This window comes from Novosphingobium rhizovicinum, from assembly GCF_040813635.1.
GTDB classification, from domain to species: Bacteria; Pseudomonadota; Alphaproteobacteria; order Sphingomonadales; family Sphingomonadaceae; genus Novosphingobium; species Novosphingobium rhizovicinum.
Window position 1 is genome coordinate 1 of the sequence record NZ_JBFNXR010000050.1, and the last position, 109,484, is coordinate 109,484.

The 109,484-nt window shown below is 62.0% G+C and carries 113 protein-coding genes and 3 pseudogenes (1 of these 116 running past the window's edge); 50 read left to right on the top strand and 66 right to left on the bottom strand.

What is annotated here, in order from left to right:
- From ABUH87_RS12585 to ABUH87_RS12595, 3 genes are all read left to right on the top strand, one after another.
- The coding region (locus ABUH87_RS12585) for an SRPBCC family protein (RefSeq protein ID WP_367774209.1) at nt 1–687 on the top strand (687 nt) is incomplete at its 5' end.
- Nucleotides 688–699: 12 nt separating this feature from the next.
- Nucleotides 700–1,170: a hypothetical protein gene (locus ABUH87_RS12590; RefSeq protein WP_367774210.1), complete on the top strand. Its 471-nt coding sequence runs from the start codon at nt 700–702 to the stop codon at nt 1,168–1,170.
- A 33-nt stretch (nt 1,171–1,203) separates the two neighbouring features.
- Nucleotides 1,204–1,905, top strand: coding sequence for a TetR/AcrR family transcriptional regulator (locus tag ABUH87_RS12595; protein ID WP_367774211.1), 702 nt, complete (start codon nt 1,204–1,206; stop codon nt 1,903–1,905).
- Nucleotides 1,906–2,403: 498 nt separating this feature from the next.
- Here ABUH87_RS12595 and ABUH87_RS12600 read toward each other — a convergent pair whose 3' ends face one another.
- From ABUH87_RS12600 to ABUH87_RS12615, 4 genes and pseudogenes are all read right to left on the bottom strand, one after another.
- Nucleotides 2,404–2,883 carry a VOC family protein gene (locus ABUH87_RS12600; protein WP_367774212.1) on the bottom strand — a complete coding sequence of 160 codons (480 nt, stop codon included), beginning with the start codon at nt 2,881–2,883 and terminating at the stop codon, nt 2,404–2,406.
- 162 nt (nt 2,884–3,045) lie between these two features.
- Nucleotides 3,046–3,828 carry a VOC family protein gene (locus ABUH87_RS12605; protein WP_367774213.1) on the bottom strand — a complete coding sequence of 261 codons (783 nt, stop codon included), beginning with the start codon at nt 3,826–3,828 and terminating at the stop codon, nt 3,046–3,048.
- Between the two features lie 11 nt (nt 3,829–3,839).
- On the bottom strand, nt 3,840–4,208 hold the full coding sequence (locus ABUH87_RS12610) for a DUF1428 domain-containing protein (RefSeq protein WP_367774511.1): 369 nt from the start codon (nt 4,206–4,208) through the stop codon (nt 3,840–3,842).
- Nucleotides 4,197–4,556 (bottom strand): annotated as a pseudogene (locus tag ABUH87_RS12615) (DUF1428 domain-containing protein); the annotation flags it as partial. The pseudogene ABUH87_RS12615 and the gene ABUH87_RS12610, both read right to left, overlap by 12 nt.
- 349 nt (nt 4,557–4,905) lie before the next feature.
- Here ABUH87_RS12615 and ABUH87_RS12620 point away from each other — a divergent pair.
- Nucleotides 4,906–5,460: a winged helix-turn-helix transcriptional regulator gene (locus ABUH87_RS12620; protein WP_367774214.1), complete on the top strand. Its 555-nt coding sequence runs from the start codon at nt 4,906–4,908 to the stop codon at nt 5,458–5,460.
- Between the two features lie 458 nt (nt 5,461–5,918).
- Here the strand turns inward: ABUH87_RS12620 and ABUH87_RS12625 are convergent, their stop codons facing one another.
- The gene (locus ABUH87_RS12625; RefSeq protein WP_367774215.1) at nt 5,919–6,614 is read right to left on the bottom strand and encodes an anti-sigma factor family protein; all 696 of its coding nucleotides are present in this window, start codon (nt 6,612–6,614) and stop codon (nt 5,919–5,921) included.
- Between the two features lie 14 nt (nt 6,615–6,628).
- Complete coding sequence (locus ABUH87_RS12630; protein WP_419956704.1) at nt 6,629–7,072, bottom strand: RNA polymerase sigma factor; 444 nt, start codon at nt 7,070–7,072, stop codon at nt 6,629–6,631.
- A gap of 134 nt (nt 7,073–7,206) precedes the next feature.
- Here ABUH87_RS12630 and ABUH87_RS12635 point away from each other — a divergent pair, with 134 nt between their 5' ends.
- The 3 genes from ABUH87_RS12635 (at nt 7,207) to ABUH87_RS12645 (ending at nt 9,955) form a co-directional block, all read left to right on the top strand.
- Nucleotides 7,207–8,433: a S8 family serine peptidase gene (locus ABUH87_RS12635; RefSeq protein ID WP_367774217.1), complete on the top strand. Its 1,227-nt coding sequence runs from the start codon at nt 7,207–7,209 to the stop codon at nt 8,431–8,433.
- 84 nt (nt 8,434–8,517) lie between these two features.
- Nucleotides 8,518–9,393, top strand: coding sequence for a hypothetical protein (locus ABUH87_RS12640; RefSeq protein WP_367774218.1), 876 nt, complete (start codon nt 8,518–8,520; stop codon nt 9,391–9,393).
- A gap of 223 nt (nt 9,394–9,616) precedes the next feature.
- Nucleotides 9,617–9,955, top strand: a complete 339-nt coding sequence (locus tag ABUH87_RS12645) for a hypothetical protein (RefSeq protein WP_367774219.1) — start codon at nt 9,617–9,619, stop codon at nt 9,953–9,955.
- A gap of 197 nt (nt 9,956–10,152) precedes the next feature.
- Here the strand turns inward: ABUH87_RS12645 and ABUH87_RS12650 are convergent, their stop codons facing one another.
- The 4 genes and pseudogenes from ABUH87_RS12650 to ABUH87_RS12665 form a co-directional block, all read right to left on the bottom strand.
- Nucleotides 10,153–10,293 carry a hypothetical protein gene (locus ABUH87_RS12650; protein ID WP_367774220.1) on the bottom strand — a complete coding sequence of 47 codons (141 nt, stop codon included), beginning with the start codon at nt 10,291–10,293 and terminating at the stop codon, nt 10,153–10,155.
- Between the two features lie 493 nt (nt 10,294–10,786).
- Nucleotides 10,787–11,065 (bottom strand): annotated as a pseudogene (locus ABUH87_RS12655) (serine/threonine protein phosphatase); the annotation flags it as partial.
- A gap of 75 nt (nt 11,066–11,140) precedes the next feature.
- The gene (locus ABUH87_RS12660) at nt 11,141–12,193 is read right to left on the bottom strand and encodes a tyrosine-protein phosphatase (RefSeq protein WP_367774221.1); all 1,053 of its coding nucleotides are present in this window, start codon (nt 12,191–12,193) and stop codon (nt 11,141–11,143) included.
- A gap of 15 nt (nt 12,194–12,208) precedes the next feature.
- Nucleotides 12,209–14,794, bottom strand: coding sequence for a TonB-dependent receptor (locus ABUH87_RS12665; RefSeq protein ID WP_367774222.1), 2,586 nt, complete (start codon nt 14,792–14,794; stop codon nt 12,209–12,211).
- A gap of 124 nt (nt 14,795–14,918) precedes the next feature.
- Here ABUH87_RS12665 and ABUH87_RS12670 point away from each other — a divergent pair, with 124 nt between their 5' ends.
- Nucleotides 14,919–16,145, top strand: coding sequence for a TetR/AcrR family transcriptional regulator (locus ABUH87_RS12670; protein ID WP_367774223.1), 1,227 nt, complete (start codon nt 14,919–14,921; stop codon nt 16,143–16,145).
- A gap of 206 nt (nt 16,146–16,351) precedes the next feature.
- Here the strand turns inward: ABUH87_RS12670 and ABUH87_RS12675 are convergent, their stop codons facing one another.
- From ABUH87_RS12675 to ABUH87_RS12685, 3 genes are all read right to left on the bottom strand, one after another.
- A complete protein-coding gene (locus ABUH87_RS12675) occupies nt 16,352–16,549 on the bottom strand; it encodes a hypothetical protein (protein ID WP_367774224.1) in 198 nt (65 codons plus the stop codon).
- Between the two features lie 174 nt (nt 16,550–16,723).
- Entirely contained in the window at nt 16,724–16,999 is a 276-nt protein-coding gene (locus ABUH87_RS12680; protein WP_367774225.1) for an HU family DNA-binding protein, read from the bottom strand.
- A 202-nt stretch (nt 17,000–17,201) separates the two neighbouring features.
- Nucleotides 17,202–19,415 carry a putative bifunctional diguanylate cyclase/phosphodiesterase gene (locus ABUH87_RS12685; RefSeq protein WP_367774226.1) on the bottom strand — a complete coding sequence of 738 codons (2,214 nt, stop codon included), beginning with the start codon at nt 19,413–19,415 and terminating at the stop codon, nt 17,202–17,204.
- A 409-nt stretch (nt 19,416–19,824) separates the two neighbouring features.
- On the opposite strand from ABUH87_RS12685, the gene ABUH87_RS12690 reads away from it, so the two are divergent.
- Nucleotides 19,825–22,131, top strand: a complete 2,307-nt coding sequence (locus ABUH87_RS12690; protein WP_367774227.1) for a TonB-dependent receptor — start codon at nt 19,825–19,827, stop codon at nt 22,129–22,131.
- 515 nt (nt 22,132–22,646) lie between these two features.
- On the opposite strand, the gene ABUH87_RS12695 is transcribed toward ABUH87_RS12690, so the two are convergent.
- A complete protein-coding gene (locus tag ABUH87_RS12695) occupies nt 22,647–22,847 on the bottom strand; it encodes a hypothetical protein (protein ID WP_367774228.1) in 201 nt (66 codons plus the stop codon).
- Between the two features lie 123 nt (nt 22,848–22,970).
- Between ABUH87_RS12695 and ABUH87_RS12700 the strand changes: the two genes are divergently transcribed.
- Nucleotides 22,971–24,230 carry a sensor domain-containing diguanylate cyclase gene (locus ABUH87_RS12700; RefSeq protein WP_367774229.1) on the top strand — a complete coding sequence of 420 codons (1,260 nt, stop codon included), beginning with the start codon at nt 22,971–22,973 and terminating at the stop codon, nt 24,228–24,230.
- A 110-nt stretch (nt 24,231–24,340) separates the two neighbouring features.
- Here ABUH87_RS12700 and ABUH87_RS12705 read toward each other — a convergent pair whose 3' ends face one another.
- Nucleotides 24,341–26,335, bottom strand: a complete 1,995-nt coding sequence (locus ABUH87_RS12705; RefSeq protein WP_367774230.1) for a protein-L-isoaspartate(D-aspartate) O-methyltransferase — start codon at nt 26,333–26,335, stop codon at nt 24,341–24,343.
- Between the two features lie 439 nt (nt 26,336–26,774).
- On the opposite strand from ABUH87_RS12705, the gene ABUH87_RS12710 reads away from it, so the two are divergent.
- The 5 genes from ABUH87_RS12710 (at nt 26,775) to ABUH87_RS12730 (ending at nt 33,385) form a co-directional block, all read left to right on the top strand.
- Complete coding sequence (locus tag ABUH87_RS12710) at nt 26,775–27,773, top strand: SDR family oxidoreductase (RefSeq protein WP_367774231.1); 999 nt, start codon at nt 26,775–26,777, stop codon at nt 27,771–27,773.
- Nucleotides 27,770–29,350 carry an alpha-amylase family glycosyl hydrolase gene (locus ABUH87_RS12715; protein WP_367774232.1) on the top strand — a complete coding sequence of 527 codons (1,581 nt, stop codon included), beginning with the start codon at nt 27,770–27,772 and terminating at the stop codon, nt 29,348–29,350. The genes ABUH87_RS12710 and ABUH87_RS12715 overlap by 4 nt, the downstream gene beginning before the upstream one ends.
- A complete protein-coding gene (locus ABUH87_RS12720) occupies nt 29,347–31,014 on the top strand; it encodes an alpha-amylase family protein (protein WP_367774233.1) in 1,668 nt (555 codons plus the stop codon). The genes ABUH87_RS12715 and ABUH87_RS12720 overlap by 4 nt, the downstream gene beginning before the upstream one ends.
- Before the next feature lie 127 nt (nt 31,015–31,141).
- Nucleotides 31,142–32,215, top strand: coding sequence for an NAD(P)H-dependent amine dehydrogenase family protein (locus ABUH87_RS12725; protein WP_367774234.1), 1,074 nt, complete (start codon nt 31,142–31,144; stop codon nt 32,213–32,215).
- 144 nt (nt 32,216–32,359) lie between these two features.
- Nucleotides 32,360–33,385, top strand: coding sequence for a sensor histidine kinase (locus ABUH87_RS12730; RefSeq protein ID WP_367774235.1), 1,026 nt, complete (start codon nt 32,360–32,362; stop codon nt 33,383–33,385).
- 13 nt (nt 33,386–33,398) lie between these two features.
- Here the strand turns inward: ABUH87_RS12730 and ABUH87_RS12735 are convergent, their stop codons facing one another.
- Complete coding sequence (locus tag ABUH87_RS12735; protein WP_367774236.1) at nt 33,399–33,746, bottom strand: arsenate reductase; 348 nt, start codon at nt 33,744–33,746, stop codon at nt 33,399–33,401.
- Nucleotides 33,747–33,870: 124 nt separating this feature from the next.
- On the opposite strand from ABUH87_RS12735, the gene ABUH87_RS12740 reads away from it, so the two are divergent.
- On the top strand, nt 33,871–34,476 hold the full coding sequence (locus ABUH87_RS12740; RefSeq protein ID WP_367774237.1) for an exopolysaccharide biosynthesis protein: 606 nt from the start codon (nt 33,871–33,873) through the stop codon (nt 34,474–34,476).
- Here the strand turns inward: ABUH87_RS12740 and ABUH87_RS12745 are convergent.
- On the bottom strand, nt 34,471–34,800 hold the full coding sequence (locus ABUH87_RS12745; protein ID WP_367774239.1) for an antibiotic biosynthesis monooxygenase family protein: 330 nt from the start codon (nt 34,798–34,800) through the stop codon (nt 34,471–34,473). The genes ABUH87_RS12740 and ABUH87_RS12745 overlap by 6 nt on opposite strands.
- A 56-nt stretch (nt 34,801–34,856) precedes the next feature.
- Here ABUH87_RS12745 and aroC point away from each other — a divergent pair, with 56 nt between their 5' ends.
- The 3 genes from aroC (at nt 34,857) to ahpF (ending at nt 38,415) form a co-directional block, all read left to right on the top strand.
- On the top strand, nt 34,857–35,942 hold the full coding sequence (gene aroC, locus ABUH87_RS12750) for a chorismate synthase (protein ID WP_367774240.1): 1,086 nt from the start codon (nt 34,857–34,859) through the stop codon (nt 35,940–35,942).
- Nucleotides 35,943–36,108: 166 nt separating this feature from the next.
- On the top strand, nt 36,109–36,675 hold the full coding sequence (ahpC, locus tag ABUH87_RS12755) for an alkyl hydroperoxide reductase subunit C (protein ID WP_367774242.1): 567 nt from the start codon (nt 36,109–36,111) through the stop codon (nt 36,673–36,675).
- A gap of 129 nt (nt 36,676–36,804) precedes the next feature.
- Nucleotides 36,805–38,415: an alkyl hydroperoxide reductase subunit F gene (ahpF, locus tag ABUH87_RS12760; RefSeq protein WP_367774243.1), complete on the top strand. Its 1,611-nt coding sequence runs from the start codon at nt 36,805–36,807 to the stop codon at nt 38,413–38,415.
- A gap of 91 nt (nt 38,416–38,506) precedes the next feature.
- On the opposite strand, the gene ABUH87_RS12765 is transcribed toward ahpF, so the two are convergent.
- The 3 genes from ABUH87_RS12765 to ABUH87_RS12775 form a co-directional block, all read right to left on the bottom strand.
- A complete protein-coding gene (locus ABUH87_RS12765; protein WP_419956697.1) occupies nt 38,507–39,046 on the bottom strand; it encodes a Smr/MutS family protein in 540 nt (179 codons plus the stop codon).
- 47 nt (nt 39,047–39,093) lie between these two features.
- Nucleotides 39,094–40,038: a murein transglycosylase A gene (gene mltA, locus ABUH87_RS12770; RefSeq protein ID WP_419956698.1), complete on the bottom strand. Its 945-nt coding sequence runs from the start codon at nt 40,036–40,038 to the stop codon at nt 39,094–39,096.
- 242 nt (nt 40,039–40,280) lie between these two features.
- On the bottom strand, nt 40,281–40,955 hold the full coding sequence (locus ABUH87_RS12775) for a Tim44/TimA family putative adaptor protein (RefSeq protein ID WP_367774245.1): 675 nt from the start codon (nt 40,953–40,955) through the stop codon (nt 40,281–40,283).
- 278 nt (nt 40,956–41,233) lie between these two features.
- Between ABUH87_RS12775 and secB the strand changes: the two genes are divergently transcribed.
- Genes secB through trpS form a run of 3 tightly spaced genes read left to right on the top strand, consistent with a single transcriptional unit; the run spans nt 41,234 to nt 44,399 of the window.
- The gene (gene secB / locus ABUH87_RS12780; protein ID WP_367774248.1) at nt 41,234–41,743 is read left to right on the top strand and encodes a protein-export chaperone SecB; all 510 of its coding nucleotides are present in this window, start codon (nt 41,234–41,236) and stop codon (nt 41,741–41,743) included.
- A gap of 27 nt (nt 41,744–41,770) precedes the next feature.
- Nucleotides 41,771–43,366: a murein biosynthesis integral membrane protein MurJ gene (gene murJ, locus ABUH87_RS12785; protein WP_367774250.1), complete on the top strand. Its 1,596-nt coding sequence runs from the start codon at nt 41,771–41,773 to the stop codon at nt 43,364–43,366.
- A gap of 13 nt (nt 43,367–43,379) precedes the next feature.
- Nucleotides 43,380–44,399: a tryptophan--tRNA ligase gene (gene trpS, locus ABUH87_RS12790; protein WP_367774253.1), complete on the top strand. Its 1,020-nt coding sequence runs from the start codon at nt 43,380–43,382 to the stop codon at nt 44,397–44,399.
- 24 nt (nt 44,400–44,423) lie between these two features.
- Here the strand turns inward: trpS and ABUH87_RS12795 are convergent, their stop codons facing one another.
- On the bottom strand, nt 44,424–45,071 hold the full coding sequence (locus ABUH87_RS12795) for an MOSC domain-containing protein (RefSeq protein WP_367774254.1): 648 nt from the start codon (nt 45,069–45,071) through the stop codon (nt 44,424–44,426).
- 206 nt (nt 45,072–45,277) lie between these two features.
- Between ABUH87_RS12795 and ABUH87_RS12800 the strand changes: the two genes are divergently transcribed.
- Nucleotides 45,278–45,964, top strand: a complete 687-nt coding sequence (locus tag ABUH87_RS12800; RefSeq protein ID WP_367774256.1) for a DUF4136 domain-containing protein — start codon at nt 45,278–45,280, stop codon at nt 45,962–45,964.
- 95 nt (nt 45,965–46,059) lie between these two features.
- Here ABUH87_RS12800 and dut read toward each other — a convergent pair whose 3' ends face one another.
- The 5 genes from dut to ABUH87_RS12825 are packed head-to-tail and all read right to left on the bottom strand — an operon-like array spanning nt 46,060 to nt 51,459.
- Nucleotides 46,060–46,530, bottom strand: a complete 471-nt coding sequence (dut, locus tag ABUH87_RS12805) for a dUTP diphosphatase (protein WP_367774258.1) — start codon at nt 46,528–46,530, stop codon at nt 46,060–46,062.
- Complete coding sequence (locus ABUH87_RS12810) at nt 46,517–47,926, bottom strand: bifunctional phosphopantothenoylcysteine decarboxylase/phosphopantothenate synthase (RefSeq protein ID WP_367774260.1); 1,410 nt, start codon at nt 47,924–47,926, stop codon at nt 46,517–46,519. Before ABUH87_RS12810 ends, dut begins: the two co-directional genes overlap by 14 nt.
- Nucleotides 47,927–47,952: 26 nt before the next feature.
- On the bottom strand, nt 47,953–49,167 hold the full coding sequence (locus tag ABUH87_RS12815; protein ID WP_367774262.1) for a glycosyltransferase family protein: 1,215 nt from the start codon (nt 49,165–49,167) through the stop codon (nt 47,953–47,955).
- A complete protein-coding gene (ubiB, locus tag ABUH87_RS12820; RefSeq protein WP_367774264.1) occupies nt 49,134–50,702 on the bottom strand; it encodes a 2-polyprenylphenol 6-hydroxylase in 1,569 nt (522 codons plus the stop codon). The genes ABUH87_RS12815 and ubiB overlap by 34 nt, the downstream gene beginning before the upstream one ends.
- Before the next feature lie 25 nt (nt 50,703–50,727).
- The gene (locus ABUH87_RS12825) at nt 50,728–51,459 is read right to left on the bottom strand and encodes a class I SAM-dependent methyltransferase (protein WP_367774266.1); all 732 of its coding nucleotides are present in this window, start codon (nt 51,457–51,459) and stop codon (nt 50,728–50,730) included.
- Between the two features lie 127 nt (nt 51,460–51,586).
- On the opposite strand from ABUH87_RS12825, the gene mutM reads away from it, so the two are divergent.
- The 3 genes from mutM to dnaA all read left to right on the top strand — a co-directional run bounded on the left by mutM (nt 51,587) and on the right by dnaA (nt 54,738).
- Complete coding sequence (mutM, locus tag ABUH87_RS12830; RefSeq protein ID WP_367774268.1) at nt 51,587–52,399, top strand: bifunctional DNA-formamidopyrimidine glycosylase/DNA-(apurinic or apyrimidinic site) lyase; 813 nt, start codon at nt 51,587–51,589, stop codon at nt 52,397–52,399.
- Nucleotides 52,400–52,542: 143 nt separating this feature from the next.
- The gene (gene rpsT / locus ABUH87_RS12835) at nt 52,543–52,803 is read left to right on the top strand and encodes a 30S ribosomal protein S20 (protein WP_367774270.1); all 261 of its coding nucleotides are present in this window, start codon (nt 52,543–52,545) and stop codon (nt 52,801–52,803) included.
- 504 nt (nt 52,804–53,307) lie between these two features.
- Nucleotides 53,308–54,738 (top strand): chromosomal replication initiator protein DnaA, encoded by a 1,431-nt coding sequence (gene dnaA, locus ABUH87_RS12840; RefSeq protein ID WP_367774514.1) that lies wholly within the window; start codon nt 53,308–53,310, stop codon nt 54,736–54,738.
- Nucleotides 54,739–54,801: 63 nt separating this feature from the next.
- On the opposite strand, the gene ABUH87_RS12845 is transcribed toward dnaA, so the two are convergent.
- Nucleotides 54,802–55,158 carry a hypothetical protein gene (locus tag ABUH87_RS12845; protein WP_367774272.1) on the bottom strand — a complete coding sequence of 119 codons (357 nt, stop codon included), beginning with the start codon at nt 55,156–55,158 and terminating at the stop codon, nt 54,802–54,804.
- 13 nt (nt 55,159–55,171) lie between these two features.
- On the opposite strand from ABUH87_RS12845, the gene ABUH87_RS12850 reads away from it, so the two are divergent.
- Genes ABUH87_RS12850 through ABUH87_RS12860 form a run of 3 tightly spaced genes read left to right on the top strand, consistent with a single transcriptional unit; the run spans nt 55,172 to nt 56,932 of the window.
- The gene (locus ABUH87_RS12850) at nt 55,172–55,723 is read left to right on the top strand and encodes a DUF983 domain-containing protein (RefSeq protein ID WP_367774274.1); all 552 of its coding nucleotides are present in this window, start codon (nt 55,172–55,174) and stop codon (nt 55,721–55,723) included.
- Nucleotides 55,724–55,733: 10 nt separating this feature from the next.
- Entirely contained in the window at nt 55,734–56,513 is a 780-nt protein-coding gene (locus ABUH87_RS12855) for a HesA/MoeB/ThiF family protein (RefSeq protein ID WP_367774276.1), read from the top strand.
- Complete coding sequence (locus ABUH87_RS12860; protein WP_367774278.1) at nt 56,510–56,932, top strand: DUF1810 domain-containing protein; 423 nt, start codon at nt 56,510–56,512, stop codon at nt 56,930–56,932. The genes ABUH87_RS12855 and ABUH87_RS12860 overlap by 4 nt, the downstream gene beginning before the upstream one ends.
- Here ABUH87_RS12860 and ABUH87_RS12865 read toward each other — a convergent pair.
- Nucleotides 56,929–57,642, bottom strand: a complete 714-nt coding sequence (locus tag ABUH87_RS12865) for an NAD-dependent deacylase (protein ID WP_367774515.1) — start codon at nt 57,640–57,642, stop codon at nt 56,929–56,931. The two genes, ABUH87_RS12860 and ABUH87_RS12865, sit on opposite strands and share 4 nt — an antisense overlap.
- 35 nt (nt 57,643–57,677) lie before the next feature.
- Here ABUH87_RS12865 and dapB point away from each other — a divergent pair, with 35 nt between their 5' ends.
- The gene (gene dapB / locus ABUH87_RS12870) at nt 57,678–58,418 is read left to right on the top strand and encodes a 4-hydroxy-tetrahydrodipicolinate reductase (RefSeq protein WP_367774280.1); all 741 of its coding nucleotides are present in this window, start codon (nt 57,678–57,680) and stop codon (nt 58,416–58,418) included.
- On the top strand, nt 58,415–59,074 hold the full coding sequence (nth, locus tag ABUH87_RS12875) for an endonuclease III (protein WP_367774282.1): 660 nt from the start codon (nt 58,415–58,417) through the stop codon (nt 59,072–59,074). The genes dapB and nth overlap by 4 nt, the downstream gene beginning before the upstream one ends.
- A 1-nt stretch (nt 59,075) precedes the next feature.
- On the opposite strand, the gene ABUH87_RS12880 is transcribed toward nth, so the two are convergent.
- From ABUH87_RS12880 to dapE, 3 genes are all read right to left on the bottom strand, one after another.
- Nucleotides 59,076–60,377, bottom strand: coding sequence for a dicarboxylate/amino acid:cation symporter (locus tag ABUH87_RS12880; protein WP_367774284.1), 1,302 nt, complete (start codon nt 60,375–60,377; stop codon nt 59,076–59,078).
- 88 nt (nt 60,378–60,465) lie between these two features.
- Nucleotides 60,466–62,031 carry a DUF389 domain-containing protein gene (locus ABUH87_RS12885; protein WP_367774285.1) on the bottom strand — a complete coding sequence of 522 codons (1,566 nt, stop codon included), beginning with the start codon at nt 62,029–62,031 and terminating at the stop codon, nt 60,466–60,468.
- A 134-nt stretch (nt 62,032–62,165) separates the two neighbouring features.
- Nucleotides 62,166–63,311 (bottom strand): succinyl-diaminopimelate desuccinylase, encoded by a 1,146-nt coding sequence (gene dapE, locus ABUH87_RS12890; RefSeq protein ID WP_367774286.1) that lies wholly within the window; start codon nt 63,309–63,311, stop codon nt 62,166–62,168.
- A 53-nt stretch (nt 63,312–63,364) separates the two neighbouring features.
- Between dapE and ABUH87_RS12895 the strand changes: the two genes are divergently transcribed.
- The gene (locus tag ABUH87_RS12895) at nt 63,365–63,844 is read left to right on the top strand and encodes a cupin domain-containing protein (RefSeq protein WP_367774288.1); all 480 of its coding nucleotides are present in this window, start codon (nt 63,365–63,367) and stop codon (nt 63,842–63,844) included.
- A 15-nt stretch (nt 63,845–63,859) separates the two neighbouring features.
- Here the strand turns inward: ABUH87_RS12895 and ABUH87_RS12900 are convergent, their stop codons facing one another.
- Nucleotides 63,860–64,528: a glutathione S-transferase family protein gene (locus ABUH87_RS12900; protein ID WP_367774290.1), complete on the bottom strand. Its 669-nt coding sequence runs from the start codon at nt 64,526–64,528 to the stop codon at nt 63,860–63,862.
- Between the two features lie 154 nt (nt 64,529–64,682).
- On the opposite strand from ABUH87_RS12900, the gene ABUH87_RS12905 reads away from it, so the two are divergent.
- Entirely contained in the window at nt 64,683–65,243 is a 561-nt protein-coding gene (locus ABUH87_RS12905) for a hypothetical protein (protein WP_367774291.1), read from the top strand.
- Nucleotides 65,244–65,293: 50 nt separating this feature from the next.
- Here the strand turns inward: ABUH87_RS12905 and yihA are convergent, their stop codons facing one another.
- From yihA to rpmH, 5 genes are all read right to left on the bottom strand, one after another.
- Complete coding sequence (gene yihA, locus ABUH87_RS12910; RefSeq protein ID WP_367774293.1) at nt 65,294–65,935, bottom strand: ribosome biogenesis GTP-binding protein YihA/YsxC; 642 nt, start codon at nt 65,933–65,935, stop codon at nt 65,294–65,296.
- A gap of 36 nt (nt 65,936–65,971) precedes the next feature.
- Nucleotides 65,972–67,750, bottom strand: coding sequence for a membrane protein insertase YidC (gene yidC / locus ABUH87_RS12915; protein WP_367774295.1), 1,779 nt, complete (start codon nt 67,748–67,750; stop codon nt 65,972–65,974).
- A gap of 39 nt (nt 67,751–67,789) precedes the next feature.
- Nucleotides 67,790–68,017: a membrane protein insertion efficiency factor YidD gene (gene yidD / locus ABUH87_RS12920; RefSeq protein ID WP_367774297.1), complete on the bottom strand. Its 228-nt coding sequence runs from the start codon at nt 68,015–68,017 to the stop codon at nt 67,790–67,792.
- The gene (rnpA, locus tag ABUH87_RS12925) at nt 68,017–68,370 is read right to left on the bottom strand and encodes a ribonuclease P protein component (protein ID WP_367774302.1); all 354 of its coding nucleotides are present in this window, start codon (nt 68,368–68,370) and stop codon (nt 68,017–68,019) included. Before rnpA ends, yidD begins: the two co-directional genes overlap by 1 nt.
- A gap of 160 nt (nt 68,371–68,530) precedes the next feature.
- Complete coding sequence (rpmH, locus tag ABUH87_RS12930; protein WP_039388288.1) at nt 68,531–68,665, bottom strand: 50S ribosomal protein L34; 135 nt, start codon at nt 68,663–68,665, stop codon at nt 68,531–68,533.
- Nucleotides 68,666–68,913: 248 nt separating this feature from the next.
- On the opposite strand from rpmH, the pseudogene ABUH87_RS12935 reads away from it, so the two are divergent.
- From ABUH87_RS12935 to ABUH87_RS12945, 3 genes and pseudogenes are all read left to right on the top strand, one after another.
- A pseudogene (locus ABUH87_RS12935) lies at nt 68,914–70,421 on the top strand (YifB family Mg chelatase-like AAA ATPase).
- Nucleotides 70,422–70,756: 335 nt separating this feature from the next.
- Nucleotides 70,757–71,497, top strand: a complete 741-nt coding sequence (locus tag ABUH87_RS12940) for an EF-hand domain-containing protein (RefSeq protein WP_367774305.1) — start codon at nt 70,757–70,759, stop codon at nt 71,495–71,497.
- A gap of 34 nt (nt 71,498–71,531) precedes the next feature.
- The gene (locus ABUH87_RS12945; protein WP_367774306.1) at nt 71,532–72,248 is read left to right on the top strand and encodes an OB-fold nucleic acid binding domain-containing protein; all 717 of its coding nucleotides are present in this window, start codon (nt 71,532–71,534) and stop codon (nt 72,246–72,248) included.
- 90 nt (nt 72,249–72,338) lie between these two features.
- On the opposite strand, the gene ABUH87_RS12950 is transcribed toward ABUH87_RS12945, so the two are convergent.
- Nucleotides 72,339–73,427 (bottom strand): LLM class flavin-dependent oxidoreductase, encoded by a 1,089-nt coding sequence (locus ABUH87_RS12950; protein ID WP_367774307.1) that lies wholly within the window; start codon nt 73,425–73,427, stop codon nt 72,339–72,341.
- Nucleotides 73,428–73,487: 60 nt separating this feature from the next.
- A complete protein-coding gene (locus tag ABUH87_RS12955; protein WP_367774309.1) occupies nt 73,488–74,192 on the bottom strand; it encodes an esterase/lipase family protein in 705 nt (234 codons plus the stop codon).
- A gap of 284 nt (nt 74,193–74,476) precedes the next feature.
- Between ABUH87_RS12955 and uvrB the strand changes: the two genes are divergently transcribed.
- Together uvrB and ABUH87_RS12965 are read left to right on the top strand one after the other, a co-directional pair.
- On the top strand, nt 74,477–76,663 hold the full coding sequence (gene uvrB, locus ABUH87_RS12960; protein WP_367774310.1) for an excinuclease ABC subunit UvrB: 2,187 nt from the start codon (nt 74,477–74,479) through the stop codon (nt 76,661–76,663).
- 87 nt (nt 76,664–76,750) lie between these two features.
- Complete coding sequence (locus ABUH87_RS12965) at nt 76,751–77,632, top strand: alpha/beta fold hydrolase (protein ID WP_367774312.1); 882 nt, start codon at nt 76,751–76,753, stop codon at nt 77,630–77,632.
- 95 nt (nt 77,633–77,727) lie between these two features.
- On the opposite strand, the gene ABUH87_RS12970 is transcribed toward ABUH87_RS12965, so the two are convergent.
- The gene (locus ABUH87_RS12970) at nt 77,728–78,306 is read right to left on the bottom strand and encodes a nitroreductase family protein (RefSeq protein WP_367774314.1); all 579 of its coding nucleotides are present in this window, start codon (nt 78,304–78,306) and stop codon (nt 77,728–77,730) included.
- Nucleotides 78,307–78,335: 29 nt separating this feature from the next.
- Nucleotides 78,336–79,034: a pirin family protein gene (locus ABUH87_RS12975; RefSeq protein ID WP_367774316.1), complete on the bottom strand. Its 699-nt coding sequence runs from the start codon at nt 79,032–79,034 to the stop codon at nt 78,336–78,338.
- 101 nt (nt 79,035–79,135) lie between these two features.
- On the opposite strand from ABUH87_RS12975, the gene ABUH87_RS12980 reads away from it, so the two are divergent.
- Together ABUH87_RS12980 and ygfZ are read left to right on the top strand one after the other, a co-directional pair.
- On the top strand, nt 79,136–80,044 hold the full coding sequence (locus ABUH87_RS12980) for a LysR family transcriptional regulator (protein ID WP_367774317.1): 909 nt from the start codon (nt 79,136–79,138) through the stop codon (nt 80,042–80,044).
- A 61-nt stretch (nt 80,045–80,105) separates the two neighbouring features.
- The gene (gene ygfZ / locus ABUH87_RS12985) at nt 80,106–80,855 is read left to right on the top strand and encodes a CAF17-like 4Fe-4S cluster assembly/insertion protein YgfZ (protein ID WP_367774319.1); all 750 of its coding nucleotides are present in this window, start codon (nt 80,106–80,108) and stop codon (nt 80,853–80,855) included.
- Nucleotides 80,856–80,865: 10 nt separating this feature from the next.
- Here ygfZ and ABUH87_RS12990 read toward each other — a convergent pair whose 3' ends face one another.
- From ABUH87_RS12990 to rplU, 4 genes are all read right to left on the bottom strand, one after another.
- Nucleotides 80,866–81,420: a GNAT family N-acetyltransferase gene (locus ABUH87_RS12990; RefSeq protein WP_367774321.1), complete on the bottom strand. Its 555-nt coding sequence runs from the start codon at nt 81,418–81,420 to the stop codon at nt 80,866–80,868.
- A 127-nt stretch (nt 81,421–81,547) separates the two neighbouring features.
- Nucleotides 81,548–82,120, bottom strand: a complete 573-nt coding sequence (locus ABUH87_RS12995; protein WP_367774323.1) for a GNAT family N-acetyltransferase — start codon at nt 82,118–82,120, stop codon at nt 81,548–81,550.
- Nucleotides 82,121–82,351: 231 nt separating this feature from the next.
- Nucleotides 82,352–82,621 (bottom strand): 50S ribosomal protein L27, encoded by a 270-nt coding sequence (gene rpmA / locus ABUH87_RS13000; RefSeq protein ID WP_367774325.1) that lies wholly within the window; start codon nt 82,619–82,621, stop codon nt 82,352–82,354.
- A 24-nt stretch (nt 82,622–82,645) separates the two neighbouring features.
- The gene (rplU, locus tag ABUH87_RS13005) at nt 82,646–82,942 is read right to left on the bottom strand and encodes a 50S ribosomal protein L21 (protein ID WP_367774326.1); all 297 of its coding nucleotides are present in this window, start codon (nt 82,940–82,942) and stop codon (nt 82,646–82,648) included.
- A 248-nt stretch (nt 82,943–83,190) separates the two neighbouring features.
- Here rplU and ABUH87_RS13010 point away from each other — a divergent pair, with 248 nt between their 5' ends.
- A complete protein-coding gene (locus ABUH87_RS13010; RefSeq protein ID WP_367774327.1) occupies nt 83,191–83,724 on the top strand; it encodes a hypothetical protein in 534 nt (177 codons plus the stop codon).
- Between the two features lie 16 nt (nt 83,725–83,740).
- Here ABUH87_RS13010 and ABUH87_RS13015 read toward each other — a convergent pair whose 3' ends face one another.
- The 13 genes from ABUH87_RS13015 to coxB all read right to left on the bottom strand — a co-directional run bounded on the left by ABUH87_RS13015 (nt 83,741) and on the right by coxB (nt 94,808).
- Nucleotides 83,741–84,256, bottom strand: a complete 516-nt coding sequence (locus ABUH87_RS13015) for a molybdenum cofactor biosynthesis protein MoaE (protein WP_367774328.1) — start codon at nt 84,254–84,256, stop codon at nt 83,741–83,743.
- A complete protein-coding gene (locus ABUH87_RS13020; protein WP_367774329.1) occupies nt 84,219–84,461 on the bottom strand; it encodes a MoaD/ThiS family protein in 243 nt (80 codons plus the stop codon). The genes ABUH87_RS13015 and ABUH87_RS13020 overlap by 38 nt, the downstream gene beginning before the upstream one ends.
- Before the next feature lie 2 nt (nt 84,462–84,463).
- The gene (gene moaA / locus ABUH87_RS13025; protein WP_367774330.1) at nt 84,464–85,471 is read right to left on the bottom strand and encodes a GTP 3',8-cyclase MoaA; all 1,008 of its coding nucleotides are present in this window, start codon (nt 85,469–85,471) and stop codon (nt 84,464–84,466) included.
- A complete protein-coding gene (locus tag ABUH87_RS13030) occupies nt 85,468–85,812 on the bottom strand; it encodes a Rossmann fold domain-containing protein (protein ID WP_367774331.1) in 345 nt (114 codons plus the stop codon). The genes moaA and ABUH87_RS13030 overlap by 4 nt, the downstream gene beginning before the upstream one ends.
- Nucleotides 85,812–86,183, bottom strand: coding sequence for a dihydroneopterin aldolase (locus ABUH87_RS13035; protein WP_367774332.1), 372 nt, complete (start codon nt 86,181–86,183; stop codon nt 85,812–85,814). Before ABUH87_RS13035 ends, ABUH87_RS13030 begins: the two co-directional genes overlap by 1 nt.
- 8 nt (nt 86,184–86,191) lie before the next feature.
- Entirely contained in the window at nt 86,192–87,079 is an 888-nt protein-coding gene (locus ABUH87_RS13040) for an RsmD family RNA methyltransferase (protein ID WP_367774333.1), read from the bottom strand.
- The gene (gene thrC / locus ABUH87_RS13045) at nt 87,079–88,482 is read right to left on the bottom strand and encodes a threonine synthase (RefSeq protein ID WP_367774334.1); all 1,404 of its coding nucleotides are present in this window, start codon (nt 88,480–88,482) and stop codon (nt 87,079–87,081) included. The genes ABUH87_RS13040 and thrC overlap by 1 nt, the downstream gene beginning before the upstream one ends.
- A gap of 91 nt (nt 88,483–88,573) precedes the next feature.
- Nucleotides 88,574–89,146, bottom strand: coding sequence for an SURF1 family cytochrome oxidase biogenesis protein (locus tag ABUH87_RS13050; RefSeq protein ID WP_367774335.1), 573 nt, complete (start codon nt 89,144–89,146; stop codon nt 88,574–88,576).
- An 89-nt stretch (nt 89,147–89,235) separates the two neighbouring features.
- Entirely contained in the window at nt 89,236–90,057 is an 822-nt protein-coding gene (locus ABUH87_RS13055; RefSeq protein WP_367774336.1) for a cytochrome c oxidase subunit 3, read from the bottom strand.
- A gap of 65 nt (nt 90,058–90,122) precedes the next feature.
- The gene (locus tag ABUH87_RS13060) at nt 90,123–90,731 is read right to left on the bottom strand and encodes a cytochrome c oxidase assembly protein (RefSeq protein ID WP_367774337.1); all 609 of its coding nucleotides are present in this window, start codon (nt 90,729–90,731) and stop codon (nt 90,123–90,125) included.
- A 130-nt stretch (nt 90,732–90,861) separates the two neighbouring features.
- Nucleotides 90,862–91,818, bottom strand: a complete 957-nt coding sequence (locus tag ABUH87_RS13065; RefSeq protein ID WP_367774338.1) for a heme o synthase — start codon at nt 91,816–91,818, stop codon at nt 90,862–90,864.
- 111 nt (nt 91,819–91,929) lie between these two features.
- Nucleotides 91,930–93,618 carry a cytochrome c oxidase subunit I gene (gene ctaD, locus ABUH87_RS13070; protein WP_367774339.1) on the bottom strand — a complete coding sequence of 563 codons (1,689 nt, stop codon included), beginning with the start codon at nt 93,616–93,618 and terminating at the stop codon, nt 91,930–91,932.
- A 26-nt stretch (nt 93,619–93,644) separates the two neighbouring features.
- Nucleotides 93,645–94,808, bottom strand: a complete 1,164-nt coding sequence (gene coxB, locus ABUH87_RS13075) for a cytochrome c oxidase subunit II (protein ID WP_367774341.1) — start codon at nt 94,806–94,808, stop codon at nt 93,645–93,647.
- Nucleotides 94,809–95,016: 208 nt separating this feature from the next.
- On the opposite strand from coxB, the gene pyrE reads away from it, so the two are divergent.
- From pyrE to ruvX, 7 genes are all read left to right on the top strand, one after another.
- Nucleotides 95,017–95,601, top strand: a complete 585-nt coding sequence (gene pyrE / locus ABUH87_RS13080; protein ID WP_367774343.1) for an orotate phosphoribosyltransferase — start codon at nt 95,017–95,019, stop codon at nt 95,599–95,601.
- 31 nt (nt 95,602–95,632) lie between these two features.
- Nucleotides 95,633–96,367, top strand: coding sequence for a pyridoxine 5'-phosphate synthase (locus ABUH87_RS13085; protein WP_367774345.1), 735 nt, complete (start codon nt 95,633–95,635; stop codon nt 96,365–96,367).
- 103 nt (nt 96,368–96,470) lie between these two features.
- Complete coding sequence (gene acpS, locus ABUH87_RS13090) at nt 96,471–96,890, top strand: holo-ACP synthase (RefSeq protein ID WP_367774347.1); 420 nt, start codon at nt 96,471–96,473, stop codon at nt 96,888–96,890.
- Complete coding sequence (gene lepB / locus ABUH87_RS13095; RefSeq protein ID WP_367774348.1) at nt 96,887–97,804, top strand: signal peptidase I; 918 nt, start codon at nt 96,887–96,889, stop codon at nt 97,802–97,804. The genes acpS and lepB overlap by 4 nt, the downstream gene beginning before the upstream one ends.
- A complete protein-coding gene (locus tag ABUH87_RS13100) occupies nt 97,801–98,925 on the top strand; it encodes an AI-2E family transporter (RefSeq protein WP_367774349.1) in 1,125 nt (374 codons plus the stop codon). The genes lepB and ABUH87_RS13100 overlap by 4 nt, the downstream gene beginning before the upstream one ends.
- Before the next feature lie 28 nt (nt 98,926–98,953).
- Nucleotides 98,954–100,078: a DUF3089 domain-containing protein gene (locus ABUH87_RS13105; protein ID WP_367774350.1), complete on the top strand. Its 1,125-nt coding sequence runs from the start codon at nt 98,954–98,956 to the stop codon at nt 100,076–100,078.
- Nucleotides 100,060–100,542 carry a Holliday junction resolvase RuvX gene (ruvX, locus tag ABUH87_RS13110; RefSeq protein ID WP_367774351.1) on the top strand — a complete coding sequence of 161 codons (483 nt, stop codon included), beginning with the start codon at nt 100,060–100,062 and terminating at the stop codon, nt 100,540–100,542. The genes ABUH87_RS13105 and ruvX overlap by 19 nt, the downstream gene beginning before the upstream one ends.
- A 20-nt stretch (nt 100,543–100,562) precedes the next feature.
- On the opposite strand, the gene ABUH87_RS13115 is transcribed toward ruvX, so the two are convergent.
- Genes ABUH87_RS13115 through argH form a run of 5 tightly spaced genes read right to left on the bottom strand, consistent with a single transcriptional unit; the run spans nt 100,563 to nt 104,616 of the window.
- A complete protein-coding gene (locus ABUH87_RS13115; RefSeq protein ID WP_367774353.1) occupies nt 100,563–100,844 on the bottom strand; it encodes a hypothetical protein in 282 nt (93 codons plus the stop codon).
- A gap of 48 nt (nt 100,845–100,892) precedes the next feature.
- Nucleotides 100,893–101,696, bottom strand: coding sequence for a precorrin-2 dehydrogenase/sirohydrochlorin ferrochelatase family protein (locus tag ABUH87_RS13120; RefSeq protein WP_367774354.1), 804 nt, complete (start codon nt 101,694–101,696; stop codon nt 100,893–100,895).
- Between the two features lie 25 nt (nt 101,697–101,721).
- Nucleotides 101,722–102,981 carry a diaminopimelate decarboxylase gene (lysA, locus tag ABUH87_RS13125; protein ID WP_367774355.1) on the bottom strand — a complete coding sequence of 420 codons (1,260 nt, stop codon included), beginning with the start codon at nt 102,979–102,981 and terminating at the stop codon, nt 101,722–101,724.
- A 7-nt stretch (nt 102,982–102,988) separates the two neighbouring features.
- Nucleotides 102,989–103,237 carry a hypothetical protein gene (locus ABUH87_RS13130; protein ID WP_367774356.1) on the bottom strand — a complete coding sequence of 83 codons (249 nt, stop codon included), beginning with the start codon at nt 103,235–103,237 and terminating at the stop codon, nt 102,989–102,991.
- Nucleotides 103,238–103,242: 5 nt separating this feature from the next.
- Nucleotides 103,243–104,616: an argininosuccinate lyase gene (gene argH, locus ABUH87_RS13135; RefSeq protein WP_367774517.1), complete on the bottom strand. Its 1,374-nt coding sequence runs from the start codon at nt 104,614–104,616 to the stop codon at nt 103,243–103,245.
- A 109-nt stretch (nt 104,617–104,725) separates the two neighbouring features.
- Between argH and ABUH87_RS13140 the strand changes: the two genes are divergently transcribed.
- Entirely contained in the window at nt 104,726–105,220 is a 495-nt protein-coding gene (locus tag ABUH87_RS13140; RefSeq protein WP_367774358.1) for a TlpA family protein disulfide reductase, read from the top strand.
- 37 nt (nt 105,221–105,257) lie between these two features.
- On the opposite strand, the gene ABUH87_RS13145 is transcribed toward ABUH87_RS13140, so the two are convergent.
- A complete protein-coding gene (locus ABUH87_RS13145; RefSeq protein ID WP_367774359.1) occupies nt 105,258–106,211 on the bottom strand; it encodes a VOC family protein in 954 nt (317 codons plus the stop codon).
- Nucleotides 106,212–106,229: 18 nt separating this feature from the next.
- Entirely contained in the window at nt 106,230–107,588 is a 1,359-nt protein-coding gene (locus tag ABUH87_RS13150; RefSeq protein WP_367774361.1) for an aromatic ring-hydroxylating oxygenase subunit alpha, read from the bottom strand.
- A gap of 167 nt (nt 107,589–107,755) precedes the next feature.
- Between ABUH87_RS13150 and ABUH87_RS13155 the strand changes: the two genes are divergently transcribed.
- A complete protein-coding gene (locus ABUH87_RS13155) occupies nt 107,756–108,271 on the top strand; it encodes a nitroreductase/quinone reductase family protein (RefSeq protein ID WP_367774362.1) in 516 nt (171 codons plus the stop codon).
- Nucleotide 108,272: 1 nt separating this feature from the next.
- Here the strand turns inward: ABUH87_RS13155 and ABUH87_RS13160 are convergent, their stop codons facing one another.
- Nucleotides 108,273–109,484, bottom strand: the 3' portion of a protein-coding gene (locus ABUH87_RS13160; protein ID WP_367774363.1) for an MFS transporter. The gene runs 51 nt beyond the window's last position; the window shows 1,212 of its 1,263 coding nt (coding positions 52–1,263); its start codon lies beyond the right edge, outside the window; it ends in the stop codon at nt 108,273–108,275.

Here is a 109,484-nt window from a genome sequence, read left to right on the forward strand (position 1 = left end):
TCGGTCATCGATCTCGAGGCGAAAAGCAGCCGCCACGGCTTCTTCGGCGACCACGGCATGGCAGTGTCCCCCTTCGAAGTGAAGCGGACCGCCGAATGCAGCCTGGAGGATCAGGTTGAAGGAATCCGCCAGCTACCCGGCACCTTTCCGACGGTTGCCGAAGCCCTGCCGCGCTTCGAGGAACTGATATACGGCTATCGCGATGCGGCCGGAGTTCTCGCATTTCCTGACGGCGTGACCGTACGCACTCTGCTCCAGCAGGCCACGCGCGAGACGCTAAGCGCCAAGGGGCTGGACGTAAGCGGATTGACCGACGACCAGATGAGCGACAACCAGGGCTGGTTCCTCTTCCCCAACTTCTTCATGACCATTCGCGCCGGCGAGGCGACGACCATCATGGCCGTCCCGCACCCCAGCGGCGATCCGAACCGCTGCATCTGGCATGTCACGGCGTATATGTGGCTGCCAGAGGCTCTGCGGAGCCAGTATCGTGCGGACCCGGTCGAGGTTAGCGAACCGAACAGCTATCCTTACTTCCTCGCCCTCCAGCAGGATTACGAGCAGATGCCTCGCCAGCAGCAGGGTCTGCGCAATTCGGGCCTCGGGCACATTTCGCTCGTCCACGAAGAGCTGAGCATCGCCCGGTTCCATTCCGTGCTCGACCGCTATCTCGCGGCGCAAGGCTGAAGGAACGCTGTCATGAGCCATCAGATTATCGGCCACGTCATCGGGGAATACACCGGCCTTTCGCGCAAGGTGCTCGAGTACTCGCAGCTGATGAAGGGGCTGGTCGATGCGGCCAAGCAGCCATCCTTCACTGAGTCCCGCTGGGATGAGCTTGCGGCCGCAGTCGACACCGCCAGCTTCGAACGAGTGGGCAACTTCATGGAAGTGATGGACTGGCCGACGTATCGCAGCTTCCTGCACGGTTGGGCGCAGAGTTCGGACTGGGACTGCTCCTTCAAGCGCGTCAGTGAGAACGGCAATGTCGTCCTGCTGGAACTGGAAGAACGCTCCAGCGTGGGAGAGGCGAGCAGCACGGTCAACTCTGTCTCGGTCTACGAGTTTGATGATACCGGAAAGATCCGCCACCTCGACATCTACCTGCAAATGCCGATGCCGGATCCGGCCCTGCTCGCCAGCTACCAAGGCATCGACATCGCGGGATGACTTGCTGCGGCTTGGGTTCTATGCTGGGTGCCCATGGAAGCATCCAAGACGAAGCTGTTTACCGGCAAGCCGGTGCGAGCCGCATCGGACGCCCGGCCCCGGCGCGGCCGACCAACGCGCGAGATGATCGAGTCCCGCAACGAGGAGCTACTGGACCGCTCGCTGGACCTGTTCCTCGACAACGGGTTCGATGCCACCAGCATCGACATGATCTGCGCCGCAGTCGGCATGTCGCGACGCACGATCTATACACGCTACGGGGACAAGGAGACCCTGTTCAAGGCCGCGTTGCAGCGAGCGATCGATCAGTGGATCGTGCCGGCCGAGAGACTGCGCCAAGCCGAGACCGACGATCTGGAAGAGACCCTCATTGCCATCGCTAGATTGTGGGTCTCCAACATCAAGAAGCCTTCAGGCATGCGCCTGATACGCATCGCAAACACCGAAGTCTTCCGCGATCCTGACGTAGCCCGTTACCTGTGGGAACAGACCGCGGAGCCGACGATCGGCTACTTGGCCGAGTTGTTCAGGCGGCGCCTACGGCCCATGGAGCCCGAAATTCCGGATGCCCATGATGCGGCTGCAGCATTCCTCATCCTGGTAGTGGAAGGCTCGGTACAGCTGGCCGTCTGGGGCCGCATGGCTCCCGACGACTACGAACGCCAGATTACCTACAGAACGCGGATCTTCCTCAAGGGAGCCGTGGCCCATCGACCGGAAGATCCCCGATCCTGAGGCGCGCACAGCGGCCGGCAGGTCGGCGGCGGTGCAAACCCGGCCCAAGCTACAGATCCCCAAACGACCACGAGCGCGCGCGTACGGCATGCGCAATAAAGGTCCAGGCGAACACTTAGAAACGGCGGTCACGCAAGATCCAAAGCGGGAGAGCGCAGCGATGAACCACCATAGGCCCTCCAAGGTGGTTGATGAAGGCACTCGGATTGCGGGGGTCGGTTTTGTTGGCCCTCTCGAAGGCTTCGCCCATCAGCTTCTCCTCGCCTTCGGCATAGGGCCAGTAGGCGGCTATGATGTCATAGGTCCGGCGGCCCAGCAGCAGGTCGTAATCGCCGGGAACGGTGATCCGAAGGCCTCCTCGATAGCTTCGTCCCGGAGTTTAGAGACCCCAGTCGCCTTCGTCGAACCCGCCGGTCGGATGCCCATCGGCCACCCGGGGCCTGCACCACTCCGTCGAGCGAGAGAAACGCGGCGCCTGTAATCTTGCCCGGCCTAGATTCAGTCTCCCCTGCGTGCGGCGTCGATCACGGCGACGTCGATCTTCTGCATTGTCATCATCGCCTCGAAGGCGCGCCGGGCTTCATCACTGCCCGCCGTTTGCGCTTCCAGCAGCGTGCGCGGCGTGATCTGCCAGCTGAAACCCCACTTGTCCTTGCACCAGCCGCAGGCACTTTCCTGCCCGCCATTGCCGATGATAGCGTTCCAGTAGCGGTCGGTTTCCGCTTGGTCATCGGTCACCACCATGAAGCTGACGCTTTCGTTGGGCTTGAAGGTGTCCCCGCCGTTGAGGCCGGAAAAGGCACGGCTGAAGACGGTGAATTCGACCGTCAGCGCGTCGCCCTTCTTGCCGCCCGGGAAATCGGAGGGCGCGCGAAAGATGGTGCCGACTGAACTGTCGGGGAAGGTCTCGGCGTAGAAGCGTGCGGCTTCTTCCGCATCGCCGTCGTACCAGAGCACCGTGGTGAGCTTGTCAGCCATTCTGGTTCTCCTCGCTTAATCTCGTTCGATTGCCTCGGCGTCCGGGCAAGCAGGACTTTCGTGCAGCCTACCGATACAATCCGCTGATGCCTGTGGTCGGAAGATTGAACCAACGCCGAGGCTCCGATCGACTTGGCCACCGACCTGAAACCCGGCCGTGGTTCAACTCCCCTTGGAACCGATAACGGAGAAAAACGCTCCTTGAGGGTCGAAGCCCTGGAAAACGTACTCGCCGCCGGGAATTTCCATCGGGCCACTGACGACCTTCCCTCCGCCTTTTTCGACCTGGCTTCTCGCCACGTCGATATTGGGCACGCGGAAATAGAAGGCCCAAGCCGAGGCTGGCATCTCCGATGGACGCTTCATCATCGCGCCCAAGGTGTAATCGCCCTGCGTGTACATCTGATAGAGACCCATCTCGCCCATATCCACCGCCTCGCCCTTCTTCCATCCGAACATGGCGGTATAGAAGGCATCGGCGGCTTCTGGATCGTCGGTCACCAGTTCGTTCCAGGCGCAGTGGCCGACCTTCGGATCGTACTTTGCGAATGAGGTCGCAGGGCCTGCGCCCTCGGGCTGCATGAGGTAGAACGGCGCGCCTTGCGGGTCGACCACCATCGCCATGTGGCCCACGCCTTCGAGGTGGTTCGGCCCCTTGAAAAGCTGTCCGCCCTTGTCTTTCAGAGCTGCAATGGACGCGGCAATGTCGTCGACCGCGATATAGCCTATCCATGCAGGACGCGCACCGGCCCTGATCATGTCATCGGTCAATTCGAGCATCCCGACCACTTCGGTGCAGTCGGTGCTGCCAAGCCGGTAATCCATATCCGGCGTATTGCTGCCTGCAAACTTCCAGCCGAGCAGCGGTTCGTAGAATGCCTGCGCTTCGTCTGCGTCACTGGTCATCAGTTCGTACCAGATGAAATCGCCTTGCATATCTGCCATATCCGATCTCCTCAAAGTTCGACGATCGGGCGGAAGCCGCTCATCATCATGCGCTCGCCGTCGAACGGCATCTCTCCGTCGAAGTCCTGCTCCATCATCTTCTTCTGGCCGGCGTCGCGGGTTTCCTTGTCGGGCCATTCGATAAAGGAGAAGACGACCTGCTCGTCGTCCGTGGCCTTCACCGCGCGGCGGAAATCGGTGGTCTTGCCGTCGGAGACGTCGTCGGACCATGCCTCGACCAAACGCAGCGCGCCGAACTCCTTGAACAGCGGCCATGCTCCGGCCGCCATGCTGCGATAGGCGTCTTTCTTCGCATCTGGCACGGGAATGACGAAGCCGTCGATATAGCTTCCCGCCCGGCCTTCGCCTTCCTCAACCAATGGCGCAAACCCGCCATAGATCAGCCTTCTGCCGTCAAGGGGCATGGGGTTCTTTTCCGGATCCATACGCGGGTCCTTCATCCACTCTTCGGAGCGATCCATGACCTTGTCGCGGGTCTCCTTGTCAGGCCATTCAATCCAGCTGAAGACGACCGTCTCGCCATCCTTGGCTTGCACGGCACCCCAGAAATCGGTGAGCTTGCCCTTGGAAACGTCGTCACCCCAAGCTTCCACGATACGCGTGGCACCCTGTTCCCTGAACACGGCGTCAGCCTTGGTGGCGTGGTCGATGAATTGCTGCTTGTTGGCGATGGGAACGGGGATAACGAAACCGTCGAAATAGCTCATCGTCTCTCTCCTCGGATAGCGGCAGATAAGAGCAAGTCCGTGCGCCATCGCTTGGCGGGCGGAGCCCCGGTTCCGGCCTGCAATGCCCTGGAGCTCGGCAGGAGCCGGGAAGCTGCCACCGGCCGCGTCATGAAAACCATCTGGGTCATGCCGGGCTTCTCTCCACTGGCTACGACTCCGAACTTGCCAATGATGAGTGCGATAGTTACTAAAAGCAACAATGACGTTACAAAAGAAAACCAATCCAGGGTCGGCCGTGCACGGCAGGTGGTATAACGATGCTTGCGGCACGGCCTTCGGGATGGAAATCTTGGGCGAGCGATGGTCGCTGCTCGTGGTCAGGGAATTGATGTTGGGACCACTGCGTTTCACTGCGCTGCGTTCCAACCTGCCCGGAATTTCCGCCAAGGTCCTGACCGAGCGGCTGGAAAAGCTCGAGGTGGCCAACGTGCTGGCAAAACGCGTGCTGCCACCGCCTTCGGGGGCGCAGGTTTATGAATTGACCGAGTGGGGATATGCAGCCGAACCGTTGATCCAGGAACTCGGCCGCTGGGCTGCGAAAAGCACGCAGCACAATCCCATGCTGCCTCTATCGCCCGCCAGCTTCATGCTTTCGCTGCGCACCATGCTGGACCCGGCGAAAGCGGGCGACCGGCATACACGCGTCGGCTTCCGCTTTCCCACGGTGGGGTTCGTGGCGGAACTGGCGGAGGGCCGGATGCCGGTAGAACGCGCCGAGCCGGAGAGTTGCGATACAATTTTCGTTGCACCGTCCGGACCAGCGCTCGCGGCAATGTTCTACGTCGGCGTGTCGGCGGAAGATATGGGTGTCCGCATCGAGGGCGATCTGGCCATCGCTGACAAGTTCATGACATTGTTCGAGCTGCCGGAGAAGATCGGGTAGAATACAGTTCCACGACCGCGCTGATGATCGGAATCTGGCCGAAAACTGACGGACAGTCAGACAGGTCTCGCCGTAGCTTCACCGCTGCGCATGCAGCCGGGGATGGAAGCCGGCAGTGACGGCCCAGGATAGTCCCTCGTCTTCCACAGGTTGGCTGTAAACAGAACAAGGCCGACGTATGCGCAAGTCTCAGCAATTACGAGCGCAATGGCGATGCTCGAAAGCGGAAAATAGAAGCTTTTTCTGGCTCACGCAGGGTTCCTGTACTTCGTTCCTCACCATTGTGCGAACAGGTCTCGCTGCATTTGCCGGCAGCCTCCCCCGCCTCTGCGGTAAGCGTCTAAGGTAAAAAGACATGAGCTTGGGTTATTGGTGAGTAAACAGCGGCTTCCGCCACGCCGCACTTGCCTTGCTCGACAACCAACCTGCTGAAGAAGACCCGCGTGCGGTCAAGGAAATCAATTCTTCCGCCACCCGGCGAGCATTGCGTTCCGCTCACCCTCTGCGTCCAACGCTGTTCCTTGAGCAGTATCCTGGATCGCAGAAAGCACCTCAGCTTCTGCGCTGCCGGCCTGGCGGTATTCACCTTCCCCGGCCTTCTGGCCGCCGATCACCTTGCGCAGTTTCCAGCCGCGCTCGTCATGGCAGGCTACGCCAGACTGCGCCGCGCTGGAGAACCCGCGGCAGAAGCGGCCTCCGCCGTCGCGGAAGCTCAGCAGAATGCGCACCGACGCCTGCGGCGACTGCGTTTCGACGAGTTGGCTGTCAAGGGCCGCGGCGAGCTGTCCCTCGGCATAGCCGGCCGACGACTGCTGGCTGAGCCCGAAGGCAACGAGCGCCAGCACCAGCGAGGCCGCGAGCGCGCCGCCGGCGAAGCTCCGCCAGTGCAGACCCGGCACAGACGGCTTCGCACGCTTGCGCACCGCCTCGGCGTAATCGACTACCTTGTTCTCGGCCTCGCCGCCCGCGAGCAGCGCGGTGAACCGCGTGGGGATCGGCCGGTCAAGCAAGGGCGCGAAGCGTTTGGCGAGCCGCACCTTCAGAGCCAGGTGAGCGTCGACCTCGGCCTGCAGTTTCGGATCGGCCGCGATCGCCGCTTCGACTTCGCGCAGCACCTCGCCTTCCAGCTCGCCGTCAGCGTAGGCAGCGATCATCTCTTTCGAAACGTTCATGACGCTTCTCCGAGCAGGCCCATCAGGGCATCCCGCCCGCGCACCAGGCGCGAGTTGAGGGTGCCTACCGGGCAGCCGACGATCCCGGCAGCCTCCTTGTACGAGTAGCCTTCGACCATCACGAGAAGCACGGCTTCCCGCTGCTCGTCTGGCAGCTTTGCCAGCGCCCGGTCGACGTCGGTCAACTCGGCGCGTTGCTCCTGGCCGCCACAGGTACCGACGGCGACCCCCTCGTCTGGGTCGGCGAAGGTCTGCATCCTTCGCGTTGTCGCCCGACCTTCGTCGATCCAAATATTGCGCATGATACGATACATCCAGCTGTCGAGCCGAGTGCCCGCCTGCCACTGCGCACGGCTGCGGAGCGCTCGTTCGATCGTCATCTGGCAAAGATCATCGGCCTCCGTCAGGTTGCGAGCGAGCCCAGCGGCGAAGCGCCGCATGCGCGGCAGCAACGCCAAAAGCCCCTCCTCAAACCCGTCCTTGCGTACCGACAGTTTCTTCCCCTTTCCCGGATGTAACGACGCAGCCCGTTCGTTTCATCCATGCTTCATCACAAATCGCGTCCAAGGAAGTCATGCCAACCCGATTTACCCCGTTTCTGCTTTTCGCCGCACTAACCACGGCTCCTGCCGCGGCGCAGCTCGGCCTTCCTCAAGTAGGCCGAACGGTCAACGGCGTGCTCGATCGCGCAGGCCGCACCCTCGATCCGGTCCAGAGCGCCGTCGGCGACGTCGCTCGTGGCTCTTCGCGGCTGGCCGATGCACGCTTAATGCGGCTGCGTAACCTTGTGCGGGAGAACCGCGAGGTGCTCGAGCTGGACGCCGCCGGCAATCCGGCGCGGCGCGGCGAACTGCTGCTGATCGGCGCGAGTGACGCCGAAGTCGCAAGGGTGGAAGCCGCCGGCTTCGCGGTGCTGGGCCGCGAGCGGCTGAACACACTCGACATCGCCGTGGTCCGCCTGGGCACCCCCGCGCGGCAGTCGCTGGCGGAGGCCGAAGTGTCGCTGAGGCGGGTGCTGCCCAATGCGACCATTTCAGCCGACACGCTGCACTTCCAGTCGGGCGCGCCGGTTTCCGGCCGGGCGGCGCGCCTCGCTCGCGCCGCTCCGATCGACCAACCCGTCGGCGTGATCGACGGCGCCCCCGGCGCTTCCATTCCCGTCGCAGCGATACGCGGCTTCGCCAGAGGCGCGCCGACTCCCAGCCACCACGGCAGCGCGGTCGCCTCACTGCTGCAGTTGGCGGGCGTGCGGCGGATCGCAGTGGCCGATGTCTACGGGACCGATGCCGCTGGTGGCAACGCACTCGCCCTCACGCGCGGACTCGACTGGCTGATCGGCGTGCAAGGCGTGCGGGTGGTCTCGATCAGCCTCGTCGGTCCGAACAATCCGCTCGTCGCCCGTGCAATCGCGGCGGCGCAGCGGCGCGGCGTCCATATCGTCGCCGCAGTGGGCAACGACGGGCCGGCCGCACCGCCGTCCTATCCGGCCTCCTATCCTGGCGTCATTGCTGTGACTGCCGTCGATGGCCGAGGCCGCGCACTAATCGAGGCCGGGCGCGCCGCACATCTCGACTATGCGGCCCCGGGTGCGGATATGCTCGCCGCCGATGCCCGGGGCCAATGGAACAGGGTGCGCGGCACGTCCTACGCCGTGCCGTTCGTCGCCGCGCGGGCCGCCGCGGCGCTGGATACCGGCGTGAGATCCACGCTCGACCGAGAGGCCCTGGACCTCGGCCGCAAGGGTCCCGACCCGGTGTTCGGCCGCGGGCTGTTGTGCCGAAACTGCGCCCGAAAAAAATAGATGGATTAAACGCCCAAACCCCCTCGTTCTCCGATCGAGAGACGGCAAACGCCTCTCGCCAGATTGAGGAAAGGGAATTCACTCATGCGCATCATCATCGCACTTTCCACCGCGGTTCTGCTTTCGACGACCGCTCACGCTCAGATCCTGGGCGGCGGCGGAATCGGGGGCGCGCTGAACGGAACCCTGGGTGGTACGATCGGCGGCGCCGGCTCCATCGGCGGCACCCTGGACAGCGTCCGCTCGGGCAGCAGCGGCACCTTGCGCGGCGCAACATCCAGCACCGGCGATCAGAGCGTCGACCGCAAGGGCGGCCGTGTGAAGGCTGACCGCAGCGTCAGCACCAACGGTAGCGGTGACGTTGCCAATTCGGTCACCAGCCCGGTCAATTCGCTGACCTCCAGCGTTTCGGGCAACGGCAGCGTCACCGGGTCGGGCAGCATCGACGCACAGCTCATCGGCACCGATGCCGTGGCCGGCACCCTGCAGTCGGCTCGCGGTACGGCGCAAGGGGCCACCTCCGGCACCGTGCAGCGCGGGCGCAGCGCCGCCGGCTCGGCACAGGGTCAGGGCCAAGGCCTGAGCCTGATCTCGGGCGCCTCGGGCTTGCTAGGCGGGTCCTCGGTCGGGTCGGGCAGCGCGTCCGGCTCCGGTTCGGCGAGCGGCGCCGGTGGCCCCATGTCAAGTTCGGCCAGCGGCTCGGGCAGCGGCAACGGTGCCTTCACTGTGACCAGCGGCATGCCGGTGCTTTCGCCCGACGGCGAACGCATCGGCCGGGTTCGCCGTGTCCTGTCGAATGCTCGCGGCGAGGCGCAGCAACTGCTCGTCAAGATCGACGGGCAGCTTGTCACCCTGCCGGCCGCGAACTTCTCTGCCAGCGGAAACGCGGTGATATCGGCCATGAGCGAAGGTCAGATCAAACACGTCGGCAGCCAGCAAGACGCGGTCAACGAGCGCTGACTCTTCAAAGTCCCGGCCAAGTACCCGAAGCGTATTGGGAGCGCTTCGGGTACCTTTTCGCCCCCTAAGCTGCGCATTCCACACCCCGACTTCTCAGAGGTCTAGCCGCTCGACTGGCATGCCCCCTCCGTTCGCACCGTAGGTGCAAGGTCATGATTTGGCAGTGTCATGCCCCTTTGCCTCGGCTATAGACCGAGCAAAATTCAGGCAGATAGATCAGCAAATGGCCCGCAAGCATTCGAAGTACGATCCCTACGACCATCTCCCCCAAGAAGACGCGCCTGCAACAGCGCCGGTGCTCTGCTGGCTCTGTGGCCGGGCGACTGGCAAGACCATCGTCTGGCATCATCCCATCCCCAAGAGCCGCGGTGGTCGCGACGTCGTACCGATGCACTCAATATGTCAGCAGACGCTGATCGCAAATTTCACAAACTCCGAACTGCAGCGCCACGGGTTGGAGGTGGCGGGTCTCCTGGAGAATCCGAACATACGCAAATTCGTTGATTGGGTCGCAAACAAGGATCCCGACTTCACTGCGGCCGTCACGAAGAAGCAACGCTGATCGGATGCACGCCGGCAGGACGGGCCCATCATTCTGCGCGGGGAAATCGATGACTGTGTTGCCGCAGTGCCGACCCTTCATCCGTCCCGATTTTCAATCAGAACAAAGTTGCTTGTGGGATCGTCTTGGCCGCGCCGAGCGGCCGACCCAGTCGCGCTCCTGTAAGCCGCCACTCCGGAGCATCCAAGGAAGCAGACCTAATCGCCCGGACGCTCAACGAGCGCCTTCAGCTGTGCCATGGAGATTACGGTGACGCTCCCGATCTTCACGATCTCGATCGATCCGTCGGCGATGAGCTCGCGGTGAGCCCGCGCGCTGCCGCGGCGCGAACGGCCCACGCGAGGCTCGAGCGGTCGTCGTCCTGTGGCATGATCTCAGATATGAGGAGCGGGCAGCTGGCGCCTCAAGTGCCTCGTATGAGAGCCCAGCCTCCCTGCTGCGTCTGCCCACCGTGCTGCCGAGATTGTCTCCCCGGTGCCGTTTTGCGAGACAAACCGTTTCGCCCAAAAAACATGTGCAGACGGGCATCTGGCCCGGCAAGCGCGACGAAGCGTGCCGGCCTTTATTACTCGAGCTCCGCCGACCGGCAATGTCCCGCACCCACCGTCGCTATTCGGTCGCTGCCGCCTGTTCAAAGCGACTGTGGAAATCGTCGAGCGCGACCGCGAAATCGTCGCTCTCCATGAACTCTCTGTCAGACAGTTCAGGCTGCTCCTCTTCCTTGTACCAGCTTACGTACTGCGGGGTTTCAATGCTCCGCTTCCGGTAATGTGTTGAATAGGTCACCACCGAGACCGTGGGCTTCGCAGGCTTCATGTTGGCAAGCGTCTGATGCTGCCAGACGTCGCCAAGCGAGCTCACGAAAGCGATGTCTCCGCCACGGCTTTCAACATTGTTCGCGATGTATTGCATCTGATCGAGGAACATCGCGCTTGCGTCGAAGGGAAACCCCTCCTGCTTCTGGTGCGTGTAGTCGAGATAGTTCTGCGTATCCGGGATCACCGCGATCGTGAAGATCTCGTCACGGGCGAATGCCGGCGTAGTCCCCAGCGCGAGTGCAAGGCTGCCGATCAGCAAGGCCCGGCGAGTGTAATGCCAAAGCGAATTCATCCTATCTCCTACCCCGGCACCGCGCCGAGCTCCCGCCCTGAGTTTTTGACACCGTCGATGAGATGCCGTCGACCATCAATCGAGCATGACTGCACGCAACCTCTCGAGGTCCTGGTCGCTAAAGCCCAGCTCCTTCTTCAGATATCCCGCCGAGCCTCCGTACTCCCCATCGAGATGGTCGAAGAACTGTGCAAGATGTGAAACTCCCCCCGGCGTGTAGAGCGGCTCTGCCTTCATAGGTTCGTCTTTTACCTTGGCGAAGTAATACTGCACGATCGGGTTGTTCGGATGGTCTTTGGGATCAACCTTGGGCATCTCCCATTCGGGCCGGCGCAGCAAAGTCGAAAGATGGTAATCTTTTAGGATTGTCTCACGGTCCACGCCGAGCGCGTCGTAGAGCAGCGCTGTCGCGATACCGGTGCGATCCTGTCCTGCCGAGCAGTGGTATACCACGGCTTTATCTCCGGCGATCAGCTGCTTGAACAGCGACCGGAGCTGCGGTGCTAGCAGCGTCTCCATGCCACTGTACATGTTTTCGCCGTCGCCCTGGCGCATCTTCGCCATCAGCGGCTTGAGCGAGTAGTCGTTCGCGATAAACAGGGCCCCCGTGCGGTCATCAAGAAGATCCGGGGCGACCTCACGCTCATCGAGCGAGCGCAGGTCTACCACCGTGCCAAGGTCAAGCTGTTCGACGAGAGCATAGTCCGCATCGCTGAGCAGCGGCATGGCGCCAGACCGGAACGCCTTGCCCCAGCGCACGGTGCGGCCATCCTTGGTCATGTAGCCGCCCACATCGCGGAAGTTGCTGCCTTGCTCGAGAGGCAGGGCACGTTCGGCTACGACAGTATCTTTGCCGTGGCTATCCCGGACGATGACGTAGCGCCGCTCGCTCGCCGGGATGGTCAGCTTGAGCTTGCCGTCCGTCCCTGGGAGCAATGCGCGCTGGTCGCTTGCATCGACCTGCGTATCCGCACTGATCCAGATCGATCGCGGCTTGAGCGCGTCTACGTTCAGTTCCACAGTTTCAGCATCGACGCGCGTCACTGTAGCTGCTTCAAGAGCGAGAGCAGGAACACAAGCAAAGGTGAGCGCTCCACCCATTAGCGCCCGAATAGTCACATTCAACATTGTCTCTCTCCCAAGTCAGTAGCTGAAGCGGACACCGAATAGATAGCGCGAGCCGATCTGTTCGACCTCGGTCGGGCGAGCCATCGTGCCGTCGTAAGCGATGTACTTTTCGTTGGTCAGGTTCGCGAGATCAGCGAACAGCATGAACTGCTCGGTCAAAGCGTAGCGAAGCGAGACGTCCACATTCTCGTAGCCCTTGCGGTACTCACCGCTGCCCAGGCCGCCCAGAGTGTCCAGCCAGTCCGACCGCCACTGATAGCTGACGCGGGCCGAGATCCCGTACTTCTCGTAAAACAGCGAGGCGTTGGCAACCGTGTCCGACATCCCCTGGAATGCGATATTCTGCTCGGTCGGCGTATCGAAGTCGCCGTCCAGCAGCGTCAGGTTGCCCTGGAAACCAAAGCCAGACAGTGCGCCGGGAAAGAAGTCGAACTGTTTGAGAAAGTTGAACTCGACGCCATAGAGCTTACCGCTTTCGCCGTTATAAGTGCTCGAGAGCAGGTAGCCGGAACGGTCCATTCCGCCGAAATCGTAGAAGTCCGAACCCACTGGGATCTGGCTTTGGTAGAACACGTTGTCCACCCAGCGATAGAACCCGGCAATGGCAACCAAGCCGTTTCCGGGCAGATAGTATTCGACGCTGGCGTCAGCACCCCAGGTATATTCGGGCCTCAGCGCGGGATTGCCGCCGCCGATCGTGCCCGGACTTGCCGTGTCGTTGATCGCCGCGCCCACGCGAATTGCCCCGAAAGCCGGGCGCGAGATGCCGCGCTGGCCGGCAAGACGTAGCACCAGGTCGTCGGTGGCCGCGTACTTGATATTCAGGCTGGGGAAAAAATCAGTCTTGCTGGTCTTGTACGTCAGAGGCGTGAAGACAGCGCCGGATCGTACGCCCCCCCCGTTGTCCATCCTGTAATGCTCAACCCGCACGCCGCCCACGGCCGTAAGGGGGCCGCTCTCAACCTTCGCCATGACATACCCGGCGAGCGTCTTCTCTTCCTGAGCGTAACGGTCGGTCGGCCCCACGTCGTTCGCAGGGTTGTACCCACCTGATGCGGCAAGCTTGTCCAGCAAGCTGTCAATGTCGCGACGCATCGCCCGATTGTCTACATAGTTGAAAGTCACGCCAGCAGGGAAACCGGTGTCCCATGGCTCCCCGGTCACGTAGCTGTTGATGTCGAACGGCTGCCCAACTCCCGCGCCGAGTGCTCCGACCGGCACCACGTTGGTGAAGGCAAAGTTGGTGCCATCGATCTCTCGGTCCGAATAGAGGCCGCCTGCCGAAAACGTCACCGCGCCGACAACCTTCGCGATGTCGAGCTTGGCCGTATAGGTATCGGAGACCGTCTCCTGCCTTCCCGCGATCACATAAGCGCGTGCCGCGTCCAGGTTCGCCTGATTCAGGCTGCCATTCGCGAGAGTGACAATGGGAAAGCGCGGATCGCTGTTGTCGTATGCCAGCGAAATCGCGTTAGCATCGCTCGTGCTGCCCTGCACCAGCGGCAGATAGGTGGAGTTATCGATGCGGGTGTAGTTCATCTTGAACGATGCGGTGAACCCGTCGTCATCCTCGTAGTCGCCGCCGATGGTGCCGATGTAGTTGCGGTTGCGATACTCACCGTAGTTGAAGCTTCCGCGCAGCGGCACGTTTGTAAGTTCGCCCGCCTCCAGCTTACGAGTGCCCCTTACCTTCGAGTTGGCGAGCTGGAACTCGTACTGGTTGCGTTGCTCGTCATCGTTGAATTCCGAGAAAATGGCTTTTGCGTATATCCGCTGCCCTTCCTGGGGTTGGTACTCGACCCCGGCGAACAGACCATTGCTCCAGCGCTCGATCTGGTACTGGCGGATGTCGAACTCCGTCGGTCCGCTGGCATCATACGCGCCGACCTCGCGATTGTCGGTCAGCTGCTTGCGGCGATAATGCGAGCCCCCCAGAACGAAGCCGAAGGTGTCGTTGGACCAGGAGAGCCGCAAAGATCCCTGCCGCTGCTCGCCGTCGCCCAGGTCCATGAAGCCATAGCCGAGGTCACCCGAGACGTGCAGGCCGCGCTGCTCCATCGGCGAGTAGGTCTGGAGATCGATCGTAGCGACCACCGCGTCTGCCTGCAGATTAGAAGTCAGCGATTTATTCACGACCATCTGCGAGAGCAGAACGGCCGGAATCGCGTCGAAGCGGAATGCTCTCGTGTCACCCCCTTCGTCGACCCCGATCACCGGAATGCCGTCTATGTTGACAGAGGTCCAGCGATTGGGCGCACCACGCACCTGAATGTAACGCTCCTGACCTTGGTCGCGCTGTACTGCCACCGCGGGCAGACGCGAGAGCGCAGCAGCGGCGTTCTGGTCAGGGAAGCGGCCGACTGCATCCGCGGCGGCGATGTCGCTCAGGTTGTCTGCGCGACGCTTTGCAGCGATCGAGTCCTCTTGGGCCGAGACGATCGAGCCTGTCACCACAATGGCTTCCCCGCCATCTCCGCCCTCATCACTGACCTCAGCCGCGATGGTGTCCTTCGCGAGAGCACCAGAGGAACTGAAAAACAGGGCTGCAAGAGCGACGGCAATGGCACTCGTCCGCTGGAGTAGGTGAGAATTTGACTTCATGAGCTTGCCCCCGACTGTAGATCACGTCAAGGCGCCGCTAGAACGTTTGTATGTACCTTGCGTGACACCCGGGCGCTCTCGTGCAGAGGCATGCAATCTGCTAGACAATGCCCGGGAGAACGTCATGGCGACAAAGTTAAACCTTCATAGAAACGACGCGGATCCGTCATACTCTCGGCTAATCTCCACGGTTTCGAACCAGTGGGAAGGCCGAGGAAGAGCATGCATGTCGGTACGCCAGATCAGTCAGATGGCTGGCACATCGGCTTCTTCCATCTATCATCACTTCGGATCTCTGGAACACTTGTTCTTAGCCAGTCAGCAGGCGTGCCTTGCGCAAGCGCAGAGTTGGGGTGACCAACAGATCGAGCAGCTTGATGGTTTCGCGGGCTCTCCCGAGAGCTTCGCGGGCTTCTTCGCGTACATTGTCGACGAATGGACGCAGGCCTGCCGGCCGCTCGCATTCGCCCGGCGTGAGTGCGCACTAATGGCAGGCCGCAGTGCGCAGTTCCGCGAGCAGGAGGAGCAATGGCGCGCGCTGTGGGCAGACTTCTGGGGCCGCGCGTCGCGTGTCTTCGCGCTGGGAGCCAGCACCGCGATTGTGGAACGCATCTTCGACAGCGAAAGCCTGCTGCACATGCTGCGGTGGCGGCGCACTGTCGATCAGGCTGCCTTGGAAGAGACCGCACGTGGCTTGGCCGCCTGGCTTGCCGGCAAACCCGCACCAGCGGCTCCTTGGCGCGAATTCGCGCAGGCGCAGGCCATGCGCTCCCTGCCTGCGGCCCGCACATGGGATGAGAAATCCTGGCAGATACTCAAGGCCGCGGAAGACATGATCGCGGTGGGGGGCGCGACCAGCATCACCCATCGCTCAGTGGCAGAACGGGCTGGTGTCAGCCTTGGCACCGTGTCGCACAGGTTCCGGACCAAGTCGGCTCTTCTGGAGGCAGCCTTTGAGGGCATCTATACCCGCTTGGTCACGCGCCAAGCGGAGCCGAGGGAGCCCTCACCCCCCGCAAGCACTAGCACTTTCATCGACAACGTCGCACAGGCTGTTCTGCGGGACAGGCCCACGGATGCGAGTGACGATCTTGTCATTACCGCTGCGCGAGACGCCGAGTTGCGAAGCCTCGGTGCGCAACTTCGCTATCTCCGCGGCCGGACGTCGCGGTTGACATTGCAATCGCTCATCGGAAATCGCCGGACCGTAAATGTTCTGGAGGGGGCACTGTTCTCAAGCTTCCTCTCAGCCCAGTTCCGCCGCTACGCGGGCAGCGCGCGCGCAAACGCTGCCGCCGAACTCGAGAGCGAGTTGAAGGTGCTGACAGATCTGATGGGAGTGGGCGCGTAAGTCCCGTACGCTCGCTCCAGGCGCTTTGCGCTTGTTTTCTGGCCCGGATGATGAACTGCCGGCACCGTTTAACGGTGAGAAGCTCGGCCTGCCGGAGCTACTGGGGAGCGATAGCATCGTTCGATGGATGCCTCCAGAAGCAGCTCAGAAGGGCCGGGTGTCGCAAGAGCGGTCCTGGACTTTTGAGCACTGCCACGATGCATGGTCTAATCACCCTTCGTGCGGTTACACCGCTGCCCGCGGTTCCAACCGGAGAATCCACGCTTCTGCGGCACATCGTCCATGGCACGCAGCAGATCCATCATGTCGGAGGGAATGGGCTGCGCCACCACATTCGCGTAGACAGCCTGCAGAGCCGGCCTAAGGTGCTGAGATCGCTCATCGATGATGCTGCCGGGCTTCATCTGGTTATCCGTCCGAGCTTTTCCGTTCGTGGGGTCACATGCTTATAGAAGCTTGAGTGCTTACTGGTCTAAACCTCTGCGGAAGCAGCTTGGTTCCTCACGCGAATAACTCGATGTGAAACCGACGGGTCTGCTGCTCCCTGCAGAGATCGACTATGTGTATCCGGAAGCTCTTTAGGGGTTCAGTTTGTCTTTCACTGCTTTGGCAGGCGTAAAGCTCAGCTTCCTGGAAGCTTTGATCTTCATCGGTTCGCCCGTCGCCGGGTTGCGGCCTTCGCGCTCGGGGCTGTCCTTCACCTTGAACTTGCCGAAGCCGCTGAGTGAGATCTCCTCACCCTTTGCGGCCGCGTCAGCTATAGCCGTAAAAACGGCGTCAACGAGCTTCCGGGCATCGGCCTTCGACATGTCGGCCGATCCGGCAACATTGTCAGCGAGATCGCTATTGTTCATTCTTGCAACTCCTGGTGGGCGATAAAGGAACGCAACGCCTAAGCGCTGAGATCGTGGCAGTCACAAGTTCATGGCCTTCACGAAACCTGTGCGCAGGTGAGCGAAGCGCATGACGACGCGGGTGTTTTGCGTCCGATGACCTCCGCGGGAACACCGGAACTGAGATACCCCGAGCGAAGTGGGTCACCGCGCATGCAGACGCCTATGCCGGCTGAGTACCGCGGAGAAGTGCGTCGTTCATCTCCGCGACAGGCATGGGCATCGCCATCAAAAAGCCTTGTAGTGAATTACAGCCGACTCCTGAGAGAAAACGGCGCTGTTCGATCGTCTCGACACCTTCGGCGGTGACCTTGAGACCGCTAGCCCTCGCCAGATCCATGATTGCACTGATAATCGGACTACCATCGTTCGCAGAGCCGATCCCGCTGACAAATGAACGATCAATCTTCAGGCGGTCGACGCTTAGCGCGCGAAGATGACTGAAGGAGGAATACCCGGTGCCGAAGTCGTCCAGTGCGACCTTCACGCCCGATGCTCGCAGGCGTGCAAGGTTGGCCTCACAACCAGCGGCATTTTCGATGAAGCTGGTTTCCGTGACTTCAATCTCGAGCCTCTCCGCGGGGTAGCCATTCCGATCCAGGATCATGAGCGCCCGCTCCGCGAAATCCGGTCTGCGGAGCTGAACGGCAGAGACGTTCACCGATACCGATCCAATTGTCCACGTAAGTGCGTCTTTGCAAACTTGTTCAAGCACCCACTCACCGATCTTCACGATCTGCCCGCTTTGCTCAGCGATGGGTACGAACAATGCAGGCGAGATCATCCCCTGCTCGGGATGATGCCATCGAAGCAGCGCTTCGGCCCCTGTTATGCAGCCTTCATCAGGGGAGTAGAGCGGTTGATAGTAGACCTCCAACTGGTTGCCAGCATCGAGCGCAGCGCCCAGATCCGCTTCGATCTGCTTGCGGTGGCGGATAGTTGCATCCATGCCCTCTGCGAAGAAGACGAAGCGTCCTTTACCCGCCGCCTTTGCTTCATAAAGAGCGATGTCGGCCTTCCGGGCCAGTTCAGCCCTATCGTCAGCATCGGCAGGTCCAAACGCGATGCCGACGCTGACGCCCACTCGCGCCTGGGTGCCGGCGATGGAAAATGGCTCGTTGATAAGTTCTAGTAGCCTAAGACATAGGATCTCAGCCTCGGCAGGCGAACTTATCGTTCGCTGAATGATTGCAAACTCATCGCCTCCGAGGCGTGCGACCAAGTCGCTGCTGCGAACCGCCTTCTGAAGTCGAGCTGATACGGCGCGGATCAACTCGTCGCCCGCAGGATGTCCCAGCGTATCGTTGACATTCTTGAAGCCGTCCAAATCAAGATAGTGGAGCGCAAGTGCGTCGCCAGTTTCGCGTGCGTTCGCCAATTCATGCGCAAGCCGGTCGTCGAACATGGTGCGGTTCGGCAGTCCCGTCAGCGTGTCGTGGAATGCCAGATGCTGCGCCTGCGCCTCGCTGGCCTCAAGCGCAAGGGTGCTGCGGCGGATGTGGCGCAACAGGACGATCAGCACGCAAGACACCAGCAACAACGCGAGAGCGGAGAGCGGCAGCAGCCGATCGATCAGCAGCGTTCCCGGGCTGAAGGGCTGCCAAGCCAAGTAGCCGAGAATCTGACCTTCTGCATTGCGAAGCGGCACAGAGCTTTGCCCGTCGACCGGTCGCTCGGACGCGAAGTGAGCTGCTTGGAGCGCATAGGATTGTGCAAGCTCCTTCACAAAGTCACCATCCAAATAGCGAACGGCGATATGAACCGGTTCATTGCCAGGCGTCTGCACGAGCTTTCCGCTGTCGCTGACGATCGGTTTGGCACTCACGATGGCCGGTCTGCTTCCCACCACTCCCAAGTCGATGGCGCCAAGGCTCAAGCTCTGTTCGTTCGCAGGCGTCGCCTGCCGCAGCATGGACGTGCGCAGCTTGGCGATCAGTGGATCGGCGATGCTGGCGACATGCCGATCATATTCGCTCGAGGGAACTAAGTGCCCCCCTCGCATACCATAGACCGGCTTGCTTCGAGGGAGCACGACGAACGCCTCGTCATGCCCGTAGTAAGTGTGCATCCAAGACCCGACATTCATGTCGAGCCAGACTAGGTCGGGCTTTGCTGCGGTCGCGTGGCGGACGGCATCGTCCCAGACCGTGATGCCTTCCTGATCGTGCGCAGTGTTTTCAATTTTCTGCTGAAGCACCGTCGCAAGAAGCTGCTGCTGTTGTTCGATTGCAAGCTGATCGGCTTTTCGACCAACCAGCAGAACCATGCCCCCGAGCACAATAGCCATCACGATCACCGCCGCGAATGCGGGCAAGGTGAACTGCAGGACGAATCGCGATCTTCCGTTTACGAGCAGAGCGGGCAGGCGGGCTTGCATGTGCAGGCAATCGCCCGACTCTTCTTAAGATCGGATTGAAATCAGGTTGACAAACGAAGTAGAAATCGCGCCTCAGCTGTTTTCCAGAGACCTTTGGTCCTTACGAAAAGTGCGACTCTGTGCGGGGCGATTGCGGAGAAGGCTTTTTTTCGGAGCGCCGCTCTGCTGGCAATCTCTTGCCCAGCCAGCGCGAGCTCTCTTTCCGCCAACCTGATGGAGGCCGAGGTCGGGGCACCAGGGGGCGAGGTCCAGTGCCGTACTCGCCCATTTGTATCTCACACCCGTAGCGCAGGTCCTGGCTACATTGAACTGCAGAGCGCACCGCACCGCGGAAACGGCGATGGAAGCACTCGAGCCTTGCGGCTTGGACTTAACACGAAGGTTACAGGTGCGTGCCATAGAGCTGCCGATGCGCATTTTAGCCCCCTCTCCGAGCAGCTTACTGGTTTTGGCGTTCGCAGGCATTGTATCCCAGTCTCCGGCGCAGGCAGCTGAGGAAAACGATACGCCGCCGAGCGAAATCATCGTGACGGCTCAGCGGCGTAGCGAAACGCTGGTGTCCACACCGCTCGCCATAACCGCTTTCCAAGAAGCTGATATCGTTGCCCGCAGGCTCAAGGACATGAAGGATATCGTTACCTTCACGCCAGGTTTCTCGGGAAACTCGGAGGATTCATACATCGATGGATTGGCCATCCGAGGCATCGTGTCGAACGATTACGGCATCGGCGGAGACCCTTCGATCGGCATCTTCAAGGATGGCGTATACCAAGGGCGGACCGGGAGCGTCGTAACCTCGCTTTTCGATATCGAACGCGCCGAAGCGCTACGCGGCCCCCAAGGCTTTCTCTTCGGCCGCAATGCGATATCAGGCGCGATCAGCGTTACCACCAATAAGCCGGAGATCGGCTCCAACGACGCCCACGTCTACCTGAGTTATGGGGAGGTCAACCGGATCGAGGCCGAGGCGGCTTTTAACCTGCCGCTCAACGGCAAGCTTGCTGGTCGCGTCGCCTTCTACGGCACTAGCTACGATGGTTGGGTCGATAACGCCTACACACCCGACGTTGACGATCGCCTGATGGGCGGAAGCAAGTTCGCAGTGCGCCCGTCGTTGCGGTATCAGAACGGCCCTTTGCAGGTAACGCTCATCGGCGAGTACGAGCGTCGTCATCTCGACGGAACGCCGTATCGCGCATCGAACGAAGATCGAGAGGTGTTCGACGCGATAGACGAGGCGCTAGGCACGCCCCTGGTCGTTCGTGGCTCGTCTGGCGACATCGACAGCGATCTGGTCAATCCGCGAGACGACGGGAGGATCTACGGCGCCGCTCTCCAGGGAGACCTTGATCTGACGTTCGCAATGCTGACATCGATCAGCGCTTACCGACGTCACCGCTTCTTCTACTCGGAAGACTATGACGGCACACCGCTGCGGATCGGCAACTACACGCAGCGTCAGCGTGGCTCCTACGCCAGCCAGGAATTGCGAATCGTGTCGCCGGGCGCCAGCAAGCTGACCTGGTCGGCAGGATTATCTGCTTACCGCGAAACGGTACGTGCCCGCTTCACCAACGAGGCCGATGAGGACATCGTGTGCCGTGCGGGGTATGGCTATGCCGGCTGTCCGGAACTCACTGCCGATCTCTACGGCGCCCCGTATATCCCGGCTCTGAACGGCATTCTCATCGACATCAACGAGGCCCGATCGAACAATACCGGCCTATCGGCCTATGCGGACGCGAACTACTGGCTGCTGTCCAAGCTGCAGGTCGGGGCAGGTCTTCGTTACACTTGGGACCGCAAGAAGTTCGCGCTTGATATTCTGCCCAGCGCATCAAGCCTCGGCAATCTATGGACCTTTTCGTACTACACTGACGGCTTTATCGATGCGGCAAAGTCTTGGCAGGGGCCGACGCCGCGTTTTTTCACGCGCTACGAGGCCAATCCTAATCTCAGCATCTATGCAAGCCTCACACGTGGCTACAAAGCAGGTGGCTTCGGCTCATTCACCGTAAGTGCGCCTGCTCCGATCGAAGACTACAGCGTCGTTCCGGACGGAACGCGACCCGACGATTTCGCCCCTGAGACGATCTGGAGCAAGGAGATCGGCGTCAAGGCAAACGTGTTCGAGCGGCGCCTGAGCTTCGACGTGACCGCGTTCCATTACGTCTACAAAAACTTGCAGACTGTGTTTTTCGACACCGATACGCGCACCCAGCAGGTCATCAATGTGGGGCGGGTTCGGGGCTACGGCGTTGAGGCGGCGGCGACCGTCCGGCCTAGTCGCTATTTCGACATTGCGGGCAACGTCACTTACACGCACACGAAGAAGAGCGGTGACCGCGAATGTCTTGCGAGCGACTGCGGAGGATTGCTCAACCCCACATGGGCGTCGAGCGGGGTGGCAACCGCGCGCTATCCCCTCGCAGCGTCCGAAGCGTACCTCTCAGCAGAATGGAGCTATCAGGGACTTCGTCGCGATTCCTTCGACTGGCGAGGAATTACGCGGAGGCCAAGTGCGACAGAGGTGAACCTCAGGCTTGGTTACCGCACCGATGCAGGAGTAGAGGCGGTCGTCTATGTGGAGAACCTGCTCGACAAGCTCTACTATCGGGGCGCCGAGAACGGCGGAGATCTCACTCCAGCAAATGTCTGGGGCGTAAGCCAGCCACGCAGTTTCGGAGCAGCACTACGCTGGCGTGTGGGGAACTGAACGGGAGACGGCTTTTCGGCAATCCCAGCACGGGCTGAATGACCGCGATTTAGGATAACAGTCCGCCCAACGATCTGCTCGGGACTGCAGCTATCCAATGTCCCCCGCCCCGATAGCTACGAGTCACCGCAAGCGAGCTGTGCCCATCGTGCAGAACAATCAGGACAACGCGCGAACGTTTCGATCTAACCAGATGTCACCGTCGCGGGAGCAGCGGGATTGGCAGGCACGCCCACACCGGTGGTTCATGCCCAATCGTTGCTGGTTGCACTAAGGCAAGTCTGCAGGCTTGCCGGCAAGATCAAGCGGGAGAAGGTTCGAAAGCAGGGTGAACCCGCTGGTTAACCGCATCTTGATGTTTTTACCTCCTTGGCAGCTAGATGTTCTGGGTAGGTTTAAGATGGCTTCTGTTGGGCGTCGGCATGATGATGGCGCTCGCAATGTTCGGCGTCGAACAAACCCAAGCTAGTGACACACACAAATTCCGCAGCTCCTGCTGGGCATCCGCTAGACTGTCAGACGATTTCGTCGCGATAGCCCGGCAGGAAGATCGGTGGTCCTGCGGAAAAAGGAAGGTCTCGATCGATCCAGAGCGAGTGCTGCTTCGCTTCGACTTGGACGCCAGGGAAGTTCTTCCCCAATACTATCTCTCCCGCCGGAGCGCCGTCGATGCCTTGCACCTGCTTGCCATCGACCAAGATGGCACCATCAGACAAACGACCGTTCCTGCGGCTGCCTTGGCCAGTTCTTTAGCCGGCGGGTACTTGAAGGCTCGTTTGCCGCAGGTGTCACCCAGAACCGAGCAGATCGTCGCCGTGGTTGATTTACCAAGTCATCGAATGACTCTCGAGACAGCCTACATAGCACCGATGGACGCAGGGCAGAGCGGCGCCGACGCGCGAACCCTGCTGCTGCTGGCTGCGCTCGCTGGTACGCTTGCCATGCCCCTAATCTTCAATGCGGCGTTCTATCGCGTGCTCCGCGAACCGTTCGTCATCTGGCATTCGGTGCTCACACTCTCTCTCCTCGCCACGATTGTGGTTACCTCCGGCGTGGCCGTCATTCTCTTCGATCCAGGCGCGATGACGCTAAGCTGGATCACCACGCTTCTGTTCGGCACGGCGGTCGCAGCTGGTGCGATGTTTACCTGCGGCTTTATCGAGCCCGAATTGATGCATCCGTTGCTGCGGCGCCTGCTTCCACTATGCGCGGCTTGGGCCGTGATTCTGAGTGGGTTTCATGCTGCGTTCCCGTTCCTTGCGCGACCTGTCCAATCGAGTGTTTACACGGCGGCATTTGCGCCGGTCCTCGCCGTCTTCCTGATTTCTCAGCTCGATGCCTTGCGCCGCGGAAGCCGAGCCGCGAAGTTTCAGGCCATCGGATACGCGCCGATGATAGCTGTCGGGCTGATCCGCCTCGTGTCGGGCGTGGTGCCTTGGTTGCCAAGCACCGACGCCATGCTCCTATTCTACATCGGCTGCATCGCTGAAGTCCTCTTTACAACCCTTGGCATGGCGGACCGCTTTCTGACTATCAAACGGGATCGCGACCGGGCCCGCACAGAGGCCGCCTTGCTCCAACGCCTGTCCGAAACAGACCCGCTGACGGGATTGCTCAACCGCCGCGCGATCGAGCGCCAATTCGAGCAGCTTCGGGCCGAAGGCTTCGCGTCACTGGCGATTATCGACCTCGATCACTTCAAATCGATCAACGATGTGAACGGGCACGGCGTCGGAGACGCAGTGCTGAAAGCGACGGCGGGCGCGCTCCAATCGGACCGGGATTTGCGTGCATATCGACTGGGCGGGGAAGAATTCGTGCTTCTCCTGCGGGGGAGCGACGCCGCCATAGCTGCCGAAGCCCGCCGCCAAGCAATCCCACTCATGGTAGCAAGTGCCGTCCCAAGCCTGGGGCGGCCCGTGACAGCAAGCATGGGCTTGACAGCTTTCGCTGAGGAGGAAGACTTTTCAGAACCTTATGAACGGGCTGACAAGCTGCTTTATCAGGCCAAGAGCGCCGGCCGAGACCGAACCCGCAGCGCGATGATTCATACAGCGGCGCAGGATGCCATGCCGACCGGTCGTGCAGTCGCGGCCTAGAGCTTGCGGCTCCGAGGATGCTTGAACCGATCGAACGTGCGGGCGGCTGCCTCTCCTTTGAATCAGCTAGGGAGAAATCGCTATCAAGCACGGGATTATAAGGCACCATCTCATTCGCCGAACGGATAGGTCTCTGGCATGCCGCGGTGATGTTCTGGTCCAAGCGGCGTCACGGCCTTCGTCTCATCTATCCACACATAGGCGTCGAATTGCTTGGGCAGCACGGCTTGGCTGTAGTGGCTCGCGAGCTCGGTCCTTGGTCGGTAGAGAACGCCAATGAAGCGCTCGAGCCTCGGTTCCATCAGTGCCCGGCTAAGCGCCTCATGCTGTCCCCGCGTGAGATCGAGCATGAACTGCCCCAGGCCGCTCTGGTGGAATAGTCGCTCGTAGCTGTCGTGGCGGGATGGATTCACATCCATCACTTCCATGTCACCGTCCCAGTCGGTCGCTGCCGCTACGGTGCCCGTGTGGGTGCCGAAACCAACAAGTGCCGTGTCTTCTCCAAACCGCTCGCGACAGAGTTGACCAATGTTGAGCTCGTTGCGAGCCTGCCCCATGTCCGTTGCCCTCGCATCACCGATATGGCTGTTGTGCGCCCAGACGATCGCCTTGGCATCGGGGCCCCTCGCCTCAAGAAGGTGCTCAAGCGTATCGAACATATGGGTGTCGCGGAGATTCCAGCTCTCGGCCCCGCCATAGTACATGATCCGGTAGTAGCGCTCTGCCGACGCGATCAGCCGAGCGTTCTGTGCTGCATCGAGGAAGGCGTCTCCATCGTGCGCGGCGTAGTCGAGGCGATTGCGCAAAAGCACCTGCAATTGCTCTATGACGGCCTGCTCACACTCCGCATAACCGCGATTCAATGCAACACGGCCGTATAGCGCAGGATCGTTCTGCCAGGGCGTCAAACAGCCGTAGCGCTCGCGCGCAACGCCTGCCGCAACGGGGTCGACGCCTTCCAGGTAGTCAAGCACCGCACCGATCGAGGCGGACATGTTATAAATGTCCAGGCCATAGAATCCCACGCGCTTGTCCGGTTCAGCGAGGTATCGGTTGTGCTCGCGCAGCCATTCTATGAGCGCCTGGACATCGGTATTGCGCCACATCCATGTCGGGAAACGATCAAACGGCCTCTCAGCGCCAGGCTGCGGCTCCCGATGTCGAACATACCGGTCGACCGTCGCCGCATCGGGCCAATCCGCTTCCACGGCAACGATGTTGAAGCCGTGGTTTGCAACCAGGTGGCGCGTGATGGCGGCCCGCGCCTGATAAAATTCGCTAGTGCCATGGCTGGCTTCTCCCAAAAGCACGACGCGCCGGTCCGCAAACCGATCGAAGAGTTGACCGAATGCCGGGTCCCTGAAGTCGGGAAGCGGTTCGCCGGCCTCAGCGATCATTTGCGGCACAGTCTGATTGCGCGATGTGCCGGGCCGGTGATTGCTGGCAGACCGGCGGCCGTCCTCTTGCCACCCCTGTTCGCCAATCAAGGGAACGAAGCGCACGGCACCAATGCGCTCCTCCTCGAACTGGTCTGGCCCAGATCGGACCACCTTGCACAAAGTCTGAACGCCGCCCTCGCCGATGGGAATGACGAGGCGCCCGCCGATCTTGAGCTGATGCTTAAGCGCTTCAGGTACCGAGGGGCCCCCAGCAGCTACAAGAATCGCATCGAACGGCGCTTCTTCGGAAACGCCGACGCTGCCGTCCCCTTCCCGCACCTCGACGTTGTCGTAGCCCAGTTCCGCCAAGCGCCTGCGGGCAAGCGATGCCAGTTCTTCGTGACGCTCGATGGCGATCACGCGTTCGGCAATCTGCGCGACAACGGCTGCGGCGTAGCCAGAGCCCGCCCCCACTTCCAGCACCTTGTCGCCGGCTCCTATCTCGGCCGCCTCGACCATGGCGGCGACGATATAAGGCTGTGAGATCGTCTGCCCTGCCTCGATCGGCAGCGGACTGTCCTCGTACGCGAACTCGGCCACTTTGCTCGGCACAAAACGTTCCCGAGGAACCGACCGCATCGCGGCAAGTACTGAAGGATCGCGGACTCCCCTACGGGCGATCTGCACATCGACCATCCGCTCACGTGCCATGCTATCGGTCTTCATACGCCACCTTCTGCGCTGTAACCGGCGCTCCTGTGCGATAAAGAAGCAATGATCTCCTGCTCAGCAGAGTCTCGCTTGCGCCGAGTATCTCCTCTTTCGTGCAACGCCGTCAGGAGCGTTCGGTGCCAGGATGGCTTGCCCAGCCCGCTTGCCTGCCGCCAATCAGAGGCGGATCTGGCGAAGGACGACGCGATTTTCCAGCGCGCGGAACGTGGCAGCGCGCCATCGGTTACCTGTCCATGCTGGATAACGCGACACGCAGCCATGAGCGCGCCCTCTTGCTGAACGCCCCACGTCGAACCGTAATTCGTACGCAGAACGCCGGAGCCCGGACGACGGCATCAGGCCGGAACAGCCCTCTTCCACGGCCGGACCTGCGCTCCGGGTGAGCTCTCATTCCCTTCCAGCCCATCGCAGACCTGACCGAGAGGCGAGAACCATGAGCAACCGCAAACGAACCACCGTCGTCATTACGGGTGCGTCGGCTGGCGTCGGGCGTGCAGTCGCAAGGCGCTTCGCTCAGGATGGAGCCCGAATAGCTCTCATCGCCAGGGGCACGACAGGCTTGGAGGCCGCGGCGCGGGAGGTGGAAGCGGCAGGCGGCGAGGCTCTTGTCCTGCCACTGGACGTCGCGGATGCCGCAGCCGTGGAGCACGCCGCATCCGCGGTGGAGGAACGCTTCGGTCCTATCGACATCTGGATCAACGCGGCCTTCGCAGGAGTGCTGTCCCGCTTTCTCGATATGGACCTCGATGATTATCACCGCGTCACGGACGTGACGTATCATGGGCAGGTGCATGGCACGATGGCGGCCCTCAAACGAATGGTCCCGCGAGACCGAGGCAGCATCGTACTGGTCGGCTCCGCTCTCGCCTATCGCGGCATACCGCTCCAGTCCGCCTATTGCGGAGCCAAGCACGCGATCCAGGGCTTTCAGGATTCCATTCGCTCTGAGCTGATCCATGCCAAGAGCAAGGTGAACGTCTCCATGGTGCAGCTCCCGGGCGTAAATACGCCTCAGTTTAATTGGATTCGGACTACGCTGCCGAACAAAGGGCGGCCTGCCAGCCCGCCCTACCAACCTGAGGTGGCGGCGGAGGCCATACACTTTGCAGCCCACCACAAGCGCAAGAGCTTCGCACTGGGCTTTCCGACGTTGCAGGCCATCTGGGGCGACCGCTTGGCGTCCTCTGCGCTCGACCATTACCTTGCGGCAACGGGCGTGTCGGGACAGCAGTCGGATGAGCCGGTCGGGCCCGGCTATCGCGACAACCTCTACACCCCAGTTGAAGAAGACCGCGGCGCCCATGGGCGTTTTGATGCAATCGCACGAAAACACAGCCCACAGCTCTGGTTGAACAAGCACCGGCTTGCGCTCGGCGCCGCCACGGTCGCAGCCGCAGCCAGCGCGCTCCTTTTGGGCAGGAAAGCACGATGAGCAGGTGGTGGCACGAAGCTGCGCTTTACCAGATTTATCCGCGCTCCTTCCAGGACAGCGATCGCGACGGGATTGGCGATCTCGAAGGGATCCGCCGGCGGCTCGACCACATTGCTGATCTTGGCGTGGGGGCGGTTTGGCTCTCGCCCATCTTCTGCTCACCGATGGCCGACTTCGGCTACGACGTCTCCGATTACCGGGATATCGATCCTCTCTTCGGAGACATGGCAGCGTTCGACCAGCTTCTTGAGGAGACCCACGCCAGGGGGCTGAAGCTTTTGCTCGATTTCGTGCCGAACCACAGTTCGGACCAACATCGGTGGTTCAAGGAGAGCCGATCGAGCCGCGACAATCCCCGGCGTGACTGGTACATCTGGCAAGACCCAGCACCCGGAGGCGGGCCTCCGAACAACTGGATGAGCAACTTTGGCGGCAGCGCCTGGACTCTCGATGAGAAGACTGGCCAATACTACTATCATGCCTTCCTGGCTGCTCAGCCCGACCTGAACTGGCGAAATCCAGAGGTTCGGAAGGCGATGCACGACGTCCTTCGGTTCTGGCTGGACAAGGGCGTTGATGGTTTTCGGGTCGATGTGATCTGGCACCTGATCAAGGACGCGCAATTGCGCGACAATCCACCCAATCCGGCTTACTCTCCGGATCGCCCCGACATCGAACGCTCCTTGCAGGTCTATTCCGCCGATCAACCGGAAGTGCACGATGTCATCGCCGAATTGCGGGAGGTGATCGACAGCTATCCGGACCGCCTGCTAATCGGAGAAATCTACCTGCCGATTGACCGCTTGGTGTCCTACTATGGACGCAACAATCGCGGCGTGCACCTGCCTTTCAATTTCCAACTCATCCAATGTCCATGGCATCCCAAGGCGTTGGGCGATCTGATAGACGAGTACGAAAATGCCCTCCCGGAGGGTGGCTGGCCCAACTGGGTACTAAGCAATCACGATCAACCTCGCATAGCCGCACGCATCGGTGAAGATCAGGCTCGGGTCGCAGCGATGCTGCTACTGACCCTTCGAGGCACCCCCACTCTCTACTATGGAGATGAGATCGGCATCGCCGATATCGATATGTCGGACGTGCAAGTGCATGACCCCGCGGCGATCAACGAGCCCGGGATCAACTTCAACCGCGACCGCTCACGCTCCCCCATGCAGTGGTCCAGCGAGGAATTTGCCGGCTTCTCACAGAGTAAGCCTTGGCTGCCGCTGACGCACGACTGGCACGAGCGCAATGCCAAGGCGCAGCGGAACGAGCCGACTTCGATGCTGATGCTGCATCAGGCCCTGCTCCACCTGCGTTCCATCGAGCCCGATCTGGTGACAGGCGAGTATCGCCGCCTGGACATCGGCCAGGACGTACTCGCATTTCGGCGCGGCGAGAGCCTCGCGGTCGTCCTCAATCTGTCAGCGAATCCCGCTCCGCTGGCGCTCCCGACCCACTGGCAGGAGGTACAGGTGCTTTTGTCGGCCCTGTCGGTCCGTCCTCTCGAAAGCGTACCGGAAGTGCTTGACGGCAACGAAGGGCTCGTCCTCCGCATCAAGGAAGCCCGATGATACCCGATCTCTGGTACAAGAACGCCATCATCTACAGTCTATCGCTTGACAGCTTCCTTGATGCGGATGGCGATGGCGTCGGTGACTTTCGTGGGGCGATGCGAAGACTGGACTACCTGCAAGGCCTTGGCGTCTCGGCAGTCTGGCTGGCTCCATTTCAGCCCTCGCCCCGGCGCGACCATGGTTATGACGTCGCCGACTATTATGGCGTCGACCCGCGCTATGGCTCATTCGGAGACTTCGTTGAGTTTGTGAATGCTTGCCGGCAACGTGGCATGCGGGTCATCATGGACCTGGTATTAAACCACTGCTCAGACCAGCATCCATGGTTCCGTGCGGCTCTCGAAGATCCGGATTCCAAGTACCGCGACTACTTCATCTGGGCCGACGAGAAGCCCGAGGACGCACATGAAGGCGTCGTCTTCCCTGGGGTTCAGGAATCGACCTGGACCTTCAGCCCGGAAGTCGGGGCTTGGTATTTTCACCGCTTTTTCGAGTTTCAGCCGGACCTCAACATAGCCAATCCGGCAGTACAGGCTGAGATCCTTAAAATCGTAGGATTCTGGCTCCAGCTTGGCGTGTCAGGGTTCCGCATGGATGCAGTTCCGTTCCTGATTGCAGCCGACGGCATCAACGTCAGCAATCCCGAACCCGCTTACGATCTCCTCAGAAACATCCGCGCCATGGCGCAGTGGCGCAAGGGCGACGCGGTTCTGCTCGCCGAAGCCAACATCCAGCCTTCCGAAGCGATCGAATACTTCGGGGAGGACGGCGACCGGCTGCACATGGTGTTCAACTTCCCGGTCAACCAGACACTCTTTTATGCTCTCGCCACCGGGGACGCCGCACCGCTGAAAGACGCGCTCCGTACCGGACCTGATCTTCCCGAGACAGCCCAATGGGCGAATTTCCTTCGCAACCATGACGAGCTCGACCTTGGCCGCCTGAGCGAGGCTCAACGAGCATGCGTGTTTGAACAGTTCGGACCCGATCCGGACATGCAGATCTATGATCGTGGCATACGGCGGCGGCTTGCCCCGATGCTTGACGCCGAGCGTACAAGGATGGAACTCGCCTACAGCCTGATGCTGACCCTGCCCGGCACGCCTGTGCTGCGCTATGGTGACGAGATTGGGATGGGCGATGATCTCACTCGTCCGGAGCGGGACGCCGTGCGCACACCGATGCAATGGTCCGATGGCCCCAACGGCGGCTTCTCCTTGAGCCCGGAACCATGCAATCCGCCAATCAGCACCGGCCCTTATGGATTTGAGAAGGTGAACGTGGCGAAGCAGAGAAGCGATCGCGACTCCTTTCTCAACTGGACGGAGCGATCGATCCGCCTGCGCAAGGAACTGCCAGAGGTAGGCCGCGGTCGCTGCACTGTGCTGGATAGCCCCGACACCACCCTCGCCTTGCGCTTCGACTGGGAGGGGCTGGGGTCGATCTTCATCCACAATCTGGCGGAAGAGGCTGCCGAATTCTCACTGAATTGCCTTGAAGAACCGCCAAACGACGGGGACCTTGTCTGTCTGCAGACAAACGCCCGCAGCAAGGCGGATGCGAACGGCCACTACCATTTTAGCCTGGAGCCACTTGGCTACCGCTGGTTCCGCTTCGGTGGACTGGATGAACTGATCCAGCCTCCAGGTGTGCAGCACTGACTTGTGGCAATTGCCACTGAGCAATCCAAGCTTCAATAACCATCCCCTCAAGGGAACTATCCTTCTCCTGTTCGGTGGGCGAACATCTCCTCATGATCGAGGATAACCTCGGCATAGAGGGAGCAGGATGATGAAAAAACTGCGGGTTATCCAGTGGACCACTGGTAAGGTAGGCAAGTTGTCTCTGCGGGGAATACTAGATGACCCTCGTCTCGAGTTGGCGGGAGTGTACGCTCATTCCGAAAGCAAATCGGGAACAGACGCAGGTGCTCTCTGTAATCGGCCGGATACAGGCATCACCGCCACCAGCGACATCGATGCTTTAATAGCACTGAAAGCCGACACTGTTCTCTACACGCCGTTCGAAGCGAACCTCGACCATGTAATCCCGCTTCTTGAGAGCGGACTGGATGTCGTCAGCACCAACTTGTTCCTCAATATCGGCGGCATCAGAGGAGATGTTAAAGAGAAGCTGGCTGCCGCTTGTGAGCGCGGAGGCAGTTCACTTTACATCACGGGCATCAACCCAGGATGGGTCAACTCTGTCGTTACCGCAATCACCGCTATCTGCCGCGATGTCGAATATGTCGGCACCACAGAATCAGCCGATTGCTCAGTATATGAATCGGTTGAGACTTGGAGCTTCCTTGGGATGGGAGAGCACCCCGGCGAACCTTCGAGTGAAGCGCATCAGGACCTCATGAAACGCGCGCATGATTGGCTTATCCTGTTCCGGGACGTGGTGGCCCGCATCGGCGATGCTCTTGAGATCGCATACGACGACATCGAGTTCTTCTGCGAATACGCGACAGCGTCTGAAGACGTGGACCTGGGCTGGTTCAAAATGGACAAGGGAACCAATGCAGCACTTCGCGGTGGCTGGAACGGCAAGGTCGGCGGCAAGACCGTCGTGCAGATGAAGGTTGTCTGGTACCTGACGAAGAAGCTTCAGGAGGGATGGGAGATCGACGAGGATCAGTACCACCTAGAAGTCAAAGGCGATCCCAGCGTGAACGTGAAGATGCGCTTTACTCCGCCCGAGCATTGGGGAAATCACGATTGGGATACGATGACGGCGCTTCCCGCGGTGAACGCTCTCTTCCAGGTCAAAGCTGCGCCCTCCGGCATACTGGGCCTGCGCGATGTGGGCCTTCCCCACGCGCCTGTCGGCGAGTGGATGCGGGCGCGGATGCCTGACTAAACGCAGGCAATAGCCGAAGGCGCTCGCTTTCGCCGCATTCGGCTCGAGTTGGCCCTCGACTGCGTAGGTCAACTGGCTTAATCTCCGGTCAAGCCTGCTTTTACGCGGGCCTTAGCGCTCTTGTGAGTGTCGTCCTGGAGGGGGGTGGACGAGAAGATGAAGCGTCTCGCCCATTTCGATGTCGGCTTGCTGTTTAGCCGCCCCTCGTTGCAGTTCGCAGCGCGTCTGGCACTCGGCCTCGCGTGTGGCTTGGGCATGGTCGCGATCCGGCTCGTGCTCGATATGTCGATGCCAGGTTCCGGCCCTTTCGCGCTTGTTTACCCCGCGGTGCTGCTGGCCACCCTCTATGGACGCTGGGAAGCCGGCATTGTTGCTTATGCCATTGGTTTTGCGTGGAGCTACGCGCGGATCATGCCGCCGACGGGGCTAGAGACCGCCAGTGCTGGCACGATCAATCATCTGGTTCTGCACGCCATCTCCGCGATCATCGTCCTTGCCTTCGCCGAACGTTTCCGCACTGCTGTTGAGGCAGCCCAGCAACATGGCGAGCAGGAGATCGAGCGCAGGGCAGTCCTTCTGGCTGAGTTGGAGCATCGCACGAAGAACAATTTCGCGTTGGTGGCCAGCCTGCTGGAGCTACAAAAGCGTAAGGAAGACTCCGAGCCGATCCGCCGCGCCTTCGATGACGCAATCGGACGCGTGCAAACATTCTCTGAAGCTTACACCCACCTGGCCGGCGAGCAGGGCGAAGGCGTGATGGTAGAGATGCGTCCTTACCTCGACCGGATGGTAGCACGAGCGAGTAACGCCATGCTTCCGCCCCAGGTCCGAATATCCAGCCGTTTCGCCGAGGCGAGCCTGCCGCGCGAAGCGGCCGTAGCCATCGGTCTATTCGCCAACGAAGCGCTGACAAACTGTGCCAAGTACGCATTTCCGGAGGGCCGCGACGGGACCGTGGAAATGACGTTTGATGTCTCCGGCGACGAATGGAGGCTCTTCATCCGGGACAATGGCGCAGGCGAAGGCGCCACGCCTCCTCCCCATGCAAGCGGCGGTATCGGAACTCAGCTCCTCGAAGCCTTTGCGCGGCAGGCCAAGGCCCGCCACACGACGAGCTACACGCCCGGGGGATGCGAAGTCTCTCTCATCTATGAGAGCGAGAGCGGCTGACGCCGTTCTTCGGTCAGCTGAGCGCCTGTTCCCAAGCGCACGGATCAAAGCCAACCAGCAGCCCCCCGGGATACTCCACCACCGGTCGCTTAATCGAACTCGGGTTTGCAGCCATCAAGGATATAGCCTTTTCGGCATCAAGATTGACCTTGTCCGCTTCCGGCAGTTTCCTGAAGGTCGTCCCGCGGCGATTGAGCAGAGCCTCCCAATCGGCCTGGTCGGTCCATTGCGCAAGCCGCTCACGCTGGGCGCCCTCTTTCTTGTAGTCATGGAATGCGTAAGCGAGGCCGCGCTCGTCGAGCCATGCACGAGCCTTCTTTACCGTATCGCAGTTCGGTATACCAAACATCTGCAGCATCATGGACACCCTCTTACCTCAGTTAGCGGCGAGCAAAAGGGTCATTCCCCGCAAAAAACGGGGAAACCCGCATCGATGCGGAACCCGAGCCGCGGGAACCCTTGTTGGCCTTGTAAGCTTCGCTCGGATGGAAAATGCACCCAAGAGCGTCAGCGACATTCTCGATAAGGTCGAGGGACTCGCAAAGGAAAAGAGCCACGTCCGCCTCGGCAACGTAATCGATGCACTTGGCCACAGGAGCTTCGCGCCGTTCCTGCTCATCCCGGCGCTCATCGATATTTCTCCGGTCGGCGGAATTCCCGGCCTGCCTACCATGCTGGGGCTGATCATCGTCATCGTCGCCGCCCAGGTGCTGCTCGGGCGAGAGGATCTGTGGCTGCCGTCCTTTCTGGAGCGGCGATCGATCTCGTCAAAGAAGGCCTGCAAGGCGACCAAGAAACTGCGCGGGGTCGCGGCCTTTCTGGACCGCTGGTTTCATGGCCGTCTGCCCAAGCTCGCTCAGGGGCCGTTTGTCCGCATCGCCGCCGGACTTTGCATTCTGCTCGCTCTGACAGTGCCGCCATTGGAACTGCTCCCTTTCGCCACAACGGCGCCGATGGCAGCGATCGCCGCCTTCGGTCTGGCACTCTTCGTCAAAGACGGGTTGCTGATGGTTATCGCAACATTCCTGTCAGGAGGAGCATTCGCGCTGGGTATTGGTCTTATCGGCTCCGGCAGCGGTCCAGGGTCATGAATCGTTGCGCGTTGGCCGCTGCGTTTGATTGAAACGGAGGATGTGCGGTTCTGCGCAAGCGAAGAGCGTGTACTCCTCGTAATAGCTGGCTCGCCCCCTCGCCTGCACCTCGTGATGTTCGATGTGCCGGCCCCAGGCTCGTGCCGACGCTTCATCCGCCCACTCCGAGACAGCGACAACCTCGCCATCCTCAGCCGTGTAGCTTTTAAACGACAGATATCCTGGCTGCCGGGCTGCCAGTTCTGCCATGCGGCCCGCATCCCGCGCATAGAGCGAACCGTCGATGTCGGCACGCTTGCGGTTTCGGAAGACCACCAGGAACATCAGCCATTCATAGCGCCGGCTGGACAAACCGCCAATGGCGCGACAAAGCCGCCCTCATGAGCGTAAACAGCTTCGGCCGCCTTTTCCGTTTCACCACTTGGGGCGAAAGCCACGGCCCGGCACTTGGCGCCGTCGTGGACGGCTGCCCTCCGGGCCTCCCGATTAGCGAGAGCGCGCTCCAGCCGTTCCTCGACGCGCGCCGTCCGGGCCAGTCGAAGTTTACCACGCAGCGGCAGGAGCCGGATCAAGTCCGCATTCTTTCGGGCGTGTTTGAAGGCAGGACCACCGGCACGTCGATCTCGCTGATGATCGAGAATGTGGACCAGCGCTCAAAGGACTACTCAGAGGTCGCGAAGGCGTATCGCCCTGGTCATGCTGATTATGCCTATGATGCGAAGTACGGTTTCCGCGACTATCGGGGCGGCGGCCGCAGTTCCGCTCGGGAAACCGCGGCACGCGTGGCTGCGGGCGGCGTTGCGCGGCTGGTAATTCCCGAAGTCACGATCCTTGCGTATGTCGTCGAGATCGGCGGCGATGCTATCGATCGCGCAAACTTCGATCCCGCTGAGATCGACCGCAACCCCTTCTTTTGCCCCGACCCCCTTGCCGCCAGACGCTGGGCCGAGCAGGTCGACGCGGTGCGCAAAGCGGGCTCATCCGTCGGAGCGGTTGTGGAATGCATCGCCACCGGCGTTCCCGCAGGCTGGGGTGCGCCGCTCTATGGCAAGCTCGACGCCGATCTCGCTGCCGGGATGATGGGCATCAATGCCGTCAAGGGCGTGGAAATCGGGGATGGGTTCGCGGCCGCGCGGCTATCGGGTGAGCAGAACGCCGATCCGATGCGTCCGGGTCCGCAAGGGCCGACATTCGACGCAAACCACGCGGGCGGCATCGCCGGCGGAATCTCGACAGGACAGCCGATCGTCGTGCGCGTAGCCTTCAAGCCGACCAGTTCCATTCTGACGCCGCAACCCACCATCACCAGGCCTGACGAGAACGGTCGCTCGCACGCCACCGAGCTGTTCACCAAGGGTCGCCACGACCCCTGCGTCGGAATCCGCGGCGCACCCGTCGTCGAAGCGATGATGGCGCTGGTCCTGGCAGACCATAAGCTGCTTCAGAGGGGACAGTGCGGCGGCTGAGTGCTTCCGAGCGGTGCACCACTCAACTGATCGCCAGAAGCGCACAGACCGTCCTCAGTGATCGGAGCGTCCGATTAATCCAATCGGACCTTTGGGCTACCAACCCGCGCGTCCTGCGCCTATCTCCCGTTGCGGTAACTCACCATGCAAAGAGGGAGACACATTCATGGGTATTGTCGGAAGCACCATCAAGCCGTTCAAGAACACCGCGTTCCAAGCCGGCAAGGACTTCTTTGACGTCACCGAGAAGGACATCGAAGGCAAGTGGGCCGTGTTCTTCTTCTATCCCGCCGACTTCACCTTCGTCTGCCCGACCGAGCTGGAAGACCTTGGCGAGCAGTACGAAACGCTTCAGGGCATGGGCGTGGAGGTGTTCGGCGTTTCGACCGACACCCACTTCAGCCATAAGGCGTGGCACGACACGTCCGACAAGATCGGCAAGCTCAAGTACGCGTTCCTGGGTGACCAGAACCACACGCTCACCAACAACTTCGGCGTGCTGCGCGAAGGCGCTGGCCTTGCTGACCGCGCGACCTTCGTGGTCGATCCGGACGGCGTGATCCAGCTCGTCGAGATCACCCCCGAGGGCGTGGGCCGCAACGCCACCGAACTCGTTCGCAAGATCAAGGCCGCCAAGTACTGGCGCGAGCACCCCGGCCAGGTCTGCCCGGCCAAGTGGGAAGAAGGCAGCGAGACGCTCGCTCCTTCGCTCGACCTCGTGGGCAAGCTCTGATCCGATCGTCTCGTCCGATCCAGCCGGCGCCTGACGCCGCCTGAGGAGCGGCCCCGGGGCTCACCCCTCCCCCACCCAGCCCTGGGGCCGCCAACCTCCTCAAGAACATATACACCTTGGAGTTTCGACATGCTCGACGCCAACCTGAAGCAACAGCTCTCGCAATATCTCGGCATGCTGCGCGAGCCGATCGAGCTCGTCGCCTCGCTTGGCGACGATGCAAAGTCGGCGGAAACACGCGAGCTGCTGGAGATCATCTCCGGTCTTTCCGACAAGGTCACCGCCACATTCGACGGCGACGACGCGCGCCGCCCCAGCTTCATCATCCGACGCGCCTCCGACGCCACGAAGTGGGTCCGCTTCGCCGGATTGCCGCTCGGCCACGAGTTCACCTCGCTGGTGCTGGCATTGCTGTGGGCCGGTGGTCATCCGCCCAAGGTTTCTGACGAGACGCTGGAGCAGATCCGCAATCTCGAAGGCGACTTCGAGTTCGAGATGTACTTCTCGCTCTCGTGCCACAACTGCCCCGACGTGGTGCAGGCACTCACCTTGATGGCGCTCTACAACTCGCGAGTGACCGCGACCCTCATCGAGGGCGGCACCTTCAAGCAGGAAGTCGATGAGCGCGGCGTCATGGCTGTGCCTGCCGTCTTCCTGAATGGCCAGATGTGGGGCTCGGGCAAGATGAGCGTCGAGGAGATCCTCGCCAAGCTCGACACCGGTGCCGAGGAGCGCGCCGCAGCCAAGCTGGCCGACAAGGACCCGTATGAGGTGCTGGTCATCGGCGGTGGCCCCGCTGGCGCCGCAGCCGCCATCTACACCGCACGCAAGGGCTTCCGCACCGGCATCGCAGCCGAGCGCTTCGGCGGCCAGGTCCAGGACACCATGGGCATCGAGAACTTCATCTCGGTACCTTACACCGAAGGTCCCAAGCTCGCGGGCGCGCTGGAGCAGCACGTGAAGGAGTACGATATCGACTCCATGAACCTGCTGCGCGCGGAGAAGCTGATACCGGCCAAGCAGTTGGGCGGCATGCACGAAGTCGTCTTTGCCAACGGCGCATCGTTGAAGGCGCGATCGGTCATTCTCACCACCGGCGCGCGTTGGCGTAACCTGGGAGTGCCGGGCGAGGCCGAATACCGCAACAAAGGCGTGGCCTACTGCCCCCACTGTGATGGACCGTTGTTCAAGGGCAAGCGCGTGGCCGTGATCGGCGGCGGCAATTCCGGCGTGGAAGCGGCAATCGACCTCGCCAACATCGTCGGTCACGTGACGCTGATCGAATTCGACAGCAAGCTGCGGGCCGACCAGGTCCTTCAGGACAAGTTGCGGTCGATGAAGAACGTGGACATCATCGCCTCGGCCCAGACCACCGAGGTCGAGGGCGACGGTGAGCGAGTGAACGCGCTCGTCTACAAGAACCGCGAGACCGGCGAGGAGCACAAGATCGAATTGGAGGGCATCTTCGTTCAGATCGGACTGGTGCCCAATACCGAATTCCTGAAGGAGTCCGGTCTGGAGATGACGCGCTTTGGAGAGATCGTCGTCGACGCGCACAACGCAACCAACCTGCCGGGTGTATTCGCGGCAGGAGACGCGACCACAGTGCCGTACAAGCAGATCATCATCGCTATGGGCGAGGGTTCGAAGGCAGCGCTCAGCGCTTTCGACTACCTGATCCGGAACGAGGCGGTGGATGAAGTCGCGCAAGGCTTCCAGGAAGCCGTCGCAGCAGAGTAAGTCCTCGGGTCGCACCTTGAGACGGGAGGGCGGTGGTCTGCGGATCGCCGCCCTTTCCCTGATCGCCGCTTGGACTGGCAACGCGGCCTGGTCAGCGCGACCTTTTCAGAATCACGTAGACGGCGCCCGTCCCGCCATGCCTGCGGTGAGCACCTCTGATTGCTGCGATGGAATGGGCGTGGGAGCTTGCGCCGAGCCAGTCGACCAGCTTGGCGCGTATCGCGCCGCGCGCAGTGGCCCGGTCGGCAAACTCGGTCGGGCGCGGCTTGCCGGCGACGATCAATACCACCCTTGCTCCCATCGACTTCGCTTGCGTAAGCCCGTGCATGAGGCGTCCGTAGGCTTGGTCCAGCGTGGCGCCATGCAGGTCGAGGCTGAAATCAGGCTCAATCCCTCCGCGTGCGATCTTGCGCTCCCACGAGGCATCGAGCCCGACTTTGTTCTCTTTGGCGGGACTGGAAGCGGGCTTCGTAGGAGGCGGCCTCAACAAGGGCCGCTCGACCTGGCGCTTCGGAGAGGAGGGAGCATTCGCCGCGCCTGCGTTCTCGGCAGCGGCCACGGCCGCCGGGACCAGGGGCACCTCGACCGCTTTGGCCGGTGCACGCCTCAGCGGCGTGACAGTGTCTGCCACCTTGCGCCATATGGCGGCTTCGTCGGGCGAAAGACGGCGCTGCGTCCTCATTGGCTGCGAAGGCGGTTAAGCGTTCCCTTGGGCACCAGAACGTAGGCGCGCCCTCTCCCGCTCATGGTACCGGCAAGGCGGCGGGCATCCTCGCCAGCGCCCCAGAAGGTATCGAAGCGATTCACGCCCTTTATGGCCCCTCCGGTATCCTGCGCGATCCACAAGCCGTTCGCCTCTGGGCGGTCCAGGCTCAGCCACACTGGGGCGCCGAGCGGAACGAATTTGGGATCTGCCGCTACGGAGCTTTCGGCTCGGACGGGAACGCCCAAAGCACCAATGGGGCCGTCCCCCGTCAACTCACGGAAGAACACCCAGCTTCTGTTCTCGCGCATCAGCGCCCGCCCGTCCTCGGGGTTTTCGCGTATGTACTGGATGATGCCTTGCATCGATCCAGGATACTGGCCAGCGCCCTCTCCGATGAGGCCGCGTTCGCGCATGAGTGCGCCAATGCCGGTATACGCATGACCGTTCTGGCCGGCATAGCCGATCCGCATGACGGCACCGTCCGGCAAGCGGATGCGTCCCGACCCCTGGACCTGCAGGAAGAAGAATTCGACCGGGTCTCTGACCCAGGCAAGCTCCAATCCTCGGTTTGCCAAGGCACCATTGTCGATTTCGGTGCGATCGTAATAGGGAAGGAAGCGCCCAGCGGCATCGTAACGCCCCAAGGGCATGCGGCCGTCCCGAAGCGGAGGAGCGTCACCTGCCTGGGCGCGCACGAGGTCGGATGGCAGCGCATAGACAGGGAAATCGTAGCCCGGCAACCGCGTTCGCGATCCCGCTATCTCTGGTTCGAAATAGCCGGTCGCAAAGGCCCGTCCGTCTCCGATCTGCAGCGCCTCGAAATGACGCTCGAAAAAGCGCTCGGCTCGCCCATAGGGCCACTGCGCGAACGCCGCGCAGGCCTCGCTCCAGTCTTCGGGGCGGGTCAGCCCGCTCACATCGACTCGCGTCGTCAGCTTTGGGCAACTCTCTCGAAAGGAGAGCATTGCGGCCGCCGCGTCGGCCTGCCGCAACCCCAATGAGGACACAGCAGGTCCTTCACGAAGCCCAAGTTGAAGCGCAGACTGTCCTGCAAGAGGTGGCACAACGATGGGCGCCCGGGCATCCGGCACAAGACGTCCACAGGCGGAAACGAGAAGAGCAAGGCTAGAGGCAGCCGCAAGCCGCACCCAGCGCAAAGTCAGCCCTCGTCGGTTTCGTCGAGCAGCCAATCAGGATCGGGAGACGAAACATCGCGGCTGAAGGTCCACACATCAACGGCCTCCACGGCATCGTCAAGCGAGCCCGCAACCACCGCACCCTCGGCATTGCGCGTCACTGCAGCGATATCACTGCGGAAGCGGACAGTGATGCGCGCGCGATTACCCTCCATACCGGCCGCGGTGATCGTGCTGTCTTCGATGCGGATGAGGCGGTTGTCGAGCGTCTCGCCAGCCTCACGGCGGGCATCGATCGCGGCGGCAAAACCATCCGACACGGCCGGATCGCACAAGTGGCGCAGCTCGTCCTTGTCGCCCTTCCAGAAGGCTTCGAGGATCATGCGGTAAGCACCACGCGCGCCGTCGAGAAAGGCGAATGCGTCAAACCGCCGGTCTGCCGCCGCAATCTCCCTCAAGCCGCGCTCCACGGTCGCCGATACCGTCGGCATCTCGCGTTGCCGCACGTTATTCGCAGCGGCAGCGTCCTCAGCCTTGGCTGGGGCGCCCACGCGCGGCGCACCGACGCCAGCACGGCGGCTGTCCACGCGTCCGGGAATCGGCTCTTCCTCATGCTCGGCCCTCCGGCCCAACACTGAGTAGAGACGCAGCCCCAGAAAAGCTGCGATCATCGCCAGGATCACGATTTCGACCGTCACGTCTAACTAACCGTCCTTCCTCTCCGTCGGATAGGCCAACGGCATAGCCCCACATAGGTAGGCTTTACAAATGAACAACGCGTGAGTTGCCTTCTATATGCAAAAAATGCGCTGGTCCGTGAGGCGCGTAAGCCTCCGGCATAACCAGAGAGACTGCCCCGGCTAAGCTCTTCGGACGTTCTGACACGTCGACAGGCGCATTGCCGCCCGGCCATGCCAGTGCTAGGCGCGCCCGCTGAAACTGGCGTACACCTCCTCTTGAGAAAGCACCGGGCACAATGGCCGACGAAGACAACATCATCTCCGACCTGAACCTTGGCGAGAGCAATGGAGAGGATAACTCCCCGGTCGCCGGCATCATCTCGCAGTATGTGAAGGATCTGTCGGTCGAGAACCCGAATGCGCCGCAGAGCTTCCAGTGGCAGGACCAGCCGCAGATCGATGTTCAGTTCAACATCGGCGCAACGCCGCTGGAAGGTGAAGTTCACGAGGTCGAGCTGAAGATCGTGGTGACTTCCCGCTCCGACGCCGGCACGGCCTTCGCAGTCGATCTCAGCTATTGCGCCCTCGTCGGCATGCGCAACCTTGCCGACGCGCAGGCACATGCGTTTCTTTTCGCCGAGGCGCCTCGCATCCTGTTCCCCTTTGCCCGCCACATCATTGCCGAGGCCGTCCGTGACGCGGGCTTCGCACCGCTGATGCTGGAGCCGATCGACTTCAACGGCCTCTACGTGCAGCAGCTTGCGTCGCAGCAGGGCGCTGGCGCTCCACCTGCGGGGAATGCTTGATCCAGCGGCGGGGGTGAGGCTCTCCCCATGGGGCTCCTCCGCAACGTCGGCACGATCGGCGGGCTGACGGCAGTCAGCCGCGTATTCGGTTTCGTGCGCGACATCCTGCTTGCGCGCGTGCTGGGTGCCGGGCTGGCGGCAGACGCTTTCCAGCTCGCTTTCGTCCTGCCGAATACATTTCGCCGGCTCTTCGCCGAAGGCGCGTTCTCCGTCGCGTTTGTTCCGATGTACACACGCGCTCTGCACAGCGAAGCCGATGAGGCCGCCGCCGAGCGCTTCGCCAATGATGTACTGGCAGTGTTCGTTTGGGTCCTGCTGGGCTTCTCGGCACTCGCCATGCTGGCAATGCCAGGCATCGTGTGGCTTCTGGCAAGCGAGTACCAGTCTGTACCGGGCAAGTTCGAACTGGCCGTATCACTCAGCCGCGTGACGTTTCCCTATCTGGCACTGGTCAGCCTTGTGGCCCTGCTCTCAGGCGTACTCAACGCGCATTCGAAATTCGCGCCCGGCGCCTTCGTGCCGGTCTTGCTGAACCTGACGCTGATCTCGGGGATCGCAGCCGGGTACTTCCTGCGGGAGGCCGGAGGTAGCGATGTCACCGTTGCGCGCTCGCTTGCGATCTCAGTGTCCGCTGCAGGCGCCGTGCAGCTGGCCTACATGGCCTGGGCGACCCGCAAGGCAGGCGTCCGGCTGCAATTCAGGTTCCCGCGCCTCACCCCCGAAGTGAAGAGGCTCGGCCTGTTGATCCTGCCCGCGACCTTTGGCGCCGGCATCTACCAGATCAGCCAGTTCGTCGACACGTTCTTCGCCACGTCGCTGGAGCAAGGCTCACTGACGCTGTTGAAGTATGCGGATCGACTTAACCAGATGCCCTTGGGGATCGTCGGCATCGCGCTGGGCACTGCGATTCTGCCGATGTTGGCACGGCAGATCCAGTCCGGCGACGAAAGCGGCGCACAGCGCCTTCAGGCCAGTGCTGTGGAGATGGCGACCCTGCTCACTCTGCCCGCCGCTGCTGCCCTGGCTGTCTGCGCACCTGCATTCGTCACCGCGTTCTTCGTAGGGGGAAAGATGACGCTGGCGGATGGTGCGATCATGGCGGACATCGTCGCCGCGCTGGTTTGCGGTCTGCCGGCCTATGTGCTGGTGAAGGTATTTCAACCGGGCTTCTTCAGCCGAGAGGATACCCGCACGCCGGTCTGGATTGCGGCCGGTGCGCTCGTCATCAACATCGGCGTGAACTTCATTGTCGTCCCTCGTTACGGCATCATCGGGCTGGCAGCCGCAACGGCCTTCACGTCGACGCTGAACGTGGCGACACTCTACGCGATCCTTCACCTGAGGGGCTGGTTCCGAATGAGCGGCGCCCTGCTCTCGCGCGTGCTTCGCCAGGCGTTCGCTGCCGGCGTCATGGCGCTGGGCCTCTGGGCGCTGCTGCCGCTGATGGCGGAGCGTTACAGCGGCAATGTCGTTGAGCGAGCATGGTCGCTGGCCATTCTGGTTGCGGCAGGCGCGATTGTCTTCTTCGCCGTGGCCTGGCTCGTCGGCGCCCTCGACAAAGGACACCTGGCCCAGCTACGGCGGCGACGTCCGGCCAAGGAGCCGGTCAATCTCTCGGAATAAGCGGGCCCTTTACATGCGTATCGTCTCCGGCATCCAGCCTACCGGCAACCTGCACCTCGGCAACTACCTGGGCGCCATTCGCAACTGGGTGCGCATGCAGGACGAGGCACAAGCACGGGGCGGACAGTGCCTCTATTTCCTGGCCGACCTTCACGCGATCTCGATGCCGCATGTGCCAGCCGATCTTGCGTCCAACACACGCGAGATGGTCGCAGCCCTGGTCGCCTGCGGGATCGATCCGGAGCGGTCGATCCTGTTCAACCAGGCGCAGGTACCGCAGCATTCCGAGCTTCAGTGGCTGCTGAACGGCACCGCTCGAATGGGCTGGCTCAACCGCATGACGCAGTGGAAGGACAAGGCTGGCAAGAACCGGGAGGGAGCGAGCGTTGCGCTGTTCACCTATCCGGTGCTGCAGGCCGCTGACGTGCTTCTTTACCAGGCGACCCACGTACCTGTCGGCGACGACCAGAAGCAGCACCTGGAACTTGCCAGGGACATTGCTCAGAAGTTCAACAATGACTTTGGATCAGAGCAAGCACCCGTCTTTACGCTGCCTGAGCCGTTCATTCCGCCCGAGGCCGCACGTATCATGAGCTTGCGCGATGGCTCAGCCAAAATGAGCAAATCCGACCCGTCGGACATGAGCCGGATCAATCTCACCGACGACGCTGACACGATCATGCAGAAGGTGAAGAAGGCCAAGACGGATCCTGAGCCCCTTCCCTCGGAGAAGAGCGGGCTGGAGGGCAGACCGGAGGCCGCCAATCTCGTCAGCATCTACGCGGCGATGGCGGGCGAGGACGTACCAGCCGTGCTCTCCCGCTTCGGAGGAGAAGGCTTCGGCAGGTTCAAGCCAGCCTTGGGAGAAGTGCTCGTCGAACGGTTAGCGCCGATTAACGCACGCTTCATGGAACTGCGACGCGACCGTGACGCGCTGGACGCAATCCTCAAGGCAGGCGCAGATAAGGCACGCGCGCTGGCTTTGCCGACACTCGATGCAGCTTACCGCGCTCTCGGCCTCGTCAGAGGCTGAGTGATTTCGAGCGGCGCAGCAGCTTCAGTTTCCTAGCAGGGCTGCGCGCCGCTTCTTCCATGCCTCCGAAAGCGGCTTCACACGATAGAGGGCTTCCAGCCCCGCCCGGTCACGCTTGTGCCCGCCAGCAACGAGCAGGCCGAACACTCGCGCGACGCTCCAATCAGGGAACGGACGGTCCACCAGCACGAGCGCATCCTGCGCTCCGACACTGCCCTCTTCGAGAACGCGGTAGTACCATCCCGAACGACGCGAGCTGATCATACGCTTCATCATGGGCGCGCCGTCAAAGCGGTGGTCCAGTTTCCAGCATGGCTGGCGTCCCTGGCTTACCTCCACCAGCGCGGTACCCAGGCGGAATGTGTCGCCGATACACACCACATCTTCAGCCAGCCCTTCGGTCGACACATTTTCTCCGAATGCGCCGACCGAGCTTAACAGCGTGCACTCGGGCAGCTCTTGAGCCCACCAGGCATAGTGATCGTGGGGATAGTGGTGGATCGCCTTGTCAGGTCCACCATGCACACTTCGATCTGCCTGCTCGTCTCCGGCCAGACCAAGCCTCTCCACATGCACATGGCCTTCGACCGGCCACTTGCCGATCGCACTCGAATCGCTGCCCCGGAACGGAGCAACCTTTCCGCAGTTGATCGATAGAATCGGGGTCGTCATCGCAGATTGTGCTTCCTACATGGAGAAGTGCCGCGGCGAGCAGGAGCGAACAACAAGGCCATGAACGCTCATCAGAGTACATCTGGTCGCATAAGTGGCTCTATTCAACCGGTATTCAGCCGAACTGGTGTATCAAGTCCACAGTATTTGGGCGGGCCGCGCCGGGAGAGGCGTGTCGGGTCCTTCGGCCCACGGAGAACAAAAGCATGACTATGATCCCCAAAGACGGCTTCGGCCGCTTGCGGGCGGTGGCAGTGGTGATGATGCTGGCAACGCTGGCTGCCTGCGCATCCCCGTTCCGCGCTGACGTGTCGCGGTTCCAGTCGCAACTTCCCGCACCCGCAGGGCAGACATTCGCGGTCGTTGCCGACGACCCCTCGATGGCTGGTGGCATAGAGTTCAACAACTATGCGCGCCTGGTGGAAGCCAAACTGGCGCAGCAAGGTTACAGCCCGGTCGCAAACCCGGAGCAAGCGCAACTGCTGGTGCGGTTCGATTATGGTGTCGACAATGGGCGCGAGCGTGTCCGTTCGACGGGCGTGGGCGCTTATCCGGCATGGAGCCCTTGGTACGGCTACGGCCCCTATGGTCCTTGGGGCTACGGCCGCTTTGGCGGGTTCGGTGTCGGAGGCCCATGGCGCTATGGCTGGTACGATCCCTTCTTCGACCGCGGCGTCGAGAGCTACACCGTCTACACAAGCGGAATCTCGCTGAAGATCGACCGTCGCGCCGATAACCAGCGCCTGTTCGAGGGCCAGGCCGAGGCCGTGTCGACTTCGGATCGACTGCAGTACCTTGTGCCGAACCTTGTCGAAGCGATGTTCACAAACTTCCCCGGGAACTCCGGAGAGACCGTGCGCATTACCGTCGCGCCGGAAAAGACGAAGAGGTAGACTGGCTCCCTTACGGGAGACACCGAGGGGCGGGTTCGCTGAAAAGCGGATCCGCCCTTTTCTTTCTCGCAGTTGCGCCAAACGCAGGGCGCTCTTCAATTGCCGAGCGAAACCACCCCACCGGTGGACCCAAAGCCCCCCTCGCCGCGCACGGTGTGATCGAGTTCTTCGACTTTCAGCCATGAGGCGCGCGTCACGGGCGCAAGCACCAGTTGTGCAACGCGGTCTCCGCGTCTGATCTCGAAGCTCTCTTGGCCATGATTGATCAGGATCACCTTCAACTCCCCACGGTAGTCGGAATCGATGGTTCCGGGCGTGTTGGGGACCGTGATCCCGTGCTTCAAGGCTAGTCCTGAGCGTGGGCGCACCTGGATCTCGAAGCCCGGCGGGATAGCGAAAGCCAAGCCGGTGGAGACCGCGTGCCGTGCACCGGGCGGGAGGATCAGGTCCTCTGCCGACAGCACGTCCATTCCGGCTGCTCCGTCCGTCGCATAGGCAGGCAGTTCGAGACCCTCGAAGTTCGCCAGTCGCTTGACGGGAACAGGTACGGTATCAGGCGAGTGCATCTGCAATCCTTTCGACGAGGATGCGCGCGACGTCCTCTTTGGGCATTTCCGGCAGGCTCACGACGTCGTCTGCGCGTATAATGTGAACAGCATTGGCATCGCCCCCCATGACGTCCCCCGAGACGTCATTCGCGACAATCCAGTCAACCTGCTTGCGCAGCCGCTTCTCTTGAGCGTGCAGGATCACATCCTGCGTCTCGGCAGCAAATCCCACCAGCAAGGGCGGCCTTTGCGCGCTCGCCGCCACCGACGCCAAAATATCGGGATTTTCGGTCAGGAGTAGCGCAGGAGGCGCTGACCCGCGCTTCTTCATCTTTTCTTCGGCAACGGTGCTCGTACGCCAATCGGCTACGGCCGCGACCATGATCGCCACGTCGGCAGGTAGAGCGCCCTTCACGGCGGCAGCCATCTCCCGAGCACTCTCGACGTCGATCCGATCCACGCCCCGGGGTGTGGGAAGGTTCACGGGGCCAGCGACCAGTGTGACTCTGGCGCCAGCACGCGCGGCGGCGGCTGCAATCGCGAAGCCCTGTTTACCCGATGACCGGTTCGCGATGTAGCGCACCGGATCGATAGGCTCATGAGTGGGGCCGGCCGTGACCAGGACATGGCGTCCAACAAGCCGCTGAGAACGACCGTCATCAGGAACGTTCTGATGAGGCAAGGCGCCAGATGCGTTCAACAGCGCGGGATCAGCAGGTGCGGCATTTGGCGCTTCGTCCTGGCGCTGCAACCAAGCGTCTTTTCCAGGCTGACTTGCGCCCGCTCCGATGCCCCCCGCAACCTTGGAACCTGAGGTGCTGAGCGGCATTGGTATCGGTTCCCCGTAACGAGGCGCTGCCATTGCGTTCGGGTTCAAATCGAGAGCCGAAGCTATCCTATGCCAGACAGCGACCGGCTCTGGCAGGCGCCCTGGACCATACTCGCCACAAGCCATGGGCCCTTCTTCAGGGTCCAACACATCGACACCAGAGTCCCGCAGCGTCCGCACGTTCCGCATTGTGGCCGGGTGCTGCCACATCCTCACGTTCATCGCCGGAACAGCCATGACGGGCTTGTCAGTCGCGAGCAGCAAAGTCGTCGCAAGGTCGTCCGCTATGCCCGCGGCCATCTTCGCCATGAGGTCAGCTGTGGCCGGGCAAACCACAATCAGATCTGCCTGCCGCGACAGCTGGATGTGCCCCATCTCCGTCTCGTTTTTGAGGTCCCAGAGCGTAGTAAAGACCGGGTTCTCCGAGAGTGCCGCCAGCGCCATCGGCGTCACGAAGTGGCTTCCCCCCTCCGTCAACACACATGTCACGGAGCCGCCTTCCTTGCGGATCATGCGGACGAGTTCGCAGGACTTGTAAGCGGCGATTCCGCCGCCCACCACGAGCAGTATGCGCGGGCCAGACATCGGCTCCGCTTCTGCATCACCGCCGGTTAGCGTGCAATGGCCTTGACCGGCTTCCAGCTAAAGTCCGCGGCATCGATCAGAGAGCAAAGTGCGCGTGGAGCGAAAACCAATCCCGCTGAGAGCATCGGTGCGATCATGGCTCCCCAGTAAAAGTTGTCCCAGCGGCCCGCGATCATGAAGATCACTCCGTAACCTACCGCGATAAAGAAGGCGAAAGTGCCCGCTGGTGATCGCCAACCTGCCCATCCGAGAAATGTCAGAACTGCCAGAGGACCGGCAATCCAGTGCGGTAACAAGCGCAGGTTGCTGGATTCGACGACGTTGCCAAGCCAGCCCGACAGACCGCGCAGCGCAAGCCAGCTCGGCCCCAGCGGATCGCCCGGCAGGACCAAGCTTGAGACAATCGCGAGGTGCACCGAGAGGACGGCCAGGAAGCAAAGCACCAGCGCAGACCACGCCGCCGCCTCTCTCCACTCGCGCCGCCATGCCGCCGTGGCGCCCATGAGTAGAACGAATGGCAACGAGTGCTCACGAATGAACAGCGCAAGTGCCGCGAAGATGAACGCCCATCGCCAGCGTGCGGGCCGCTGCAGTGTGGGAGCGCGGTGCAGGCCGAAGGAGAGCATGAGCAGCATGCCAGCCCATAGCTCATGCAGGGCATAGTAGTGGCGGTTGACGGCCAGTGAAGCGCCGACAAATGCCATGGCCGTAGCAATCCGCCGCAGGCCGCCTACTCCCGGCTCTTCCCCGAAGCGGCGCCACCAGACTACAACCGAAGCGACCATGATGACGATGGATAGGGGCACGCCGAGGGCGAGCTTGTTGAGCCCGGCCTCGAGATACGCAAGCGTCGGTAGCCTTACGGAGAATCCTGGCCGGACCGGATAGTGCCGCAGCCGGTGTTCGGTTGCGATGAAGTCATAGTAGTGCTGCCCCGCCTCGATCCTGCGGATTGCAGCTTCATACAGAGCGATATCCTGGTCGTACTCGTCAGCGCCAAGAATCGGCCGTCCATCCCGCGTTGTCGTGACAGCCGGCGGGTCACCTCCCGGTCGCTCGAGAGGTACGACCGCTGAAGCTGCCAGAAGCAACAAAAGGGCTGCAAGGCAGAGGCGTGCGGCAACTGGCGACCATTGGGCGAAACGGTCCCACGCTTCTGCGCGACGATGAGAGAAGGCGCGAGATTGTGGCCCCGCGCCTCGGCCTGTCAGCTCAGCAAGCCCGATAGTGTCAGAACCCACGCCGCAACGCCCCCGCCAACCGCGGCGGCAACATATCCGCTCCAGTGGTTAGAACGGCGTTTACGAGCCCATATCAGTTCTACGCGCGGCAACGGCGCCTGTTCGGGCGCTCCGCCCTTGGGCGGATATCTCTCCTCTATCCGCCGTACCAGCGCGGGAAGACGCAGCAGGGTGTCCACGTCGGTACGCAGGCGATCGGCCAGGAAGGCTTCAGGGCCAAGCTCATCGCGGATCCAGTTGCGGACGAACGGCGCGGCCACATCCCACATGTTGATTTTCGGATCGAGCGCGGTCGCCAGCCCCTCCACCATCACCATCGTCTTTTGCAGCAGCAGCAAGTGCGGCTGCGTCTGCATGTCGAATTCGCGCGTGATAGCGAACAGACCGTCCAGCATCTGCCCCACGGAGAGTTCGCTCACGGGCTTGCCACGCATGGGTTCGCCCACCGCGCGCAGTGCCGTCGCGAACTCCTCGACTGAATGATACGAGGGTACGTACTGCGCTTCGAAGTGGATCTCCGCGACCCTGCGATAGTTGCCCGTCGTCAGGCCGTAGAGAATCTCGGCCAGCCATTGCCTGGCCTGCCTGTTGATGCGCCCCATGATCCCGAAGTCGATGGCAACAATGGTGCCGGCGGGATCGTGAGCGCCCGGCTGCACGAACAGATTGCCCTGGTGCATGTCGGCATGAAAGTAACCGGCGTTGATCGCCTGGGTCAGGAACGCAAGGACGAGCCGCTTGGCAAGCAGGGGCATGTCGACCCCAGCATTCCGCAGCGACTCCATGTTGCTGATCTTGATGCCTTCGATCCACTCTAGGGTCATCACCCGGCCGTTGGTGCGATCCCAGTCGATGTTCGGGACGCGATAGCCTTCGTACCCTTTCATGGCGTCTGCCAGTTCCGAGGCCGATGCAGCCTCTCGACGCAGGTCAAGTTCACGCAGGGTCCAGCGCTTCAGGTTCGCGATGACAGCCCGCGGTCGCAACCGTGCAGCCTCACCGCCAAGTGCTTCGAGATGAGCAGCCGCCCACTCGTACGTTTCGATATCCTGCGCGAACCGCTCCCGGACGCCGGGCCGCAGCACCTTGACTGCGACGGTCGCTCCATCGGGCCTAGTCGCACGATAGACTTGCGCGATGGAGGCAGACCCGATCGGCTCAGGCTCAAAGGATGCGAACAGTGCCTCAAGCGGTGCGCCGAAACTGTCCTCAATCTCTCGCCTGACCAGATCGAAGGGCAGCGGTGGAAGGCTGTCCTGCAAACTGAGCAGATTACGCGTCGCCTCTTCGCCTACGATGTCAGGGCGCGTGGCAAGCGTCTGCCCCAGCTTGATAGCCGCAGGGCCGATCTCCTGGAAAGCGCGCGCGTAGTCGGGAATCGCCGGCTGCCGGGTCCCAAATCGGGCAATACGGCAGAGCCGCCGGACCGGAGCGGGAGTGTTACGCCCCTCCTCGATTATTCGGAGCGCTCCATGACGGGCGAGCACGCGCCCCCACTTGAGCAGACGCAGAATATGGGTTGCAGGACGGGTCACGCGCAGACTTTCGCTTGTGGCGTTATCACGCCTTCCAGCCGCTGTGGATCGCGACGAGCCCACCCATGATCGGCTCTACCTTGGTATGAACGAACCCCGCACCGCGGATCATCGCCTCGAACTCGGGCATCTTCGGAAACTTGCGGATCGATTCGATCAGGTAGCGATACGATTCCGCGTCACCCGCCACGGCTTGTCCGATCTTGGGGACCAGCTTGTGCGAGTAGGCGTCGTACACTTCCTTGAAACCGGGCCACTCGACGGTCGAGAATTCCAGGCAAAAGAACCGGCCGCCGTAGCGCAGCACGCGAAATGCTTCGGACAGCGCCTTGTCGATGTGCGTCACGTTCCGAATGCCGAAGGCGATCGTGTAGGCATCGAAGAACCGGTTTGGAAAAGACAACTCCTCCGCATTCTGCCGCGACCAGACGAGGCCGTCGATCCCGCGCTGCATGGCGCGCTCAACACCGACGTCCAGCATGTCCTGGTTGATATCGCTTACCGTCACTTGCGCGCCACGCTCAGCCAGGCGGAAGGCGATGTCGCCCGTGCCGCCCGCCATATCGAGAATCGCTTCGCCTTCGCGGGGCTTCACTCGCCGCACGAAACGATCCTTCCACAGTCGGTGCATACCACCTGACATGGCATCGTTCATGACGTCGTACTTGCGCGCGACGTTGGAGAACACGGAGCCGACGCGCTCGGTCTTCTCCTCGGGGCTGACCTCTTCGTAGCCGAAGGAAACGGTATCGCTCATGGCTTCGCCTTAGGGGGATTTGTCCGAGCCGCAAAGAGGAGAGCGAGCGAGTGCACCAAGGCATCAACCGACAGACGGCAAAGCAGCTACCTCGCGAATTTCGCCAGGAGCCCTATATGCCGCCTCAATGCCTGAACTCCCCGAAGTAGAGACCACCGTCCGCGGACTTGCGCGCTACCTTGAAGGTGAGCGCATCGCACGCGTCACGCTCAATCGCGCAGACCTGCGCCGCCCTTTTCCGCACGACCTGCGACAGACGCTCACCGGCGCGCGCGTCACGACGCTCGACCGGCGCGCAAAATATGGACTCATCCACACGGACAGAGCCTCCACGATGGTATTCCACCTCGGGATGTCGGGGCGCTGGCGAATCGATCCGGAAGCGATGGAGAAGCACGATCACCTTGTGCTCGAAACGGAGAGCGGCCACGTCCTTGCTCTTAACGATCCGCGCCGCTTCGGCTCGGTGGATCTTGTTGTCACCGGCGAGCTGGGCGACTGGGGACCATTCGCTGCCATGGGCCCTGAGCCCTTGGGCGAAGACTTTACCCCCACGCACTTGCGGCGCATCTTCTCCGGACGCCTCGCTCCCGTGAAGCAGTTATTGCTCGACCAGGCGATCGTTGCGGGCCTGGGCAACATCTATGTTTGCGAGGCACTGCACCGCGCGGGCATCCGACCCGACAAGGAGGGGCGGCTTGTCTCCTTGCCTGCTCTGAAGAGACTTGTTCCGGCTGTGCGCGACGTGCTGACCGAATCCATCGCTGCCGGCGGCTCAACGATCCGCGACTATGCACAGCCCTCTGGCGAACTCGGCTACTTCGCGACGTCGTGGAAGGTCTATGGACGTGAAGGCCATGCTTGTCCCTGCGGCTCTGCGATAGAACGCTTCGTGCAGGGAGGGCGCAGCACCTTCTGGTGTCCCAAGTGCCAGAAATAGGCCCTCTGAACGATCATCGATGGAACCGCGTGCTTGACGATTTGGGGGCATGCGGCTAAGGGCCGCCCTTCCCGGCGACTCCGTTCGCCAGCAGAACTTTAACCCGACAGCGAAGGCCGCGATCGGCCAGTACGAGGACAGACATGGCCAATACGCCGCAAGCCCGCAAGCGCATCCGCCGCAATGAGCGTCGCGCAGAGATCAACACGAACCGCGTCAGCCGCATCCGCACCTTCATCAAGAAGGTAGAGACTGCGCTTGCCGGCGGTGACAAGACTGCAGCCACCGAAGCGCTGAAGGCCGCCCAGCCGGAACTGGCGCGCGGTGTCGCTCGCGGCGTGCTCCACAAGAACACGGCGGCGCGGAAGATGTCGCGCCTGTCAAAGCGGGTTTCCGCACTCTGATCTGATTCGGCTCCCTGAGGAGCTGAAACAGTACGGAACAAGAACGAAGGCCGGGGGGAGACCTCCGGCCTGTTTTGTCTCTGCAGAGAGCGTTGAAACCGGTCTTTTCGCAACCCCCCGGAATTGCTGCGATTCGGTTGAAGAAAAGACGTAACTGTTTGAATTTACTTACTAATTTTGAATATGAAGGTTTTGCGTCAGTGCTCGCGCTGTCAACCGGAAATAGTTTTTTTATTTGGCTGAGCTGCTCTTGCCTTGGGAGCGGATGCCTACCTAGAAAGGTCCACGGCAGTTACAGAACGTGCCGGGTTCAAAATCGATAACGTGCAGGAATTGGGTCGCAAACCTCGTTTGTGACCGACGGCGGAGTTATGCCCGGAATAGTGCCAAAGGGTGGCATTGGTTCGGGCAGCTCGAAAGCAGGAGGCGGTCGGGGTGACGGGGACTTCAGCAATTCAGCCGGCAGTAGTCGCAGGCAGGAAAGTGAAAGCAGTGCGGGTGGAAATGGAAGAGGATCAAGAAGCGTTGAACCTGGCGGCCGATTGGGCCGACATCAGCCAGGGTCTGCGCAAAGACCTCGGCCAGCAGGTCCACAGCCAGTGGATCAAGCCGATCCAGCCCGGCAACTACTGCGGCGAGACCGGCACGCTCGATCTGTACCTGCCGACGGAATTCTCCGCGAACTGGGTGGCTGACCGGTTTGCAGACCGCCTCTCGCTCGCATGGAAGATCGCCCGTCCCGACGTTCGCCACGTCCGCATCCTGGTCCATCCCGGCCGCCGGCAGCTTCCAGAGCTGCGGCTGGGCAGTGGCGGCAATCCACGCCGGCCTGCTAACGATTCGGCGCAAGGTGCGTCCGACGCCCTAAGTGCTGCGCTCGAAGGCGAGGCCTTCGCCTCGCTCGGCCAAGGCTCTGCAAGCATCGACGCGTCGCAGACGTTCGCCTCGTTTGTAACCGGCACCAGCAACATTCTTGCCTGCAACGCCGCTCAGCGCATGGCCGCGACCGAAGCACCGCAGTTTTCGCCCCTCTATCTCAAAGCGGCAACGGGGCAGGGCAAGACTCACCTGTTGCATGCCATCGGCCACGCGTATCTCGCGAGCCATCCCAGCGCGCGCATCTTCTACTGTTCGGCCGAACGGTTCATGGTCGAGTTTGTGCAGGCACTGCGCCAGAACCAGATGATCGAGTTCAAAGCCCGACTGCGCGGCTTCGACCTCCTGCTGGTCGACGACATTCAGTTCATCATCGGCAAGGCGAGCGCTCAGGAAGAGCTCCTCTACACGATCGACGCGCTACTGGCCGAAGGCAAGCGCCTTGTTTTCGCAGCGGATCGTGCACCTCAGGCGCTCGATGGCGTCGAGCCGCGCCTGTTGTCGCGCCTCTCCATGGGGCTCGTGGCGGATATCCAGCCAGCCGACATAGAACTGCGTCGCTCCATCCTCGAAAGCCGGTTGGCGCGGTTCGCCGCGATCGATGTTCCTGCAGACGTGATCGAGTTCCTCGCCCGCACCATCAACCGCAATGTGCGCGAACTGGTGGGCGGCCTCAACAAACTGATCGCCTACGCACAGCTGACCGGGCAGCAGGTCTCCCTTCAGCTCGCGGAAGAGCAACTGACCGATATCCTCTCGGCCAATCGCCGCCGGATCACGATTGACGAAATCCAGCGCACGGTCTGCCAGTTCTACCGTATCGACAAGACGGAGATGAGCTCCAAGCGGCGCGCGCGCGCGGTAGTGCGGCCGCGGCAGGTCGCGATGTACCTTGCCAAGGTACTCACCCCCCGCTCTTATCCTGAGATTGGCCGCAAGTTCGGCGGCCGCGATCACTCAACGGTCATCCACGCGGTACGCCTGATCGAGGAGCTTCGTACCCGGGACGCCGACATGGATGGCGACGTCCGCTCGCTCCTGCGCCAGCTCGAAAGCTGAGATCGTCGCTCTCTGAGTGACGCCACAGCGTAGCGAGACCCTTGCCGCCGCAGCCTTCGACAATCAGGCCGTGCGGCGGCCAAGTCCTCGCGCCACGAAAAGGTCCAGTGCGGTAGCGCCTGCCACGAACGCGATCGCGCCCCACACATTGCGGCTGCCTGGCGACTTCCTCGCCGCGGCACCCAAGGCCGCAAGATCCATGGCATCGCCCGCTACCCGGTTCCACACTGCGATGGGACGGGAAGGAGCGGCGAGCAGACCCGCACCGGCAAGTATCTCACGCGCGCCGAACCCGCGGATAAGCCCTTCATGGCCGCGGGCGTGGAGCTTGCGAGCAATGCGGCGAGACGCAGCCAGCTCAGCCGCGCCCAGCGCAAACGAAAACAACCCCAGACCGATACTGAATTTCCTGTAGTCCATGCGCCTCTCCAAGATGGCTTCGCGAACAGGAAACGACCGCACGACGAAGCGCGTTCCCGCCCCTTGTTCGGATCAGGCCGGGTACGGAGCAGCACAGCGCGCGCTTCCCATTGCCGCCCCCCTGCTCTATGCCGCCGCCATGACGACCCTTCCCTCGGCTAGCCCTGCCTTGCCCTCCTCTTACTGGCAGGCTGTCCAGCGCGGCACCTTGTGCAAGTGTCCTCGCTGTGGCGCGGCTCCGTTGTTTCGCAAGTGGCTGAAATCAGTGGATGCCTGCGCCTCGTGCGGCCAGAACTGGTCACACCACTGTGCCGACGACTTTCCCGCCTACATAGCGATCCTTATTACGGGCCACGTGCTTGCACCGCTGATGATCGCCCTGCCGCTCGATTACGACTGGTCGCCGCTTGCAGTGTTCGCTCTGTTGATACCGCTTTCGGTGGCGATGATGCTGGGCATGCTTCAGTCAGCCAAGGGGGCCGTAATCGCGACGCAATGGTGGCACGGGCTTCATGGTTTCGTGAAGGAACGGCAGCCGGAAGCCGGGCCTGCCCTTCGCGATTGAGCGCGACCGGATGAGCCTTTCTCCAGATCGCCTCGCCCGCTACGCCCGGCATATCGTTCTGCCCGAAGTGGGAGGCGCTGGCCAGGTGGGCCTCGCGCATGCCCACGTCGTGCTCATCGGCTGTGGCGGCATAGGCAGCCCCGCGCTTCAGTACCTGGCTGCGGCGGGCACCGGACAGCTGACCCTTGTCGATTCCGACACGGTGGACCTCAGCAATCTGCAACGGCAGACGATTTTCACGCCCTCGGACGTGGGCCGCGCGAAGGCAGAGGTGGCCGCCGAATGGATACGGCGCTTCGATCCGGGCCTTGAGGTCCGTGCGCTCGTCCAGCGGGTCGAGAGGGATAACGTCCTGCAGATCCTCCACGGCGCGACCGTCGTGCTCGATGGCTGTGACAACTTCGCGACTCGCCTGACGGTCTCCGACGCCTGCGTTGAAGCGCAAGTTCCCCTGACGAGCGCCGCGATCGGACGCTTCCAAGGGCAGGTAGCAAGCTTCTCCGGGCACCTGCCCGACCAGCCCTGCTACCGATGCTTCGTGGGCGACGCCTTCAATGCGGAGGACTGCGACACTTGCGCCGCAGACGGCGTTCTGGGGGCTATGGCCGGCATGGTCGGTACTTTCGGTGCCATGCAGGCCATCCGCGTCCTCCTGCAAGGCCATGCCGCGCTGGGAGAGCCTCAATTCGGCAAACTCCACCTGCTGAACGGCCTGGCGCCATCGCTCCGCACCATAGCGATCGCCAAGGACCCCGATTGCAAGGGCTGCGGCGCAAAGGGAGCCCGATGACAGACGCATACGACCTGAACCGCTTCGTGGAGGCGCAAGAAGGCAGCTATGGCCAGGCGCTGCGCGAGATCCAGGATGGAGCGAAGCACAGCCATTGGATGTGGTACATCTTTCCGCAGATCGCAGGGCTAGGCCACAGTGCCATGGCGCAGCGTTACGCGATTACGTCATTGGACGAAGCACGGGCCTATCTCGCCCATCCAATCCTTGGCGCGCGATTGCGCGAGTGCGTGGCTGCGCTGGACACGTTGACCGGAACCAGTGCGGAGCGTGTGTTCGGTTCCGTCGATGCGATGAAGTTACGCTCATCGCTTACACTGTTCGAAGCGGCGGGAGCGCCCTTTGAAGGAACGATCAAGCGTTGGTTCGGCAGCCCCGACCCGCGAACGCTGGACCTGTTGCCGCGCACTTCCGACTAGCCTTCGCCTATCGCGGCCAACACCTGATCCACCCACGCCGGGACCAGTTCAGTCGCCGGTCCATGGCGAGCCTCTTCGAACCAGAGCGTGCCTTGTGAGGGCCCAAGGTTCAGCTCCAGCGTTGCCACGCCCAGTTGCCGTGCCTGCCGGACGAACCCGGCGGCCGGATAGACGGCGCCTGACGTGCCAATCGATACGAACAGATCCGCCTTGCGCAGAGCCTCGTAGATCTCCTCCATCCGGTAGGGCATTTCCCCGAACCAGACCACGTCGGGCCGCAGAGCCTTCTCTCCGCATGCAGGGCAAGCAGGCCGCTGGAGCAAAGCCCCTACCCAAAGGGAGCGAACGTCACATGCTGTACACCAGGCGAGCAGATGCTCACCGTGCATGTGCAGAACACGGCGCGCGCCGGCGCGCTCGTGCAAGTCGTCAACGTTTTGCGTAACGATCAGCAGGTCGCCCGGCCACTCCGCGTCCAGACGGGCCAGCGCATGGTGCGCCGCATTGGGCTGCTTCGTCTGGATAGCTTCGCGGCGCATGTCGTAGAACCGCAGCACCAGATCGGGATCGCGCATGAAGGCCTCGGGCGTGGCCACGTCTTCGACCCGATGCTGCTCCCATAGACCGCCCTCGGAGCGGAACGTATCGATGCCGCTCTCGGCGCTCACGCCCGCGCCGGTGAGAATGACGATGTTGCGGATGTCCTTCATCGCCGCCATGAGACACGCCCAAAGGGGATCATGCAATGACAAGTTCGGCCACCAGAATCGGCATCATCGGCAGCGCGGGGCGCATGGGCCAGGCAATTGCCGCCGCAGTCGTGCAGGCAGGTCACATGGTCGCGGGAGGCATCGACAAGGATGGCGACGTCACGGCGCTGGCAGCGCAGAGCGAGGTCCTGGTCGACTTCTCGTCCCCCGCTGCGCTTGAGGGCAATCTCGATGCCGCTGCGGCAGCGGGCGTTCCGGTCGTCATCGGCACCACCGGGCTGGAGGAGCGCCACCACTTCCTTATCGACCACGCCGCAGAAACCATCCCTGTACTCCAGACCGGCAACACCTCTCTGGGCGTGACCCTGCTTGCGCACCTCGTTCAGGAGGCAGCGGCAAGGCTCGGCGAGGACTGGGACATAGAAATCGTCGAGACTCACCATCGCATGAAAGTCGACGCGCCGTCGGGCACCGCGCTTCTGCTTGGAGAAGCGGCCGCAAAGGCGCGCGGGGTCGATCTTGCAGAGGCCTCGGAACGGGGGCGGGACGGCATGACTGGCAGGCGGGGGACGGGGACGATCGGCTTTGCCGCTCTGCGAGGGGGAACAGTCGCCGGGGATCACTCCGTCCTGTTCCTCGGCGCCAACGAGCGCCTCACGCTTTCCCATCTGGCAGAGGACCGCACCATCTTCGCGAAGGGCGCTGTGCGGGCATGCGAGTGGCTCGTCGGACAGACGCCGGGCCGCTACACCATGCCAGAGGTTCTGGGCCTTTGAAGAAAGCAGACGTCTTCGAGTTCTTTCGCCGTCTGGCCGAGGAGAATCCCGACCCTCAGACGGAGCTGGAATACGGAAACGTGTACCAGCTCCTGGTCGCTGTCGTGCTCTCCGCGCAGTCCACCGACGTTGGCGTCAACAAGGCGACGCGCGCGCTCTTTCGGGAGGTAAAGACTCCTTCGGAGATGATCGCGCTCGGTGAGGAAGAGTTGAAAGAGCACATCAAGACGATCGGCCTGTTCAACTCGAAGGCGAAGAATGTCATCGCCTTGTCCGAAATCCTAGAGCGCGAGCACGGCGGCGAAGTACCAGCGGATCGCGACTCCCTCACCGCATTGCCCGGAGTGGGTAGGAAGACGGCCAATGTCGTGCTCAATTCCGCACACGGGGCCGAGACCTTCGCGGTCGATACCCATATCTTTCGCGTCTGCAACCGCACCGGCATGGCGAAGGGCAAGACGCCGCTGGCAGTCGAATTGGGGCTGGAGAAGAAAGTCCCCGGACCATTCAGAGTGGGCGCGCACCATTGGCTGATCCTGCATGGCCGCTACATCTGCAAGGCACGCATGCCGGAGTGTTGGCGCTGCCCCGTCGTGGACCTGTGCTCCTTCAAGGCCAAAGTGCTGGAAAAGCCCGGACGCAAAGCGAAGAGCTGAGCTAGTCCTCTCCCGCCACTGCCGAGATCACCGTTGCGGCAACGATATCGCCAATGACGTTCAAGGTCGTTCGGCACATGTCGAGGAACCGATCGACGCCCAGGATCAGGCCAATGCCCTCGGGCGGGACGCCTACGCTGCCGAGGATCAATGCAATCACGGGCAAGGAGCCCGCAGGCACTCCTGCCGTGCCAACCCCGGCGAGGATGCAGACCAGCATGACAAAGAACTGCTGACCCAGGTCGAGATCCACTCCGAAGAACTGGGCCAGAAACAGGACCGTCACGCCCTCGAACATGGCCGTGCCGTTCTGATTAGCCGTCGCGCCGATCGTCAGCACGAAGCGGGCGACCTTCGGCGGCAGCTTCAGTTCCGTGTCCGCCACTCGCAAGGCGGTAGGCAGCGTGGCATTCGAACTGGCCGTGGAGAAAGCCATCAGGCTCGCCTCGCGCGTCTGCCGGAAGAAGGTGATCGGATTCCTCCTGGCCACGAAGGCCAGCAGCGCCGAGAATACGCCGAACATCTGCAGCCCAAGCGCGAGCAAAACCACTCCGACGTAGGCGGCAAGCTTGAACAGGAGGTCCCAGCCGAACTGTGCGGCCAGATTGAACATGAAGCAGAAGATCGCAATTGGGGCGAGTTGGATGACGATGCCGATCAGCTTCATCGCCACTTCGAAGATCCCCTCAATGGCATCCTTCAGTGTGAGCGTGCGCGGCGTCTGCACCAAGAGGATGCCGATGCCGAAGAACAGGGCGAAGAACATCACCGCCAGGATGTCGTTCTGGCTCATGGCGGCGACGACATTGGTCGGTACGAGGCCCAGCACCGCATCCACACCACTGGCTGACTCGTCCGCGCTGGCGACGATGCCGGCTGCCGCCTGCCCCCCTTGCTCCAGAAGCGCCTGCGCCGCGTCGCGGTCCACGCCCGCTCCCGGTTGCAACAGGTTGACCAATGTCAGTGACAACACGACCGCCAGGCCGGTGACGATCACTGTGTAGAGCAACGTGGCGAGCCCGACGCGGCGCAGCGCCCGTATTTCGCCCATCTCCGCGATTCCGATCACCAGCGCTGAGAACAGCAGCGGCAAGACCAGCATGAACAGCAGCCGCAGGAACACCTGGCCGATTGGACCCGTCACGTAAGTCACAATCGTGGCGACCCAGGGATCTCCGGCGGCGAAGGTGTAGACGAGCAAACCCGCCACAAGCCCTGCAATGAAGCCGATCAGGATCCGCCACTGCAGCCCGCTTGTTTGCGCTTCCCCTGGGTGCGCCCCGGCAGTCGCGACTTCATTCATGTGGAGCGGTATCCTTCGCTGGGCATTCGTTCGAGCATCAAGGGAAGCAAGCGTGCGAGTTCGGCGCAAGCCCGCAGTTGGGGGGCGTTCATGGCGTTTCTACCTGGGGCGCGGCAAGCCGGAACGACTGCCCTTCGGCAGGTGCCGCGACTACGGACACCCCATTCTGCCGCAAGAGAGCGGCGATCGCGGAAGCGCGGCGTTGTGCCAGCAGTGGTCGCTCTGGTGCGGGCTCAGTCAATCCCGGAACCGCAAGCGTATCGACATTCCAGCGTTGCGCCGCCCAGGCTGTGGTCAGCACGGCTTCGCGCGTGGCACCGTCCAAAGCGTCCTCTCCATCCGCGAAGCTGATCGTCGGGAAAGGTGCGAGCGGCGGCACGATCGTGAGCGCCCAACCCTGTGCCTGGGCCTGCACTCGCTCTTCCAGAGCGCGGTAGGTGGACAAAGTCGCGTCCGGCAGCGGCGCGGCAGCAACGGTAGCGCGGCGGTGATCTCGATCAATCGTGACGGCCTCCGGTGCGACTCCGCCCGCGAGTGCGACCATTCGCCCAACCGCCGCAACCCGCTCGTTTTCACCACTGACCGCGTCAGCAGCCTGTCGCAGCTCCTCCCGCTGTGCTTCCAGCGAACCGGCGCCGGGCTCAAGCAGGACCTGGTCAATTTGCAATCGCAGCGGCTTGCCCACGCGCTGCTCCAACTGCTCCTGCAACTCGGCGGCCGGCTGCATGCGCGTACGCGGCGTTATGACGACGGCCCTGAACCGCATGGGATTGGCATCGAAGTTGGCATCAAGCTGCGTCACCCTCGCGTCCGCGCCGAACTGCTCGGACAGATACGAGCGGACTTGCGACACTGTAAGCGCTTCGCCGGCGATCTGCTTCAAGGACAGCGCGAGTGGAACGGCCATGCCCGCGAACACAAGGAACAGCACAACTGTCTGCATCCAGCTTTGCTGACTCGAGAGAAAGTGCCCGAAGCCATAGAACCGCGCCATGACCGTGGCGGAGAGCGCAATCGTCACGAAGTTGGTCACGTAAAGCGCAGAGGCCCCCGCCAGAACGGGAAGGTTCCACGTTGCTAGACCGTAGCCCACGACGGCGAGCGGCGGCATGAGTGCGGTAGCGATGGCGACGCCCACGATCGTCTCGCCACGCCCGCGAATGATCGCGAAAGTGCCGGCCAGCGCGGCAAAAAGCGCAACGAGCAGGTCAAACAAGTTGGGCCGCGTGCGCGCGATGATTTCGCTGGTGGGCGCCTGCAAGGGCGAGAACGAAACAATGAGCGCGGTGAAAAGGACGGCGCAAGCGGAGCCAGCCGCGAGCGAAATCATCGCACGCCGCATCTCAGCAAAGTCGAAAAGCGCGAGACTGAAGCCAAGGCCCAGGATCGGACTCATCAACGGCGAGATCAGCATGGCGCCGATGACGACCGCCGGGGAAGAAAGCAGCAGACCCAGTACGGCGATGCCCGCAGACATCATCGTCATGAACAAATAGCGTGGAGACCAGCCGCTCTCGTCAACGATCCTGTCGATCACCTGGCCATGGTTTACAGACCGCACGATATGCTCGCGCCACCAGCGGTACAGGGGCACGTCATCAAGCCGGTCGTGAACCGCCGAGGCGAAACCGTCCGTGTGTTGCACATGCGCCATTCGGCCTCCTAGACCGCTGCGCCGCGGCATTCACCTTCATTCACAGTCGGCAGGCGCACGGCACCTGGTGGCGCACACTTAGCCGCGTCGCTGGCGCTGTCCAACCTGCGATGGACGAATACCCTCTGGGCCGCTCACATCCTCAATGCCGCAAGAGCGATCCGCCGATAGATCCCCACCAGCATTTCAAGATCGGCAAGTGCCACCGCTTCGTCGCGCTTGTGCATGGTGGCGTTGCAAAGCCCGAACTCAATGACCGGTGACAGATCCTTGAGGAAGCGGGCATCCGACGTCCCTCCGCTTGTCGAGAGCTCCGGTGTGATGCCTGTCTCGGCCTCGATAGCAGCACTGACGAGGCTGGAGAAAGCACCAGGCTGCGTCAGGAACGCCTCTCCCGAGATCAGCGCCCTCGCTGTTCCGCCATGCCGTTGCGCAATCTCTGAGACGCGGTCCGCCAGGTCCTGCGCTGTGTGCCGGTCGTTAAAACGGATCGATATGCGCGCACTCGCCTTGGCGGGGATCACGTTGTGAGCTGGGTTACCTACGGTGAGATCGGTAACCTCCAGGTTGGAGGGCTGGAACCACTCGGTCCCATCGTCGAGCGGCATCGCCTTGAGTTCGGCGAGCATTGCAACCAGGCGCGTGATCGGATTGTCGGCCAAGTGGGGATAAGCGACGTGCCCCTGAACACCTTCGACATCGAGAAAGATGTTCACCGAACCGCGCCTGCCGATCTTGGCCATGTCGCCCAAGCGGTTGACCGACGTCGGTTCTCCGACCAGGCAGAGGTCGGGTATGACGGCGATCTCCCGCATCTTCTCGATCAACGCTACAGTTCCGAACTTGGCCGGACCTTCCTCGTCGCCCGTGATGACAAAGCTGATCGTGCCAGCCTCGCGCGGAATATGGCGCGTTGCGCACACCATGGCGGCGATCGACCCCTTCATGTCGACGGCGCCTCGCCCGTATAGCAGTTCGCCCCGAATCTCGGGAGCGAAGGGAGCGCTTGTCCAGCCCTCCCCCGGCGGCACTACGTCGACATGCCCCGCGAAAGCGAAGTGGCGCGTTCCTTCCGGCCCCCGGCGAATGGCAAGCAAGTTTTCAACGGGCCCGTCGGGCGCGTCACCCGCAACAAAGCGGATGACATCAAAGCCTTGCGGCGCAAGTTGGGCTTCCAGACAGTCGAACACCGGGCCCGCAGCAGGCGTGACACTGGGGCAGGCAATCAGCGCTTCAGCCATTTCGGCAACGCTTGGCGACAGGGGATCGGTCTGGCTCATCTTCGCCTCATCGCATATGCAGCCTTTGGAGGCGACACAAGCGCGAGGGTCATATGCCAAAGCTTGATATCGATACGATCCCACAGGCGAATCGCACCGGTTACCCTGCCCCTTACGACCAAGCAGTCGCCGGCCGCTGGTGGAGAAGGCTTGGTCCACTGGCGGGGCTGAACCACATGGGAGCCAGCCATGTGGTGCTCGACCCCGGCGCGTGGTCCAGCCAGCGCCACTGGCATGATGATGAGGATGAGCTGGTTATCATGCTGACAGGTCATGCCGTGCTGATCGAAGGGCCTGAAGGCGAGGAGCCGACCCGCACTTCACTGTCCCCCGGCGACATTTGTGGATGGGCAGCTGCGGACCGGATCGCACACCATATCGTCAATGAAACCGACGCGCCGTGCAGCTTCGTGGCCATCAGCGCGGGAAACCGGGAAGGCAGCGGGGGCTACGCGGACATCGATATGATCTTCAGGTCTGCGGGCTACTTCCACAAGGACGGCACGCCCTACGCCACGGAACGGCTCCGCTGACCGGAGCGCCAATCCTTATTCGCTCACCGGGATCTCGTACTGCTCGATAACCCAATCCTCTGCCTCGGCAGCCGCTACCCACTGCCTCATCCATTCATGATCCCACATGGCTTCCATGTAGGAATGGGCGAACCCGGGCATGGGGATGCCATATGTCAGGAACCGGCTAACAACAGGCGCATAGATCACGTCGGCGGCGCAGAAGGTGCCAAAGAGAAACGGACCACCCTTCCCGAACCGCGCTCGTGCCTCGGCCCAGAGGGTCAGGATCCGGACCACATCCTCGCGCACTTCAACCGAAAGAGGCTTCCTCGTCACCCTCGCGCGCACGTTCATCGGGCAGGATCGTCGCAGCGGCAGATAGCTGGAGTGCATTTCGGCAACCATTGAACGAGCCATGGCGCGAGCCGGCTCCTCCTTGGGCCAGAACCTGTCCCGACCGACCTTGTCAGCCAGGTATTCGATGATCGCAAGGCTGTCCCATACGACCGCCTCCCCGTCCCAGAGTACGGGAACCTTGCCAGAGGACGGCGCAAGCTCTTCCGAATTGCGCTTCAGATGCTCCCAGTCCTCGCCCAGAATCGGGACGGTTAACTCCTCAAAGCCCAGCCCCGACTGTTTGCAGGCGAGCCAAGCCCGCAGGCTCCAGCTCGAATAATTCTTGTTGCCAATGATCAGCTTCATGGGCGGCGTCCCTTCGCTGTCTTTCCGGGGTATACGTTAATCATAGCGCAGTCGAGACTGAACGCAGGGCAAGAGCGATCGGATGCAAGCGGAACCCCATCTGATTCGGTCAGTTCAGCCTCGACACAGTTCAGCCTCGACAAGGAGCAACCAGATGATGAAGGCCATCGTGGCGGCTGCCACCATTTCGCTCTGCGTGACCGGCTGCGAAAGCGCACCCGACGAACGGCAGCCGGACCGAGGTGCCAGCGTTGGCGCCGATGCCACCGCATCAGCTTCACCAAAGCCCCCCTCCCTCGATCCCCCGGATACGGAGAATGACGCGAGCACGCTGACCAACGCGCTTTCTCCGGAAGCTGCCAAAGGCGAGCAGGGCGCACGCGCTGTGCTCGCCGTATGGACTCAAGCGCTGGAGAATCGGAACTTCGCCCGCGCGTGGGAGCAGTTTCACAATCCGCCGGCCGCACGGGACGCGTATGTAGCGTGGTGGCAGCGGTATCGTACGCTGGACGTGACGGTAGAGGATGCAAGGGTGGAGGGTGCGGCAGGGTCGCTTTACTACGCCGCACCGACGACCATCACAGGGACCACCACCTCGGGAGAGCCCTTTCGACTGGAGGGTCAGGTCATCCTGCGTCGCGTCAATGACGTACCGGGCGCGACGGCTGCGCAGCTGCGCTGGCATATCGACTCGGCCGTCCTCAAGGAAGCTTGATCCTCCGCAGGAAAGGCAGATCACTGGACCTGCTCATCATTCCCGGATCATCAGATCTCGCTGTCACCCAGGACTGCAGCGCGAAGCTCCGCGATCCCTAGTCCCTTCTCCGAGGACGTAACATGAACCTCTGGATAGGCTGCGGGGTGCTTGCGCGCCTCGGCAGTCGTAGCCCCAGTGACGGCCTCCAGCTCGCTTGCCTTGATCTTGTCTGCCTTGGTGAGAACGATCCGATATCCGACCGCTGCTTCATCCAGCATACGCATCATTTCCGCGTCGACAGGCTTCACGCCATGGCGCGCGTCCACCAGCAGCAGCGTGCGCTTCAGCACGACACGGCCCCGCAAATAGTCGCGCACAAGCCTACGCCATTTCTCGACCACGGCCGGCGGTGCTTTGGCAAAGCCGTAGCCAGGCATGTCCACGAGCCGGAAAGAAAGCGGGTCTCCCACCTCGAAGAAGTTCAGTTCCTGCGTTCGTCCCGGAGTGACCGAGGTCCGCGCGATCGCCTTGCGGCCGGTCAACGCATTGAGCAGCGACGACTTACCAACATTCGAACGCCCGCAGAACGCGATCTCCGGTACGTCGGGCTCTGGCAGGAACTTGAGCTGTGGCGCGCTGAGCAGGAAGTTGACCGGACCCGCAAACAGCTTGCGGGCACGCTCGATCTCGTCGGCTTCGGTCTCGTTCATTGGCTCGCTTCCGTTCACGTCGCGCCTGCCGCCCGATCAGGCGCCACGCTTGGCGGGCTTGTCCCGTTCAGCCCCGCGCTGCTTGTCGGCAGCTTCCTTTTCAGCCTGCGCCTTAAGCTGCGGATGACGGCTGTAGAGGAATTTCTGCTGCCCGATGGTCAGGATGTTCGAGGTGATCCAGTACAGGAGCAACCCAGCCGCGAACGGCGCCATCACGAACATCATGAACCACGGCATCAGCATGAAGATCTGCTGTTGTGCCGGATCGACTTGCGCCGGGTTGAGCTTGAACTGCAAGTACATCGTGATGCCCAGCAAGACCGCGAGGATACCGATGCCAAGGAAGCTTGGAGGATCGAACGGCAGCAGCCCGAACAGGTTCAGGATCATCAGCGGATCCGGAGCCGACAGGTCCTTGATCCAAAGCACAAAGGGCTGATGGCGCATCTCGATGGCGAGGATCAACACCTTGTACAGAGCGAAGAAGACCGGGATCTGCAGGAACACGGGAAGACACCCGGCAAGCGGATTGACCTTCTCCTGCTTGTACAGCTCCATGATCTTCTGCTGCTGCGTCTGCTTGTCGTCCTTGTAACGCTCCTGCAGCGCCTTCATCTTCGGCTGGATGGCGCGCATCGCCGCCATGCTCGCGAATTGCCGCTGGGCCACCGGGAACATGATGCCGCGCACAATGACGGTGAGCAGGATAATGGCGACGCCGAAGTTGCCTACCAGTTCGAACAGCGAAAGAAGCAGCCAGAAGATCGGCTTCTCAAACCAGCGGAACCAGCCCCAGTCGATCGCCAGGCCAAAGTTCGTGATGCCTTCCGCTTCATAGCGCTCAAGGACCGCGTTCTCCTTGGCACCGGCGAACAGCTTGGTGGTCAATGCCAGTTGCTGTCCGGGCTGCACCACAGCCTCGTCGTAGACCAGGTCGGAACGGAAAAGCGAATTGCCCAGCGAGCGGAACGTCCCCGAAGCTGCCGCATCGACCGGAGCAAGCGTGGACATCCAGTATACGTCGGTAAACCCGATCCAGTTTGTCCGCTCGGCGCTGTTCACGACCCCGCTCTCGACCACATCGCTGTAGTCCGTCCCAAACGAAACGGAGCCGTCGAAGGCGCCGATCGGGCCCGAATGGACATTCCAGGTGTCGAGGCTTGCGGTGCGATCGGTACGGTTGATGAGGCCGAAGGGCTGGACCGTGACTGGCGCTGCGCCCCGGTTCATGACCCGCTGGGTCGCGGTGATGAGATAATCCTCATCGATTGTGAAAGTAATCGCGAAGGTCTGCCCAGACCCGTTCTGCCAGGTGAGCGTCAGCGGCGACTGCGGCGTCAACTTGGCGCCTTCAGGCGCGCTCCACACCGTTGTCGCGTTCGGCGTGGCAAAACCCTGTCCTACCCAGCCAAACTGCGCAAACTGCTGAGCAGGGGTGCCAGCCGGAGAGTAAAGCCGTACGGGCCCGGAGTCCTTGTTCACCGTTTCGCGGTGACCATTGAGAACCAGGTCATCGACGATTGCGCCCCTCAGGTTGATCGAGCCGGAAACGCCGTCAGCCGCGATCGGCACGCGCCCGCCTGAGGCCAGCGCGGTCTTGAGATCCTGCTGCTCCAACTGCACATCGGCAGCATTCGTCAGACCGCCCTCGCGCGTCGGCTTCAATGGCCCCGCAGCATTCTTTGCGCCGCCGCTTTCGACCACCTGCGTAGGAGTCTTGCTTTGCGGGTAGAAGTACCCGACCGCCGCATCCCATCCGAACAGGACGAGCGCAGTCATCAGGACCGCGAGGATGATGTTACGCTGATTCTCCACGAAGCTTCCAAGTCCCGTTTTTGAGCGGCTGCCCTTACGTCAGGGCACGGGGTCCGGGCCATGCCCGCCCCAAGGATGGCAGCGCATTATACGCTTGATCGCCAGCCAGCCACCCTTAATCGCACCGTGTTTTTCCACGGCCTCGATCGCGTATTGCGAGCAAGAGGGCTGGTAGCGACATGTCGGCGGCATAAGCAGCGATGGGCCAAGCTGCCAGGCCCGCGCCACGAGGACCAGCATCCGTTTGGGAAGCTCCCCGACGCGCATTACCGTTTCTCACGCCTGCGTCGTGGCGGGTCGCCCTTGCCAGCACGGGCGCGGCCGAGCGCCGCAATCAGTTCTTCGCGAAGGTGTGCGAAGTCGCGCTCGACCCCGCCTTCCCGTCCGATCAGAACGTGATCGGTATCGGAGAGCCCGTGCAGCGGGAGAACTTCGCGAGCAAGCGCGCGGAAACGGCGCTTCATGCGGTTGCGCACAACCGCGTTGCCGATCTTCTTGGTTACAGTGATGCCGAGCCTTCGGCCCTGCCCCTCGTTAGCGTGCGCCAGAAGCACAAAACCCTGCCGGGCAACGCGCAATCCCCGATTCGCGGCAAGAAAGTCCGCTCGCCGGGTCATCATGAGGTAAGGAGCAGCCACGTGCGCTAAGATAGGAACGAGGCGGCTAAACAGAAGCGGCAGTGCCAAGCAAAGCGGCAACGGCCCTCACATCCGCCACAAACGAGCGAGAGGAAGGCATGCGCCGCCAAACGGGAGCAGCAAGCCCCCGAAGGGCACTGGCTCAGGCCGAGAGCTTCTTGCGGCCGCGCGCACGGCGTGCGCGCAGCACCTTACGACCGCCTACGGTCGCAGTACGAGCGCGGAAGCCATGACGGCGAGCGCGAACAAGACGGCTGGGCTGGAATGTGCGCTTCATGGCGAGACCTCAAAAACATGGCGCCATCGCGGCGCGAACAAAAAGGGCCGCCCACATCGGAGCGACCGTTCATCTGGGAAGCGCGCCTACTGCAGGGTGCCGGATGAGTCAAGCCGCAGGAGCATCGTTTGCGCCGCTTCAGAGCCTTCCCTTGGCGAAGCGGCACCAATGTGAAAGCATTGTAACTCGACACCCGACACAGCTTTTCGCATGCTTTGTGCAAACGTCAATTGAAGTGGGGAAGCCGGGTGGTCGCGCTGGTCTCGACAGTGGCCTACCTCGGCCTCGAAGCGCGCAGTGTAGAGGTGCAATGCCAGATGCGCCAGGTCTCCCTGCATTCCAGGTCGTCGGCTTGCCGGACAAGGCAGTGGGTGAAAGCCGCCAGAGAGTCGGCGCCGCGCTATCCTCTATGGGGCTGGCCCTGCCACCCAAGCGTATCACCATCAATCTCTCCCCGGCGGATCTGCCCAAGGAAGGTTCTCACTACGACCTGCCCATCGCCCTGGCCCTGCTGGCAGCCATGGGCGTTGCCGATGCCGAACAACTGACCGACTTCGTTGCAGTTGGTGAACTCGCACTGGATGGTCGGCTAATTCCATCGCCTGGAGTCCTGCTCTCCGCTTTGCATGCCAGCGCTTTGGAGAAGGGACTGATCTGCCCCGCAGCGCAGGGATCGGAAGCTCGATGGGCCAGTGGAGTGCCTGTTGTCGCAGCACCGAACCTCGTAAGCCTGCTCAACCACCTGAAAGGCACCCAGGTTCTGCCCACACCCGAACCGGGGATGGCAGAAGCACGGAAGAACGGCCCGGATTTGCGGCAGGTAAAAGGGCAGGAAACGGCCAAGCGAGCGCTGGAGATTGCGGCGGCCGGAGCGCACAATCTGCTGATGATCGGTCCGCCTGGCGCGGGAAAATCCCTGTTGGCCAGCTGCCTGCCTGGTATTCTGCCGGAACTTACACCAGCCGAAGCTCTGGAGACCTCGATGGTGGCCAGTGTAGCCGGCTTGCTGGAGGATGGGCGCATCAGCCGTGCGCGGCCGTTTCGCTCGCCTCACCACTCTGCGTCCATGGCCGCGCTGACCGGCGGCGGGCTGCGGGTCAAACCTGGTGAGGTGTCGATGGCACACCTGGGTGTCCTGTTCCTCGACGAATTGCCGGAGTTTCAACGAGCGGTACTCGATTCGCTACGCCAACCTCTGGAGACGGGCGAGGTGAGCGTCGCCCGCGCCAATGCGCATGTGACGTACCCTGCCCGCGTCCAACTCATCGCGGCGATGAACCCGTGCCGCTGCGGCCACCTCGGAGATCCGGCACTTGGCTGCAGCCGTGCCCCACGTTGCGCCGCAGACTACCAGAGCAAAGTCTCAGGCCCCCTTCTGGACCGGATCGATCTCCACGTCGAAGTTGAAACGGTCAGAGCTGCGGATCTTGCCCTGCCGCCCCCGGCGGAAGGAAGCGCCCAAGTAGCGGCGCGCGTTCGCTCCGCGCGCGACTTGCAGTCTGACCGGTTAAGGGGAGTCACAGCTCGTACCAACGCTGAGCTGGACGGCGACCTTCTGGAGATACACGCTACGCCAGACGAGGCGGGAAAGCAGCTGCTGATGCAGGCCGCCGACGCAATGCGGCTTTCCGCACGCGGCTATACCCGAATACTGCGGGTCGCGCGTACGATCGCTGATCTGGCCGGCAGCGGGACTATAGGCCGTGTCCATATCGCTGAAGCCCTGAGTTACCGCCGCCAGCCGCCAAGGGCCTGACCAAGAAACGCTTTCGACGCGGAGGCCAAGGTATAAACTCTGCACCCTGCTTGCTGCACACAGTTCAGCGGGCAGATGATCGCCCCCAAATCTTGGTAGCGCGACTAGGATCTACCAAGATGAGGCGCGGGAATATGCTGCCAGTACGTAGACGATATCAGGACCCTACTACCTGAACATGTAATTCCGTAACCCGAACACGACTCTTCTATTTCTTTCCTCTGCTTGCACTTTACCATTCTCCATTTTCAACGGAACCATGACGCAAGGGCTCCGTTAACGTGAAGACAGCCTGAACTGGTTTCAGGAGTCATCTATAAACAATGGAGGATACTATGCGTAAGGCACTGTCAGCCGCCGTACTCACATCCGCGCTCGCGTTAAGCCTACCCGCTGCGGCGCAGTCGGGCATGTCCCACTCACAGCACTCCGGAGCTGGCATGCACGACCGTGCAAGCTGGTTCGAGGCTGCGGATCGCAACGACAATGAGCAGCTTTCTCGTGAAGAATTTCGCGACTTTCGTACCAACACGATGAGTCGCGACCAACTCGCCACTTATCGGGCGGACCGCCGCACCGCGATGTACTCACCCGTCGATATGACATTCACCAAGCTGGACCTGGACAAGAATGGCACGGTCTCGGCAACCGAGTTCGCGAACGCGCCAACGATCGCGGAAAAGTCCACTAACACCGCCACGAGGACAACCTCCGACTGGAGCAACCCCGATTACGTTACGGCTACCTATTACATGACGGTCCGGCCGGTTGATGCAAACGTGATCGAAGGCAAGCCCGTGGTTAATCTCAAGGGTGAGCGAGTCGGCCGGATCGACCGTATCGTTCGAACTCAGGACCAGAACCGTTATTATGCGATGATCGATCTGCAAGGGACGCCGATGTATCGGCCCGGTAGCTTGCCGCGCGACGAAGCAGGTGTGCCGCTGGACGATGTTCTGCTTTTCCGGGACGGAAGTTCGGTCATGCTCTCTTCACGCGGAGAGGAATTCCTCAGAGATGCCGATGCGCGTGTAATCGAGAACCCCGAAACCGTCGAACGGCTCTATCAGATCTGATTGGCTGCCGGCAGCAAACCTGAAGGAGAATCGCATGCAGATGCGCACGAAGGGCGCGCTGGTGCTGGCTGGGCTCCTGGCGGCCTGCGGGCAAGGGTCGGAGCGAGCGGACGGTGGGGTTGCACCCGACGCAGTTGAACTCGCGACGAACACTGACGGAGACCAGGTCATACTCGACGGCCGCATCGTTTCCGCTGGACCAAGCAGCTTTATCCTCGACCACGGTGCAGGTCGCGTCACCGTGGAGATGGACGACTGGGATGCGTTTAAAGAAGGGAACCTGCTCAAGGCCGGTGATCGCGCCGTCGTGACCGGCAGGCTGGACGAGCGTTTTCTCGGCACACACACAGTCGAAGCTCGGCGCGTTTACCTACCTGCACTGAACACCGCCTTCCTCGCGAGTGCGGTGGACGAGGAAGCGTTCAGCCTTCCGGTGGAGGCCGACCCGGCTCAGTTCGCCTACACCGGATGGGTGCTCAGCACGCAAGACCAGAGCTTCACCATGGGTACTGACGCCGCGAAGTTCGAGGTGGATGTCTCACGTCTTCGCGATAACCCTTTGGATGATGAAGGATACCAGAAAGTGGAAGCGGGTGAGCGCGCGCACGTCTGGGGTGACTTCCAGTTTGCCGAGGGCGGCGGCCAGCTGATTGCCGATGGCGTGATCAGCCTTTCATCGAATTCTACGGCTGGTAGCCCAACAACAACCGCGGCGACAGGGAGCGTGCAGCCCAGTCCAGGTGTCAGCTAGCCGGCACCAGTTGACTGCTCGCCAAGCGAGTGCGACCTGCCTCGTCATCGTTCATTCGCAACGGTGACGAGGCATTCGCTGCGAACACTGCTATTGCTTCTCCGGGCAGTCTCGCCGCAACGCTGGCATCACTTCGCGGACGAACAGACGACCTGCTTCTCCCCAATCAGCAGGGTAAAAGCCTGGGCCGACGACAACCAGGCGTTCCAGACCCAGGCCGACAAGTTCAGTCAGCCGTTGGTGACAACGCTCTGGCGTACCGACCACCGCGAACCGTCGGACGAAATCGGGGGAGAGGGCACTACCCACCAGGCGCTCCTTCGAGGCGATATTTCCGTGTTCGGTCATATCATAGCCCTGTCGGATCCTAGCGAGGTTGTCCGCCGTCGCCGCATCTGCAGGCCCGACCTGCCCCTGCATCGTTTGAAAGCGGGCGAGCGGCGGAGCCATGTGCATGGCAACCTCCATCGCGACATCTTCATCCGGATGGCAGACGACGACGACCTGCGCTCCCCAGGAGGCGCCCTGCTCGCTCAACCCAGCGCTTGTTCTAGACTGCCGGGCCGCGGCCAACGCCCATCGCATTCTCTCCGGATCGGCGCCAACGCTGAATGTGACGCGCTCTGCCACAGGTGCCGCCATGGCAATCACTTTGGGGCCTGTAGCGGCAACATCGAGGGGAACCTTCGCAAGCCCCTCAGTCAGCCATTTCAGCCGTACACCTGTGGGTTTCGCACCAAGGGAGAGCGAGTGAATGGAAGCAGCCTCTCCGGCAGAACCAAACTCTTCGAAAGGGATTTCGCCACCTGACAGCAGGATCTGCAAGTGCTTGATCGCCTCTTCGAACCGCGCGAGCGAGACCGGCGCATGCCCCAGGTAAGCGAGCGCGGAATCTCCGCGGCCGATCCCCAACACCGCCCGTCCGCCAGAGACTGCCTGCAGCGTTGCCGCAGCGCCTGCGGTGACGGCAAGGTTTCGCGTCAGCGGATTGGTGACACCTGTGGAGAGCTTTATCCGCTCTGTCGCAGTCGCCCAGACCGCCATCTGCACATAGGGATCAGCACTGAGGCACTGGGAGTCCATGAACATCTGTCCGTCCCAGCCCTCTTGCTCGATCGCGCGCGCCTCCGCCAGATCCGCACCGGTGTTTGAGCCCCCGGCCCTCCATATCTCCAGCATTCGTTTCCCTCCCTGCCGCCATGCGGCTCAAGAGGCAGTCTGCCTGTGAGGTGCTGGAAATCAATCCTTAGCGTCAAGTTGGCGCAGAACCTCGGCGATCACTTGCGGATCGCAGGCGAAGCCGAGGTGCGTGCATCGCAAAGCGACGGCACGGTCGCGCTCGCCGGGCCAGCCACAGGCGGAGCGGGGTTGAACGACGCCGTCACGAGGACTCCAAAGCGCAACCGTGGGGACCGGAGGCTTGCCGCGCAGTTCACATTCTACCGGCGGTTCGTCTACCGAGTGTCCGGTGATGACTTGATAGGCTCGCCAAGCATTGTTGGCGCGTGGGTTACCTGAAAATGGCGTCCCCATCGTAATCACGCGGGACACATTATCTGGCTGCCTGCGCGCGATCTCACGCGCGAACAGTCCTCCCAGACTCCAGCCGACCAGTGCAATGGGTGCCTTGTGCTGCCGCGCCAGCGCTCCGACCCGGCGCATGAGGAACGTAAAGTTGTCCTCAGTCGGCCCGAGATTGAGGCCGAGCCCCCAGTCGTGCACCGAGTGCCCGGCAGCAGCCAGAGCATCCGCCATCGGACGCATGCGGACCGGGTGGGCGCCGAAGCCCGGCAGGAGCATGACAGGCTGGGGGTGCAGGGCCCGGGCGGGCTCATGTTTCTCGGGGACGCGGCGGAAAGAAGCCAGTTCCCCCAAAAGATACCGCAGAGGGGGGCCACTGACACCTTCGGGCCGTGGCTCGCGAGCAAGAGCGGACCGGCGCATGAACTCGCCTGTCGCCCTCGCGGCTCGTTCACCTGCGAGCCTCCAGAAGTTGTTCGCAACCGCCGACACGTCTTCGTTTCCCGTCCTGTCTGTCCTGCAACGTGCAACTGCGTAATCTTGTTTCGGTCTAACGCCGGAACGCGCGAACGTCACCTGAACGCAACGCACCGTAACGAAAGTGTCATGGTCAGACTCCCCTGATCGGCGTCACGAGAACCCGGTGCGGAATCGCCCATTGCGGAACGACATTGCGGCAGGTGCCAGCATACCCCATATGTTCCGCCATGGCCGAACTCGTCATACGTCGCGGGCTGGAAGAGCCCGACACTTCCGGCAATTTTGTACCCCACAAGCCTCAGCGACCCGAAAAGTCGCTTCCGGGCAAGCGATTCGTCATCCAATCCGACTATCAGCCTGCCGGCGACCAACCGGCCGCCATCGCTGACCTCGTCGCTGCGGCAAAGGAGGGTGAGAAGACTCAGGTGCTCCTCGGCGTCACCGGCTCCGGCAAGACCTTCACCATGGCCAAGGTGATCGAGGAGCTGCAGCGCCCGGCCCTGATCCTGGCGCCCAACAAAATCCTCGCCGCCCAGCTCTATGCCGAGTTTCGCGACTTCTTCCCGGACAACGCGGTCGAGTATTTCGTCTCGTACTACGACTACTACCAGCCCGAAGCCTACGTTCCGCGCTCGGACACCTACATCGAGAAGGAAAGCTCGGTGAACGAGGCGATCGACCGGATGCGCCACTCGGCCACGCGTGCGCTACTGGAGCGCGATGACGTGATCATCGTCGCCTCGGTCTCATGCCTCTATGGCATCGGTTCGGTCGAGACCTACTCGGCGATGATCTTCGACCTGAAGAAGGGGGGCACCGCCGACCAGAGCGAGATCATCCGCAAGCTCGTCGCCTTGCAGTACAAGCGCAATGACGTGGCATTCGCGCGCGGCAACTTCCGCGTGCGAGGAGACAACCTCGAACTCTTCCCATCGCACCTGGAAGACACCGCCTGGCGGATCAGCTTTTTCGGGGACGAGATCGAGGAAATCGCCGAATTCGATCCGCTTACGGGCAAGAAGGGTCAGAGCCTCGACAAGGTGCGCGTCTATGCGAACTCGCACTATGTGACACCCGGCCCGACCATGAAACAGGCCTCGGAGGCGATCCGCTTCGAACTCACGGAGCGTCTCAAGGAACTGGAGGCCGAAGGCCGTCTGCTGGAGGCACAACGGCTGGAGCAGCGCACCAATTTCGACCTTGAGATGATCGCCGCCACCGGATCGTGCAACGGGATCGAGAACTATAGCCGCTTCCTGACCGGTCGTTTGCCGGGTGAACCGCCGCCAACGCTATTTGAGTACCTGCCCGACAACGCTCTGCTCTTCGTCGACGAGAGCCACCAGACCGTGCCGCAAGTGGGCGCGATGGCGCGCGGCGACCACCGGCGCAAGATCACGCTGGCCGAATACGGCTTCCGCCTGCCAAGCTGCATCGACAACCGCCCCCTACGCTTCAACGAGTGGGATGCAATGCGCCCGCAGACGATCGCCGTCTCGGCCACGCCGGGCAGTTGGGAAATCGAGGAATCGGGAGGTGTCTTTGCCGAGCAGGTGATCCGCCCTACTGGCCTGATCGACCCGCCCGTCGAGATCCGCCCCGTCGAGGACCAGGTCCAGGACTGCATCCAGGAGTGCAAGACCACCGCCGCCGCCGGCTACCGCACTCTGGTCACGACCCTGACCAAGCGCATGGCCGAGGATCTCACCGAATTCATGCACGAACAGGGCGTGCGGGTGCGCTACATGCACTCCGACGTCGAGACGCTGGAGCGCATCGAGCTGATCCGCGATCTTCGCCTCGGCGTCTACGACGTGCTGATCGGCATCAACCTCCTGCGTGAGGGCCTCGACATTCCGGAGTGCGGCCTGGTCTGCATTCTCGACGCCGACAAGGAAGGCTTCCTGCGCTCCGAAACCTCGCTGATCCAGACCATCGGCCGCGCTGCGCGTAACGTCGAGGGCCGGGTGATCCTTTACGCCGACCGGATGACTGGCAGCATGGAGCGCGCGATTGCCGAGACCGACCGGCGCCGCGCCCGGCAGCAGGAGTACAACGAAGCCAACGGCATCACGCCGCAGACGATCAAGCGCCGCATCGCCGACATCGTTGCCGATACGGCGAGCCGCGACGGCGTGCTCATCGACATCGACGCAGAGGGCGAAAACAACCTCGTCGGCCATAACTTGCGCGCCTACATCGAGGAGCTGGAGAAGAAGATGCGCGCCGCCGCCGCCGACCTCGAGTTCGAGGAGGCCGGACGCCTGCGCGACGAGATCCGCAAGCTTGAGGGGGAAGAGCTCGGGCTTCCCTCCAGCGAGCACAAAGCGCCTAAGGTCGGGCGCAGCAACGAGGGCAAGCCGGGTACTCGCAAGCTGCGCTATGGCAAGACGCAGCGCAAGTTCGGCCGCTAACCGGCACGCTCTGGCGGCACTGCCACACAATCAGCGCTGGAGCGGCCAGATCGGGAACTCCTGACTTCGTCGAGAGCTTGGTTGCGCATGAGCGATCTTCTGGCCACAGGATGGAATTCGCGGCACGTCCGGATCGGCGATGTGCGGCTGCATGTCGTCGAAGCCGGGCCCGAGGACGGATCGCCCATTATCCTGCTGCACGGCTTTCCGGAGTTCTGGTGGGCATGGCGCCTCCAGATCGATCGCCTTGCGAATGCAGGCCTTCGCGTCATTGCGCCCGATATGAGAGGCTACAACCTGAGCGATGCACCGAGTGGCGTACACGCTTACGCGATGCGCAAGCTGGTTGGCGATGTAACGGGCCTGGCATCCGCGCTGGGGTACGAAAGCTTCGCACTCGCGGGACATGATTGGGGCGGGCTCGTTGCATGGCACGTCGCCTCCCGGCACCCGAGCCGGGTCACGCGGCTTGCCATTCTGGACGCGACGCATCCCGACGTCTGGCGCCGGTTTGCTCTGCGTCATCCAACGCAAGCACTGCGCAGCGCCTATGTCGCATGGTTTCAGCTACCACTCGTTCCCGAAGCGATGCTGAGCGCGTTCGACTTTTCCGCTCTTCGGGGGACCATGAAAGCGAGCGCAAGGAACGGCGTTTTCCCGCGCGACGTAATGGATCGCTACGCAGAGGCTTGGCGTCGAGCGGGTGCGCTCACCGCGATGCTCAACTACTATCGCGCACTCAGCCTGCCCGGTGAAAGTGCTGCCGGAAAGATCCGCTGTCCTACCGCGATCATCTGGGGCGAGAGCGACAGCTTCCTCGACAATCGCCTGGCGCACGAGAGCGCCGCGATGTGCGACAATGCGTCGATGACGCTGGTGCCTGAGAGCACGCACTGGCTTCATCTGGAACAGCCGGCGAATATCGCCGCACAACTAATAGCGCTCGTTCACGAGGACCCATGCAATTGACGTGCGCACTGGGGCGCCCGCCCCCTCTGCGCATAAGGCCAAGGGGACGGGCGGCGGTCACGCACTAGGCTCGCAGAGCCTGTTGCCAGCCTCGCTCAGGCAAACTTGCCGGCTCTGGCTATCTCGCTAACCGGCTTGCGGTGGCTGGGCACTTCGCGCTCCTGCAGGAATTCAGGCAGGAGTTCCTTGCCTGCCGCCTTGCCAATCACGAAAGCGGCTTCAAGCCGCTGATCGGCCGGGATACCAAGGGCCGCCTCGGCTTCACCGAACTTGATGCCTGTCATCCCATGTGTGTGGTAGCCAAGGGCCTGCGCCTGAAGAGCGGCAAGCATCCATGCTGCACCGGCATCGAAGCTATGGCTGTGGTTCTCCGAATTGCCGCTGTCCGAACGCATGTACCGGTCAGAGACCACGTAGACGAGAGCGGAGGCCTCCTTAGCCCAGCCCTGATTGAACTCGACAAGTTGCGCGAGGAACAAGTCCCAGTTTGCATCGCCTTTGCGCGCATACAGGAAAGTCCATGGCTGGACGTTGTAAGCGGACGGAGCCCAGCCAGCAGCCTCGAAAATCACGTCCAGATCCTCTTGAGGAATTTCGGAAGCGTGGAATGCGCGCGGGCTCCAACGATCGACGATGAGCTTCTCGACCTTCGGGTGTGCGGTACGACCGGTCATGTATTATCCTTTCTTTTGAGAGGTTCGGTTCAAGCGGCGTCCACGAGGACAAGTTCGGCATCCTCAAGCGCCGTGACGGTGATGATATCGAGGCCCGTTATCGCGACGCCGTCCCGCGCCTTGGCTTCGGTGTCTCCCACGCGCACTCTGCCGGTGGCGGGCACGAGGTAAGCGTGCCGGCCGGCGTTCGTGGCGTATGTCACGCTTTCGCCCGCCTTCAACGTGGCACCAAGCACACGCGCTTCCGCTCGGATCGGCAGCGCTCCCACGTCGCCCGCCATGCCTGAGGCAAGGATGGCGAACTGACCGTCGCGTGCGTCCTTGGGAAACGGACGCGCACCCCAGTTCGGAGCTTCGCCACGGCGATCCGGCAAAATCCAGATCTGAAAGAGAGTTGTCTCCTCATCCTCGAGATTGAACTCGGAGTGCGCGATTCCCGTGCCTGCACTCATCACCTGAACGTCCCCGGCCTCGGTGCGTCCCTCGTTGCCGAGACTGTCACGATGGGTGATGGCACCTTTGCGGACGTAAGTGATGATTTCCATGTCGTTGTGCGGGTGAGTCGGGAAGCCCGACCGTGGGGCGATGGTGTCATCGTTCCAGACGCGCAGGCGCCCCCAGTGCACACGATCGGGGTCATGATAGGACGCAAACGAGAAGTGATGATGGGCATCCAGCCAACCGTGGTTTGCGGCGCCCAGGGATTCGAACGGACGTAGTTCAATCATGGTGTTCTCCACGATGAGATCATTGGCATTGGGGCAATATGGCCGTTGTCGGGCGATCGGATAAGTGCGATAAAGCGCTCGAAGATGTTCGAGATAGTTGAATGCCTGAGACAGCTCCGCCCAGCATAGATCACCTGCGTGTGTTCCTTTGCGTGAGCGAGGAAGGAAGCTTCAACGCAGCTGCGCGCAAGCTCGGACGCGCGATCTCGGTGGTCAGCTACGCCATTGCACAGCTTGAGCTGCAGCTCGGCGTTCGGCTGTTTGATCGCGAGGGGTCGCGCCGTCCTCAACTGACCGAGGCAGGCAAGGCGCTGGTCGGCGAAGCGCAGACCGTCTCCAATGACGTTGACGCTCTGCTGGCGAAAGTGCGGTCGCTGCGCCAAGGCCTGGAGGCAGAGCTATCTCTGGCCGTCGACGTCATGGTGCCTGGGGAGGCTCTGGCCCGCCTGCTCCGGGATTTCCAGGCGATGTTCCCCAGCGTGTCTCTTCGGCTTCATGTCGAGGCGCTTGGCGCTGTGGCAGCGCTTGTGCTTGACGCTCGCGCCAACCTGGCCATTGCGGGACCGGATATCGTGGACCTGGCCGAAATCGAGCGCGAGGCCGTTGGGGCGGTCGAGTTGGTCCCAGTTGCCGCGCCCGATCATCCGCTTGCGCAGATGGACCGCATCGTTCCCGGCGAAGCACGCAAGCACCTTCAACTCGTCCTCACGGATCGCTCGATACTGACCGAAGGGCGCGACTTTTCAGTCCTCAGCCCTCGCACATGGCGCCTCGCAGATCTTGGCTCGAAGCACATGTTGCTGAAGGAGGGTATCGGGTGGGGCTCGATGCCGCGCCATGTCGTTCGCCAAGATCTTGCGAACGGGTCGCTGATCGAACTCAGGCTCCCCGAACAGCCGGCCATGGACTATACGCTGGTAGCATTGTGGCGCAAAGATACCCGCCCGGGTCCAGCGGCGAGTTGGATCCTCGATACGCTGCCTAAGCTGCTGGCAAGCTGCCCACGCTAATTCCAAGCTGCTGGGGCTGTGGTGATTGCGTGGAAGCCGCACACGCCCCAAATTCACGGTCATGACCGCGACACGACTCAGCAGCCGATCCGTAATCCGTCTTTCGCCGCGCCCCGGCACCAGTGAGGAGGTAGCCCCTTTCCTGCAGGGCCTTGTCACTTCCGACGTCCAGGGGCCTTTGCCCGTCTGGGCAGCCCTGCTGAGCGCCCAAGGCAAGGCGCTGTTCGACTTCTTCGTGTGGGGCGATGGCGATGATCTTCTGCTCGATTGTGAGGGCGCAGTCGCCGATGCCTTGGTAAAGCGTTTGTCCCTCTACCGCCTTCGCCGTGGCATCGACATCGCCATCGATCCCGAGATGTCGGTACACTGGCGATCCGAGGCCGATGGGGCGCATACGGCCGACCCCCGTTTACCCTCGATAGGGGTTCGCTGGCTGGAGAGCGGTTCAGACGAGGCTGGTGATGCTGAGGAGGCTTACCTGCGACACCGGCTGTCACTCGGAGTGACGGAGGGCCAAGGCGAACTCGGCTGCGATGCCACGCTCTGGCTGGAGTGTAACGCCGTTGAACTGCACGGGGTCAGCTTCAGCAAGGGCTGTTATGTCGGGCAGGAAAATACCGCTCGCATGAACTGGCGGCAGAAGGTGAATCGCAGGCTTGTCGTCGTGCCGCTGGGGCGATCGGACCCCAAGCGCCAACGCACGGCCTATGAAGAGCTGGGACTGGCTGTGGATCACCTCAGAGTAGAGGATATCGCCCCGGAACTCGCCCCCAGTTGGCTCCAGCTCGCCGCGAGCGAAGACAGCACGTAATGTGCCGCCCTCAGGCGTGCGAAACTCCCCGCGCACCAACCCAGTCGGCAAATTTGTCGGCCAGCACTGCGACATAGCGCTTTGCGTGCTTACCTGACTGACGGGCAAGTCGCATCCGGGAGCCCATTTCGCCGGCCGGCTCGAAGCCGGACTGCAACAGAACGCGCGCCGAGGCTCCTGACTCGGAGAAATCCCTCGCGATCACTTTGCTATATCCCAAGGTTCGCGCTTGGCTCAGCACCGCACGAACCGCCTCTGCCGCGTACCCGTGGCCTTGATAGCCGCGAATGATCCAGCAGCCGAGCTCCACTTCTTCACCTGCCGGAACCAGCCCGATACTGCCGATCACCCTCGGGCCACTTTCTCCGCGCAAGTTGATGAGGCATTGGGGCAAGCGGACGTCGCGGGGGCGCTTGAGATAAGCGCGGACCTCCGCCGGCGTCCGCGGCAAAGACAAAGCCCCGATGCTTCGGCCGACCGCGTCGTCGTCAAGCACCTCGACCAGGTCCTCAAAGTCCTCTGGCCAGCCCGGCCGCAGAAACAGTCTCTCCGTGCGGATGAACATGTTCGTTGTCTCCGACTCGATCCCGCATGGATTATGCTGCACCCTTGAAACAGCAAATGCACTCACAAAGCGCCGAAATGAAGCGAGACGCACGACCACATAAAGCCACCGAATCTGTTCCTTGCGTTCACGCGGCTCGCATGTCTGCCTCTGCAGGGTTCACCGGCAAACCATCGTCACAGTCGCTTGCCGAACCGAACGTCACCGCATACTCACGCGTCGTGAATGCTCCACCCCGCGCGCGGCTGTGCCGTTCCTTGGAGCGATTGGTAGGCTGAAAACCGACCTTCTCAAGAACGCGGGCAGAAGCCCTATCGTCCACAAAGGGGCTGGCTACCAGCTGCCGATGCCCCAAGGTCCGCGCCAACCGGACGACGGCGCTGGACGCCTCCGTCGCATAACCGCAGCCCCAGCTATCAGGTGCGACCCAGAAGCCGAATTCGGTCAAAGCTCCATCAGCATGCAGCCCGGCACCGCCGATCACCCGCGATCCGCGTGCGCTGGGAAGCGTCACCAGGAAACCCGGATAGCGCAAGTCCTGATGCCGCGAGACGGTCAGTTGCGCGTCTTCCGGCGTGTACGGCCACGGGATGCGCGTGAAGTTCCGCACGATCCGCTCGTCCGACATGGCAGCGTGCAATTCCTGCCAGTCTTCCGGCCACGCCGGACGGAGGAAAAGCCGCTTGGTGCGAATGAACATTGTATTCTCCGTTCGTACGTCCCCCGCGCAGGCCCACTAAGCCAGCCGGATGACACAGGCGTTACGCACCCGCGCCGCAGGAACGAACATCCTGCGCGATGGTGCCAGCGTGATCGAAGGGAGACACGAAAAAAGGGAGTGGGCCTGGCCCCTCCCCTCGTTCTGACCGGTTCTCCGCCTTAGCGGAGCCCGGCAGGGCCATCCCGTGGGACGGCCCGTTACGGCCGTCGACTATTCAGCGGCTTCCGCCATCACGTCTACCGACACGTATTTGCGGCCAAGTTTGCCATCGTGGAAGCGAACACGGCCTTCGCCCAATGCAAACAGAGTGTGGTCCTTGCCCATACCCACGTTTGCACCCGGATAAACGCGAGTGCCACGCTGACGGATGATAATGTTGCCGCCGATCACTTCCTGACCGCCGAACTTCTTGACGCCGAGACGGCGGCCAGCTGAATCGCGACCGTTACGCGAAGAGCCGCCTGCTTTCTTGTGTGCCATTGCAATCTACTCCGGAATTCTGGCTCAGCCGACCGACACGATGCGCAGCAGAGTCATCTGCTGGCGATGGCCGTTCTTGCGGCGATAGTTGTGGCGGCGGCGCTTCTTGAACACCACGACCTTCTCGCTCTTCGCCTGCGCGATAATCTCCGCAGAGACCTTCACGTTCGCGGCGTCGGCGATCTCGCCATCCTTGCCCGCAAGAAGAACGTCACCCAGCGTGATTGTCTCGCCAGCGTCACCCGCCAGCTTCTCAACCGCGATTTTGTCTCCGGCGGCAACCCGATACTGCTTGCCGCCCGTGCGCACTACTGCGAACATGGTGCCCTTACCCAATCTCAAAATGTGCCCGATGAAGGGCTGAAACAACCTGCCCCAGCCACTGCAGCTTCCACCAGGAAAGCGCCTGCGGGCGACGCACCGGCTATCCCGTGCAAGCACAGGTTACCGGAAAGAGAGGTGCCGTTAATCCAAGCGCCGCAACGAGTCAACCAAGCAGTGGCCGCGCCAGACGATCTCGCCGTGGATTGCCTCTCGTCCGCGGCCTCAGGCATGCTATGGCTCAAAGCATGATGCGCGCAACCACCCGCCCAATCCTGAAACTCGCGGCACTGTCCGTCGCCCTGCTGCTAGGCGCCTGTGCCGGTTCACGGGATTATCCGTCGCTGGCCCGACGCGACATCGAGCGAATCGAAGGAAGCGCCTCGCCCGCCTCTGGCGCAATCGAGGTTCCTCCTGCGCTTCCCTCGCCCAGCGCCGATCTGACCAGCCGGCTAGCCGGGTTGGTCGAGATAGCGCGGTCAGCTCACGCGAATTTCCAGTCCAGGCAACCTGCGGTGGAGCGGGCAGTCTCCGGTGCAGGCGCTCCGATCAGCGCCAGCTGGTCCGAAGCACAAGTGGCACTTGCGGGACTTCAGGCCGCCCGCAGCGGCGCCGTGACCTCTCTTGGAGAGCTTGATCAGCTATACGTCGATGCGCGCGTGTCTCACCCTGGGCAGGTGAGCCCCTCGGCCACCGCCATTGCCGTCGCCCGGGAGCAGGTCGAGGGCTGGGTGAAAAACGAGAATGCCGTCATCGAGCGACTCGGCTCTCGCCTGAGATAAGCGCCACGAGACCTGGTCAGGACCAGCGGGCAATATCCTGGTAGTCCTCGGCGCGCGGCTCAACCCAGCGCCACTGCCCGCCAACTTTCTCTCGTTTCCAGAACCAGCTTTCGGACTTGAGATGATCCATCGCGAAGTCCGCCGCTGCGAAGGCGGAGCGCCGATGGCGCGCAGCGGCTGCCACCAGGACGATCGGATCTCCCGGCATCATCGTTCCGCTGCGATGTATAACCAGCAAGCCTTCCAGATCCCAGCGACCGAGGATCCGCTCAGCCAGTTCATGCATAGCCGGTAGAGTAAGCGGTTCGTAGTGCCGCAATTCCAGTGCTTCTACGGCGTCGCCAGCGGCTTCGACTCCTGAGGAGGAGCGAACCTGCCCGAGAAAGCTGACGACCCCTCCTGCACGTGGATGCGCCTGCGTGAATCTTGCGAGCTCAGCTTCAGGACTGAACGAACATGTGAAAAGGCGGACGTCGGCAGCGTTGCGCGGCATCTCACCCCCCGCTGACAGGCGGGAGAAACGCCAGTTCATCGCCGCTCTTCAACACCTCGGCGTCCCGATCATGAACGATCGCACCATTGAGCGCACACTTCACCCGCGCACTTGAGAGCGCAGCCGCCAGGTCCGGCTCTAGCCTCGCCAGAACCTGTGACACTGAAGGCGCTGACGCAACCTCCCGCTCCGGTGCACCCGCGAGATCTTCCAACGGCCCCAGGAACACGAGCTTAAGCGCCACGGTCAGCCGCCGGTCATGGACATATGGCGGGAAAGCGCAGGTGCCTGCCCCCTACGGTCGATGGCGAAATGGTGGCGTGCAGGCTTGATCCGCATGGCCAGGTCCAAAGCGTCAGACAACGCCTTCTGCGGATCCTCAGAGCGCAACGCGGCCCTAAGATCCACCCGCTCATCCCCACCAAGACAAGCATAGAGTTGGCCGGTGGCCGTCACTCGAATTCGATTACAGCCTTCACAGAAGTTGTTCGTCAGCGGCGTAATCAGCCCGATTCGGCCACCCGTTTCGAGGACATCGAAGTACCGCGCAGGGCCGCCGGTGCGGTGATCGGAAGGAGTCAGTGTCCAACGCCGCTCCAGATCCTCACGCACAGCCAATAGGGGCAGGTAATGGTCGACCCGGTCTTCCTCGACGTCGCCGAGCGGCATCACCTCGATCAATGTCGCATCGAAGCCCTGTGCATGCGCCCAGGCGACCAGTTCCGCAATTTCGCCTTCGTTGATGCCCTTCAACGCCACTGTGTTGAGCTTCACCCGCAGACCGGCCGCCTTGGCGGCGGCAAGCCCGCTCAGCACCTGCGGTAGAGAGTCTCTTCGGGAGAGCTTGCGAAAGCGTTCACGATCGAGGGTATCCAGCGACACGTTGATGCGGCGAACGCCTGCATCGAACAGATCAGCTGCAAATTCGTCAAGCTGGGTACCATTGGTCGTGAGTGTCAGTTCATCGAGCCCATCCCCAATCTTTCGACCAAGTGCCCGCACAAGGTCCATCATGTCACGCCTGACCAGCGGCTCACCACCGGTGAGGCGGATCTTCGTGATTCCGCGGTCGATGAAGCCGAGCGCAAGGTCATGCAACTCTTCCAGGCTCAACACCTCCTTGCGAGGGAGGAATGTCATTCGCTCTGGCATACAGTAGGCACAGCGCAGATCGCACCGGTCGGTGACCGACAAGCGCAGATAGCTGATCCGGCGCTGAAATTGATCGACGAGAGGCGCGTGCGCTGTGGTCATCTCCTGGGATATAGCATCGCCGCCGCCCCGGTTCCATCGACAGGTAGCAACTGGCCGGTCACGCCCGGCGCTCGGGCCAGGTAATCTGCTGCCGCTGCGATCGCCTCCTCGTGCTGGCCCGCGATCGCATTTACCCGTTTTGGGGAATGAGCGCGTGCAAGTTCCTGCACTGCTGCTAGTCGCCAGCCATGATGGGTGTGGTCGGCCGGAGCGAAGACCAGCGCCAGGTCTCCCTTGCTTCGGGCCAGCAGACTACTGACGTGGGGCAGAACATCGGAATGGAACTGCGCAGCGGCGGCAAGTGGCTCGTCCGCCAGATTACCAACTCGCAGTAACTCCATCAGCGCCGCTCGCGCGTGAGGGTTATCCCGATGGCTTCCCCAGCCTCGGAGATAGCCAGCTTTACGATCTTCACAGTGACAGCGGTAATTCGGCTGTCCTGCACGAACAGTGTTTCGCAGATGTGATCTGCGACCGCCTCGATCAGCTTGAAATGGACACCCGCTGGAAGCGCCTCGGACGCGGCAAACTTCAGGTCCATGTAGTTCTTGCTGGCGGACAGAGGTGTATCCGGCGCGTAGTGCGGGATCGGTTCCATTTTCGCACTGATGGTGATCTTCAGTGGCTGCGGCTTGCCGGTCTCTTCGGAGTAAATTCCGGTGAGCACGTCGACGACGAAGTCAGCGACTTCAAGGGTGAGCGAATCGGCCATGGCGCCCTTTAGCGCGGATTGTGCCAACGCGCGAAAATCGCAGTGGGCAGTAGCCTTCCATTTTCGCTCTCCTCGCGAATCGCGAGTTCTCCATGCTCCACGCACCCAGGCAGATCAGAGAAGAGATCGGCCACGAGCCCGCCCAGCGCCAGCGACGACATTCTGACTGCATAGACTGTGAGGAACAGGAAACGACTGTCAGCATCAAGCAGCCGGCGACAATCCTCCATCAGAGCGGGCAGGTTCTCCTCGAGGCGCCAAACCTCCCCATTCGGCCCACGTCCGAACTTGGGAGGATCAAGGATGATGCCATCGTAGCGCCGCTCGCGCCGCACTTCCCTCGCTGCGAACTTGGCCGCATCGTCAACGAGCCATCTCACCGGCCGATCATGGAGACCGGAGAGGGTCGCGTTCTCCCGAGCCTGTGCAACAGACTTTTTGGATGCGTCGACGTGCGTCACCGTGCCACACGATGACAGCGCCAAAGTGCCAACCCCGGTGTACCCGAACAGGTTGAGCGTCGAGGCCTCTTCTGGCCGCAGAGACTCCCGCATCCAGTTCCATACCGGCGCCATATCGGGAAAGAAGCCAAGGTGCCGGAAGGGCGTGCATTGCGCGTTGAACGACACTTCGTGCCAACGAAGCGGCCAGCCCTCGCGCGGCACTTGCCGGAAGAACTGCCAGCGCCCGCCGCCATCCTCGTCGGAGCCCGGCACGAACTCGCCATCGGCGTCCCATTCAGTCAGACGCGGCGACCACATCGCCTGCGCCTCAGGGCGAATGAAGCGGTAAGGTCCGTAGCGCTCCAGTTTTCGCCCGTGTCCTGAGTCGAGCAGGCCGTAGTCGCCCCATCCGCCGCCGGAGAGAATCAGCGGCTCGTTCGAAAAGACCGCCATCAGCCCTTAGGAACCGCGTGTGCGGTCACATACTCAGCCACCGTCTCGTAGGCACCAGGCACGTTCGCACAACGCTCCTCGCGCTCGAACAAGTCGCCGACACGCGAGGGAAGCCCCGGCCGCTGACCGGTTGCGCGCTCTACAGCCTCGGGGAACTTGGCAGGATGTGCCGTGGCCAGAGTAACCACCGGCACTTCAGGCGAAATCCCCGAAGTCCGTGCGCCATGCAAGGCACAGGCGGTGTGCGGATCGATCAACTCGCCGCTATTCTCCCACGCCCATCGGATGGAGTGCGCCATTTCGTCTGCATCTGCACGGCAGCTGGCGAAGAGCTTTGCAGCCCCCTCCCTCTGGGCGTTGGTCAGCTGCATCGCCTTACTTGCTTCGAATCCCGCCATCTGAGCCGCCAGGGCCGAACCCTCACGCCCGCCAAGGTCAAACAGCAGTCGCTCGAAATTCGAAGAGACCTGGATGTCCATCGAGGGCGCGGCGGTCGGCGTGACCGTGCCTTGCGAATAGTCTCCGCTCGCAAGCGCGCGATGCAGGATGTCATTGACGTTGGTTGCCACGATCAGTTTCTCGATCGGCAACCCCATCTGCTGGGCGACGTATCCAGCAAAGACATCGCCGAAGTTCCCGGTCGGGACAGAAAACGCCACCACCCGATCGGGCGCGCCGAGTTGTAGCGCTGTAGCGAAGTAGTACACCACCTGAGCCATCAAACGAGCCCAGTTGATCGAGTTGACGGCGCCGATTGCAAAGCGATCGGTAACAGCCCGATCGTTAAACATGCGCTTCACGATCGCCTGACACTCATCGAAGCTCACGCCTTCCAGCGCAAGGTTGTGCACGTTCGGCGCCAACACTGTCGTCATCTGGCGGCGCTGCACGTCGCTCACCCGTCCTTTGGGGTGCAACATGAAGACGTCGACCTTGGCGCGCCCCGCAACGGCGTCGATGGCAGCCGAACCGGTGTCACCCGACGTCGCCCCGACGATAGTGAGATTGCGATCCGATCGGCTGAGGAATTCTTCGAAAAGCAGCCCCAGCAACTGCAGAGCCACGTCCTTGAAGGCCAGCGTCGGCCCGTGGAACAGCTCCATCAGCCAGTTCTGTTCATCAAGCTGGACGAGTGGCGTCACCGCCTTGTGCGAGAAGCGGCCGTATGCAGCCTCGCAAAGCTCCAAGAGGCGCGCGGGCGTCAGACTTTCACCCACGAACGGCTGCATCACCCGCGCTGCCAGCTTCGCATAAGGAAGCCCCCGCATCGAGCGGATCTCATCCTCCGAAAACCGGGGCCATGCGCTCGGCACATACAGGCCGCCATCCGACGCCAGACCAGCAAGTGTGGCGCCTTCGAAATCGAGCGCTGGAGCGCTTCCTCTGGTGCTGATGTAGTCCATTTCGCCTGCGCGCCTAGCCGTAGCAAGCGGTCGGTGCAATGCTGCTCACAACAGCAGCATCTCCCAGGTGCGACGGGACCCACACGAACTTTTATCCAGACGTGCGCCTTCGCAGTGCGATGATGTAGATCACGATTGCCGCTGCCGCGAAGAAGAACCACTGGATGGCGTAACCAAGGTGGTTGTTCGGCAGTTCCGCTGGATCCGGTATTTCATTGGGCTCGAGCCCGGCCAGAGGAGGATCGGCTACCAGCCTTGGGCCAGGCGCGATTACACCCGCCACTTCGCCTCCGTTCCAGACGGTTTTCAAGCCAGGGTCGCGCGACCAACCCAGAACGACTCGCGCCCGCGAACCGTCAGGCACCAGGCACTCGACATACTGCGCCAGTCCCGCCTCTGCGCTTGCATTCCGGCCGGCCATAGCCCCCCGCTCCACCACCCGCATGCACAGGAGCCTCGACTGGCGATATAGAGCCCTCTCCACCTCAGCCTCGGTCACGGGCCACGGAACGGGTGCCTGGGCGCCCCGCGACTCCTCATAACGAGCGAGAAGTGCTTCCTTCTCTTGCGACCGCCCCAATTGCCAGACGCCAAGTCCGACCATCACTGCAACGGCTGCCACTACCAGCAAGGTTGCGAACACCGGGAAACGCTTCGTGTTCATCGCCCTGCTCCTCTGGCAAACTCGCTGTCAGCAAAAAGGGCAGCCGAAGCGATCTCCGACTGCCCCCATTTGCGCTTATACGTCAGCTATCAATGAATCGGGTAGCCCCAGCCACCCCACACGTAGATGGCAACGAAAAGGAACAACCAGACCACGTCGACGAAGTGCCAATACCACGCTGCTGCTTCGAAGCCGAAGTGCTGGCGCGGTGTGAAGTCGCCCTTGTATGCACGAACAAGGCAGACGATCAGCATGATCGTACCGACGATGACATGGAAGCCGTGGAACCCGGTCGCCATGTAGAACGCGGATCCATAGGTGTTCTCACCGAAGGGGAACGGAGCGTTCGCATACTCGTATGCCTGGATGAACGAGAACAGGATGCCGAGCAGGATCGTCGCCCACAGCCCCTTCTTCAAACCATCGCGATCACCGTGGATCAGCGAGTGGTGGGCCCATGTGACTGTCGTGCCTGAGCAGAGCAGGATCAGGGTGTTCAGCAGCGGCAGATCGAACGGATCCATGACCGCTTCGATCGCCTTGGGAGGCCACTGACCACCAACAGCCTCGACCAAGGGCGTCGGAAACAGTGCGAAATCAAAGAAGGCCCAGAACCAACCAACGAAGAACATCACCTCGGAAGCGATGAACAGGATCATGCCGTAACGCTGATGGAGCTGAACAACGGGGGTGTGATCACCCGCGCGTGCTTCCTTCACGATTTTCGAGAACCACGAGAACATGCTCGCCAACAACAGGGCCAGCCCGAGCCATGGCACGAACGCGCCACCGGGCAGGTCATGCATCATCAGGACCATGCCTGTCGTGAAGATCAGGGCGCCGGCTGTCGTTGCCAACGGTGCAATGTCCGGTGGAAGGATGTGGTAATCGTGAGTCTTGCTACCGGCCATTTGGCTTCGTCCCTGTTGATCGCAATCCGCAGCGCCGCCGCGAGTGAGTTTTTGACTGAGCGCCCTTAACTTCCCGACCCGGTGCGGTCCAGTGCCTTTGCTCCGCTGCTCACAGCGGGATGGAAAGTGTAGCTCAGAGTGATCTGCTCGACGTCTTTCGCATCGGGATCGTTCAGGATCGCGGGGTCTATATAGTACAGGACGGGCATGCGCACCTCCTGTCCGGGCTCCAACGTCTGCTCCGTAAAGCAGAAGCACTGGATCTTGTTGAAGTACTTGCCAACGTACTCCGGTTCGACGTTAAAAGTGGCCGTCCCGGTGATCGGCTGATCAGACGTGTTCTTTGCCCAGTAGATCGCCATGTCACGCCCCCCGATCGTCACTCGATCGGTGCGCTGCAATGGTTTGAAGTCCCACGACATGCCGCGCTCCACATTGGCATCGAAACGAACCGAGATCGTCTCGCTCACGGCCTGAACGCTCGCCGCTGCCTCATCGCTTACGCGTTGCGTCGTTCCGCCGAAGCCCGTGACCTGACAGAACATGCGGTAAAGCGGTACGGACGCAAAACCGAGCCCCAACATCCCACCGGCGATAGCGAGACCAATCAGCGCAGTGCGCCGGTTGCGTGCGCTCGACGATACACTGGTCGACGATACGGCGGCTGAATTCATCGCATCAACTCATCTTCGCGAGCGAGATCAGGAACACGAGGATCACGAACGCGGCAAGCAGCGAGCCCAGCACGATGTTGCGGCTGCGGCGAACGCGGGCGGGGTCAGTCTCACGAGTCATGGCCTGATCCTACAGCGGCAGGAAGCGATCCACCACCAATGCGGCGAAAAGCACGAAAAGATAGATGACGGAATAGCCGAAGAGCTGCTTCTCAGGCCGCATGGTATCTTCAGGGCCGGTCCGATCACGCAGACCAACCCGAACGGATAGAGCCAGGAACAGAAGCGAAAGGACAGCTGCACTGGCGCCATAGAAGCGCCCTGCACCACCGAGCCACCAAGGAAGAACGCTCAGCGGCAACAGCAGCAAGGCATAGACGAGGATCTGGCGCCGCGTTGATTTCTCCCCTGCGACCACCGGCATCATCGGAATACCCACTTTGGCGTAGTCGGTCTTCACGAACAGAGCGAGAGCCCAGAAGTGCGGCGGCGTCCAGAAAAAGATAATGGCGAAGAGCAGCACCGGCATCAGGCTGATCTCACCGGTTGCAGCAACCCAGCCAATGAGGGGCGGAAATGCACCTGCACCGCCGCCAATCACGATGTTCTGCGGCGTACGGGGCTTGAGCCAAATCGTGTAGACGACTGCATAGTATACGATGGAGATGGCCAGTATCCCCGCAGCCAGCCAGCTGATGGCCAAGCCCATCAGGAGGACGGACCCCACGGAGATGGCGACGCCAAAGTCTCGCGCATCAGTGCGATTCATTCTTCCCTGCGGCAAGGGGCGTGCCGCCGTCCGCTTCATCTCTGCATCGATGTCCGCTTCCCACCACTGGTTCAGCGCGGCAGCGCCACCGGCCCCAACAGCGATGCACAAGATTGCAGTGAATGCGAGAACCGGATGAATGCGCTCAGGAGCCGCCAACAGGCCGCAGAGACCCGTGAAGATGACCAGACTCATGACGCGCGGCTTGGTCAGCGCGAAAAAGTCCCGCCAATCTGCCGGCACATGAAGCGCACCAGCGGAAGACGCTGGAGCACCGCTGCTTCGCACAGAAGTGGCCTGGGAATGAACTGGTTTCATATCATAATCGCATCAAGCACGAAGAAGGGCGACATACCCTCCCCGATCTTTTCCCCTGCGGGAAGATAGTAGTGTGACAGCGGCTGCCCCTTTCGAGGCAGCCGCCGATCATCAATGGTGTCCCGCGTCCTCAATCACCGGCAGGGTCTCGAACTGGTGGAACGGGGGCGGACTGGAAAGCGTCCACTCCAGGGTCGTCGCACCCTCACCCCAGTAGTTTGCCTCGACACGGCGACCGGCGATGAAGGCGTAAGCTACGTTCACCAGCCAGACCACGATGCTAGCGGCCATGATCATGTAGCCAACCGTCGCGACATGATTCCAGTGCGTGTAGGCCTCCGGATAATCGGGATAGCGACGTGGCATACCCTGGAGACCGAGGAAGTGCATCGGGAAGAAAATGAGGTTCACGCCGACGAAGAACACCCAGAAGTGAACGTGCGACAGGAACTCGGAGTGCATCCGGCCGCTCATCTTGGGGAACCAATAGTAGAACCCGGCGAAGAGGGCTGTCACAGCACCCAGCGAAAGAACGTAGTGGAAGTGAGCCACGACGTAGTACGTATCATGCAGCACGTCGTCGATGCCGCCGTTCGCGAGAACCACGCCGGTCACACCGCCGACGGTGAACAGGAAGATGAAGCCCAGGGCCCAGACCATGGGGCTCTTGAACTCAAGGCTGCCGCCCCACATCGTCGCGATCCAAGAGAAGATCTTGATGCCGGTGGGGACCGCGATGACCATCGTGGCGGCCGTGAAGTACATCTTCGTATTAACGCTCAGGCCTGTGGTGTACATGTGGTGCGCCCACACGATGAACCCAACGACACCAATGGCGACCATTGCGTATGCCATGCCCAGGTACCCGAACACCGGCTTCTTCGAGAACGTGGAGACGATCTGCGAAATGATGCCGAACGCAGGCAGGATCATGATGTACACTTCGGGGTGGCCGAAGAACCAGAACAAGTGCTGGTAGAGCACGGGATCGCCGCCACCTGCCGGATCGAAGAAGGTCGTCCCGAAGTTGCGGTCGGTCAGCAGCATGGTGATCGCGGCAGCGAGCACCGGCAGGGCCAACAGCAACAGGAATGCGGTGACCAGAACGGACCACACGAACAGCGGCATCTTATGCATGGTCATGCCAGGAGCACGCATGTTGAAGATGGTCGTGATGAAGTTGATCGCGCCCATGATCGAGCCAGCGCCCGCAAGGTGCAGCGCGAAGATGCCGAAGTCGACCGCAGGACCCGTCGAGCTATAGGTTGAGAGTGGCGGATAGACCGTCCAGCCCGTGCCCGCTCCGTTCCCGAGACCGCCCGGCACGAAAGCCGAACACATCAAGGAGATGAAGCCGGCAACCGTCAGCCAGAACGAAATGTTGTTCATCCGCGGGAACGCCATGTCTGGCGCACCGATCATGATCGGAACGAACCAGTTGCCGAAGCCGCCGATGATGGCCGGCATGACCAGGAAGAACACCATGATCAGCCCGTGGGCCGTAATCAGCACGTTCCACATGTGCAAAGTGGCGTTGAAGTCACCTGCGTCGTCACCGAAGAAGCTGGCGACCGCACCCAGATACTGAATGCCAGGCGCGGCCAATTCCGCCCGCATGACGCCCGAAATGGCGCCACCGATGATCCCCGCGATGATCGCGAAGATCAGGTACATCGTACCAATGTCCTTGTGATTGGTGGACATGAACCACCGGGCAAAAAAGCCCGGCTTGTGGTCATGATCGGCGTGACCGTGATGGTCGTCGACGTGACCCTGGAAGTGATCTGCGGTGGTGGCCATTCTCGGAGACCTTGTAATGGATTTCGTTAAGCGGACGGCGAAGCCGTCGTAGGAGCGGCAGGAACCGCTTCAGTCGGGTTGGTTGCAGGAGCGGCAGCGCCTGCCGGCGTCGCAGTTTCGGGAGCCTGGACTGCATTAGCAGGCTTCTGCCCATCGATCGCTCCACCGGAGTGGGTGAGAACCCAGGCATTGAACTGCTCGCGAGGCAGGGCCTCGATGACGATCGGCATATAAGCGTGCTTTACACCGCACAGCTCAGAACACTGCCCGTAATAAACGCCCGGCTTCTCGATGAAGAGAACCTTCTCGTTGATACGTCCAGGAACAGCGTCAAGCTTGAACCACAAGGAAGGCACGCCGACCGAATGGATTACGTCCGCCGCAGTGACCTGTAGCCGAATTGGCTCGCCCGCAGGAACGACCATGCGGTTGTCCACTTCCAACTGAGCAGGACCGTCCCATGCCTCGGACCCGACTTCGCGAACGCCAGCATTGATCGGCGCCTGCCCTGGCAGGTTGAGCATGTAGGAGTTGACCTCAAACTCCCCGTTATCCGGATACGAGTATGTCCAGAACCACTGGTTGCCCGTGATCTTGACTGTCAGCGCCTTGGCCGGCGCGGGCTTGTACTGCTTTGCAATCAGGTCGATCGAAGGCACCGCGATGCCAACCAGAATAAGGACCGGAAGGAGCGTCCACATCACTTCGAGAAGGGTGTTGTGGCTGGTGCGCGAGGCAATCGGATTGGCCCGGCGATTGAACCGCACAACCACGATCACCAACAGCAGCAGCACCAAAAGCGTGATGATCGCGATAAGCGGCATCAGCACGGCATCATGAATCCAGTGGCCGTACTCACCGAAAGGCGAGAACTGCTTCTGCAGCCCGATGCCACCGTCGACAGGCATGCCGACACCAGGCGTCGGAGTCATCGGAGTGTATGCCGCGCTCGCAGCAACATCAGCCGTAGGGCCCTCCAGGTTGAGCGGGTTCCCGGCATTCTGAACTGCCGTTGCGCCACGATCAGGCGCAGCGGACGCCTCAGCCGCAGGAGCAGCGATCGCAGGCACCGGAGCAGCAGGCGCAGGGGCAGCGGCAATCGCTGCATACGGCAGCGTTGCCAGAGCCACAGACAGACCGAGAGCCCTGATAGCGCGGCTCGCGGCACGGACGTTGTCGCCGGATTTCATCGTCGTCGTGCTTTCCCGATTCCCCTGCGCACTACGGTGCATTCACACCGTTGCGCACACACATTTGACAGGGCTGATGCACCCCATTGGGGCGGCCTATACGCGCGCTTGCGGCGGGTCTCAAGCGCCTCTAGGGGAATTTTTCCCGAATGCGCGGAACCAAGGACGCGCTGACCAGGGCAGAGCAGCAACAAGGATCAGGAAAGCCATGCAGGAAGAAGCCGTTCTCGCCGAGTTCCGCGCGAGCAAGGCGCTGCTGGAGGGACACTTCCTCCTATCCTCCGGAAGGCACAGCGCACATTATCTACAGTGCGCACGCGTTCTCATGAATCCGGAGCGTGCCGGACGCCTCGCGACGGCGCTGGCCGCGAAGCTTCCGCACGACATCCGCAGGAAAGTGAACAAGGTCGTGTCCCCGGCCATGGGCGGCGTTGTGATCGGTCAGGAGATGGGCCGCGCCCTTCAGGTCGACGCTATGTTCGTCGAGCGGCCTGAGGGCACTTTCGAGCTGCGGCGAGGCTTCTCTCTCGAGCAGGGAGACATGGTGCTGATGGTCGAGGATGTCGTCACGACCGGTAAGTCCTCGCGCGAGGCGATCAAGGCTATCGAGGCAGCAGGCGGCAAAGTCGTCGCAGCCGCAGCGCTGGTGGACCGGTCAGGCGGAACGGTCGACCTCGGCGTGCCGTTTACCGCTCTCGTGGAACTGAACTTCCCCACCTACGCGGCCGACGAACTGCCAGCAGAGTTGGCAGATATGCCAGCCATCAAGCCGGGCAGCCGAGCGCAACCCTGAGTCCGTCATCTATAATACAGAGCGCGAAACCATGCAGCACTCGTCTCCTTTGCGTCTGGGCGTGAACATCGATCACGTCGCAACGATTCGCAACGCGCGAGGCGGGGATCATCCCGATCCGGTGCGCGCGGCCGAGGTTGTCGCCAGAGCGGGCGGTGATGGAATCACAGTTCACTTGCGCGAGGATCGGCGACACATTCGTGATGAGGATCTAGCGAGAGTGCAGGCCGCCACGGGCCTTCCGCTGAATCTTGAAATGGCAGCCACCGACGAAATGCTGGAGATCGCACTCCGACACAGGCCGCATGCCGCGTGCATCGTGCCCGAACGGCGGGAAGAACGCACGACAGAAGGTGGACTCGATGCGGCTGGACAACATAACCGGCTTGCGCCGATCGTCAGCCGCCTTCGTGAGGCAGGTGTTCGTGTCAGCCTTTTCATCGCTCCAGAACCGCGTCAGATCGAAGCGGCGATCGCCCTGGGGGCTCCCGTCGTCGAGTTTCACACGGGCGAATATGCGCACGCCAGCGGCTCTGCTGTTGCAGTGGAGCTCAAGCGGATCGCCGACATGGCGGCTCTGGCGACAAAGAACGGCATCGAACCCCATGCCGGACACGGCCTCACCTATGAGAATGTGCAGCCGATTGCAGCCATTCCTCAGCTGGCCGAGTTGAACATCGGTCATTATCTCATTGGCGAGGCAATCTTTTGCGGGCTCGAGGAGAGTGTGAGGAAGATGCGCGACCTGATGGATGCAGTTCGGTGATCAGTGAAATGTCCCAGGCACAGGCTCCAAGCCTATGCTCTATTGGAAGCGTGGCTGAGACTGCGCAGTTCCTGTGTTCCCGACCCGAAACAGGCGAGCCGGCATGATCATCGGCCTTGGCTCGGATTTGTGCAATATCGAGCGTATACAGGCTTCTCTCGATCGGTTTGGAGAGCGCTTTGAATTGCGCGTCTTTACCGAAACCGAAAGGATGAAAGCGAATCGGCGAACGCTCACCAAAGCTGCAACTCTCGCCAAACGGTTCGCAGCAAAGGAAGCATTCTCAAAGGCCGTAGGCACCGGATTTCGTGCAGGTGTCTTCATGAAGGACATCGGAGTCGTGAATGCGCCTTCAGGAGCCCCGACCCTGGCGCTCTCCGGAGGCGCGGACCAGCGTCTCCGAGACTTGACCCCGGCAGGCTATCAAGCCGTGGTTCACCTCACGCTCACGGACGATCATCCATGGGCCCAGGCCTTCGTGATCATCGAAGCACATCCTGTAAAGGAACGCTCAGGCACATGAGCAAGATTGGAGCCCAGCCGGCGCTTTCCAGGCAGGACACTGGGCATCTTCGTGAGCAGGTGGATTGGGCGCGCGAGCTTCGAGGCCTGGCCCTGATGCTCTTGGCTGTGCTTTGCTTCCATAGCTTCTTGGCGAAGCCTTTTTACATCCCCTCCATCTCCATGATGCCCAATCTCCTCGTTGGAGATCGGCTCGTCGTGTCGAAATACCCGTACGGGTGGAACTGGTCGTCAGTCAGCTTCCATCTTTGGCCCCGCGGTGCAGGACGCATCTTCGGCAATACGCCTGAGTATGGCGACATCGTCATTGTCGTGCCGCGCAACCGCAACGAAGACCTGATCAAGCGCGTGGTCGCCCTTCCCGGAGATCGTATCGCCGTGGTGAACGGCCAGATCATCCTCAACGGCGAACCGGTACCACAGGCGGTTCAGCCAGCACTACAGATGCCAGTGGAGAGCGAGCTCACCTGCAATCAGGGCTCGATAGAGGTCGCATGCCTCGCCGCCTTCGAGGCTTACCGGACGCGCCTGCCAAGCGGGCGGGAAATCTACGAATTGCCGGTCCTGCGTGAAACACTGCCCAACGGCGCCAGCTACCTGGTGATCGATAACGTCGATCAGGTGCTCGATCATTACCCTGAGATCACCGTTCCAGAGGGGCACGTCTTCCTGATGGGCGATAATCGCGACCACTCGGCCGACAGCCGTGCGCCACTTTATGGCAACGGCCTGGGCGGGCCGGTTCCCCTCTCTGACGTCGGCGGCCGCGCAGAGTTCGTGACGTTTTCCTTGGACGGGAGCCAGACCTGGAATCCGCTGAGCTGGCTCGAGGCGTTACGTGGGGACCGGGCGGGCACCTCCCTACGACCGCCACTCGAGCCTCGGGCAATGCCGAAGACAGTCGCCGCGAGATGAGCCGGGACGCAGATCCCGCCAATGCAAGCACCGGTAGTGCCAAAATGCACGGGCAGGCTGGCCCTACCGATATAACCGATCCGAGGATAAGGCATGAAGCCCGCCGCGCCTTTGCCTGGCTGGCGGTAGCCTCGATCTTCGGTCTGGCTGTGCTTCTTTCCGCATCACTTCTGGTGATTTTCGGCGGGATCGTTTTTGCGGCGCTGATCGATGGAGGCGCACGCCTCCTTGGGAAAATCCTGCCACTCAGGCGCGGTATTCGCATCACCATCGTGCTGCTTGCAGCCCTTGGCTTTGTCGTGTGGGTCGTGCAATTTGCCGGAAGCACCATTGCGACCGATGCCGCACAGTTGCCTGCGACTGTCCAAGCTGAGTTCTACAATGCTCTCGGCTGGCTGCAGCGCCACGGAATTGAAGTGGATGTGGCGGATGTCCAGCGCATTGCCCAGAAGGCCACTGGCGGCATCAGTCAGATGACCCGTGCTTTGACCGGCATCATCGGCGGACTGACGACGATCTTTCTGATCATCGTCCTAGGCATCTACTTCTCGCTGGAGCCGAATCTCTATCGCCGCGGCGTGGCCTGGATGTTGCCGGCCGACAAGCGGGACCGCTTTCAACACACGGTGCACCGGATGGGGAGTGCACTGCGGAAACTGATGTTCGGCCGCCTCATCGGCATGATCGTTGAGGGGGTTGCTACATGGTTGATGTTGGCAATCTACGGTGTCCCGATGGCATTTCTGCTCGGTCTGATCACCGGATTGCTCGCAGCTCTTCCTAACATCGGCGCACCCGTCTCAGGCGCGATCATGATCCTGGTCGGCTTCTCCGGAGGGCTGAACATGGGCATCTATACGATCATCGTCTACACTTTGGTGCAGACGCTGGACGGCTATGTTATCGTTCCCTTCATCGCGCGGCAGACCGTCGATCTCCCGCCAGCGCTCGTGCTGGCGGCTCAGCTCATCATGGGTGTGCTTTTCGGCATCCTTGGGCTCGCCCTCGCCGATCCGCTGATGGCAATGATCAAGGTCTGGCTTGAGAGCGAGGCCGATTACAATCAACGGCACCAAGACGACGCAGACGGTGAGCCTCCGGCTACGCCTATCGCAGTTTAGCCGTCTAGCCTGGAACAGTCCTACACGTATGGCACGCAAGTTTCTTTATATCGTCGCTGGACTGATCGTCCTCGTCTTTGCCACGTTCGTGGCGCTGCGCCTTTTTGCGCAGGACCTCACGGAAGTCGCGTTCGTACCCTCGGCCAAGTTCACCGATCAGCCGCCCCTGGAGCCGTCTGTCTACGGTGATCCGAAGATGTGGCTGGCACACCCGGAACTCGGCGAAGAGAACGCTGCGCGCTGGCTACCGCAGGGTTTCGCAGCAGAAGGCGAGACGGTGAACGCCGCCGTATTCTTCGTGCACCCCACGGGTCTGGTCAGTCGTGATCGCTGGAACGCGTCGCTCAATGACGCAGACTCGCGTGAGCGCTCGCGCCTTTTCGTGCAGGGCATGGCCAGTCCGTTCAATAGGAGCGCAGACGTATGGGCGCCGCGCTACCGCCAGGCCGCAGTGGGCGCTTTTCTCACTGATGCACCTGAGGCAACGCAGGCCCTGGATCTTGCCTACGAAGATGTGGAGCAGGCCTTTGAAACATTCGTGGCCTCGGTCGACGGCAGTCAGCCGATTGTCCTTGCTGGGCACAGCCAGGGCGCGTTTCACTTGCTTCGGCTGATCCGCGATCACGTGGCGGATACCCCGTTGGCCAAGCGTATTGCCGCAGCTTACGTCATTGGCTGGCCGGTCTCGAAGGAGCGCGACCTGCCTAAGATGGGCATGAGCGCCTGCGCCGAGCCGACCTCCACAGGCTGCGTCGTGAGCTGGATCAGCTTTGCCGATCCGCCTGAGACGCAGATGCTGATGAAGGCCTATTCGCGCCGACCCGGCCTTGATGGACAGCCGGTTGGAGAGGCCGCATCCTTCGTGTGCGTAAACCCGATCACGGGGAATGAGGGCGGCAGCGCCGAGGGGCGGGCCAATCTCGGCACGCTGCTCCCTGACATCAGCAAAGGCACTGGCACGCTTGTTGCCGGCATTGTCCCCGCCCGCTGCGGGGAGGACAATCTGCTTCACATCGGACCTGCGCCTGATCTCGAAATGGGGCCCTATGTTCTGCCCGGAAACAACTACCACCTTTACGATGTGACGCTCTTCTGGGCTAACCTTCGGGCAGATTTTGCGAGGCGTGTAGAGGCATGGAAGCAGCAGCCCTGATCACCAGCAGCGCATTGGACTACCGTGACGCTCTGCCGGACGGCGGAGCGCTCATCGGGCTCGACCTGGGCACCCAGACCATCGGCACAGCCTTCTGCGACGGCGGCTGGCGGATCGCCTCACCGGGCAAGACGCTGAAGCGCGGCAAATTCGGCGCAGACAAAGCGGCGCTCGAGGCTTTGATCCGGGAGCGTTCCGTTCGAGGGATTGTCATCGGGCTACCGCTCAACATGGACGGCTCCTCGGGACCGCGCGCGCAGTCTAGCAACGCCTACGCGCGCAATCTCTCCGTACTGGGGCTCCCCATCCTGCTTTGGGACGAGCGCTGGTCGACGGCCGGGGCCGAACGGGATCTCATCGCCCAGGACATGAGCCGCGCTCGGCGTGCCGAGCGTATCGACTCAGCAGCGGCGGCAATCATTCTCCAGGGCGCCATCGACGCTCTCGCCGGAGGCATTCTGTAGAAGAGGCGGCTGATCCCGCCTTAATCCCGCTCTGGCGTCGGCGGCTTTTTCACCACTTGTCCTGCCCACTCGATTTCACCGGCGTCGGGGACCGGTTCGCTCGACGGAGCACCGGGACCAAGCGCCCCTGAGGCGCTTTCACTCTCGTCAGAGGCCGGAGCTGTACCTTGCACGCCCCCGAGATCCTCTGTCACTTGTTCGGTGGTTTGCTGAGCTGCTGCGCTCGATGAAGAGGATTGGGCAGCAGCGTCCTTTTCGTTACCACGGTCTTCGCGACCGGTTTGCGATCCATTCTGCGACATATGCTATCTCCTTGACAGGATCTAACACCAGCCCAGTTCGATCGTTCCTTATGAGCCGACCGGCCTTGGAACTCGCAAAATCACGACCAGTCCGGCGACCTCCGGAGCAGGCGCTCCCAAGGGTATCGCGACCCGGCTGGCGTCCGCTCTCGCGCGCGCCAATACTTTCTCCGGCGTGCCTTCCTCAAAAGCTATAAGGTCTGCCGCACCCAGCATGCGCATCTGCCGCAGGGTAAGATCATCGGGATCGAGGCTTCCCAGCACAATCTCTGCGGGACCGGCAGGAAGTGCCTCAGCCTTGCCGACCAGCCATGAGGGAACACGAGCCGCACTGGCCTCCTGCAGCGGGTCGAGCGCCCCCCCTTCCCCCAGCGCAGCGTCCAGGGCGCGGCGGCGCTCACCGGCGCTGGGCCACTTGAGGCGCAACTCTCCTCGGGCCGCGTATAACGCACTGGCAAGCGCCCCCAGCGACTGCGGTAGGAGCTTCTCGAGACGCAGGCGCAATTGTTTGGCGAGCCCCGCCGAAGCGCCACCGGTACCGACGGCTATCAGCACAGGGGAGCGATCCAGCACCGAGGGTACGGTAAAGTCGCAGAGCTCCGGCCTGTCCGTGACATTGACCAGCAGACCAGCGCAACGCGCCCGGAGCGCATCCGCCTTGGCGCTGGCTTCATCCTCGTGCGCGATGAAGGCGAGGCGAGCGCCCTTGTCTATCCCCTCCTGCAGATCGTCGATCACTGCTCCGCCGGCGCGTTCGACAAGCCGCCGCTTCGCCTCCGCCGCCTCGCCTGCACCCAACACGATGATCGGTTGCGTCGCGATGCGGTGAAACAGGGGCAAGCTGGCGATCATGACCCTTCGAGGCCGCTTTCTCTGTTCACGCAAGCCATTCAGGAACCCGCTCGGCCGCCAGGATGGTAGCGGGCTCGATGCGTTGCGCTACCACGGCCCACTTATCGCCATCGACCATGACTTCAGGCACGAGAGCCCTTGAATTGTAGGTGTTGGCCATTGTCGCGCCATATGCGCCGGCGGTCCGGAACACCGCGAGATCGCCTGCAGCGACCGCATCGATGTCGCGCCCCATCGCAAAGGTGTCCGAGCTTTCGCAGATCGGGCCGACGATGTTCGCTATCATGCGCTCCCCACTTGGCCGCACCGAGGCGAAATCATGCCACGCATCGTACATGGCAGGTCGCGCGAGGTCGTTCATCGCGGCGTCGACGACCACGAACGGGTTCGCGGCACCTGCCTTCACGCGGATCACCTGCGTGAGAAGCACGCCAGAGTTGCCTGTGATCACGCGACCGGGTTCGAACATGATGGTTGCGTCCCACCCTCTGGTCGTCTCAGCCACCATCTTCCCGTACTCGGCAGGGCCAGGAAGCACATCTCCGACCTTGTAAGGCACGCCCAGACCGCCACCCAGGTCCATATGCGTGACGCTCAGGCCCTGACCACGGATGCCGCGCATCAACTCGCCCATCTTGCCAAAGGCGAGGCGAGAGGGGTCAAGGTCGGTGATCTGGCTGCCGATGTGGACGGCGAGACCGCGCATGTTCAAACCAGGCAGAGCGGAAAGACGCGCGTAGATCTCTGCGGCGCGGTCATAGGCCACGCCGAACTTGTTATCCGACTTCCCGGTCGAAATCTTTGCGTGCGTACGCGCATCGACGTCCGGATTCACCCGGAGCGTTGCGGTCGCGACTTTCCCTTGCGCAGCAGCAATCGCGGCAAGCTCTGCGCCTTCTTCTTCGCTTTCGAGGTTGAACTGGCCCAGCCCTGCATCCAGCGCTTCGCGCATCTCACGAGCGGTCTTGCCTACCCCCGAAAACACGATGTCTGCACCAGGCATTCCCGCGGCCAGCGCACGATGCATCTCTCCCGCGGAGACAACATCGGCACCGTAGCCCTCTTTGGCCAGCAGTTTGAGTACCGCAAGGTTGGGGTTGGATTTCACCGCAAACGCAAGGCGCACACTGTCCAGCGCGCTCAGTGCTTCGCGGAAGACCTGAGCGTGACGCGTCAGCGTCGCCCGCGAGTAGACATAGACCGGGGTGCCCACCTGCTCCGCAATGACGGACAGGGGAACGTTTTCGGCGTAAAGTTCGCCGTCCCTGAGTTCGAAATGATCCATGGTGTGCTTATTCTTCGTTCTCAGGCGGTGGCAGGTCGAACGGATCGTCTTCTCGCCTCTCGGAGCGAGTACGAAGTTCCACGCTGCGCGCGGGAATGGCAAGGGTTGGCGGTTCGAGAAGTTCGCTCGGTGTCGGTTTGACCGCGCGCCCGAACGGTGCGGGAGGAAGCTGCTGCCCCGGCTTGAGCGCGAGCCCCTGCCGCGAGCCGCAGCCGGTGAGCGCGAGCAGGATCCCGCAGACGATTAGGGTGCGCATTCGTCTCACTCCAGACCAAGGACCTCGCGGGCCTCGGCCACGCGCTTGCGGACTTCGTCGGGTGCCGTGCCCCCGTGGGACTTGCGCGCAGCCACCGAGGCTTCGACCGACAACGCGGAGAATACCCGCTCATCGATGCGGCTGTCGATGGCTTTGAGATCCTCAAGCGGAAGCGCATCAAGGGCAACGCTCCGCTGTTCGGCCAGCTTCACCGCAGCACCGGTGATATGATGCGCTTCTCGGAACGGAATGTCAGCCTGGCGCACCAACCAGTCCGCAAGATCGGTCGCCGTGGCAAAGCCGAGTTCGGCCGCGCCCCGCATCCGCTCTGTACGAAAGCGCGTGTCCGCCACCATGCCCGTCATCGCCGCAACCGACAGGGCCAGCAAGCCGGCTGCCTCGAAGACAGGCGGCTTGTCGTCCTGCATGTCCTTGGAATAGGCGAGCGGCAGGCCCTTCATCGTCATCATCAGTGACATCAGGCACCCGGTGATCCGGCCCGAGTGGCCGCGCACCAACTCTGCCGCGTCGGGGTTTTTCTTCTGCGGCATGATCGAGCTGCCGGTCGACAGCGAATCCGGAAGCGCGACGAAACCGAAAGGCTGGCTTGCCCAGATGATGAACTCCTCGGCCAGCCGTGACAGGTGCAAAGCGCACTGGCTTGCTGCCATGAGGTAATCGAGCGCGAAATCACGATCTGAGACCGAATCGAGGCTGTTGGCTGTCGGTCCGTCAAACCCGAGCGCCTGCGCCGTCATGTCCCGGTCGATGGGAAAGCCCGTACCAGCAAGCGCCGCGGAACCGAGAGGGCATTTGTTGAGCCGCTTGCGGGCATCGGCAAAGCGGGACCGATCGCGACCGATCATCTCGTAATATGCCATGAGGTGATGCCCAAGCGTCACCGGCTGGGCCGTCTGCAGGTGCGTGAAGCCTGGCATGATGCTGTCGGCATGCTCGCCAGCGCGCGCAACCAGAGCGCTCTGGAGGGCGTGGAGGGCCGCGTCCGTCTCATCGATGGTGTCCCGCACCCAGAGGCGAAAATCGGTGGCGACCTGATCGTTTCGACTGCGTGCGGTGTGGAGACGCCCGGCAGCGGGGCCGACCAGCTCGGCAAGGCGGCTCTCGGTCGTCATGTGAATGTCCTCGAGGCTCCAGTCCTCGGGAACGCCATTGGCTTCGTATTCGGCTGCAACCGTATCGAGCCCCTTCTCGATCACAACCGCGTCTTCGCCGGAGACGATGCCCATCGCGCCCAGCATCGCCACATGGGCTTTGCTTGCGCGGATATCCTGCTGCCAGAGCGCCTTGTCGAAGGGGATCGAGGCATTTATCTCGCGCATGATCGCCGAGGGTCCTTCAGCGAAGCGCCCGCCCCACATCGCATTGCCCGCCTGGGAGCCTTTATCCTTGTTGTCTTCCCGCTCGCTCAAGCTCGTCGCCCTTTGTTTCGCAATGCTGACCGGAGGCTGCGATAGGCAAACCCCGGAGGTGGTGCAACCGGACGCGAACCCTGCAGAACTGCCCAAGAGCGAAAAGCTCACCGGCATCCTTGACCGCTCACACAAGGGCGAGCCTCTGCCCGAGCTGACACTGAAGGATGACAAGGGCAGAACTCTGGCCCTGCCGTCCTTGAAGGGCCAGCCGACACTTGTGAACCTGTGGGCAACCTGGTGTGCGCCCTGCGTGGTCGAACTTCCCACGCTCGACCGGCTCGTCGATATCAAAGAGGGCAAGCTGCGCGTCGTCACAGTATCCCAGGACATGGCCGGCACCGAGAACGTCGCGTCGTTCATCAAGGAGCGCGGCGGCGATAACCTGGAGCCCTGGCTCGATCCGGAGGGCGACCTGGCAGCCAAGTACAGCGTCCAGTCCCTCCCGACGACGATCCTCTACGATTCGCAAGGACAGGAAGTCTGGCGCTTCATCGGAAGCAAGGTCTGGACCAATGCGGAGGCGCTGCAGTTGATCGCACAGGCCCGGTGACGCGGGCGCTCGGCGTCCAAATCTGGAGCCGAGCGCCTCAGCCTGCCTCGACCATAGACCTGACCGAGGGTGCCAGCTCGGCCATGCGCGATCCGAGCGGCGGATAACCAGCGGGGGTCGTCTCAGTGAGCCAGATCAAGCGGCCATGAGCCTGCTGTGGTGCGATGGCGAACCGATCTCGGACGTCTCCGATCAGATCGAAGTCCTTCCTCCGCAGATAGTCCGCCGCTGACGCGGCGTCCTTCACCTTGAAGACGAGATCATAGATCCCCTTGATGTCACGCGCGTGAGTGGCAATCGTGGATTCCTCATCGCGTCCGACCAGCACTTCCAGCACCGTGTCGCCCATGAAGAACGCGGCGCACTCGGCGTCCAGTTCGAGTAGCTCGCGGGTGCCGAGCTCCGGCCACCCAAGACCTTGCCCGAAAACCCTGCGAGCGCCCTCGAGCGAGGGAGCAGAAAGGCCGATCGCCTGAAGACCCTCTATGCCAAGGGGATGACTGTCGCGGGCTTCTACGGGGCGCCACTCTGGATCGCGGCGCGGGTCGTTCGGCAAATCCTGCGCCAAGATTTCAAGGCGCATGCCAAGTGCCTGGTGCCGCGGGACGATGAAGTAATGCTCCTCCATCCCGGGGTCGTAATGAGTTTCGAAGCCCGCAGCACGCAGGCGTTCGTCTTCGGCTTTCAGGTCGGCGACCTTCAGGGCGACGCCGATCCAGCGCATCGGCTGTGCGGAGCGGCACAGCATGTTGCCCAGAGGGGAGCGCTCGTCCTCGCCGCTGCCGGCTGGCGCGATGGGGATGATCATGGTGTCACCCACCATCATCAGACTCTCTTCCCGATCGAGCCCCATGTGCGCGGTCTCAGGCGTAACCAGCATCTCGTAAACGGTTCTTGCGCCGAATACCTCCTGGAAGAAAGCATCGCAGGACGGACGCTGTGCGTTATCCGCGAGTGCCCAGCTGATATGGGCGACTGGCATTCCCCCCATGGTACTCTCCCTCTCTCCTCAATAACGGTGAGGGAAGCCTGTCCCCATGAATTTCGCAAGGTTCATGTGCAGGCTGGCGACAGATCGCTCCATGTAAGGGTTCGGCTGCGCACCACGGAAGCCGACGTTCTTCATACCCTGCTGCACCGCGGCCATGTTGGCGAAGTCCTGTTGCAGCACCGGCGGCCAATCCGCAGGCTCTGTGTATTCCCAATCTGTCGCGGGCGCTTCGCCTTCAGGGTAGAGTTCGTATACCGCAGCCTCGAAAATGCACTTGTCGGGGTCCGACTTGTAAGGCCGCGCCTGATAGCAAAGCATGTTGTTGACGGCATGTCCGATCTGGAAGTTCGGGAAGATCTGCCAGGCCGTACCTGCTTGGGACGTATGCTGCGGATCAACGGTAGGCCACACCACCCCGCGCGCCTCATCCTCTGCGCGCGCTGTCTGGATCCAGTACTTGGAAACTTCAGCCGCAGGCGTGCCTTCGGGCAGTTCATCCTTGAGACGGTTCGCAACCGCCACCAGAGTGGCCGTGGTGTTGGTGTTTGCGTTCGCCCAAGTGAAGTTCTGCATGTCCGCGGTCGTCAGGCGCGGGTCTTCGCCGGCACCCAGGCGCAGCTTGCCGGAATCCTCCTCCTGACCCTTCGGTGCATCGTAGCCGATGTTCGAGTGCAGGCCCTGGTTGCGTGCCCAACCGCGGAACTGGCCGAACTCCATGAACTCCGGGTGCGTGGTAGCGACGTGGTAGGTCTCTGAGAACGCCTCCATCGCAACCTTCCAGTTGCAATCGAAGATCACCCATTTGCGCCAGCGTGCGCGCATGTTCTGAAGTTGATAAGGGTCGAGCATAGTCATGGCAGGCTCAAGATAGTCCTTGAGCGGCCCGGCCTCCGGATCGAGGTTGACCCAGAGCCATCCCCCCCAGGTCTCGACCTTTACCTGTCCGACATCGCCCAGGCCCTCACAAAGCTTGCCCTGCCAGTCTTCCTGATGCTCGAAGTACGTGTTGCGCCCCTCAAGGTCGAAGGTCCAACCATGATAGCCGCAGATGAAGTTAGGGCGGCTTCCGCGTGCGTTTCGCGTCCCGGCAGGCACATCGATCAGCTTGCGTCCACGATGGGGGCAGACGTTATGGAGCGCGGTGATCTTGTCCGGCCCTGTACGGACGATAACAACCGAGTCGTCGAGAATGTCGTAGGTGATGTAGTTCCCGACCTCCGGGATGTCCTCGATACGACCTGCCTGCAGCCACACCTTGCGCCAAAGGCGATCACGCTCAGCCCGCGCATATTCCGGCGAAACATAGGCCTCGGCCGGTATGTTCACCGGTTCCGAAAGCTCGTCAGCGGCCTGCACGATCCTGCCGATCTCACCCATGGTTTATCCTCGCATGCTGTTCAGGTTTACGTTCACTATCCCATTATTCGCACAACGGTGCAAATGCGGCCTGCACCGCCCGCGCGATTCCCTTGAGCAAGCCTTGGCGTTCGGAGGGAAATGAGCAAGGATTGCACTCGACTGCCAGACATTGAGAGGAAACTGACATGAGCGACGAAACGTCTGCCGCGATCCGTGAGACCCGTAAGGACTGGGTGGTCGAACACCGCGAGATGTACCTGGAGTCCGGAGGCGCCAAAGGGCACATCATGGATATCACTCCAGTAGGCGGACGCAACTTCGCCACTCATTGCATGATCAAGTACGTCGGCCGCAAGAGCGGCAAGATCTTCATCACCCCTCTCTCCTATGCCGACATCGGTGGCGAAGTGGTGATTGTCGCCTCGAAGGGCGGCGCCGATACGCACCCCGAATGGTATCTCAACATCCGCGAGATGGAGGGGATCGAGTTCCAGGTCGCGACGCAGGCATTCCGCGGCACCTGGCGCGAACCCGAAGGTGAAGAGCGCCAGAAGGTCTGGGATTTCGTGGTGGACTGCCATCCGTTCTACGCGAACTATCAGGCATCCACCGACCGCCAGATCCCCCTCGTCATGATGAAAGCGGTAGAGGAAATCCCCGTTTTCAAGGCAAGCGACGCGACAGGCATTCGCCAGCTATAGATCACGGCGCCCCGGCAGCGTTCCAGTCCGGAGCACGCCGGGGCAGACTGGCGATGGCAACGCTGCTCGCGGCCATGAAACCCAGGACGGCCCAGAGGAACGGCTCATAAGATCCGGTCGAATCGTAGACTGCAGAGGCGGCCAAGGGGCCGGCGGCAGTCCCGATCGAAAGGGCGGCCAAGAGACCGCCATATAGACCGCCGAAGTTCTTAAGCCCAAAATGGCGGCTCAGGAGATAGACCACGACGTCGATCTCCGCGCCGAGGGTCAAGCCCACCAATGTCGCTGCGACGGCAAGCGCGGAATAGGAGCTTGGCGCGAGGATCAGGACGAGGCAGCTCCCCACCGGCAAGAGGAACACGACCGCGCCCACCAGCGAAGCTGCAAAGCGGTCCAGCAACAGCCCCGTCGTCAGGCGGCCGATCAGCGAGAAAATGCCGATCAGCGACGCCAGTCCCGCTGCGGCGACAGGATCAACTCCCCGGTCGGTGATGATCGGGACGAAATGCACCACGAGCGCGAGAATCGTGAAGGTGAAGAGCAGGCAGGCAACGAACAGGCGGATGTAGATCGTCGAGAAGATGCCTTCCCGCAGAGTCGCACCGGGTAGGTCGCGCGGGACAGGCTTGTGCCCAGCCACACGCCCGCTGCCTTTTGCCCTGTCGAAAGCGCTGCGGAAGAACACGAAGATGATCGGAAACGCGATCAGCAGCCAGATGCCGCCCTGGGCGGCGAGCGCAGTCCGCCACCCGAACTCGCCAATCAGCCAACTGCCCATGAGAGGGAAGACCGTAGCGGCAATCGATGCGCCGCACAGCGTCACCGCGAAGGCGAGGCCGCGCGAGACGGTGAAGCGGGAAGCCACGGCGCTTGTCCAGATCGTCGCCTGAACCGGCAGCACACAGATCGAAAGGAGCCCCCACAGCAAATACCAGTTGAGGTCACTCCCGGTCGCCGTGCCGATAAGTGCGAAAGCACCCGGCACCAGCAGAATACCAAGCAGAGCGAAGGGGCGTGGGCCGTACCGGTCAACCGCGAGGCCGATCAGGATGCCGAAGAAGGCTTGGACAATAGTCGCGAGACTGATGCCCGCCGTCGCCATCGCCCGCGACCAGCCAAACTCGGTCGAAACGGGGACCACGTATGGCCCGAAGCCATAAATGTGGATGACACTAGTTGCATAGCCGAACGCTGCCGCGATCGGCAGCATCGG

Excerpts from the sequence above, each read along its gene's own strand:
- ABUH87_RS12720 (WP_367774233.1), top strand. The coding sequence starts at position 29,347 with ATGATACCCGATCTCTGGTACAAGAACGCCATCATCTACAGTCTATCG.
- ABUH87_RS12955 (WP_367774309.1), bottom strand. The coding sequence starts at position 74,192 with ATGCGCCGGTCCGCTCTTGCTCGCGAGCCACGGCCCGAAGGTGTCAGT.
- ABUH87_RS12895 (WP_367774288.1), top strand. The coding sequence starts at position 63,365 with ATGCCAAAGCTTGATATCGATACGATCCCACAGGCGAATCGCACCGGT.
- ABUH87_RS12950 (WP_367774307.1), bottom strand. The coding sequence starts at position 73,427 with ATGCTGGAGATATGGAGGGCCGGGGGCTCAAACACCGGTGCGGATCTG.
- dapE (WP_367774286.1), bottom strand. The coding sequence starts at position 63,311 with ATGAGCCAGACCGATCCCCTGTCGCCAAGCGTTGCCGAAATGGCTGAA.
- ABUH87_RS12670 (WP_367774223.1), top strand. The coding sequence starts at position 14,919 with ATGGCGACAAAGTTAAACCTTCATAGAAACGACGCGGATCCGTCATAC.
- ABUH87_RS12640 (WP_367774218.1), top strand. The coding sequence starts at position 8,518 with ATGCGCATCATCATCGCACTTTCCACCGCGGTTCTGCTTTCGACGACC.
- ABUH87_RS12880 (WP_367774284.1), bottom strand. The coding sequence starts at position 60,377 with ATGAATGAAGTCGCGACTGCCGGGGCGCACCCAGGGGAAGCGCAAACA.
- ABUH87_RS13060 (WP_367774337.1), bottom strand. The coding sequence starts at position 90,731 with ATGAATTCAGCCGCCGTATCGTCGACCAGTGTATCGTCGAGCGCACGC.
- ABUH87_RS12980 (WP_367774317.1), top strand. The coding sequence starts at position 79,136 with ATGCCTGAGACAGCTCCGCCCAGCATAGATCACCTGCGTGTGTTCCTT.
- acpS (WP_367774347.1), top strand. The coding sequence starts at position 96,471 with ATGATCATCGGCCTTGGCTCGGATTTGTGCAATATCGAGCGTATACAG.
- murJ (WP_367774250.1), top strand. The coding sequence starts at position 41,771 with ATGGGGCTCCTCCGCAACGTCGGCACGATCGGCGGGCTGACGGCAGTC.
- ABUH87_RS12945 (WP_367774306.1), top strand. The coding sequence starts at position 71,532 with ATGCAGATGCGCACGAAGGGCGCGCTGGTGCTGGCTGGGCTCCTGGCG.
- ABUH87_RS12620 (WP_367774214.1), top strand. The coding sequence starts at position 4,906 with ATGTTGGGACCACTGCGTTTCACTGCGCTGCGTTCCAACCTGCCCGGA.
- dapB (WP_367774280.1), top strand. The coding sequence starts at position 57,678 with ATGACAAGTTCGGCCACCAGAATCGGCATCATCGGCAGCGCGGGGCGC.
- ABUH87_RS12600 (WP_367774212.1), bottom strand. The coding sequence starts at position 2,883 with ATGGCTGACAAGCTCACCACGGTGCTCTGGTACGACGGCGATGCGGAA.
- argH (WP_367774517.1), bottom strand. The coding sequence starts at position 104,616 with ATGTGGGGCGGGCGCTTCGCTGAAGGACCCTCGGCGATCATGCGCGAG.
- ABUH87_RS13065 (WP_367774338.1), bottom strand. The coding sequence starts at position 91,818 with ATGAAACCAGTTCATTCCCAGGCCACTTCTGTGCGAAGCAGCGGTGCT.
- ABUH87_RS12825 (WP_367774266.1), bottom strand. The coding sequence starts at position 51,459 with ATGAGCGATACCGTTTCCTTCGGCTACGAAGAGGTCAGCCCCGAGGAG.
- uvrB (WP_367774310.1), top strand. The coding sequence starts at position 74,477 with ATGGCCGAACTCGTCATACGTCGCGGGCTGGAAGAGCCCGACACTTCC.
- ABUH87_RS13130 (WP_367774356.1), bottom strand. The coding sequence starts at position 103,237 with ATGCGCACCCTAATCGTCTGCGGGATCCTGCTCGCGCTCACCGGCTGC.
- ABUH87_RS12715 (WP_367774232.1), top strand. The coding sequence starts at position 27,770 with ATGAGCAGGTGGTGGCACGAAGCTGCGCTTTACCAGATTTATCCGCGC.
- ABUH87_RS12860 (WP_367774278.1), top strand. The coding sequence starts at position 56,510 with ATGACAGACGCATACGACCTGAACCGCTTCGTGGAGGCGCAAGAAGGC.
- ABUH87_RS12700 (WP_367774229.1), top strand. The coding sequence starts at position 22,971 with ATGACTCTCGAGACAGCCTACATAGCACCGATGGACGCAGGGCAGAGC.
- ABUH87_RS12975 (WP_367774316.1), bottom strand. The coding sequence starts at position 79,034 with ATGATTGAACTACGTCCGTTCGAATCCCTGGGCGCCGCAAACCACGGT.
- ABUH87_RS12740 (WP_367774237.1), top strand. The coding sequence starts at position 33,871 with ATGGAAAATGCACCCAAGAGCGTCAGCGACATTCTCGATAAGGTCGAG.
- ABUH87_RS12725 (WP_367774234.1), top strand. The coding sequence starts at position 31,142 with ATGATGAAAAAACTGCGGGTTATCCAGTGGACCACTGGTAAGGTAGGC.
- thrC (WP_367774334.1), bottom strand. The coding sequence starts at position 88,482 with ATGGACTACATCAGCACCAGAGGAAGCGCTCCAGCGCTCGATTTCGAA.
- secB (WP_367774248.1), top strand. The coding sequence starts at position 41,234 with ATGGCCGACGAAGACAACATCATCTCCGACCTGAACCTTGGCGAGAGC.
- lysA (WP_367774355.1), bottom strand. The coding sequence starts at position 102,981 with ATGGATCATTTCGAACTCAGGGACGGCGAACTTTACGCCGAAAACGTT.
- ABUH87_RS12970 (WP_367774314.1), bottom strand. The coding sequence starts at position 78,306 with ATGACCGGTCGTACCGCACACCCGAAGGTCGAGAAGCTCATCGTCGAT.
- ABUH87_RS12745 (WP_367774239.1), bottom strand. The coding sequence starts at position 34,800 with ATGTTCCTGGTGGTCTTCCGAAACCGCAAGCGTGCCGACATCGACGGT.
- ABUH87_RS12800 (WP_367774256.1), top strand. The coding sequence starts at position 45,278 with ATGACTATGATCCCCAAAGACGGCTTCGGCCGCTTGCGGGCGGTGGCA.
- lepB (WP_367774348.1), top strand. The coding sequence starts at position 96,887 with ATGAGCAAGATTGGAGCCCAGCCGGCGCTTTCCAGGCAGGACACTGGG.
- ABUH87_RS13015 (WP_367774328.1), bottom strand. The coding sequence starts at position 84,256 with ATGAACTGGCGTTTCTCCCGCCTGTCAGCGGGGGGTGAGATGCCGCGC.
- ABUH87_RS12995 (WP_367774323.1), bottom strand. The coding sequence starts at position 82,120 with ATGTTCATTCGCACCAAGCGGCTTTTCCTCCGTCCGGCGTGGCCGGAA.
- ABUH87_RS13010 (WP_367774327.1), top strand. The coding sequence starts at position 83,191 with ATGATGCGCGCAACCACCCGCCCAATCCTGAAACTCGCGGCACTGTCC.
- ABUH87_RS13085 (WP_367774345.1), top strand. The coding sequence starts at position 95,633 with ATGCAGCACTCGTCTCCTTTGCGTCTGGGCGTGAACATCGATCACGTC.
- ABUH87_RS13120 (WP_367774354.1), bottom strand. The coding sequence starts at position 101,696 with ATGATCGCCAGCTTGCCCCTGTTTCACCGCATCGCGACGCAACCGATC.
- moaA (WP_367774330.1), bottom strand. The coding sequence starts at position 85,471 with ATGACCACAGCGCACGCGCCTCTCGTCGATCAATTTCAGCGCCGGATC.
- trpS (WP_367774253.1), top strand. The coding sequence starts at position 43,380 with ATGCGTATCGTCTCCGGCATCCAGCCTACCGGCAACCTGCACCTCGGC.
- ctaD (WP_367774339.1), bottom strand. The coding sequence starts at position 93,618 with ATGGCCACCACCGCAGATCACTTCCAGGGTCACGTCGACGACCATCAC.
- ABUH87_RS13030 (WP_367774331.1), bottom strand. The coding sequence starts at position 85,812 with ATGGAGTTACTGCGAGTTGGTAATCTGGCGGACGAGCCACTTGCCGCC.
- ahpC (WP_367774242.1), top strand. The coding sequence starts at position 36,109 with ATGGGTATTGTCGGAAGCACCATCAAGCCGTTCAAGAACACCGCGTTC.
- yihA (WP_367774293.1), bottom strand. The coding sequence starts at position 65,935 with ATGAACGAGACCGAAGCCGACGAGATCGAGCGTGCCCGCAAGCTGTTT.
- ABUH87_RS12635 (WP_367774217.1), top strand. The coding sequence starts at position 7,207 with ATGCCAACCCGATTTACCCCGTTTCTGCTTTTCGCCGCACTAACCACG.
- rplU (WP_367774326.1), bottom strand. The coding sequence starts at position 82,942 with ATGTTCGCAGTAGTGCGCACGGGCGGCAAGCAGTATCGGGTTGCCGCC.
- ABUH87_RS12590 (WP_367774210.1), top strand. The coding sequence starts at position 700 with ATGAGCCATCAGATTATCGGCCACGTCATCGGGGAATACACCGGCCTT.
- ABUH87_RS12900 (WP_367774290.1), bottom strand. The coding sequence starts at position 64,528 with ATGAAGCTGATCATTGGCAACAAGAATTATTCGAGCTGGAGCCTGCGG.
- ahpF (WP_367774243.1), top strand. The coding sequence starts at position 36,805 with ATGCTCGACGCCAACCTGAAGCAACAGCTCTCGCAATATCTCGGCATG.
- ABUH87_RS12685 (WP_367774226.1), bottom strand. The coding sequence starts at position 19,415 with ATGCAAGCCCGCCTGCCCGCTCTGCTCGTAAACGGAAGATCGCGATTC.
- rnpA (WP_367774302.1), bottom strand. The coding sequence starts at position 68,370 with ATGATGACCCGGCGAGCGGACTTTCTTGCCGCGAATCGGGGATTGCGC.
- ABUH87_RS12595 (WP_367774211.1), top strand. The coding sequence starts at position 1,204 with ATGGAAGCATCCAAGACGAAGCTGTTTACCGGCAAGCCGGTGCGAGCC.
- ABUH87_RS12625 (WP_367774215.1), bottom strand. The coding sequence starts at position 6,614 with ATGATCGCTGCCTACGCTGACGGCGAGCTGGAAGGCGAGGTGCTGCGC.
- ABUH87_RS12710 (WP_367774231.1), top strand. The coding sequence starts at position 26,775 with ATGAGCAACCGCAAACGAACCACCGTCGTCATTACGGGTGCGTCGGCT.
- ABUH87_RS12645 (WP_367774219.1), top strand. The coding sequence starts at position 9,617 with ATGGCCCGCAAGCATTCGAAGTACGATCCCTACGACCATCTCCCCCAA.
- ABUH87_RS12905 (WP_367774291.1), top strand. The coding sequence starts at position 64,683 with ATGATGAAGGCCATCGTGGCGGCTGCCACCATTTCGCTCTGCGTGACC.
- ABUH87_RS13145 (WP_367774359.1), bottom strand. The coding sequence starts at position 106,211 with ATGGGGGGAATGCCAGTCGCCCATATCAGCTGGGCACTCGCGGATAAC.
- ABUH87_RS13155 (WP_367774362.1), top strand. The coding sequence starts at position 107,756 with ATGAGCGACGAAACGTCTGCCGCGATCCGTGAGACCCGTAAGGACTGG.
- ABUH87_RS13050 (WP_367774335.1), bottom strand. The coding sequence starts at position 89,146 with ATGAACACGAAGCGTTTCCCGGTGTTCGCAACCTTGCTGGTAGTGGCA.
- ABUH87_RS13040 (WP_367774333.1), bottom strand. The coding sequence starts at position 87,079 with ATGGCGGTCTTTTCGAACGAGCCGCTGATTCTCTCCGGCGGCGGATGG.
- ABUH87_RS13035 (WP_367774332.1), bottom strand. The coding sequence starts at position 86,183 with ATGGCCGATTCGCTCACCCTTGAAGTCGCTGACTTCGTCGTCGACGTG.
- ABUH87_RS12845 (WP_367774272.1), bottom strand. The coding sequence starts at position 55,158 with ATGGACTACAGGAAATTCAGTATCGGTCTGGGGTTGTTTTCGTTTGCG.
- ABUH87_RS12665 (WP_367774222.1), bottom strand. The coding sequence starts at position 14,794 with ATGAAGTCAAATTCTCACCTACTCCAGCGGACGAGTGCCATTGCCGTC.
- ABUH87_RS13100 (WP_367774349.1), top strand. The coding sequence starts at position 97,801 with ATGAGCCGGGACGCAGATCCCGCCAATGCAAGCACCGGTAGTGCCAAA.
- ABUH87_RS12990 (WP_367774321.1), bottom strand. The coding sequence starts at position 81,420 with ATGTTCATCCGCACGGAGAGACTGTTTCTGCGGCCGGGCTGGCCAGAG.
- rpmH (WP_039388288.1), bottom strand. The coding sequence starts at position 68,665 with ATGAAGCGCACATTCCAGCCCAGCCGTCTTGTTCGCGCTCGCCGTCAT.
- dnaA (WP_367774514.1), top strand. The coding sequence starts at position 53,308 with ATGGAAGAGGATCAAGAAGCGTTGAACCTGGCGGCCGATTGGGCCGAC.
- rpmA (WP_367774325.1), bottom strand. The coding sequence starts at position 82,621 with ATGGCACACAAGAAAGCAGGCGGCTCTTCGCGTAACGGTCGCGATTCA.
- ABUH87_RS12965 (WP_367774312.1), top strand. The coding sequence starts at position 76,751 with ATGAGCGATCTTCTGGCCACAGGATGGAATTCGCGGCACGTCCGGATC.
- ABUH87_RS12680 (WP_367774225.1), bottom strand. The coding sequence starts at position 16,999 with ATGAACAATAGCGATCTCGCTGACAATGTTGCCGGATCGGCCGACATG.
- ABUH87_RS12675 (WP_367774224.1), bottom strand. The coding sequence starts at position 16,549 with ATGAAGCCCGGCAGCATCATCGATGAGCGATCTCAGCACCTTAGGCCG.
- ABUH87_RS12705 (WP_367774230.1), bottom strand. The coding sequence starts at position 26,335 with ATGAAGACCGATAGCATGGCACGTGAGCGGATGGTCGATGTGCAGATC.
- ABUH87_RS12885 (WP_367774285.1), bottom strand. The coding sequence starts at position 62,031 with ATGGCGCATGTGCAACACACGGACGGTTTCGCCTCGGCGGTTCACGAC.
- pyrE (WP_367774343.1), top strand. The coding sequence starts at position 95,017 with ATGCAGGAAGAAGCCGTTCTCGCCGAGTTCCGCGCGAGCAAGGCGCTG.
- ABUH87_RS12690 (WP_367774227.1), top strand. The coding sequence starts at position 19,825 with ATGCGCATTTTAGCCCCCTCTCCGAGCAGCTTACTGGTTTTGGCGTTC.
- rpsT (WP_367774270.1), top strand. The coding sequence starts at position 52,543 with ATGGCCAATACGCCGCAAGCCCGCAAGCGCATCCGCCGCAATGAGCGT.
- ABUH87_RS12660 (WP_367774221.1), bottom strand. The coding sequence starts at position 12,193 with ATGTTGAATGTGACTATTCGGGCGCTAATGGGTGGAGCGCTCACCTTT.
- ABUH87_RS13055 (WP_367774336.1), bottom strand. The coding sequence starts at position 90,057 with ATGGCCGGTAGCAAGACTCACGATTACCACATCCTTCCACCGGACATT.
- ABUH87_RS12795 (WP_367774254.1), bottom strand. The coding sequence starts at position 45,071 with ATGACGACCCCGATTCTATCGATCAACTGCGGAAAGGTTGCTCCGTTC.
- coxB (WP_367774341.1), bottom strand. The coding sequence starts at position 94,808 with ATGAAATCCGGCGACAACGTCCGTGCCGCGAGCCGCGCTATCAGGGCT.
- ygfZ (WP_367774319.1), top strand. The coding sequence starts at position 80,106 with ATGACCGCGACACGACTCAGCAGCCGATCCGTAATCCGTCTTTCGCCG.
- dut (WP_367774258.1), bottom strand. The coding sequence starts at position 46,530 with ATGCACTCGCCTGATACCGTACCTGTTCCCGTCAAGCGACTGGCGAAC.
- ruvX (WP_367774351.1), top strand. The coding sequence starts at position 100,060 with ATGGAAGCAGCAGCCCTGATCACCAGCAGCGCATTGGACTACCGTGAC.
- ABUH87_RS12865 (WP_367774515.1), bottom strand. The coding sequence starts at position 57,642 with ATGAAGGACATCCGCAACATCGTCATTCTCACCGGCGCGGGCGTGAGC.
- yidD (WP_367774297.1), bottom strand. The coding sequence starts at position 68,017 with ATGCGCGTCGGGGAGCTTCCCAAACGGATGCTGGTCCTCGTGGCGCGG.
- ABUH87_RS12605 (WP_367774213.1), bottom strand. The coding sequence starts at position 3,828 with ATGGCAGATATGCAAGGCGATTTCATCTGGTACGAACTGATGACCAGT.
- ABUH87_RS12855 (WP_367774276.1), top strand. The coding sequence starts at position 55,734 with ATGAGCCTTTCTCCAGATCGCCTCGCCCGCTACGCCCGGCATATCGTT.
- ABUH87_RS13115 (WP_367774353.1), bottom strand. The coding sequence starts at position 100,844 with ATGTCGCAGAATGGATCGCAAACCGGTCGCGAAGACCGTGGTAACGAA.
- ABUH87_RS13105 (WP_367774350.1), top strand. The coding sequence starts at position 98,954 with ATGGCACGCAAGTTTCTTTATATCGTCGCTGGACTGATCGTCCTCGTC.
- aroC (WP_367774240.1), top strand. The coding sequence starts at position 34,857 with ATGAGCGTAAACAGCTTCGGCCGCCTTTTCCGTTTCACCACTTGGGGC.
- ABUH87_RS13150 (WP_367774361.1), bottom strand. The coding sequence starts at position 107,588 with ATGGGTGAGATCGGCAGGATCGTGCAGGCCGCTGACGAGCTTTCGGAA.
- ABUH87_RS12735 (WP_367774236.1), bottom strand. The coding sequence starts at position 33,746 with ATGATGCTGCAGATGTTTGGTATACCGAACTGCGATACGGTAAAGAAG.
- ABUH87_RS12850 (WP_367774274.1), top strand. The coding sequence starts at position 55,172 with ATGGCTTCGCGAACAGGAAACGACCGCACGACGAAGCGCGTTCCCGCC.
- ABUH87_RS12810 (WP_367774260.1), bottom strand. The coding sequence starts at position 47,926 with ATGTCTGGCCCGCGCATACTGCTCGTGGTGGGCGGCGGAATCGCCGCT.
- ABUH87_RS12630 (WP_419956704.1), bottom strand. The coding sequence starts at position 7,072 with ATGCGGCGCTTCGCCGCTGGGCTCGCTCGCAACCTGACGGAGGCCGAT.
- mutM (WP_367774268.1), top strand. The coding sequence starts at position 51,587 with ATGCCTGAACTCCCCGAAGTAGAGACCACCGTCCGCGGACTTGCGCGC.
- ABUH87_RS12940 (WP_367774305.1), top strand. The coding sequence starts at position 70,757 with ATGCGTAAGGCACTGTCAGCCGCCGTACTCACATCCGCGCTCGCGTTA.